91 protein-coding genes, 3 tRNA genes and 1 pseudogene are annotated in these 92,893 nt (G+C 70.5%); 27 read left to right on the forward strand and 68 right to left on the reverse strand.

Features of this window, described 5'->3' with window-relative positions; translation table 11 throughout:
* Positions 1-16: 16 nt before the first annotated feature.
* Complete coding sequence (locus DC432_RS05710; RefSeq protein ID WP_116537048.1) at positions 17-493, reverse strand: YbaK/EbsC family protein; 477 nt, start codon at positions 491-493, stop codon at positions 17-19.
* A 137-nt stretch (positions 494-630) separates the two neighbouring features.
* Here DC432_RS05710 and DC432_RS05715 point away from each other — a divergent pair, with 137 nt between their 5' ends.
* Positions 631-1,704 (forward strand): Glu/Leu/Phe/Val dehydrogenase family protein, encoded by a 1,074-nt coding sequence (locus DC432_RS05715; RefSeq protein ID WP_116537049.1) that lies wholly within the window; start codon positions 631-633, stop codon positions 1,702-1,704.
* A gap of 67 nt (positions 1,705-1,771) precedes the next feature.
* Here the strand turns inward: DC432_RS05715 and DC432_RS05720 are convergent, their stop codons facing one another.
* The 3 genes from DC432_RS05720 to DC432_RS05730 form a co-directional block, all read right to left on the reverse strand.
* Positions 1,772-2,110 carry a histone-like nucleoid-structuring protein Lsr2 gene (locus DC432_RS05720; protein ID WP_116537050.1) on the reverse strand — a complete coding sequence of 113 codons (339 nt, stop codon included), beginning with the start codon at positions 2,108-2,110 and terminating at the stop codon, positions 1,772-1,774.
* 114 nt (positions 2,111-2,224) lie between these two features.
* The gene (locus tag DC432_RS05725; protein ID WP_116537051.1) at positions 2,225-2,947 is read right to left on the reverse strand and encodes an acetolactate decarboxylase; all 723 of its coding nucleotides are present in this window, start codon (positions 2,945-2,947) and stop codon (positions 2,225-2,227) included.
* Between the two features lie 28 nt (positions 2,948-2,975).
* Entirely contained in the window at positions 2,976-3,356 is a 381-nt protein-coding gene (locus DC432_RS05730) for a histone-like nucleoid-structuring protein Lsr2 (protein ID WP_347707119.1), read from the reverse strand.
* 137 nt (positions 3,357-3,493) lie between these two features.
* Here DC432_RS05730 and DC432_RS05735 point away from each other — a divergent pair, with 137 nt between their 5' ends.
* Together DC432_RS05735 and DC432_RS05740 are read left to right on the forward strand one after the other, a co-directional pair.
* Positions 3,494-4,993, forward strand: a complete 1,500-nt coding sequence (locus tag DC432_RS05735; protein WP_116537053.1) for an amino acid permease — start codon at positions 3,494-3,496, stop codon at positions 4,991-4,993.
* 198 nt (positions 4,994-5,191) lie between these two features.
* Entirely contained in the window at positions 5,192-5,674 is a 483-nt protein-coding gene (locus DC432_RS05740; protein WP_165801194.1) for a hypothetical protein, read from the forward strand.
* 235 nt (positions 5,675-5,909) lie between these two features.
* Here DC432_RS05740 and DC432_RS05745 read toward each other — a convergent pair whose 3' ends face one another.
* Positions 5,910-7,619 (reverse strand): CocE/NonD family hydrolase, encoded by a 1,710-nt coding sequence (locus DC432_RS05745; RefSeq protein ID WP_207770763.1) that lies wholly within the window; start codon positions 7,617-7,619, stop codon positions 5,910-5,912.
* Positions 7,620-7,681: 62 nt separating this feature from the next.
* On the opposite strand from DC432_RS05745, the gene DC432_RS05750 reads away from it, so the two are divergent.
* Positions 7,682-8,356 carry a TetR/AcrR family transcriptional regulator gene (locus DC432_RS05750; RefSeq protein WP_116537055.1) on the forward strand — a complete coding sequence of 225 codons (675 nt, stop codon included), beginning with the start codon at positions 7,682-7,684 and terminating at the stop codon, positions 8,354-8,356.
* A 228-nt stretch (positions 8,357-8,584) separates the two neighbouring features.
* Here DC432_RS05750 and DC432_RS05755 read toward each other — a convergent pair.
* The 4 genes from DC432_RS05755 to galU form a co-directional block, all read right to left on the reverse strand.
* A tRNA-Ala gene (locus DC432_RS05755) sits at positions 8,585-8,660 on the reverse strand.
* Positions 8,661-9,493: 833 nt separating this feature from the next.
* The gene (locus DC432_RS05760) at positions 9,494-10,549 is read right to left on the reverse strand and encodes a large exoprotein (protein WP_116537056.1); all 1,056 of its coding nucleotides are present in this window, start codon (positions 10,547-10,549) and stop codon (positions 9,494-9,496) included.
* A gap of 88 nt (positions 10,550-10,637) precedes the next feature.
* Positions 10,638-11,261 carry a GNAT family N-acetyltransferase gene (locus tag DC432_RS05765; protein ID WP_116537057.1) on the reverse strand — a complete coding sequence of 208 codons (624 nt, stop codon included), beginning with the start codon at positions 11,259-11,261 and terminating at the stop codon, positions 10,638-10,640.
* Between the two features lie 13 nt (positions 11,262-11,274).
* The gene (gene galU, locus DC432_RS05770) at positions 11,275-12,165 is read right to left on the reverse strand and encodes a UTP--glucose-1-phosphate uridylyltransferase GalU (protein ID WP_116537058.1); all 891 of its coding nucleotides are present in this window, start codon (positions 12,163-12,165) and stop codon (positions 11,275-11,277) included.
* Positions 12,166-12,227: 62 nt separating this feature from the next.
* On the opposite strand from galU, the gene DC432_RS05775 reads away from it, so the two are divergent.
* From DC432_RS05775 to mscL, 3 genes are read left to right on the forward strand one after another with little or no spacing between them, the layout of a single operon-like run.
* Positions 12,228-12,824, forward strand: a complete 597-nt coding sequence (locus tag DC432_RS05775; protein ID WP_116537059.1) for a 5-formyltetrahydrofolate cyclo-ligase — start codon at positions 12,228-12,230, stop codon at positions 12,822-12,824.
* 17 nt (positions 12,825-12,841) lie between these two features.
* The gene (locus DC432_RS05780) at positions 12,842-13,108 is read left to right on the forward strand and encodes an FmdB family zinc ribbon protein (protein ID WP_116537060.1); all 267 of its coding nucleotides are present in this window, start codon (positions 12,842-12,844) and stop codon (positions 13,106-13,108) included.
* A gap of 34 nt (positions 13,109-13,142) precedes the next feature.
* The gene (mscL, locus tag DC432_RS05785) at positions 13,143-13,565 is read left to right on the forward strand and encodes a large conductance mechanosensitive channel protein MscL (protein WP_116537061.1); all 423 of its coding nucleotides are present in this window, start codon (positions 13,143-13,145) and stop codon (positions 13,563-13,565) included.
* An 86-nt stretch (positions 13,566-13,651) separates the two neighbouring features.
* Here mscL and DC432_RS05790 read toward each other — a convergent pair whose 3' ends face one another.
* Both DC432_RS05790 and DC432_RS05795 read right to left on the reverse strand, forming a co-directional pair.
* A complete protein-coding gene (locus DC432_RS05790) occupies positions 13,652-13,948 on the reverse strand; it encodes a hypothetical protein (protein WP_243393047.1) in 297 nt (98 codons plus the stop codon).
* Between the two features lie 10 nt (positions 13,949-13,958).
* Positions 13,959-17,666 (reverse strand): ATP-binding protein, encoded by a 3,708-nt coding sequence (locus tag DC432_RS05795; RefSeq protein WP_116537062.1) that lies wholly within the window; start codon positions 17,664-17,666, stop codon positions 13,959-13,961.
* 199 nt (positions 17,667-17,865) lie between these two features.
* Here DC432_RS05795 and DC432_RS05800 point away from each other — a divergent pair, with 199 nt between their 5' ends.
* Positions 17,866-18,399, forward strand: coding sequence for a methylated-DNA--[protein]-cysteine S-methyltransferase (locus tag DC432_RS05800; protein WP_116537063.1), 534 nt, complete (start codon positions 17,866-17,868; stop codon positions 18,397-18,399).
* A 63-nt stretch (positions 18,400-18,462) separates the two neighbouring features.
* Here the strand turns inward: DC432_RS05800 and DC432_RS05805 are convergent, their stop codons facing one another.
* Positions 18,463-20,079 (reverse strand): solute symporter family protein, encoded by a 1,617-nt coding sequence (locus DC432_RS05805; RefSeq protein ID WP_207770764.1) that lies wholly within the window; start codon positions 20,077-20,079, stop codon positions 18,463-18,465.
* On the reverse strand, positions 20,076-20,429 hold the full coding sequence (locus DC432_RS05810) for a DUF485 domain-containing protein (RefSeq protein ID WP_108319199.1): 354 nt from the start codon (positions 20,427-20,429) through the stop codon (positions 20,076-20,078). The genes DC432_RS05805 and DC432_RS05810 overlap by 4 nt, the downstream gene beginning before the upstream one ends.
* 141 nt (positions 20,430-20,570) lie before the next feature.
* On the opposite strand from DC432_RS05810, the gene DC432_RS05815 reads away from it, so the two are divergent.
* Positions 20,571-21,422, forward strand: a complete 852-nt coding sequence (locus tag DC432_RS05815; RefSeq protein WP_116537064.1) for a helix-turn-helix transcriptional regulator — start codon at positions 20,571-20,573, stop codon at positions 21,420-21,422.
* A gap of 113 nt (positions 21,423-21,535) precedes the next feature.
* Entirely contained in the window at positions 21,536-21,823 is a 288-nt protein-coding gene (locus DC432_RS05820; protein WP_116537065.1) for a Fe-S cluster assembly protein HesB, read from the forward strand.
* Between the two features lie 171 nt (positions 21,824-21,994).
* Here DC432_RS05820 and DC432_RS05825 read toward each other — a convergent pair whose 3' ends face one another.
* Genes DC432_RS05825 through paaA form a run of 7 tightly spaced genes read right to left on the reverse strand, consistent with a single transcriptional unit; the run spans position 21,995 to position 27,347 of the window.
* Positions 21,995-22,789 carry a hypothetical protein gene (locus DC432_RS05825; RefSeq protein WP_116537066.1) on the reverse strand — a complete coding sequence of 265 codons (795 nt, stop codon included), beginning with the start codon at positions 22,787-22,789 and terminating at the stop codon, positions 21,995-21,997.
* A 60-nt stretch (positions 22,790-22,849) separates the two neighbouring features.
* Positions 22,850-23,620 carry an enoyl-CoA hydratase/isomerase family protein gene (locus DC432_RS05830; RefSeq protein WP_116537067.1) on the reverse strand — a complete coding sequence of 257 codons (771 nt, stop codon included), beginning with the start codon at positions 23,618-23,620 and terminating at the stop codon, positions 22,850-22,852.
* Positions 23,621-23,625: 5 nt separating this feature from the next.
* A complete protein-coding gene (gene paaE / locus DC432_RS05835; RefSeq protein WP_116537068.1) occupies positions 23,626-24,753 on the reverse strand; it encodes a 1,2-phenylacetyl-CoA epoxidase subunit PaaE in 1,128 nt (375 codons plus the stop codon).
* Positions 24,753-25,250, reverse strand: coding sequence for a 1,2-phenylacetyl-CoA epoxidase subunit PaaD (gene paaD, locus DC432_RS05840; RefSeq protein WP_116537121.1), 498 nt, complete (start codon positions 25,248-25,250; stop codon positions 24,753-24,755). The genes paaE and paaD overlap by 1 nt, the downstream gene beginning before the upstream one ends.
* Positions 25,247-26,074, reverse strand: a complete 828-nt coding sequence (gene paaC / locus DC432_RS05845; RefSeq protein WP_116537069.1) for a 1,2-phenylacetyl-CoA epoxidase subunit PaaC — start codon at positions 26,072-26,074, stop codon at positions 25,247-25,249. The genes paaD and paaC overlap by 4 nt, the downstream gene beginning before the upstream one ends.
* Positions 26,071-26,376: a 1,2-phenylacetyl-CoA epoxidase subunit PaaB gene (paaB, locus tag DC432_RS05850; RefSeq protein ID WP_116537070.1), complete on the reverse strand. Its 306-nt coding sequence runs from the start codon at positions 26,374-26,376 to the stop codon at positions 26,071-26,073. The genes paaC and paaB overlap by 4 nt, the downstream gene beginning before the upstream one ends.
* Positions 26,376-27,347 (reverse strand): 1,2-phenylacetyl-CoA epoxidase subunit PaaA, encoded by a 972-nt coding sequence (paaA, locus tag DC432_RS05855; protein ID WP_116537071.1) that lies wholly within the window; start codon positions 27,345-27,347, stop codon positions 26,376-26,378. The genes paaB and paaA overlap by 1 nt, the downstream gene beginning before the upstream one ends.
* Before the next feature lie 104 nt (positions 27,348-27,451).
* Here paaA and DC432_RS05860 point away from each other — a divergent pair, with 104 nt between their 5' ends.
* Complete coding sequence (locus DC432_RS05860; protein ID WP_116537072.1) at positions 27,452-28,114, forward strand: HAD family hydrolase; 663 nt, start codon at positions 27,452-27,454, stop codon at positions 28,112-28,114.
* Positions 28,115-28,261: 147 nt separating this feature from the next.
* On the opposite strand, the gene paaK is transcribed toward DC432_RS05860, so the two are convergent.
* The 8 genes from paaK to DC432_RS05900 form a co-directional block, all read right to left on the reverse strand.
* Positions 28,262-29,572 carry a phenylacetate--CoA ligase PaaK gene (gene paaK / locus DC432_RS05865; protein ID WP_116537073.1) on the reverse strand — a complete coding sequence of 437 codons (1,311 nt, stop codon included), beginning with the start codon at positions 29,570-29,572 and terminating at the stop codon, positions 28,262-28,264.
* Entirely contained in the window at positions 29,569-30,171 is a 603-nt protein-coding gene (gene paaI, locus DC432_RS16885) for a hydroxyphenylacetyl-CoA thioesterase PaaI (RefSeq protein WP_116537074.1), read from the reverse strand. Before paaI ends, paaK begins: the two co-directional genes overlap by 4 nt.
* 11 nt (positions 30,172-30,182) lie before the next feature.
* Entirely contained in the window at positions 30,183-32,231 is a 2,049-nt protein-coding gene (paaZ, locus tag DC432_RS05875) for a phenylacetic acid degradation bifunctional protein PaaZ (protein WP_207770765.1), read from the reverse strand.
* The gene (locus DC432_RS05880) at positions 32,228-33,127 is read right to left on the reverse strand and encodes a 3-hydroxyacyl-CoA dehydrogenase family protein (protein WP_116537076.1); all 900 of its coding nucleotides are present in this window, start codon (positions 33,125-33,127) and stop codon (positions 32,228-32,230) included. Before DC432_RS05880 ends, paaZ begins: the two co-directional genes overlap by 4 nt.
* Positions 33,124-33,888, reverse strand: a complete 765-nt coding sequence (locus tag DC432_RS05885) for an enoyl-CoA hydratase/isomerase family protein (RefSeq protein ID WP_116537077.1) — start codon at positions 33,886-33,888, stop codon at positions 33,124-33,126. Before DC432_RS05885 ends, DC432_RS05880 begins: the two co-directional genes overlap by 4 nt.
* Positions 33,881-35,071, reverse strand: a complete 1,191-nt coding sequence (locus DC432_RS05890) for a thiolase family protein (protein WP_116537078.1) — start codon at positions 35,069-35,071, stop codon at positions 33,881-33,883. The genes DC432_RS05885 and DC432_RS05890 overlap by 8 nt, the downstream gene beginning before the upstream one ends.
* A gap of 381 nt (positions 35,072-35,452) precedes the next feature.
* Positions 35,453-35,525, reverse strand: a tRNA-Arg gene (locus DC432_RS05895).
* 14 nt (positions 35,526-35,539) lie between these two features.
* Positions 35,540-36,337, reverse strand: coding sequence for an NRDE family protein (locus tag DC432_RS05900; protein ID WP_116537079.1), 798 nt, complete (start codon positions 36,335-36,337; stop codon positions 35,540-35,542).
* A gap of 271 nt (positions 36,338-36,608) precedes the next feature.
* On the opposite strand from DC432_RS05900, the gene coaBC reads away from it, so the two are divergent.
* Positions 36,609-37,820 carry a bifunctional phosphopantothenoylcysteine decarboxylase/phosphopantothenate--cysteine ligase CoaBC gene (coaBC, locus tag DC432_RS05905; protein ID WP_116537080.1) on the forward strand — a complete coding sequence of 404 codons (1,212 nt, stop codon included), beginning with the start codon at positions 36,609-36,611 and terminating at the stop codon, positions 37,818-37,820.
* A gap of 86 nt (positions 37,821-37,906) precedes the next feature.
* On the opposite strand, the gene DC432_RS05910 is transcribed toward coaBC, so the two are convergent.
* From DC432_RS05910 to DC432_RS05945, 8 genes are all read right to left on the reverse strand, one after another.
* Positions 37,907-38,572: a peroxiredoxin-like family protein gene (locus tag DC432_RS05910; RefSeq protein WP_116537081.1), complete on the reverse strand. Its 666-nt coding sequence runs from the start codon at positions 38,570-38,572 to the stop codon at positions 37,907-37,909.
* A 162-nt stretch (positions 38,573-38,734) separates the two neighbouring features.
* Positions 38,735-40,030, reverse strand: a complete 1,296-nt coding sequence (locus DC432_RS16745) for a DUF2510 domain-containing protein (RefSeq protein WP_116537082.1) — start codon at positions 40,028-40,030, stop codon at positions 38,735-38,737.
* Positions 40,031-40,093: 63 nt separating this feature from the next.
* Positions 40,094-43,555, reverse strand: coding sequence for an error-prone DNA polymerase (locus DC432_RS05920; RefSeq protein WP_116537083.1), 3,462 nt, complete (start codon positions 43,553-43,555; stop codon positions 40,094-40,096).
* 45 nt (positions 43,556-43,600) lie between these two features.
* Positions 43,601-45,145, reverse strand: coding sequence for a DNA polymerase Y family protein (locus DC432_RS05925; protein ID WP_116537084.1), 1,545 nt, complete (start codon positions 45,143-45,145; stop codon positions 43,601-43,603).
* Entirely contained in the window at positions 45,145-45,873 is a 729-nt protein-coding gene (locus DC432_RS05930) for a hypothetical protein (RefSeq protein WP_431739674.1), read from the reverse strand. The genes DC432_RS05925 and DC432_RS05930 overlap by 1 nt, the downstream gene beginning before the upstream one ends.
* A gap of 143 nt (positions 45,874-46,016) precedes the next feature.
* On the reverse strand, positions 46,017-46,514 hold the full coding sequence (locus DC432_RS05935; RefSeq protein ID WP_108320650.1) for an HNH endonuclease: 498 nt from the start codon (positions 46,512-46,514) through the stop codon (positions 46,017-46,019).
* 338 nt (positions 46,515-46,852) lie between these two features.
* Positions 46,853-47,668 carry a M23 family metallopeptidase gene (locus DC432_RS05940; RefSeq protein ID WP_243393048.1) on the reverse strand — a complete coding sequence of 272 codons (816 nt, stop codon included), beginning with the start codon at positions 47,666-47,668 and terminating at the stop codon, positions 46,853-46,855.
* Between the two features lie 324 nt (positions 47,669-47,992).
* A complete protein-coding gene (locus DC432_RS05945; RefSeq protein ID WP_116537085.1) occupies positions 47,993-48,691 on the reverse strand; it encodes a metal-dependent transcriptional regulator in 699 nt (232 codons plus the stop codon).
* Between the two features lie 98 nt (positions 48,692-48,789).
* Between DC432_RS05945 and serC the strand changes: the two genes are divergently transcribed.
* A complete protein-coding gene (gene serC, locus DC432_RS05950; protein ID WP_116537086.1) occupies positions 48,790-49,911 on the forward strand; it encodes a phosphoserine transaminase in 1,122 nt (373 codons plus the stop codon).
* A gap of 69 nt (positions 49,912-49,980) precedes the next feature.
* Here serC and DC432_RS05955 read toward each other — a convergent pair whose 3' ends face one another.
* The gene (locus DC432_RS05955) at positions 49,981-50,583 is read right to left on the reverse strand and encodes a DUF3027 domain-containing protein (RefSeq protein ID WP_116537087.1); all 603 of its coding nucleotides are present in this window, start codon (positions 50,581-50,583) and stop codon (positions 49,981-49,983) included.
* A complete protein-coding gene (locus DC432_RS05960) occupies positions 50,567-50,950 on the reverse strand; it encodes a cold-shock protein (RefSeq protein ID WP_108320647.1) in 384 nt (127 codons plus the stop codon). The genes DC432_RS05955 and DC432_RS05960 overlap by 17 nt, the downstream gene beginning before the upstream one ends.
* Before the next feature lie 106 nt (positions 50,951-51,056).
* Between DC432_RS05960 and DC432_RS05965 the strand changes: the two genes are divergently transcribed.
* The 5 genes from DC432_RS05965 to DC432_RS05985 all read left to right on the forward strand — a co-directional run bounded on the left by DC432_RS05965 (position 51,057) and on the right by DC432_RS05985 (position 57,358).
* A complete protein-coding gene (locus DC432_RS05965) occupies positions 51,057-51,338 on the forward strand; it encodes a multidrug ABC transporter ATPase (protein ID WP_116537088.1) in 282 nt (93 codons plus the stop codon).
* A gap of 1 nt (position 51,339) precedes the next feature.
* Positions 51,340-53,070 (forward strand): helicase-associated domain-containing protein, encoded by a 1,731-nt coding sequence (locus tag DC432_RS05970; RefSeq protein WP_116537089.1) that lies wholly within the window; start codon positions 51,340-51,342, stop codon positions 53,068-53,070.
* Between the two features lie 66 nt (positions 53,071-53,136).
* Positions 53,137-54,786, forward strand: a complete 1,650-nt coding sequence (locus tag DC432_RS05975) for a DNA repair helicase XPB (RefSeq protein ID WP_116537090.1) — start codon at positions 53,137-53,139, stop codon at positions 54,784-54,786.
* A gap of 69 nt (positions 54,787-54,855) precedes the next feature.
* Positions 54,856-55,548, forward strand: a complete 693-nt coding sequence (locus DC432_RS05980) for a response regulator transcription factor (protein ID WP_108318117.1) — start codon at positions 54,856-54,858, stop codon at positions 55,546-55,548.
* 133 nt (positions 55,549-55,681) lie between these two features.
* On the forward strand, positions 55,682-57,358 hold the full coding sequence (locus DC432_RS05985; RefSeq protein WP_207770769.1) for a sensor histidine kinase: 1,677 nt from the start codon (positions 55,682-55,684) through the stop codon (positions 57,356-57,358).
* Between the two features lie 648 nt (positions 57,359-58,006).
* On the opposite strand, the gene DC432_RS05990 is transcribed toward DC432_RS05985, so the two are convergent.
* From DC432_RS05990 to DC432_RS06030, 9 genes are all read right to left on the reverse strand, one after another.
* Positions 58,007-58,504: a hypothetical protein gene (locus tag DC432_RS05990; protein ID WP_108317326.1), complete on the reverse strand. Its 498-nt coding sequence runs from the start codon at positions 58,502-58,504 to the stop codon at positions 58,007-58,009.
* Between the two features lie 219 nt (positions 58,505-58,723).
* Positions 58,724-60,088, reverse strand: coding sequence for an ADP-ribosyltransferase domain-containing protein (locus tag DC432_RS05995; protein WP_116537092.1), 1,365 nt, complete (start codon positions 60,086-60,088; stop codon positions 58,724-58,726).
* Positions 60,085-60,336, reverse strand: a complete 252-nt coding sequence (locus tag DC432_RS06000) for a hypothetical protein (protein WP_207770766.1) — start codon at positions 60,334-60,336, stop codon at positions 60,085-60,087. Before DC432_RS06000 ends, DC432_RS05995 begins: the two co-directional genes overlap by 4 nt.
* A 67-nt stretch (positions 60,337-60,403) precedes the next feature.
* A complete protein-coding gene (locus DC432_RS06005) occupies positions 60,404-60,808 on the reverse strand; it encodes a YbaB/EbfC family nucleoid-associated protein (protein ID WP_165801196.1) in 405 nt (134 codons plus the stop codon).
* Positions 60,809-60,933: 125 nt separating this feature from the next.
* Positions 60,934-62,553, reverse strand: a complete 1,620-nt coding sequence (groL, locus tag DC432_RS06010) for a chaperonin GroEL (protein WP_108317322.1) — start codon at positions 62,551-62,553, stop codon at positions 60,934-60,936.
* A 170-nt stretch (positions 62,554-62,723) separates the two neighbouring features.
* Positions 62,724-62,924, reverse strand: a complete 201-nt coding sequence (locus tag DC432_RS06015) for a cold-shock protein (protein ID WP_108317321.1) — start codon at positions 62,922-62,924, stop codon at positions 62,724-62,726.
* A gap of 131 nt (positions 62,925-63,055) precedes the next feature.
* Complete coding sequence (locus DC432_RS06020) at positions 63,056-63,658, reverse strand: LytR C-terminal domain-containing protein (RefSeq protein WP_116537095.1); 603 nt, start codon at positions 63,656-63,658, stop codon at positions 63,056-63,058.
* 35 nt (positions 63,659-63,693) lie between these two features.
* Positions 63,694-63,948, reverse strand: a complete 255-nt coding sequence (locus tag DC432_RS06025; RefSeq protein WP_116537096.1) for a DUF3263 domain-containing protein — start codon at positions 63,946-63,948, stop codon at positions 63,694-63,696.
* A gap of 9 nt (positions 63,949-63,957) precedes the next feature.
* Complete coding sequence (locus tag DC432_RS06030) at positions 63,958-64,947, reverse strand: DUF2332 domain-containing protein (protein WP_116537097.1); 990 nt, start codon at positions 64,945-64,947, stop codon at positions 63,958-63,960.
* Positions 64,948-65,018: 71 nt separating this feature from the next.
* On the opposite strand from DC432_RS06030, the gene msrB reads away from it, so the two are divergent.
* Together msrB and DC432_RS06040 are read left to right on the forward strand one after the other, a co-directional pair.
* Complete coding sequence (msrB, locus tag DC432_RS06035; RefSeq protein WP_108317317.1) at positions 65,019-65,426, forward strand: peptide-methionine (R)-S-oxide reductase MsrB; 408 nt, start codon at positions 65,019-65,021, stop codon at positions 65,424-65,426.
* Positions 65,427-65,440: 14 nt separating this feature from the next.
* Positions 65,441-65,992 (forward strand): nitroreductase family protein, encoded by a 552-nt coding sequence (locus tag DC432_RS06040; protein ID WP_108317329.1) that lies wholly within the window; start codon positions 65,441-65,443, stop codon positions 65,990-65,992.
* Between the two features lie 91 nt (positions 65,993-66,083).
* Here the strand turns inward: DC432_RS06040 and DC432_RS06045 are convergent, their stop codons facing one another.
* From DC432_RS06045 to DC432_RS06060, 4 genes are all read right to left on the reverse strand, one after another.
* Positions 66,084-67,025, reverse strand: a complete 942-nt coding sequence (locus DC432_RS06045) for a DMT family transporter (RefSeq protein WP_207770767.1) — start codon at positions 67,023-67,025, stop codon at positions 66,084-66,086.
* A gap of 62 nt (positions 67,026-67,087) precedes the next feature.
* Positions 67,088-67,462: a GntR family transcriptional regulator gene (locus DC432_RS06050; RefSeq protein ID WP_116537124.1), complete on the reverse strand. Its 375-nt coding sequence runs from the start codon at positions 67,460-67,462 to the stop codon at positions 67,088-67,090.
* The gene (locus DC432_RS06055) at positions 67,459-68,475 is read right to left on the reverse strand and encodes a hypothetical protein (protein WP_116537098.1); all 1,017 of its coding nucleotides are present in this window, start codon (positions 68,473-68,475) and stop codon (positions 67,459-67,461) included. Before DC432_RS06055 ends, DC432_RS06050 begins: the two co-directional genes overlap by 4 nt.
* 63 nt (positions 68,476-68,538) lie before the next feature.
* Positions 68,539-69,048, reverse strand: a complete 510-nt coding sequence (locus DC432_RS06060; RefSeq protein WP_133177893.1) for a hypothetical protein — start codon at positions 69,046-69,048, stop codon at positions 68,539-68,541.
* A 74-nt stretch (positions 69,049-69,122) separates the two neighbouring features.
* Here DC432_RS06060 and DC432_RS06065 point away from each other — a divergent pair, with 74 nt between their 5' ends.
* Together DC432_RS06065 and DC432_RS06070 are read left to right on the forward strand one after the other, a co-directional pair.
* Positions 69,123-71,030 (forward strand): amylosucrase, encoded by a 1,908-nt coding sequence (locus DC432_RS06065; RefSeq protein ID WP_116537100.1) that lies wholly within the window; start codon positions 69,123-69,125, stop codon positions 71,028-71,030.
* Between the two features lie 14 nt (positions 71,031-71,044).
* Positions 71,045-71,323, forward strand: coding sequence for a hypothetical protein (locus tag DC432_RS06070; protein WP_116537101.1), 279 nt, complete (start codon positions 71,045-71,047; stop codon positions 71,321-71,323).
* Positions 71,324-71,390: 67 nt separating this feature from the next.
* Here the strand turns inward: DC432_RS06070 and DC432_RS16750 are convergent.
* Positions 71,391-71,528 (reverse strand): annotated as a pseudogene (locus DC432_RS16750) (AAA family ATPase); the annotation flags it as partial.
* 62 nt (positions 71,529-71,590) lie between these two features.
* Positions 71,591-72,235, reverse strand: a complete 645-nt coding sequence (locus tag DC432_RS06080; RefSeq protein WP_116537102.1) for a Type 1 glutamine amidotransferase-like domain-containing protein — start codon at positions 72,233-72,235, stop codon at positions 71,591-71,593.
* Between the two features lie 180 nt (positions 72,236-72,415).
* Here DC432_RS06080 and DC432_RS06085 point away from each other — a divergent pair, with 180 nt between their 5' ends.
* Positions 72,416-72,889 (forward strand): nucleoside deaminase, encoded by a 474-nt coding sequence (locus tag DC432_RS06085; protein WP_207770768.1) that lies wholly within the window; start codon positions 72,416-72,418, stop codon positions 72,887-72,889.
* 48 nt (positions 72,890-72,937) lie between these two features.
* Here the strand turns inward: DC432_RS06085 and DC432_RS06090 are convergent.
* The 3 genes from DC432_RS06090 to DC432_RS06100 all read right to left on the reverse strand — a co-directional run bounded on the left by DC432_RS06090 (position 72,938) and on the right by DC432_RS06100 (position 74,414).
* A tRNA-Thr gene (locus DC432_RS06090) sits at positions 72,938-73,010 on the reverse strand.
* 57 nt (positions 73,011-73,067) lie between these two features.
* Positions 73,068-73,445 carry a hypothetical protein gene (locus DC432_RS06095; RefSeq protein WP_116537103.1) on the reverse strand — a complete coding sequence of 126 codons (378 nt, stop codon included), beginning with the start codon at positions 73,443-73,445 and terminating at the stop codon, positions 73,068-73,070.
* Positions 73,446-73,487: 42 nt separating this feature from the next.
* A complete protein-coding gene (locus tag DC432_RS06100) occupies positions 73,488-74,414 on the reverse strand; it encodes a DsbA family protein (protein ID WP_347707121.1) in 927 nt (308 codons plus the stop codon).
* Between the two features lie 237 nt (positions 74,415-74,651).
* Between DC432_RS06100 and DC432_RS06105 the strand changes: the two genes are divergently transcribed.
* Together DC432_RS06105 and DC432_RS06110 are read left to right on the forward strand one after the other, a co-directional pair.
* Entirely contained in the window at positions 74,652-75,755 is a 1,104-nt protein-coding gene (locus tag DC432_RS06105; protein ID WP_108317795.1) for an ABC transporter ATP-binding protein, read from the forward strand.
* A gap of 82 nt (positions 75,756-75,837) precedes the next feature.
* Complete coding sequence (locus tag DC432_RS06110) at positions 75,838-77,160, forward strand: DUF4032 domain-containing protein (RefSeq protein ID WP_116537105.1); 1,323 nt, start codon at positions 75,838-75,840, stop codon at positions 77,158-77,160.
* Positions 77,161-77,246: 86 nt separating this feature from the next.
* Here DC432_RS06110 and DC432_RS06115 read toward each other — a convergent pair whose 3' ends face one another.
* The 3 genes from DC432_RS06115 to DC432_RS06125 all read right to left on the reverse strand — a co-directional run bounded on the left by DC432_RS06115 (position 77,247) and on the right by DC432_RS06125 (position 81,127).
* A complete protein-coding gene (locus DC432_RS06115; RefSeq protein WP_116537106.1) occupies positions 77,247-77,888 on the reverse strand; it encodes an NAD(P)-dependent oxidoreductase in 642 nt (213 codons plus the stop codon).
* 102 nt (positions 77,889-77,990) lie between these two features.
* Complete coding sequence (locus tag DC432_RS06120; protein ID WP_116537107.1) at positions 77,991-79,286, reverse strand: 2-oxo acid dehydrogenase subunit E2; 1,296 nt, start codon at positions 79,284-79,286, stop codon at positions 77,991-77,993.
* Positions 79,286-81,127 (reverse strand): alpha-ketoacid dehydrogenase subunit alpha/beta, encoded by a 1,842-nt coding sequence (locus tag DC432_RS06125; RefSeq protein WP_431739675.1) that lies wholly within the window; start codon positions 81,125-81,127, stop codon positions 79,286-79,288. The genes DC432_RS06120 and DC432_RS06125 overlap by 1 nt, the downstream gene beginning before the upstream one ends.
* A 497-nt stretch (positions 81,128-81,624) precedes the next feature.
* Between DC432_RS06125 and DC432_RS06130 the strand changes: the two genes are divergently transcribed.
* Together DC432_RS06130 and DC432_RS06135 are read left to right on the forward strand one after the other, a co-directional pair.
* Positions 81,625-82,149, forward strand: coding sequence for a VOC family protein (locus DC432_RS06130; protein ID WP_116537109.1), 525 nt, complete (start codon positions 81,625-81,627; stop codon positions 82,147-82,149).
* The gene (locus DC432_RS06135; protein ID WP_116537126.1) at positions 82,146-82,826 is read left to right on the forward strand and encodes a GntR family transcriptional regulator; all 681 of its coding nucleotides are present in this window, start codon (positions 82,146-82,148) and stop codon (positions 82,824-82,826) included. Before DC432_RS06130 ends, DC432_RS06135 begins: the two co-directional genes overlap by 4 nt.
* Before the next feature lie 88 nt (positions 82,827-82,914).
* Here DC432_RS06135 and DC432_RS06140 read toward each other — a convergent pair whose 3' ends face one another.
* From DC432_RS06140 to DC432_RS06180, 9 genes are all read right to left on the reverse strand, one after another.
* Positions 82,915-83,187 carry a hypothetical protein gene (locus DC432_RS06140; protein WP_116537110.1) on the reverse strand — a complete coding sequence of 91 codons (273 nt, stop codon included), beginning with the start codon at positions 83,185-83,187 and terminating at the stop codon, positions 82,915-82,917.
* 569 nt (positions 83,188-83,756) lie between these two features.
* Complete coding sequence (locus tag DC432_RS06145) at positions 83,757-84,287, reverse strand: hypothetical protein (protein ID WP_116537111.1); 531 nt, start codon at positions 84,285-84,287, stop codon at positions 83,757-83,759.
* A 326-nt stretch (positions 84,288-84,613) separates the two neighbouring features.
* Positions 84,614-85,318: an SDR family NAD(P)-dependent oxidoreductase gene (locus DC432_RS06150; RefSeq protein ID WP_116537112.1), complete on the reverse strand. Its 705-nt coding sequence runs from the start codon at positions 85,316-85,318 to the stop codon at positions 84,614-84,616.
* Positions 85,315-86,220 carry an NAD(P)-dependent oxidoreductase gene (locus DC432_RS06155; RefSeq protein WP_116537113.1) on the reverse strand — a complete coding sequence of 302 codons (906 nt, stop codon included), beginning with the start codon at positions 86,218-86,220 and terminating at the stop codon, positions 85,315-85,317. Before DC432_RS06155 ends, DC432_RS06150 begins: the two co-directional genes overlap by 4 nt.
* On the reverse strand, positions 86,220-87,602 hold the full coding sequence (locus DC432_RS06160) for a M24 family metallopeptidase (protein WP_116537114.1): 1,383 nt from the start codon (positions 87,600-87,602) through the stop codon (positions 86,220-86,222). The genes DC432_RS06155 and DC432_RS06160 overlap by 1 nt, the downstream gene beginning before the upstream one ends.
* Positions 87,603-87,648: 46 nt before the next feature.
* On the reverse strand, positions 87,649-90,159 hold the full coding sequence (locus tag DC432_RS06165) for an ATP-binding cassette domain-containing protein (RefSeq protein ID WP_116537115.1): 2,511 nt from the start codon (positions 90,157-90,159) through the stop codon (positions 87,649-87,651).
* Positions 90,159-91,340, reverse strand: a complete 1,182-nt coding sequence (locus DC432_RS06170; protein WP_116537116.1) for a substrate-binding domain-containing protein — start codon at positions 91,338-91,340, stop codon at positions 90,159-90,161. Before DC432_RS06170 ends, DC432_RS06165 begins: the two co-directional genes overlap by 1 nt.
* 105 nt (positions 91,341-91,445) lie before the next feature.
* The gene (locus DC432_RS06175) at positions 91,446-92,471 is read right to left on the reverse strand and encodes an ABC transporter permease (protein WP_116537117.1); all 1,026 of its coding nucleotides are present in this window, start codon (positions 92,469-92,471) and stop codon (positions 91,446-91,448) included.
* On the reverse strand, positions 92,468-92,893 hold a 426-nt coding region (locus tag DC432_RS06180; RefSeq protein WP_165801198.1), incomplete at its 5' end, for an amidohydrolase family protein. The genes DC432_RS06180 and DC432_RS06175, both read right to left, overlap by 4 nt.

A 92,893-nucleotide genomic window follows, 5' to 3' on the forward strand; every position in this document is an offset into this window, starting at 1 on the left:
GCGAACGCCGGCGCCCTCACGCGACGCGCGCGACCGTCCCGCCCGTCAGCCGCACGAGCTCGTCGAAGGTCAGCGGAAATACCGTGTGCGGCGTCCCTCCGGCGGCCCAGATCTCGTCGAAGGCCGCGAGGTCCTCGTCGACGATGGTCGTCAGCGCCGCGGGGTGACCGGTCGGAGCCACACCGCCGATCGGCTGCCCGGTCGCGGCGAGCACCTGCTCGGGCGTCGCGCGGCGGATCGCCCCGCGCCCCAGCCGTTCGGCGAGAGCCGTGGTGTCGACGCGGTGCGCGCCGCTGGTCATGACCAGCAGCGGCACGTCGTCGCTCCAGAACACCAGGCTGTTGGCGATCGCGCCCACCTCGATGCCCAGGGCCGCGGCGGCCAGTGCCGCCGTCGACGCGGCATCGGGCAGGACGACGATCTCTCCGGCGATCCGCGCGTCGCGCAGGGCGGCGGCGACGAGGCGGCTCCGGGCGGGCAGGGCATCGTTCATGCCCGCCAGCCTAGGGCCGCACGCCCCACCGCACGGCTCGCGCCCGGGGCCGCGAGCCGTCAGAATGAGAAGGGATGCCGCAACGCCGCGGCATCCGCGAAGAGCCGCCCACAAGGCGGCCGACGACAAGGAACGCGATGACCAACGCCCTGCCCCTGCCCGATTTCACCCACGAGCGCGTGGAGGTGATGACGGGACGCCGCAGCGGCCTGTTCATCGCCGTCGCCCTGCACTCCTCGGTCCTCGGCTCCGCCCTCGGCGGCGCCCGCCTGTGGACGTACCCCTCGTGGACCGACGCCCTGGGCGATGCCCTGCGTCTGTCCGCCGCCATGACCCTCAAGAACGCCGCGGCGGGTCTCGACGCGGGTGGCGGCAAGAGCGTGATCGGCCTTCCCGTGGGCACCGTGCTCGACGCCGACCGTCGTCGCGCGGCCTTCCTCGACCTCGGCGACGCCGTCGACAGCCTGGGCGGTCTGTACCGCACCGCGGAGGACGTGGGTTCGACCACCGACGACATGCTCGTCGTCAGCGAGCGCACGCCGCACGTGGTCGGTCTGCCCGACACGGTCGGTGGTTCGGGCGAGCCCGCGGGGCCGACCAGCCTGGGCGTGTACGCGTCGCTCGTGGCGACGCTGGAGCGCGTCGCCGGTACCGGCGACGTCGCCGGCCGACGCATCACGATCGCGGGTCTCGGTCAGGTGGGCAGCCGCCTCGCCGAGCGTCTCGCCACCGAGGGCGCCGCGCTCACCGTGACCGACGTCAACCCCGCCAAGCGCACCCTCGCCGCCGAGCTCGGCGCGGCGTGGGTCGAGCCGGGTGAGGCGCACCTGATCCCGGCCGACGTGTTCGTGCCCGCGGGCATCGGCGGAGTGCTCACCGACGAGGTGATCGACGCCCTCGACGCCCGCGCCGTGTGCGGGCCCGCCAACAACCCCCTCGCCGAGCGCTCCGGCGCCGAGCGCCTCGCGCAGCGCGGCATCCTGTACGCCCCCGACTTCGTGGTCAACGCCGGTGGCGTCATCTACCTCGATCTGGTGGCGAAAGAACGCGGCACGCTCGAGCAGATCATGGGCCGCGTCGCGGGGATCGGCGACACCGTGCGCCGCGTCTTCGACGAGGCCGCCGCGCGCGGCGTGACGCCTCTGGCCGCCGCCGAAGGCCTGGCCGCCGAACGCCTCGCCGCGGGCACGGCGACGAACGCCCTGGTCTGACGCTCGGAACGACGAGAGCCGGGTGCCGTGTTTCGGCGCCCGGCTTTCGCATTCGTCGGTGGGGTGTTCAGTGTGCGGCGTCGTAGGCCGTCAGAATGCTTTCCGAGATGCGGCCGCGATCGCTGATGGCAAATCCGTTCTTCTCCGCCCACGACCGCACGTCGACCAGGTCGCGTGTCGGAACGGCGCGCGGTCGGGATGCCCGTCGGAGCGGAACGTGCGCGGACCCGGCGGTGCGTCCGGCCGCGATGAACGGTCGAAATGCATCGCGCAATTTCTCTGCATTGTCTTCGGAGAGATCGATCTCGTAGGCGCGGCCCTCGAGAGAGAAGTGCACCGTCGTTCCATCGTCGATGACGGTGCCGTCGAGATCGTCGATCAACTGGGTGATGTGCTTTTTCGCCATGCGCCGACCTTATGAGGCGCTCACGCGGGCGTACCGTTGCGTCGGGGATATTTCACCCTGCTTTTCGCCCCTCGGAGGAACGCGCCGATGCCTTCCTCATTCAGTGAGTGCGAATCATTCACCATTCTCGACCGCGACGATTCGGTGATCATCGTCATGAGAGAGTTCGGTGGCGAGAAAACGGTCATCCGTCGGCACCCGCAGATGAAAGTCGGCGAACGCCGTCACGCGCAAGAGGCCCGGGCCGAGATCCGCTTCCAGCACATGGCCGCCCACCGACCGATCCGCGCTGATGAAATGCAGATGCAGCCCTGCCACCGTGATTCCCTGGTAGATCCGCGGCATCCAGAATCCGACGAAAGAACCCTCGACGGCCACCGTCTCGGTCTCGATCTGCTCCGCGGCGACGTCGGCGAGCGGACGCAGCGGCGGGGACTGGCGCCGAGTGACACGCGTGCGAATGCGGTCGATCGTGCCGTCCCAGCGAACCGCGTGGAAGAGGTTGCGGCTGCGCAGCCGTTCCTCGACGAGGGCGCGGAAAACGGCGAGATCCCCGCGATCGGTGGGAACGGCCGGCGAGGGACCGATGGTGCAGACGTCGGCGAACGGAAGAACCTCGTCGTCGTCCATCAGCCGGGGCGGGCCGTCGGCGGTGCACTCGAGCAGGTCGCCGTCGATCAGGATGACCTCGCCGCCCAGTCCCTCGCAGCACCCGATCCCCGTATCACCCAGCGCGCGCACATCGCGGGCGGCGATGCCCTGCGAATACACGCCGCCCAGAAGGGCGTCCAGGACGGCGAATTGAGAAACGGCGCCCGGGGAGAGAGGCGTTGTCACGCTTTCTCCCCGGAGCGCCGGAGAACGATCAGGAATTCGCCTCGTTGTACGCGTCCAGGATGGACGAGGGAACGCGGCCGCGGTCGCTCACGGTGTGTCCGTTCGACCGCGCCCATTCGCGTACCGCACCCAGGTCGACATCGCTGGTGCGGCGTTCACCACGGCCACGACGAGCGGTGGTGTTCCCGCGCGAGACCGAGCGGGCGGCATCCACGAAAGGCGCGATCGCCGAATAGAACTTGTCGGCATTTCGGTCGGAGAGGTCGATCTCGTAAGCCCGGCCTTCGACCGAGAAAGTGATCTGCTTTCCCTGTCCGTCTTCGAGAACAGAGCCGTCGAGGTCGTCCACGAGGTGGGTGATGTGCTTCATAGCCATAATATGCAAACCATACACCCGAATGCATCTCATAACCCATGCGTATTCGCGTCTGATAAAGCAGCTTTGCGCCCGACCGTCGAGGCCACTGTCGAGGACGCCACGAGGGACTATCCTCCCGGAGGTGGTGTTCGTTCCCTGGGCGCCACCTCAGACAGAGGAAGCATCTCGTGAGCCTATTCCGCACCAAGTCGGTGGAGCAGTCCATCGCCGACACCGACGAGCCGGAATTCCGGCTCAAGAAATCCCTCAGCGCGGTCGACCTGACCGTCTTCGGCGTGGGCGTCGTGATCGGCGCCGGCATCTTCACCCTGACCGGCCGCGCCGCCAACGAGGTCGCCGGCCCCGCGGTGGTCATCAGCTTCATCATCGCCGCCATCGCCTGCGGGCTCGCGGCCATGTGCTACGCCGAGTTCGCCTCGACCGTCCCCGTCTCGGGATCGGCCTACACCTTCTCCTACGCCTCGCTGGGCGAGTTGTTCGCGTGGATCATCGGCTGGGACCTGATCCTCGAGATGTTCCTGGGCGCGAGCGTCGTCGCACAGGGGTGGAGCGCGTACCTGGGCGCGTTCCTCGGTCAGATCGGCATCGTGCTCCCCGAGAACCTCTCGTCCGGCGGCATCGTCGACATCCCCGCGATCCTGCTCGTCCTGGTGCTGGGCGGTCTCATGACGGTCGGCATCAAGGAATCGCTGCGGGTCAACCTGGTGCTCGTCGCCGTGAAGCTCTTCATCGTGCTGTTCGTGATCATCGCCGGCATCCTGTTCATCAATCCGGCCAACTACAGCCCCTTCGTTCCCGAGAGCGTGCCGACCGAGTCGGCGTCGGGCCTGACCCAACCGCTGCTGCAGTTCCTGTCGGGGCTCGAGCCGGCGACCTTCGGTGTCGGCGGCATCCTCGCCGGTGCCGCACTGGTGTTCTTCGCGTACATCGGCTTCGACGTCGTGGCCACCACCGCCGAAGAGACCAAGCGCCCGCAGCGCGACCTGCCGATCGGCATCATCGCGTCGCTCGTGATCTGCACGATCCTCTACTGCGCGGTCGCCGTCGTCGTGACCGGTATGGTCCCCTACTCCGAGCTGAACCCGCAGGCCGCGCTCGCGAACGCCTTCGCCTTCCACGGACAGACGTGGATGGCCACGGTCATCGCCGCGGGTGCCGTCGCCGGCCTCACGACCGTGGTGCTGACGCTGCTGATCGGCGCGACCCGCATCATCTTCGCCATGTCGCGCGACCGCCTGCTCCCGGGCGGCCTCGCCAAGGTGCACCCGCGCTTCCGCACCCCGTGGGTCATCTCGATCATCGTGACGGTGATCGTGGCGATCGTCGCGGGCTTCACGCCCATCGGCATCCTCGAAGAGATGGTGAACATCGGCACGCTGTCGGCGTTCGTGCTCGTGTCGATCGGGGTGGTCGTGCTGCGTCGCAAGCGCCCCGACCTCAAGCGCGGCTTCCGCGTGCCGCTGAACCCCGTGCTGCCGATCCTGTCGGCGCTCATCTGCACGTACCTCATGCTCAACCTGTCGGTCGAGACGTGGCTGCGCTTCCTGATCTGGCTCGCCCTCGGCTTCGCGATCTACTTCGCCTACTCCCGCGGACACGCGCGCCTGGGCACCGGGGCTCCGCTCGACCCCACCACGCCCCGCGTCGTGGCCCCTCCGAAGGAGTGACCCGCCTCTGATCCGTGGATGCCACGCCCCGACCGTTCCGATGCGGCCGGGGCGTGGTGCGTATGTCGCCGCGCAGGCCGTGGACCAGCCCTACGGCGAGATGCACCGCGTGCGACTGATCGCGGGCACGTGGTTCAGCGATGCGGACGAGGCCCAGCTCGCCCCCGGTTGATCGTCAACGAGGTCTTCTGGGATCGGATGGGACGACCCCCGCTCGCCTCGCACCCCGCCGTCGCGCTCGGCGGGCAGGGCGTACCGGGCGCCGCCTCGGGTATCCCCGCCGGGGGCACCACCGCCGACGTGATCGGAGTGACCCCCGCAGCGACATGGGATACGCAACCGTCGATGTTCATGCTCGCCGAACAGCGACAGCGCCTTCAAGACGCAGCGATCGGCGAACGGGGCGCCTCGGCCGCCGCCGCCGACCCCTACGGTGGCGGAGCCCCGTCGACGCAGTACGAGATGTGGGTGCCGGCGGAGCTGTCCGATACGCTGACCACCCTTCTCACGCGCGACCTGGCGAGCGCTCTGGACGCAGACGTGCAGGTGCAGGTGTCGCGCAACGACCGGGCGAGCTACGGCGACGATCCCTTCCTGGTGACCAAGCTGGTCGTCACCGGGATCGCTGTGCTCGTCCTGCTGCCCTCGGACTCGTCAACGTCGCTGGAGCGGTCGGGGTGAGCGCTTCGGTGCTGGTGGTGCAGTCGCCGGTTCTGCGCACCTGATCGGGCAGGGCATGGTCAGCGATTCCCCGCCTTTCCCGGTGGATGCCGCGATGACCGGACTCGTCGCTGCCACCGCTGTCGGCGCGCTGGCCGGACTCCTTCCCGCGCTCGTGGCGGTGCGGGTGAGGGTCATCGGCGCCATCCGCTACTGACGAGCCAGGCCCCCCAGGATGTGACGTTGCGACGGCGCATCAAGCCTGTCGAGCGTCGAGCGGCACGATCGGAATCTCCAGGAATGCCGGGTCCTCGTGGCTCCATGTGAGCGTGGCTCGGCCGGATTTGCTCGGCTCGTAGTGGGTGGGAAAGTGACCGAAGAGCGGGTTACGTGGTTGCAGATAGCGGCCCCCGATCAGCAGTCGGATGCTCTCACCTGCGCGGAACAGGGTCGCGGAGGAACTCAAGGGAATCTGCACGTCCATCGGCTCGCCATCCCGCACGGGGAGTTCGGCATCGAAGCGGTGTTCGGGTCGGTGCGGGGCGCTGGTTGGGTCGAGCTGCCGCAGAGCCAGGCGCAAGCGGCCCTGGGCGACGTGGTCGCGACCGAAGCCGTAGGACCCCTCGAACGGGACTGGCGCGCCATCTGCCCATTTCTCGACTCCGACGAACAGCCGCGGATCCGTCGCACCGTGAGTGGTCACGGTGAGTCGAAGGTTCATCGGCCCGCTGAGTTCGGTGTCCGTGTCGAAGCGATACTCGAATGCTGACGCCTCGCGCTTCAGGTCGAAGGAGATCTCTCCCGCGGCATCCGGAGCAACTCCCATCGCCCCGTCGACTCCGAGGAAGAGACGTGTCCACTGCGTGCGCGCGAGCGGCCACTGGGACTCGTCTCGAACCTCGACCACGTGGTCTCGGCGATCACGGACTTCAAGCCGCATCGACGGCAGTGTCGTCGCGTCGAGTTGACGTAGATGCTTGTCGAAGAAATCCACCTGGTGGCGGAGGGCCTCCGCACCGTAGAACGTGGCCCATTTCGGCCCGCGGTGAGTGTAGACGTGGCGCTCCGGGGAGCTCACTCTCTGAAAAGCGCGCATCGAGCCGACGCTGTGAAGGTTGGCGTCCGAGAAGCTGGCGCAGACGAGAATCGGCACCGTGATCTTCGCGAGGTCCGGAGTCAGCTCTTGCCACCACGCGTCGCGGAGCGGATGCTGGCGCCGATCCACCGACATGTCGCTCACAAGTCGTGCGGCGCGCTTGGTGATCGCCAGCCAGACGCGGGCGAACCCGTTCTCGACGACGCCGCCCGCGGTGAAGAAGTCGCGGTAGGCATCGGTGAACCCCTCCCACGGGGAGATCGCCTTCAATGCGGGTGGATTGAGTGCCGCGACCTTGTACTGAGAGAGGGCGAGATACGAGACCCCGAGCATCCCGATCCGGCCGTTGCTCCACGGTTGGGACGCGAGCCAGCCGATGACCTGCGCGATGTCGTCGGCCTCCTGGTCGGAGAGAAGATCTCCGCGTCCTTCGGATCGGCCGCCGCCGCGGGTGTCGAGGTTCGCGACCGCGTACCCGTGCTGCGCCCACCAGACCGGGTCCGGCGCCTCCCAGCTCGTCTGATCCGAGATGCGAAGGGGCTCCGACTGGTTCATGATCCGGAATTGCGGATTGACCGACCAGTGACCTCTCTTGAGCTTGGGGAGCGCGTCCTTCCGATACGGGTGCGCGCACAGCAGGACGGGCAGGAGTCCCTCGGCTTTCGCGGGTCGATACAGGTTCAGACGCAGGGTGACCCCGTCGCGCATCCTCACAGCGACATCCTCGTCCTTCACCACGTCATCAGGCATGGGATAGACCGTGATCGGCGGCTTGCGAAAAGCAACGAATCGCGCTCGCGCATAGGCTGCTCGCCCCGGACGCTTCCACGGCCTATCGATCGGTGTCGTCATCGACGGTTGCTGCCTCATGCTTTTGAGCGTAATTCTGATGCTTTGGAAGGTCAATCCATAGCATGAAGTAAACTGGCTTCATGGCATCCACCGATCGCTCTGCTCCAGATCCGCGCAGTCGACAGAAGCGGGTCGGAGAGGTCCTTCGAGCGGACACTCGCAACCGCATCCTCGAGGCGGCCGCGAGCGAATTCGAGACCCGGGGCTATTCGGCCACGACAGTCGCCTCTCTCGCGAAGGTCGCCGGCGTCTCCGTTCAAACCCTGTATCTTGCGTGGGGAAGCAAACGGGCTCTACTGCGTGGCTACCTCGAGAAGGCCTTGGCAGGGGACGCGGCTTCGCCGGAGGAGGCCGCCGGCCGCTTCGCTGAAGACCTGAGCCCCGCGGAGCGCGTCGCTCTGCTGGCCGCAGTGGTCGCCGACGTAGCGCGCCGCGCCGCGATCGGCTGGAGCATCTACCGAGACGCTGCCGGGAGCGATACGGAGATCGCGGAAGACTGGAGCGAGCTGCAGATGAAGCGACACCGACTCTTCGCTCGCATCATCGGCCACATCCCCGAAGAACACTTCGCACCGGGGCTGACGGGCCACGGAGCAGTCGACACCGCGTGGGTGATCGCGAGTCCGGAAACCTACAGTCTGCTCGTCACCCGACTCGGATACGATCTGGGCCGGTATCGCGACTGGGTGGAACAGACCCTCACCCGCGCCCTCCTCGTCGACCCGACTGCTCCCCGTGACCGCGGGGATGGCTGACGAGCGCAACGTCAGTGTCCCGGGAGAAAACCGAACGTGCGTCTCTTCCACGGAGCTAGAGGGGTCGGCACCTGCACGCGCAGCGTGCCCGGCGGGGGCGATCCGGCTCAGAAAACGCGGCGCGTCTCAGCCCGATGAGTAGCCGGGGTGGGTGTTGGTCGCGATGACCTTCCTCAGCGACTCGCTCGGCTCAAGCCGTGCGCATTGCAGGCTTTTACAAGCCGGGCGTGGTGGACCTGAGGGGATTCGAACCCCTGACCTCCTCGATGCGAACGAGGCGCGCTACCAACTGCGCCACAGGCCCGGACAACTCGACAACACTATCACGCCCTTAGGCCGTGCTGAGACCATCCCGGCAGCGCGATCAGCCGTCTCGCCGCCGCATATGCCCCGCGCCGCATGCCGCGCCGATGGCGGCACGGCGGCACGTGCGGGAGACGGACACAACGGCGGGAGAAATCACGACACCCCGGCCGAAAGAGCAGCCGACCAGGCATGTCACGGATCCGGCCCGCAGCTGTGCCCACACGGGGATCGCCGCGTCGACGGGGCCACAGCGGCACCCGCGGAACACGTGCACAACGGCGGGAGAAATTCCGACACCCTGGTCGGAGGAGCGGCCAACCCGGCGTGTCACCGATTCGACCCGCCGCTGTGCCCACGCGGGAACCACCGCGTCGACGGGGCCACGGCGGCACGTGCGACTCGGGACACAACGGCGGAAGAAATCACGACACCCCGGCCGAAAGAGCAGCCGACCCGGCATGTCACCGATCCGGTCCGCAGCTGTGCCCACACGGGGATCGCCGCGTCGACGGGGCCACAGCGGCACCCGCGGAACACGTGCACAACGGCGGGAGAAATCACGACACTCCGGCCGAAAGAGCAGCCGACCAGGCGTGTCACGGATCCGGCCCGCCGCTGTGCCCACACGGGGATCGCCGCGTTGACGGGGCCACGGCGGCCCGCGCGGGACACGGGCACAACGGCGGGAAAAATGCCGACACCCCGGCCGAAAGAGCAGCCGACCCGGCGTGTCACCGATTCGGCCCGCCGCTGTGCCCGCGCAGCGCCCGCCAACTAAACGAGCCCGGGCCTCGGGCCGGAGCCGCAGAAGACGAAACGAGACGACGGGGATTACTCGCCCGAGGCGCGGCGCGCGAGCAGCCGCTGCACGTGATCCTGGATCTCGCTGTCGTCGACGTACCCCATGGCCGCGTACGGCGAGGGCGCCGGAGCCACGGCCGCGGGACGAGCCGTCTCGATCGGTGTAGGAGCCTGTTCGGCGGCGATCGAGCGCGCCGCCTCTTCTCGCGCCGCGGCGCGCAGGGCGTCGCGCGCGATCTGCTCGTCGACGACGGCCGCGGCGCGCGAACCGACCGAGGCGACGAGGGGGCGCGGCAGCTCGCGCGGCGTCCACGTCGGACGAGGCGTCGGCACCAGCGCGACATCCTGCAGCTCGACGGCGGCGTGGGTTGCGGCGACGATCACGGGCGCCACCGCGGTGCGGGCGGCGACCAGCGCGATACGACGAAGAAGGACGAGGGATGCCACGACCACGGCGACACCCGCGACGAACAGCACCGGAGCCGCTCCCCCGGCGACCTGCACCACGCCCACGATCGCAGCGACGAGGCCCGTCAGGGCGACCGTGGTGACGGCCAGACGGAAGCGGCGACGGATGCGCGCGCGACGTGCCGCCGGCACGGCGACGGCGGCGGCCCGCTCGGCCAGCGCACGCTCGACGGCGGCAGCCCGGTCGGCGCGGCTCTTCTCGAGCGCTGCGGCCCGCTCGGCGCGGGCGACGTGCACGGCGGCGGCCCGCTCGGCGCGCGCCAGCTCGAGGGCGGCGGCGCGCTGCTCCTTGACGACGTCGCGATCGCGGGCGCTCTCGAGACGTGCGACCTCGAGGCGCGCCTTCGCGGCCGCCAGCTCGGTCTGCGCCTTCTCGGCCTGGATCTGACGCGCGAGCTTCTGCTGCTGATGGGCGGTGCGCGCGGTCAGCTCCAGACGCACCTCACGGGGCGTCTCGGCCGTCTCGGCGAGCACACGCAGCGCCTGATTGAGGCGGACGGCATTGCGTTCGGCCGAGGTGAACCGGTGCCGGCTCTGCCACGACGGAAGGAGATACACCAACCAGAGCGCGACCGCGACGAAGACGATCACGCCACCGCTGAGAACCTGCCCACCCATGGGTCAAAGGTAGGTCACCCGGAGATCACACCTCGGCATCCCCCCGCGTGTCGTGCCGAGACTCGGGGAAAGTAGACGCAAGGACCCGTCAGAGGCGATCGGCGGGAGGGATGCGCGCCGCGTCGGGCGGCACCTGCCCGCGTTCCCAGCGGTCGAGCACGCCGTGCGGCACCTCTTCTTTGACGAGCGCGAACGAGTAGTGGTCGCGCCAGTCGCCGTCGATGTGGATGTAGCGGCGCCGCAGCCCCTCGTACCGGAAACCGAGCTTCTCGACGACCCTCAGGCTCGCGTGGTTCTCGGGGCGGATGCAGATCTCGATGCGGTGCAGGTTGAGCATCGTGAAGCAGACGTCGGTCGCCATCGCCACGCCGATCGTGGTGATGTTGCGGCCCGCGTACTCCTCGGCCACCCAGTAGCCGATCGTCGCCGACGCGAGGGAGCCGCGCGAGACGCCCCACACGTTCAGCTGACCGGCGACCTCGTCCTGCCACTCCATGACGAAGGGCACGCCGAGGCCGTCGCGGAACTGCTGCAGAAGACGACGGATGCCGAGACGCATGTCGAACGAGACGGGGCCGTCGGGGCTGGTCGCCTCCCACCGGCGCAACCAGGCGCGGTTGTCGATCAGCTGCTGCTGGAGGACACGCGCGTCACGGTTGCGGATGAGTCGGATCGACACCTCGCCGTGCCGCCGTGGGACGGAGAGATCCATGGCACTCGCGGGGTCAGAGACCCTGCGCGAACTCCTTGAACCAGGGGCGCAGCGCCGGACCGAGGTCGTCGCGATCGGCGGCGAGCTGCACGATGGCCTTGATGTAGTCCACGCGGTCGCCGGTGTCGTAGCGGCGCCCGCGGAAGACGACGCCGTACACGCCGCCGCCGTCTCCGCCGCCGGTCGCGAGCTCTTCGAGGGCGTCCGTGAGCTGGATCTCGCCGCCCTTGCCGGGCTCGGTGCGCTCGAGGATGTCGAACACGTCGGGGCCCAGCACGTAACGGCCGATGATCGCGAGGTTCGAGGGAGCGTCTTCGGCGCTGGGCTTCTCGACGAGCTGCGTGACCTTGACGACGTCCTCTTCGTCCGTCGGCTCGACGGCCGCGACGCCGTAGAGGTGGATGTGCGCCGGGTCGACCTCCATGAGGGCGATGATCGTCGCCGAACGCTTGTCGTACTCGTCCATCATCTTGGTGAGCAGCGGGTCGCGCTCGTCGATGAGGTCGTCGCCGAGCAGCACCGCGAAGGGGTGGTCGCCGACGTGGCTGCGGGCGCGCAGCACCGCGTGCCCGAGGCCCTTGGGCTCGCCCTGGCGCACCATGTGCACGTCGGCGAGGTCGGACGAGTGCTCGACCTTGGCGAGCTTGTCGTGGTCGCCCTTCTCGCGCAGCTTGGTCTCGAGCTCGGGCATCGAGTCGAAGTGGTTGGCGATGTTGTTCTTGTTGCGACCGATGATGATCAGGACGTCCTGGATGCCGGCATCGGTCGCCTCTTCGACCACGTACTGGATGGCCGGCTTGTCGACGACCGGCAGCATCTCCTTCGGCATGGCCTTGGTGGCGGGCAGGAAGCGGGTACCGAGGCCTGCGGCCGGGATGACGGCCTTGAAGGGCTTGTGAGGCATGGGGCTACCTTAGCGGGACCGTGTGACGTCGCCGTTACACACGCGCACGTAGACTTACGCGCATGCCGGATCGCATCGAGCAGGCCAAACGCGCGCTCCGCGCCGACCTGCGCGAACGCCGCCAGACCGTCTCCGCCCACGCGCGCGAGGTGGCCGAGGCGGGCGTCAAAGAACAGCTCGACGCCCTCGTCGACCGCATCGGGGCACGCAGCATCTCGTGCTTCCTGTCGACCCCCACCGAACCGGGCACCCACGCCTTCGTGTCGGGCGCGGTGGCGCGCGGCATCCGGGTCCTCCTCCCGATCACCCGCGAGGACGGCCTGCTCGACTGGAGCGTGGCCACACCCGACACCGAGATCACCGAGGGCATGTTCGGCCTGCCCGAACCGGTCGGCGACGTCCTGGGACCCATCGCCGTCAACGACGTCGACCTGCTGGTGATCCCGGCGGCCGCCGTCGACCACCGCGGCATGCGCCTCGGCTGGGGCCGCGGCTACTTCGACAAGACCCTCGGCTCGATGGAGCGCTGCCCCCCGGTCTACGCGGTCATCTTCGACTCCGAGTTCGTCGACGACGTGCCCCGCGACGTGCACGACCAGCCCGTCACGGGCGTGGTCACACCTACGCGCACGGTCGCGATCGCCGCCCCCACCTCCTGAACACCCGAAGGATCGCCATGCCCACCTACTCCTACGCCTGCAAGCAGTGCGGCCACCGTTTCGACGCCGTGCAGTCCTTCTCGGATGCCGCTCTGACCGAGTGCCCCGAATGCGGCGGCGAGGTGCGCAAGCAGTACGGCTCGATCGGCGTCACCTTCAACGGCTCGGGCTTCTACCGCACGGATTCGCGCGGGTCCTCCGGCGCGGCTTCTGGCGGCTCGTCGTCTTCTTCGACATCATCGAAGTCGGAAACGAAGACGTCCGCCCCGTCCTCGGCCTCCTGAGCCACGGTCGGCGCGGCAGAAGGGGAGCCAGCGCATGATCAAGGGATTCAAGGAGTTCATCCTCCGCGGCAACGTCATCGACCTCGCGGTCGCCGTCGTCATCGGCGCGGCGTTCACGGCCGTGGTCAACGCGATCGTCAGCGCACTCATCAACCCGCTGGTCGAGATCTTCTACAAGCCGAACGAGAACGGCGAGTTCGGTCCGACGATCACGGGCATCTACGGCCAGGCGGTCACGTTCCCGCTCGGCGGCCTGCTGACCGCGATCATCAGCTTCTTCGCCGTCGCCATCGTGGTCTACCTGGTGTTCGTCTACCCGATGAACCGCTGGAAGGCCATCGCCGCAGCGCGCGCGGGAGTGGGAGCCGAGAAGTCCGAAGAGCCCAAGCTGCCGACCGAGCAGGAACTGCTCGTGCAGATCCGCGACCTGCTCGAGCGCCAGAACGACCGCGCCTGAACGGCCGCGCCCGACCTCACGACGCCCGTGCCCGGAGCATCTCCGGCGCGGGCGTCGTCGCGTCCCGGGGTCGGCCGCGTCCACGGTCAATAGTGGGGTGGGACGTCCCGCAGCATGCGGTCGTCGTTGGGTCCGGATGCCGCGGGGCTCGCACCCGCGCCGCGTTCCCGCTCGTCGGCGGGGGCGGGCTCGGCAGTGGTCCCCGGTGCGGCGAGCAGGCGCGCGCGACGCGCCCCCCGCACCCGGACGACCGGCTGACGCGCGGCCGTGTCGGGGGCTTCGATGGGCTCGGCCCCCTCACGCTCGACCGAGGACCCCGAATCCGTCGAAGGGACCGGGACCTCGTCCGGGGCGCCGGGGGAACCGGCATCCGGAATCTGCATCTCCGAACGCTCAGCCGGGCAGGTCGAGGGGCTCGGTCGTCGACTCCGGCGGCGCGTCGCCCTCGGGGGCGATGCCCAGCAGCTCGGCGATGCGCGCGGCCACACCGGCGGGATCGCTGTAGAGGTCGAAGGCGTGCACGCGCACGTAATGCCAGCCGAGGCGACGCAGGATCTGCGGGCGCAGGCGCAGCGTCTCGCGCAGCGACTCGCCACCCGACTCCGGGTCGCTCTCGGCGACGACGGCCTTGCCCTGGTGGCGGGCCACAAGGGGCAGCAGACCGCGGTAGTCGACGTCGACCTCGACGCCCAGGCGACGGAGCTCCCGCGCCAGCGCACGGGTCAGGGGATCGGCGAGATCCTCGAGACGGCTCTCGCGGCCGCGGGCCGCGACGTTGCCGAGGATGCCCATGAGGGTCGCCGCACCGTGCTCGAGACGACCGTCGTCGAACGCGGAGGGACGGATCGACGACACGATCACCATCGAGCGTCGCGCCCGCGTCATGCCCACGGTCAGCAGGCGCTCGCCGTCGGGGGTCGACAGGTCGCCGAAGTCGCTCAGCACGCGCCCGTGGCGGGTCAGTCCGAACCCGAGCGAGAACACCACCCGGTCGCGACTCTCGGCCACCGACTCCTCGAGCGTCAGCACGGCGAAGGGCTCGGCGGCATCCCTCGAGACGAACTCGGCCACGTCCGACCGCCCCGCCAGCGCCGCCACGACCGAGGCGCGCACGCGCTCGGCGTGCTTGCGGCTCGCGGTGACGACCATGAGGGACTCGGACGCGCGGTTGACCGCGTGCTCCACGACCAGAGTGACCACGCGGGCGACCTCGGCGTCGGGGCTCTCGACCGCGCCGCTGACGGGATCGGGCGCACCGACGCCGCCCTCGACGTAATCCACGCTCAGGCTGCCGCGACCCAGGTACGAACCGGCCCAGGGCAGCGACACGATCTCGCCGCCGTAGAAGGCGTCGTTGACGAGCTGCGAGAGGTCTTCTCCCCCGGCGCGGTAGCTGCGGGTGAGCGTCTCGACCGGCAGCAGCTCGGCGACGCGCTCGAACACCGACACCCCGTCGAAGGGCACCTCGTCGGTCTCGTCGACCGCGGGATCGACCGAGGCGCTGACGCGGAACGGCGTCGGCTTCTGCACCACCGGGTCACCGAACAGCACGATCTGCCGCGCACGGCGCAGCGCCGGGGTCGCCTCGGCCAGGCACAGCGCGGCGGCGTCGGCGATGATCACCACGTCGAACGCCAGGTCGTGCGGCACGTCGGGCACCTCGTAGGGCGACGCGAGCCACACCGGCGCGAGGGTGCGCAGCAGCGTGGGCGCGGCATCCGAGATCTCCTGCGCCGTGTGCAGGCCGTCCTTGAGGACGCGCTTGAGCGCCGTGGCCTCGTCAGCGTGGTCGACGATGCCGATGCGCCACTGCGTCGCCAGTTCGGCCGCCAGCAGCGGTCCGGCGGCGGCGGCATGGGCCTCGTCGACGAGACGGAAGTCGCGCTCGAGACGGTCGACGACGCTCGTGTTGGCCCCCAGCAGCGCCCGATCCGTGCGCAGCAGGTGCTCGAGCGCCGACTGCCACCAGACGAACTCCAGCTCGGTGCCGACCCGCTCCTCGGGGACATGGCGGACCGACAGTTCGACGAGCAACTGCTCCAGACCCAGGCGGGCGAGCTCGGAGCGCAGCTGCGCGCGCTCGACGAGGTTGTCGAAGAACGTCGACTCGGCCGCGAGGCCGGCGAGGGTGCGCACGAGCCGCTGCACGGGCAGCGTCGCGAGGCGCTCGGAGCCCTGGCGGCCGAGGATCTGGTCGAGCTCGCCGAGCAGCGCATCGGTGCGCTGCCACGCCACGTGCACGTCGGCCAGTCCCAGCGGAACCTCGGGGGTGACGCCGGCTTCGACGACCCGCTGCCACTCGGTGCGCTGCTGCTGGATGCGCACGAGCGCTTCGTACATGTCGGGGACGTGCACGCCCGGGCGCACGTACTCCTTCGACAGGCGCTTGAGGCGGCGACGGTTGGGGCCGCTCATCGCCGAGGCGTCGCGCCGCGGGGAGTGCGCGTCGATCAGCTCGCCGAGCGGACGCTCGAAGACGCTGGGGCTGAACCGGTCAAGCGACTCGCGGATGCCCTGCAGCAGCTTGAGGTACGACCCGAGCTCCGACACCGTCTGGAACGGCCGCATGCGCGTCTGCGCGATGAGCTCGTAGCCGCGCTCGAGCAGTCGCGGTACTTCCTGCGTGTGCAGCTTTCCGGCGAGATCGTGGGCGGCGCGTGCGTCCTCGGTGCGGGTGAAGCTGACGCCGTACCAGGGCGAATCGTCGGGTCCGAACCGGAACTCGCCCAGGCGCGCGGCCATCGCGAGCGCGCGGGCCGCGGCATCCCTGCGCCCCGCGAGCTTCTCGAGGGTGGCGAGGTCGAAACGGGCCTCGGTCGAGGGAGCCGGAGAAGTGGATGCCAGAGACGTCAGGGCGCGCAGCACGTCGAGCGCCGAGACGCCCAGCGCCAGGTGCGGCTCGGTGACGGCGGAGCGGTAATCGCGCAGCACCGTGCGCAGGCGCACCAGGGCGTCGTCGATCTCGGCCACCTTGGGCTGCTCGGCCTTCTCGTTCCGCCCGATCGCGCGGATGAGGTCGCGGCGCACGTGGTGCGGCGACACCGCGAGGCCCGTCAGACCCACTCCGGCCAGGCGATGGCGGATGCCGTCGAGCGTGGAGCGGCGCGCGCTCACCACGAGCACGCGCTTGTTCGCGTGGACGAGCTGACCGATCGCGTTGATGACCGTCTGCGTGCCACCGGTGCCGGGCAGCGTGTGCACCGCGAGCGAGTGACCCGCCGAGATGCGGGCGAGGACGCGCTCCTGCTCGGCATCCGCATCGAGGAGCAGCGTGTCGGCCGCGGGCGTGCGCTCGTCGGGGCCGACGACCACCGGCTCGGCGCGGCGGACGGTGATCCGCGCGCGGTCGTCGGGATGACCGGCGAGAGCGTTCAGCAGCGTGTCGTCGAGGTCGTGGGTGTCGCGCGCCATGCCCGAGCCGACGTCGGCGAACGACGAGATGACCAGGCGCGGGTGCACGACGAACGTCGGCACGTGCGAGGTCAGGCGGCGGATGTGGTCGATGACGGGCTGCGGCTTGAAGACGCCCTGGTCGTAGGCCAGGCCCGCGAGGGCGGCGCTGTCGATCTGGATGCCGAGGTGCGTGCGGAACGCGCGCGCCAGCTCGGGGTTCATGACGAACGCGCCATGGAGCTTCAGCTCGAAGTCGCCGTGGTGGCGGCGGATCGCCAGCGGGCGCAGCAGCACGGGGGCCGACCACTCGACCCCGCCGATCTTCCACGCGGCCAGGCCCACGGCGAGGTGCACGGGTTCGAGGCCGCGGGCGGTGCGCAGCTCGACGTTCTTCGCGGTGATGCGGTCGGCGGCCATGCGGGCCGTGCGCAGCGCGACCTCGTCGCGGAACAGGTTGGAGAGCATGGTGGCGCGCCCCGTGATGAACTGCGGGAGGGAGCCGGGGTGCGCCTTGGTGATGTCGATGCCCGCGTCGCGCGCGTCGTCGAATCGCAGCAGCGTCGAGCGCCCACCGAGGGCGGCGGCCTCGGACCGGATACGGTCGCGTTCGGGGTCGGCCACGTGGCGGACCACGATGCCGGGCTCCGACAATCGCAGCTCGCCCGGATCGACGGACGACGTCGAATCGTCTCCGTGGGCACCGGTCACGGTACCGTCCTCAGCTCGCCACACACCTGTCAGACTAAGCCGGGCGACTCGGGATCGCGCGCAGCGGGCCCGAGTTTCGCGACAATCGGCGACACGCCGGATCACCGGCCGTTCCTCCCCGACAGGACATCCGGCCGCGCTCTCCCCCGATCGCGGCGGGGCCGGTCCGCGCCGTCGAGGGGGTCTTCAGGATGGGCGCATGAACAGAGTCACCAGCACCGACTACGACAGCCCGGTGGGCCCCGTCCTGCTCACCTTCGTCGACGACGCGCTCGTGCGCCTCGACGTCGCACACGAGGGGCTCGACCGCTCGCGCGCCGAGATCGCCGCCCGGCTCGGCGTCGTCCCCGATCCCGATCCCGCCCCGGGCGCCGACCTCGTACGCCAGCTCGACGAGTACTTCGACGGCGCACGACAGGCGTTCGACGTGCCGCTCGACTGGCGCCTGGTCCGCGGCTTCGCCCGCGCGGCCCTCGAAGCGACGCTCGAGATTCCCTACGGCGAGACCGCGGCCTACGGCGAGGTCGCCGTCATGGCCGGGGCGCCGGGCGCGGCCCGCGCGGTCGGCACCGCGTGCGCCTCGAGTCCGTTCTCGATCGTGGTGCCGGTGCACCGGGTGGTGCGCGCCGACGGCTCGATCGGAGAGTACGGCGGCCACCCCGAGATCAAGCGGCATCTGCTTGATCTCGAGGGGGCGGTTCGGGATGCCGGGGGCCTGCGCGCGGCGGGCTGAACGACGGAACGCCCGGCCCCGCGAGACGCGGTGACCGGGCGCTCCCTCGTCGAGCGGCGACCGTCAGTGGTTGGACGCCTTCTCGGCGCCGAAGCCGGTGAGGGAACGGACGTCCATCTCGGCGGCCTTGCGGCGGTCCTCGGCGGTGCGCGAGGTCACCGATCCCAGCCACCCCAAGAAGAAGCCGAGCGGGATGGACACGATGCCCGGGTTGTTCAGGGGCCAGATCGCCACCCCCGTGTTCGCGAAGACGCTGGTGGGCGTCCCCCAGAACACCGGCGAGAGGAAGATGAGCACCAGCGCCGAACCCAGGCCGCCGTACATGCTCCACACCGCGCCGCGCGTGGTGAAGCGCCGCCAGAACAACGAGAACAGGATCGTCGGCAGGTTCGCCGAGGCGGCGACCGCGAAGGCCAGCGCCACGAGGAAGGCCACGTTCTGCCCCTGCACGCCGATGCCGCCGAGGATCGCCAGCACACCGATGACGATCACCGTACGACGGGCGACCTTGACCTCGCCGTCCGGCGGCACGTCGCCCTTCTTCACCACATTGGCGTAGATGTCGTGCGCGAACGACGCCGCCGCGGTGATCGTGAGGCCCGCCACCACCGCCAGGATCGTCGCGAACGCCACCGCCGAGATGAACCCGAGCAGCAGGGGACCGCCGAGGGCGAAGGCGAGCAGCGGGGCCGCGGCGTTCACGCCGCCCGGTGCCGCCAGGATGGTCTCGGAGCCCACGAGCGCTCCCGCGCCGTAACCCAGGACGAGGGTGAGGATGTAGAACAGGCCGATCAGCCAGATCGCCCACACCACCGACCGACGGGCCTCTTTCGCGGTGGGCACCGTGTAGAAGCGCATCAGCACGTGGGGCAGGCCGGCGGTGCCGAGCACGAGGGCCAGGGCCAGCGAGATGAAGTCCCACGGGTTCTTGCCGTACTGCAGACCCGGCGCGAGCACGGCATCCCCCTTCGGAGACGCGGCCACCGCGCTCTCGAGCAGGGTGTTCAGGCTGAACCCGTTGATCGCCAGCACCCAGACGGTCATGACCACGGCGCCGCCGATGAGCAGGAACGCCTTGACGATCTGCACCCACGTGGTGCCCTTCATGCCGCCGATGAGCACGTAGACGATCATCAGGATGCCGACCACGGCGACGACGATGGACTGCCCCACGCGCTCGGTGATGCCCAGCAGCAGCGACACCAGACCACCGGCACCGGCCATCTGCGCGAGCAGATAGAAGAAGCACACCGCGAGCGTGGTGATCGCCGCAGCCATGCGCACCGGGCGCTCCTTGAGACGGAACGACAGCACGTCGGCCATCGTGAACTTGCCCGTGTTGCGCATCAGCTCGGCCACCAGCAGCAGGGCCACGAGCCACGCCACGAGGAACCCGATCGAGTACAGGAATCCGTCGTAGCCGTTGATCGCGATCGCGCCGACGATCCCCAGGAACGACGCCGCCGACAGGTAGTCGCCGGCGATCGCGAAGCCGTTCTGCGGACCGGTGAACGAGCGACCCGCGGCGTAGTAGTCCGCGGCGGTCTTGCTGTTGCGGCTGGCGCGGATGACGATGAACAGCGTCACCGCGACGAAGGCGCCGAAGATCGAGATGTTCAGCACCGGGTTGTTCTCGACCGTCTGCACGGCCGCGTCGATGGAGGCGAGCACGTCGTTCACGAGCGACCTCCCTCGGCGCGCTCGAGCTCATCGCGCAGCTGCTCGGCGCCCGGGTCGAGGCGACGGTTCGCGTACGCGACGTAGCCCATCGTGATGGCGAACGTGGTGACGAACTGCCCCAGGCCGAACAGCAGGCCGACGGTGATCGCGCCCGACACGGGCTGGGCCATGAACCCGGGCGCGAAGGACGACAGCAGAACGTAGACGAAGTACCAGACGAGGAACGCCACCGCGAGCGGGAAGACGAAGCTGCGTTGACGCCGCTTCAACTCCCGGAACGGGGCGGACTCCTCGACCGCGATGTAGTCGACGCCGCTCGTGTGAGCGTCGTCGATCCGACGGTCCGTCATGTGGCCTCCTTGCCTCATGAGTACGGCGCAGCACTGCGCCGATCGGGGAGAAAAGTCCGGGTCGGCCTTTGCTTCCCCGGTGGTATGGTCGACGCTACGAAACGCGGCGACGACGCCGTCACCCCCGGAAGTAGGTAGTGCGTGTCCGCACCCTCCGCTCTTCGAGACGATGCGACCCTCGTGTCGCACGCTGTGTCCGAACTCGCCCGACGCACGCACTTCCCCGTCGCCTTCGGCGGTCTCGAGCACGACGGCGCCGTCCACGTGACCACCATCGTGGGCGCCCGCACCCGCAGCATCGACGGCCTGGTCGTGCACGCCACCCGCGGCCTCGGTGGCCGCGCCCTCGTGGAACGCCGGCCCCGGATGACCCTGGACTACCGCACCTCGCGCACGATCACCCACGACTACGACCGCGCCATCCTCGGCGAGGGGATTGCGACGCTGTTCGCGGTACCCGTCCTGGTGAGTGGCGCCGCCCGCGGCGTGCTCTACTGCGGCTCGTGGGCGCAAGCGCCCGTCGGCGAGGTCGAGGCGCGCCCCGCGTTCGACGTGGCCGGAGAGCTCGGCACCGAACTGCGCGTGCGTGCCGAGGTCGAGCGACGCCTCGCCCGCTCCCCCGCCCCCGAGGGCGGCATCAGCGCCGGTGCGCGAGAAGAGATCCGCGAGAGCTACGCGCAGCTGCGGGGTATCGCGGCGACCGTGGGCGACGACGACCTGCGCCGTCGCCTCGAAGACATCGAGGGGCGATTGGCCGCCCTCACCGGCGACGCGCCGACCGGCTCGGTCGACACCGACATCCACCTGTCGCGCCGCGAGATCGACGTGCTGGCGTGCGCGGCGGTGGGGTCGACGAACGGCGAGATCGCGGCATCCCTGGGGCTTCGAGAGACCACGGTGAAGTCGTACCTGGCCTCGGCGATGTCGAAGCTGGACGCCTCGACCCGGCACGCGGCGGTGACCCGGGCGCGGCGCGCGGGGCTGCTCCCCTGACCCCTGGACGACCGGTGGGAAAGCCCTGGCAATGGGCGCCTGAGGTTGAGAGCAGGGCCGGTTCTCGGCATCGTGGCTGACTCCTGTCGTCGATCAGAGAAGGAGAGTCACCAATGCTGACGCTCACCGAAGAGGCCACGACCGCCGTCAAGACCATCACCGCGCAGATCCCCGACGCCCCGCAGGGCGGGGTGCGCATCGAGGGCGCCGGCTCGCCCGAGTCGCAGTTCGCGTTGTCGGTCGTCGACGCCCCCGAGCCGTCCGACACCGTCGTCGAGAGCGCCGGAGCGCGCGTCTTCCTCGACGGCGACGCCGCCGCCGTGCTCGACGATCGCGTCCTCGACGCGCAGATCGACCCCGAGCAGGGCTCGGTGCAGTTCGCGGTGACGACCGCGGCCTGAGACCCGCTCGTCGACGACGCCCCGGTTCGCGCCGGGGCGTCGTCGTGCGTGGCCCCTTTTCGCCGCGAGACTGCACGCGGCTGACAAGTCGGCGACATCCTGACGCCGAGTCGTCAGCAGCGTGCAGCCTCGCGGACCATACGGGGCAGGACGGGATGGATGCCGGGGCGCTCAGCCCTCGAACACCACCACCTCATCCGAGGCGGCGTCGTAGACGAACTGCAGGGCGGTGCCGGCCGGAAGATCGGAGTTGCGCTTCTCGGGCGAGTCCGCGCCGAGCAGCAGCGTCGCGCTCGCGGGGAAGACACCCGCCCCGCACGCGAAGAGCAGGTAGCGACCGTCGTAGGAGGTGCCGTTGCCCACCTCCGACAGCAGAGCGGGTTGCCAGACCGTCAGGCACTGCGACGCGCCCTCCCCCGTCTCGAAGGACGGGTACGAGACCACGCGGAAGCCCTGGAACTCCTCGTACGCGGTCACTTTGCCCGTCACGCCCCGGGCGAACGAACTCGGGACCGGGAAGTCCGGATCCGGAGCGAGGCGGGCGATCTGCGTCGCGCCCACCTGCAGCGGATCCGTCTGCACGCGCTGCACGACGACGAGGGCGGTGACCGCGCAGCCGACCACCAGCGCCGCGGCGGTCAGCAGGACCACTATCGACCGGCGCGGTCGCGGCATCCGGAATCGGGATCGCGGATGCCGGGCCGGCTCGGCGGGGGCGTCCGGCTCGAGCTCGTCGGGGCGTTCGTCCTGCGCGGACGGGTCCGCCGGTCCCGCCTCGGCGTCGGCGTCCGGGGCCGGGGTTGGGGCGGGGACGGCCGCTGCACGCGCGTCCGGGACCGACGCAGCCGCCGCCCGCTCCTCGAGCTCGACCAGGCGGGCCATCGCCGCGGGGTCGGCCGCGATGTCTCCGTCCGGGGCGTACGCCCGTCGCCGCAAGGCCGCGAGTTCTTCGTCGATGCTCGGCATCCCCCGATTCAATCAGGACGACGATCGGTCCGCCCCACGAGAACGACAGCGGGCCCGCGCTCAGCGACCCGTGAACGACGGCGGGCGCTTGGCCTGGAACGCGGCGAAACCCTCGTGATAGTCCTTGGTGGCGGCCAGCGCGGCCTGCGCGCGGTTCTCGAGCGCCATCGCCTCCCACAGCCCCAGCCGCTCGTCGCGGAGGGCCGACACGATGCGCTTGCTCGCGCGGAACGCCGCCGTCGGACCCGCCGCGGTGCGCCGCGCGGCCAGGGTCGTGGCATCCGTCACCTCGTCGGCGGGGAGGACGCGCGAGAACAGACCCGCCCGCACGGCCTCGTCGCCGGACATCAGGCGTCCGGTGTAGACGAGGTCGAGGGTGGCGTGGGTGCCGAGCCGCTCGACGAAGAGGGCGTGGCCCCCCGAGTCCAGGGTCGCCCCGAGCGCCGCGAACGGCGACCCGATCTTCGCCGTGTCGGCGACGTACACGACGTCCGTCGCGATCAGCAGGCCCAGCCCGACCCCCAGGCACGCGCCGTGGGCCGCCGCGAACGTCGGCGCCGGAAAACCGGCGATACGGCGCAGCAGCGGCGCGAGGGTGTCGTCGAGGTAGCCCGCGACGTCGTCGGTCGCGGGATCGACGCCCGAGATGTCGCGACCGGCGCAGAACGACGGCCCCTCGCCGCGCAGCAGCACCGCCCGCGCCCCGTCGGCCTCGGCGCGGTCGTAGGCGGCGGCGAGCGCGCGCAGGTCGTCCGGGCCGAGGGCGTTGCGTCGAGTCGGGGCGTTCAGCACGATCTCGGCGACGTCGTCGGCGACGCGGTATTCGATCATGCCGCTCATCCGTCGTAGTCGACGCGCACGGCGTCGGAGGTGGGGTGCGACTGGCACGTCAGCACGTACCCGCGCTCGATCTCGTCGGGTTCGAGGGCGTAGTTCTCGGTCATCGACACCGACCCCTCGATCACCCGCGCCCGGCAGGTGCCGCACACCCCGCCGGCGCACGCGAACGGAACGTCGGGGCGCACGCGCAGGGCCGCGGCGAGGATCGTCTCGTTCGCCGCGACGGGTGTCTCGACCGACGCGGACTGCCCGTCGAGGGTGAAGTCGATCCGCCGCGCCGGCTGGTCGTCGCGCACGCGGACGGGACGCGCTCCCCCGGTCTGGGCCGGCGCATCGCCCTCGCCCGCCGTGAACAGCTCGAACCGCACGCGCTCCCGCGCGACGCCGACATCGGCGAGCACCTCTCGGCACAGCTCCACGAGGGCGAACGGCCCGCAGAGGAACCACTCGTCGACGGATGCCGGGACGAGCAGCCGCGACAGGATGAGCCGCAGGCGCTCCTCGTCGATCCGCCCCGAGAACACGGGGGCCGCGCGCTGCTCGCGCGAGAGCACGTGGTGCAGCGTCAGGCGCGAGGGGTAGCGGTCCTTGAGGTCGGCGAGCTCGTCGACGAACATCACGTCGGTCGAGGAGCGGTTGGCGTAGACGATCGTCATGCGGGCGTCGGCGGATCGCTCGAGCACGTCGGTGGCGAGGGCCATGATCGGCGTGATGCCCGATCCGGCGGCGATCGCCACGACGTGGCCGGTGGACGTCGACGCCTTCGAGACGAACGTGCCCTGCGGGCTCATCACGTCGATCTCGTCGCCGGGACGCAGCCCCTCGTGCGCCCACGACGAGAACCGGCCGTCCGGATCCCGCTTGATCCCGACGCTGAGGGAGCCGCGGGCGGGCGGGCGGCACAGCGAGTAGGAGCGGCGCAGCTCCTCGCCGTCGACGCGCGCGCGCAGGGCCACGTACTGCCCGGCGGCGTAGTCGTAGGCGTCCGCGAGGTCGTCCGGGACCGCGAAGGTCACCTCGATCGCGGTCGGCGTGAGGGGGCGCACCTCGGCCACGCGCAGCGTGTGGAAGCGCGCGCGAGCGCGGGGCGCAGCGGCCGGGGGCGTGGCATCCGTCATCGTCATCAGAGGGCCTTGAAGTGGTCGAAGGGTTCGAGGCAGGCGCGGCACTCCCAGTGCGACTTGCACGAGGTGGAGCCGAAACGCGAGACCTCGCGCGTGTCGAGCGAACGGCAGCGCGGGCACGCGACGCTGAGCGCCAGACGGATCGGGCCGGCGGGAGCGCGACCGGTCGGCGGGGCGATCCCGTACGCGGTGAGCTTGCGTTTTCCCGCCTCGCTCATCCAGTCGGTCGTCCAGGCCGGGGTCAGGGTGGTCTCGACCACCGTGCGGCCGAAGCCGGCCGAGGTCAGGGCCAGGACGATGTCGTCGCGGATCGCGTCGACCGCGGGGCACCCCGAGTACGTGGGGGTGATCGTCACCGTGACGGTGTCGCCGTCGAGTCGCACGTCGCGCAGCACCCCGAGGTCGTCGATCGTCAGCACGGGCACTTCGGGATCGACGACGGATGCCGCGACCTCGCGCGCGCGTTCGAGGACGCCGGGAAGCCGGCCGCCGGTCACCACGTCGCCCCCGGGTGACGGCGGGCGAGCACCTGCATCTCGGCGAGCAGCGGGCCGAGAGCGGGATGGTGCGCGCCGTGTCGTCCGCCCGCGGACGAGCCGGGGATCGTCGGCACCGCGACGTCCTCTTCGGCGAGGACGGCGGCCAGCACGTCGTCGACTCGACCCCGCAGGGTCGAGGGGCGGACGGCGATGCCGGCGAGGCGATCGGGCACCGCGTCGTCGCGGAAGAGTTCGTCGAGGTACGGCCAGGTGTCGTCGAGGGCGACGAGCAGACGCCGACGCGACTCGTCGGTCCCGCCCGCCAGGCGGAGCGTCCACTGCACCGCGTGATCCCGGTGGTAGTCGACCTCTTTCTCGGCCTTGCCGGCGACCGCCGAGAGCACCGGATCGGCGGATGCCGTGAGCTCGCGGTACAGCTCGAGCAGGTAGGTCGAGGCGAGCAGCTGGCGGGCGATCGTGTGCGCGAAGTCGCCGTTCGGCAGTTCGAACAACCACGCGCTGCGGAACTCCCTCTCGTCGCGCCAGTAGGCGAGGTCGTCCTCGGTGCGCCCGTCGTGACTCCCGGCGTAGCGCAGCAGGGAACGCGCGTGGCCGAGCAGGTCGAGGGCGATGTTGCCGAGCGCGACGTCCTCTTCGAGCTCGGGGGCGCGGGCCACCCAGCCGCAGAGGTTCTGCGCGAGGATCAGGGCGTCGTCGCCCAGGGCCATCGCGTATCGGGCGACGTCGGGGTCGACGGCGCGGTCCTCTCCCCCGGCGAGCTCGGCCGCGAGTTCGCGGGCGTCGAGAGACACGTCGCCGTGCGGGTCGATCGTGGCGCTCACAGGTGCGGTACCCCCTCGGACGCGGTGTAGTACACCGCGTGCCGGTAGTTCTTGCCCGCGGGCGACTCGAAGAAGGCGCCCTTGGCCCCGGGGTCGCTGGTGGTGACGGCATCCGAGGGCACGACCCAGACCGACACGCCCTCACCACGGCGCGTGTACAGATCGCGCGCGTTGCGCACGGCGAGATCGGCGTCGGGGGCGTGCAGCGAGCCGACGTGGACGTGGCTCAGACCGCGGCCGGCGCGCACGAACACCTCCCACAGGGGCCAGGTCTCGGCGGGGCTGCCGCCGGGCGTGGCCATCAGGCGACCGCCGTCTCGACGCGGGCGGCGCTCTTCTTGGCTGCGTACGCCGCGGCCGCCTCGCGCACCCACGCGCCCTCTTCGTGGGCGTCGCGACGGTGCTGACGCCGCAGGGTGTTCAGCGGACCGCGTCCGGCGAGAACCTCGTTGAACTCGGTCCAGTCGATCTCGCCCATGACGTACTGACCGGTCTCGTCGTCGAAGCGCAGCTCCGGATCGGGCAGAGTCACGCCCAGCACCGCCGCCTGCGGGACGAGCATCGACACGAACCGCTGACGCAGCTCGTCGTTGCTGAAGCGCTTGATGTTCCACGCCATCGACTGCGCGGAGTTGGGCGAGTCGTCGTCGGGGGGCCCGAACATCATCAGGCTCGGCCAGTACCAGCGGTTCACGGCATCCTGGGCCATCTCGCGCTGCTCCTCGGTGCCCTGCATGAGGGTGAGGAGGATCTCGAAACCCTGACGCTGGTGGAACGACTCCTCTTTGCAGATGCGCACCATCGCGCGGCCGTAGGGACCGTACGAGGCGCGACACAGCGGCACCTGATTGCAGATCGCGGCACCGTCGACGAGCCACCCGATCGCACCCATGTCGGCCCAGGTCGGGGTGGGGTAGTTGAAGATCGACGAATAGCGGGCCTTGCCGTCGACGAGCTGCTGCGTCATCTCGTCGCGCGTGATGCCGAGCGTCTGGGCGGCCGAGTACAGGTACAGTCCGTGGCCGGCCTCGTCCTGCACCTTGGCGAGCAGGATCGACTTGCGCTTCAGGCTCGGCGCCCGGGTGATCCACGCCCCCTCGGGCTGCATCCCGATGATCTCGGAGTGCGCGTGCTGCGAGATCTGGCGGATGAGCGTGCGGCGGTAGCCGTCGGGCATCCAGTCGCGCGGTTCGATGCGCCCGTCGGCCTCGATGAGGGCGTCGAACAGCTCCTCGCCGTCCCGGACGTCGCTGGGGGGTGCGGTCATCGTCATCGTCGACTCCTTTTACAGACCGATCGTTCAGTAAAACTGTACCCGAGGGAACGGGGCGCCGCAATGGTCGTGACCCCGGACCCGCGATGAGGTGTCGTGCAGCCATGGCCGACACAGCGATCTTCGACGTCGACGGAACCCTCGTCGACACCAACTACCAGCACGCGCTCGCCTGGTCCCGCGCCTTCCGTCGGTTCGACATCGTGCTGCCGATCTGGCGCATCCACCGGGCGATCGGAATGGGCGGCGACCAGCTCGTGCCCGCGCTCACGAGCGACGCCGTCGAGAACCGGCACGGAGAGGCGCTGCGCGCGGCGTGGACCGAGGAGTTCGAGCCGATGATCGACGAGGTGCGCCCCTTCGACGGCGCGCACGCGCTGCTCGCCGAGGTGAAGGAGCGCGGATTCCAGGTCGTCCTCGCCAGCTCGGGCAAGAGCGATCACGTGGAGCGCTTCCTCGACCTGCTCGACGCGCGCGACGTGGCCGACGCCTGGACCACCTCCGACGACGTCGAGTCGAGCAAGCCCGCGCCCGACCTCGTCCAGACGGCTCTGGCTCGCGTTCCCGGCACCGGCGGCGTGATGATCGGCGACTCCCCTTGGGATGCCATCGCCGCGGCCAAGGCCGACGTCGCCACCGTCGCCGTGCGCACCGGCGGCTTCTCGGCGGACGAGCTGAGGGATGCCGGAGCGGTGGGCGTCTACGACAGCCTCGGCGACCTGATCGCCGGCCTCGACGACACGCCGCTCGCGCGCGCGGGCGCCTGAGCCCCGGCGCGCGCGGGCTCGCGGTTGTCGGCGAGACCGCGGCCGTCCGGCGAGACCGCACCCGTCCGCCGAGACCGCACCCGTGTGACGGCGAACGGATGCGGCCTCGGCGAAGCGATGCGTCCTCGGCGGCACGCCCGGGCCGCGTCAGCGCAGGTCGTAGACGCGCTTGTACTTGCCCTCGCTGCGCGGGAGGGCGCCGGGCTCCTCGACGCGAACGTCCACGCTCGTGCCGATCAGCACCTTGATGCGCTGACGCAGCACGACGCCGGCGGCCTCGCACACCTCGCGCTCCAGGGCGGGATGCCGCTCGATGCGGACGGTCATGGCATCCATCCGTCCCTCCCGGCGCAGCTCGAGCACGAAGTGCGGGGTGAGGGTCTCGATGCCCATCACGATCTCTTCGATCTGCGTGGGGAAGAGGTTCACCCCGCGCAGGATGATCATGTCGTCGTTGCGGCCGGTGATCTTCTCGATGCGGCGCATCGCGGGGAAGGCCGTCCCCGGACGCAGCCGGGTGAGGTCGCGCGTGCGGTAGCGGATGACCGGGAACGCCTCTTTGGTCAACGAGGTGAAGACCAGCTCGCCGAGCTCGCCGTCCGCCACCGGTGCGCCGGTGTCGCCGTCGATCGTCTCGGGCAGGAAGTGGTCCTCCCACACGTGCGGTCCGTCCTTGGTGAGGGAGCTCTCGGATGCCACACCCGGACCCATCACCTCGCTCAGGCCGTAGATGTCGACGGCGGTGAGGTCGAGGCGACGCTCGATCTCGCGGCGCATCTCGTTGGTCCAGGGCTCGGCCCCGAGCACCGCGACCCGCAGCGAGGTCGAGCGCGGGTCGACGCCCGCCGCCTCCAGCGCGTCGGCGATCGTGAGCAGGTAGCTCGGCGTGCACAGGATGGCATCCGGTTCGAAATCCTGGATGAGCTGGGCCTGGCGCGCGGTCTGCCCGCCCGACATGGGGATGACGGTCGCCCCGAGACGCTCGATCCCCGCGTGCGCGCCGAGCCCGCCCGTGAACAGCCCGTAGCCGTAGGCGTTGTGCACGCGGTCCCCCGCGCGCAGACCGGCGGCACTCAGCGAACGGGCGACGAGGTCGGCCCAGCGGTCGAGGTCGCCGGCCGTGTAGCCGACGACGGTGGGGCGCCCGGTGGTTCCCGACGAGGCGTGGATACGGCGGACGTCGGCCATCGGCACCGCGAACATGCCGAAGGGGTAGGTCTCGCGCAGGTCGGCCTTGGTCGTGAACGGCAGCAGGCGGATGTCGTCGAGGGCGCGGATGTCGTCGGGGCGGACGCCGGCCTCGTCGAATTTGCGCCGGTACAGCTCGACGTTGTCGTACGCGTGGCGGACCGTCCACTGCAACCGCTCGAGCTGCAGCGCGCGCAGGCGATCGAGCGGGATGCCGGTGGGATCGACGGATGCCAGGAAGTCCGGGCGCGGTGCGGTTGTCAGGGTCATCGGGACACCTCCGTGGTGGGGAGCGCGGCGCTGCGCTCGAAATCGTTCGAGGGATGGGGGTCGGCGTCGTGCACAACCTCCGCGATGTACACATCCTCCGTCGGCGCGTCGGCGTGTCGGGCGGGGTTCGTGCGCATCGCGGAGGTTGTGTCCGCCGCGGGCTCCGCCGCCGGCGCGGCCCCGGCCACCGGCGCGGACCCGGCCACCGCCGCGGGCTCGGCCGGTGGCCGTCGATCCGTCGTGATGCTGCGCCCGCGCACCTCGGCGACCAGGTCGCCCGTCTCGTCGGTCACGCGGATGTCGTACAAGCCGGTCCGGCCGCTGCGGGCCCGCCGCACGGCCGTCGCGGTGAGCGTCTGCCCCGACGTCGTCGACTTCAGGAACGTGATGTCGGCTCCCCCGGCGACGGTCACCCTCTCGTCCTCGTTGCACGCGATCGCGAAGGCCGTGTCGGCCAGGGTGAAGACGAGCCCGCCGTGGGTGATGGCGAAGCCGTTCAGCATGTCGTCGCGCACGGTCATCGACACGCGCGACTCCCCCGGCGCGTCGTGCTCGACGACCATGCCGAGCATCGCCGAGGCGCGGTCGCGCTGCATCATGGACCGGAGCGTCACACCAGCACCTCGGCGGGAGCCCAGGTCTTGGCCACCAGCGTCAGCACGTCGTACTGCGCCACGATCTCGTCGTCCTGGTTGCGGATGACGGCATCCCACCGCACCTCGCCGTACTCGTCGGTCTCGCGCGGGGTGATCTGCTTCGCGGTCAGCGCAACGCGGATGCGGTCGCCGGGTGAGACGGGGGTGACGAAGCGCAGGTTCTCGAGCCCCGAGTTCGCGAGCACGGGACCGGGTGCCGGATCGACGAACAGGCCCGCCGCCCACGACACCAGCAGGTAGCCGTGCGCCACGCGCCCGGGGAAGAAGGGGTTCGCTGCGGCGGACTCCTCGTCCATGTGGGCGTAGAAGGTGTCGCCGGTGAACCTCGCGAACACCTCGATGTCGTCGAGGGTGACCTCGCGCTCGTCCGACTCGACGGCATCCCCGATCCGGAGGTCCGACAGGGGTTTGCGGAAGGGATGGATGCCGTCGGTGTCGGTGTCGGCTCCGGGATGCCAGACCCCGGTCAGCGCGGTCAGCATACGCGGCGAGCCCTGGATCGCCGTCCGCTGCATGTAGTGCAGGACGGAGCGGATGCCGCCGAGCTCCTCGCCGCCGCCCGCCCGGCCGGGGCCGCCGTGCACGAGGTGGGGAACCGGGGCGCCGTGCCCGGTGGAGGTGCGCGCATCGTCGCGGTCGAGGAAGAGTACCCGCCCGTTCATCGCGCCCATGCGGGTGAGCAGCTCGGTGGCGACGTCGGGGTCGTGGGTGGCGACACTCGTGACGAGGGAGCCGCCGCCCCGGCCCACGATGGTCGCCGCATCGGCGACATCGGCGTACTCGACGATGCTGGCGACCGGCCCGAACGCCTCGATGTCGTTGACGGCCGGGGTCGCGGCATCCGCGAACGACAGCAGCATCGGCTGCAGGAAGGCGCCGTCGGCGGGCGTGCCCTCGGGCGCCTCGTCCGAACCGACGACGAAGCGTCCGCCGGCGTCGCGCAGGGCCTGCACCTGACGGAGCACCTCGTCGCGCTGCGCGAGCGAGACGACCGGCCCCATCGTCACGCCCTCGGCGCGCGGGTCGCCGATGACCACGCGCTCGGCGATCTTCGCGCGCAGCGCCTCGGCCACGGCATCCGTCATGCCCGCCGGAACGATCGCGCGGCGGATCGCGGTGCACTTCTGTCCCGCCTTGGTGGTCATTTCGACGAGCAGCTGCTTCACGTACGCGTCGAACTCGGGGGTGCCGGGCGTCGCGTCGGGGCCGAGGATCGAGGCGTTGACGGAGTCGGTCTCGCTCGTGAACCGCACGCCGGGTGCGGCCTGGGCACGCAGGCGCTCGGCGGTGGAGGCGCTGCCGGTGAACCCGACGGTGTCGCCGAGGTCGAGCAGGTCGAACAGGCCCGGGACGCTTCCGCTGACCAGCTGCAGCGCCCCCTCGGGCAGCAGTCCCGTCTCGACGACCATGCGCACCCACGCCTCGGCGACGTACGCCGTGGGGGTCGCGGGCTTCACGATCGTGGGGAGGCCGGCGAGGAAGGCCGGCGCGAACTTCTCGAGCGCGCCCCACATCGGGAAGTTGAAGGCGTTGATCTGCACCGCCACGCCCGGCAGGCGCGTGTAGACGTGCCGGCCGAGGAACGAGCCGTCCTTCGACAGCGGCTCGACGGGTCCGTCGAGCACGACCGTGCCGGCGGGCAGCTCGCGCCGCGCCTTCGACGAGAAGGTGAACAGGACGCCGATGCCGCCGTCGACGTCGCTGAGCGAGTCGCGCCGCGTCGAGCCCGAGCGCTCCGACAGCGCGTACAGCTCCTCGCGGCGGTCGTTGAGGGCGATCGCGAGGTTCTTCAGCACCATCGCGCGCTGGTGGAAGGTGAGGGCGCCGATGCTGCGCTGCCCCTCGCGGCGCGCGAAGTCGACGGCCGCGGCCAGGTCCAGACCCTTCGTGCTGACTCGCACGATCTCGTCGCCGGTCGAGGCGTCGCGCACGACCGCGGCGTCGGGGTCGGCGTCGGGCGTCCACCAGGCCCCGTTCACGTAGCTGGGCAGAAACGTCATCATGCGCTCCATTCGTAGAAACCACGGCCGGTCTTGCGACCCAGGTGCCCCTCGGCGACGAGCTTCCTCAGCAGCGCCGGCGGGGCGAAGCGTGCACCGAACGCGCGCTCGAGTTCTTCGGCGATCCCCAGGCGCACGTCGAGACCGACGACGTCGGTCGTGCGCAGGGGGCCCATCGGATGCCGGTACCCCAGCTCCATGGCGGTGTCGATGTCGTGCGCCGAGGCGACGCCCTCTTCGAGCATGCGGATCGCCTCGAGTCCCAGCGCCACCCCGAGACGGCTCGACGCGAAGCCGGGTGCATCGCGCACGACGACCGCGCTCTTGCCGATGGCCTCGACCCAGTCGGTCGCCGCACGTACGACCTCGGGCGTCGTCGCCGCTCCCGTGACGACCTCGACCAGCGCCGAGGCCGGCACGGGGTTGAAGAAGTGCAGCCCGAGGAACCGCTCGGGGCGGCGGAGCGATGCGGCGAGCGCGTCGATCGAGATGGACGAGGTGTTGGATGCCACGACCGCCCCCGCGTCGACGGCCGCCTCGATGCGGGTGAGGGCGTCGATCTTCAGGGCGCGGTCCTCGGGGACCGCCTCGACGATCAATCCCGCCCCCGCGAAGCCCGCGGGGTCGGACCCGACGCTGAGGGTGTCGGCATCCGGCAGGTCCCGCCCCCGCGCGGCGGAGCGCTCGAGGGCCGTGGCGACGCGATCACGTGCGGCGGCGGCGGCCTGGTCGTCGCGCTCGACGACGTGCACGCGCGCACCGGCGAGCAGGAAGGCGTGCGCGATCCCGGCGCCCATGCGCCCGCCGCCGAGCACGCCGACGCGAGCGGGCAGAGAGGTGGGGATGCCGGCATCCCCGGTGCGGACGTCCGGAGTCGGGCGGGTGTCGGGAAGCGTCACTTCTTCTTCCTCTCCAGAAAGGCGGTCATGCGGGCGTGCTTGTCGGGGCTGTCGAACAGCTCGGCCTGCAGCTCGCCGTCGACCGTCGGATGGTCGGAACGGGGGGCGAGCAGGGCGCGCTTGGTCAGGATCGTCGCGCGGGCCGAGTTCGCCGCGATGCGGTCGACGAGCGCGTGGGCGGCGTCGAGCAGCTCTTCGGGATCGTGCACGCTCGACAGCAGCCCCCACTGGAGGGCTTCGTCGGCGTCGAGGGTGCGGGTGGTGAGCAGCAGCTCGCTCGCCCGGGCGTGACCGACGATCTCGGGCAACCGCCACGACGCTCCGGCGGCCGCGATGATCCCGAGGCCCGGCTCGGGGTTGCCGAAGCGGGCGCGCGGGGTGCCGATGCGGATGTCCGCGGCGTAGGCGAGCTCGGCGCCGCCGCCCAGCGCGAATCCGTCGACCGCGGCGATCACGGGCAGGGGCAGGTGCCGCAGGCGATCGAACACCGAGGCGTTGATCCCTCGGCGGGCGTCGTCGCCCGTGCGCTCGCGCAGCTGGGCGATGTCGGCGCCGGCGGCGAAGATCCCGCCCGCACCGGTCACGATGAGCGTGCGCGGGTCGGCCTCGAGGTCGGCGCAGAGCGCGTGCAGTTCGTCGACCATCCGCTGGTCGATGGCGTTGCGGCGGTCGGGGCGGTCGAGCGTCGCGACGACGCGGTCGTCGCTCACCTCGACGCGCAGGCGGGGGGCTTCGGAGAGCCCGGCCTCGACGTCACGCACCGGCGCGCTCCACGATCATCGCCGCACCCTGCCCCACGCCGACGCACATCGTGGCCAGCCCGTATCGGGCGTCCTCGCGCTCCATCCGGCCGAGCAGGGTCACGAGCAGCCGTGAGCCGCTCGAGCCCAGCGGATGCCCGAGCGCGATGGCCCCGCCGTCGGCGTTGACGATGTCGGGGTCCAGGCCCAGGCGCCGCATGCACGCGAGCGACTGCGAGGCGAAGGCTTCGTTGAGTTCGACGGCTCCCAGATCGGATGCCGACAGCCCGGCCTTGGCGAGCGCCTTCTCGGTCGCGGGCACGGGACCGAGCCCCATGATCTCGGGCGCGAGACCGGCCGCGGCGTGCGACACGATCCGCGCGCGCGGGCGCAGGCCGTACCGTTCGACGGCGGCGGCACTGGCGACGACGATCGCCGAGGCGCCGTCGTTGAGGGAGCTGGAGTTGCCGGCCGTGACGACCTCGCCGCCCTTCACGACGGGGCGGAGTCCCGCCAACACGTCGAGCGAGGTGTCGCGGCGCGGCCCCTCGTCGCTGTCGACCGGGCCGCGCGACGTCTCGACGGCGACGATCTCGTCGGCGAAGCGCCCGGCATCCTGTGCCGCGATCGCCCGCTCGTGACTGCGCAGGGCGAAGGCGTCCGCGTCGGCGCGCGAGACGCCGTCCACGCGGGCGACTTCTTCGGCGGTCTCGGGCATCGTGAAGGTGGCCTTGTCACGCGCGGCGAGCCGGGGGTTGGTGAAGCGCCAGCCGATGGACGTGTCGAACGCGGCGCCCGGTTTGGCCCACGCGCGCTCGGGCTTGGCCTGCACCCACGGCGCGCGCGTCATCGATTCGACACCTCCGGCCACCACCACGTCGGCGTCGCCGGCGCGGATCGCCTGCGCGGCGAGCGCGACGGCGCTCATGCCCGAGGCGCAGAGGCGGTTGACGGTCAGGCCGGGGACGGCATCCGGCAGTCCGGCCAGCAGCACGGCCATCCGGGCGACGTTGCGGTTGTCCTCGCCCGCCTGATTGGCCGCACCGAGGATCACCTCGTCGATCGCCTCGGCCGGCACGCCGGCACGCGTCACCGCGTGGCCGACCACGAGAGCGGCGAGGTCATCGGGTCGGACGGATGCCAGAGCCCCGCCGTACCGCCCGACCGGGGTGCGCACACCGCCGATGAGAAACGCGTCCGACATCGTCTTCCTCTCCCCCGCCGACTCTGGCGGGGTCGTCATCCTCAGCTGCGAGGTTTTCCGACCGATCGTTCAGTAATCATGCCACGGCGGGGGTGGGGCCCGCAACGGCGGGTGGGGCGGCGGGTGCAGGCGGGGTCACTGCGCGTTGCGCGGCGGCGCAGGCGGGGCCGCTCCACGCTGCGCGGCGGGCGCTGGCAGGGTCGCTGCACGTTGATCGCCGGGCGACGGCGGGGTCGCTCCACGTTGCGCGGGCGCAGACGGCGGCGCGACGCGACTCCACGGCGCGCCGCCGGCACAGGCGGCCTGCGCTTGAGGCGACGAGGAGCAACGCTCGCGCATCACCACCGTGTGCGCACCGCGACGACCGCGTCGATCCGACAGTGCCCCCGACAGGATTCGAACCTGCGACGCCCGCGTTAGGAGTGCGGCGCTCTATCCCCTGAGCTACGGAGGCGGGATCGTTCCAGCCTACTGCGCGGCCGGTGCCCCCGACCGTCCGGCCTCCCCGACGGTGGACGGATGACCCGGTGCACCCACCGGGGAGGAACGGATGCCGGACCTCAGACCCTCGACGAGCCCGTCGTCCCAGGCGCCCGGGGTGGCCGGCATCGCCTCGCGCACCTCGACGCCCGCGGGACCCACCGTGGCCGCGCACACGAGGAGCGACTCGAGGACGTGCTCGTCGTGCGCGTCACGCCGCAGCACCGATGACGTCGGGTCGAGTGTGGAACGCTCGACCACGCCGAGCCACGGCATCCACCAGTCGGATCCGTCCGCGATACCGGCGGAGCGGAACTCCTCGAGCCACCGCGCGATGCGCGGGGTGCCCGGGTCGTCGACCGCGTGATGCGCGACCATGTGGATGCCCGGCGCGAGACGGCTGCGACGGGCGGTCAGGCCATCCCACTCGACGAGGTGGGCGCCGTCGGCATCCACGTCGACGAGGTTGAAGCCGCGGGTCGCGGGATGATTCGGGATGCCGTCGGCCACCGCATCGAGCGGGATGGCGCCTCGGCTGACGACCTCGTCATCCCCGCGGCCCGAGAGGTCCTCGCGGTTGAGCAGAACAGCCAATCGAGACGCGTCGGGGTCGACGGCCAGCCACGCACCGCCCGCGCGGTCATCGCGGACCCCCAGGATGCCGGGCCGCTCCGGCCACCAGGGTCCTAGCCGACGCCAGGGTCGCTCGCGATCCTCGTCGCGGACGGCGAGCAGATGGACCGGTTGCGCCGGCGTCGCGGGGACGTGGATGACCACGGTGCACATTGCGTCCACGCTACCCGCGCGTCGGTGCGGCCGGGGCCCCCTGCGCGACGCGCCTGCGCGACCGGGGCCCCTGCCCGACGCGCCTGCGCGACGAGAACAGGCCCCGCGACGAGAACAGGCCGGATTCCGCCGGATCCGCCTGTTCTCGACACACCCCCCTGTTCTCAGGATGCCGACGCAGCCGCCAATCGTCCTCGTCCCGCTCGCGCGCGCCCACGACCCCGCCGGCACCCCGCCCCCACTCCGCGATCCGGCCTGGAAGACTGGAGCCATGTTCGTCGTCGTGGGAGTCACCGGGGGCATCGCCGCCTACAAGAGCGTGAGCCTGGTCCGTCTGCTGGTCAAGGCGGGGCACGACGTGCACGTCATCCCCACCGTCGATGCCCTGCGCTTCGTCGGCCAGCCCACGTGGGAGGCCCTGAGCCGCAACCCCGTGACCACCTCGGTGCACGACGACGTCGCCCGGGTGCGGCACGTCGCCCTCGGCCAGGCGGCCGACCTGGTCATCGTGGCACCCGCCACGGCCAACACCCTGGCGTCGATGACGGCGGGACTCGCCTCCGACCTGCTCGGGACGACGCTGCTGGCCACCACCGCACCGGTGGTCGTCGCCCCCGCGATGCACACCGAGATGTGGCGCCACCCCGCGACCACCCACAACATGCGCGTGCTGCGCGAGCGCGGCATCCACGTGGTCGGTCCCGCCGACGGCGAGCTCACCGGGGGCGACACGGGACCCGGTCGAATGTCGGAACCCGAGCAGATCGTCGCCGCCGCCCTCGCCCTCGTCGAGCGTCCGCGCGACCTCGAGGGCCTGTCGGTGGTCATCAGCGCCGGCGGCACGCGCGAGCCCATCGACCCGGTGCGCTTCCTCGGCAACCGCTCGAGCGGACGACAGGGGGTCGCACTCGCGCGGGCCGCCGCGGACCGCGGGGCGCGGGTGACCCTGGTCGCGGCGCACCTCGACGCCGACGTCCGCCCCGATCCGCGGGTCGAGGTCGTGGCCGTGAGCACCGCCGACGAACTCGGAACGGCGATGGATGCCATCTCCCCCACCGCCGACGTCATCGTGATGGCCGCGGCGGTCGCCGACTACGCCGTGGCGGCGGTGTCCGAGCAGAAGGTGCGCAAACAGGACTCCCCCGGCGGACTGACCCTCGAGCTGCGCGAGAACCGCGACGTGGTCGCGGGGCTCGTCGCGGCGCGTCGCGAGGGACAGACCATCGTGGCCTTCGCCGCCGAGACGGTCGCCGACGACGCGGAACTGCTCGAGCGCGCACGCGCCAAAGCGGCGAGGAAGGGCGTCGACCTACTGGCCGCGAACGCGGTGGGATGGACCCGGGGGTTCGAGACGACCGACAACGCCCTCACGATCGTCGGTGCGGGCGGCGAGGTCGTGGCCACGGCATCCGGGACGAAGGACGACACGGCGCACGCGCTGCTCGACGCCGTCATGGCGACCCGCGGCGCCCGTCGCCACTGAGGCGGCAGCGCCCCACGGAGGCGCGACGCGACGGGTGTGCGGGGCGCGACGCTCGGCCGGGTCGGCCGCGCCACGCCCCGCGGGGTTCAGGCGTGCCCGAGGGCGTCGACGGCGCGGACGATCTCGTCGGTCTCGGTGCGGGTGGTGTAGTCGACGTGGATGTCGGCGAAGCGGATGCGCCCCTCGGCGTCGATCACGTACACCGAGGGGAAGGGAATCCGGGCGGTGTCATCGGCATTGCTGTCGGCGACGTCGAAGCCGAGCTCGGTGTGGGCTGCGCGCGCATCCGCGCTGGGCTCGGTGACGATGCCGAAGCCCTCGGCGAGCGCGTTGGCGGGGTCGGAGAGGACGGCGAAGTCGAGCGCGGCGTCGTCGGTGATCTTGGCGGATCCCTCGGGCGTCTGCGGAGAGACGGCGATGAGCTGGGCGCCGCGTTCGCGGAGGGCGGGGATGAGTTCCTGCTGGTAGGTGCGCAGGGTGATGTTGCAGTAGGGGCACCATGCGCCGCGGTAGAAGACGACGACGCCGACCGCCCCGCCGAGGGCGGCGGAGAGCGAGGTGGTCTGCCCGTCGGCGGTGAGCAGCGAGGCATCGGGGGCCTCGTCGCCGACACCGAGTGCCCCCGCGGGGATGCCGTCGGCGCGGAGGTCTTCTTGTTCGCCGGCGAAGACCCCGGCGAGTCGGTCTCCGATCTGCGCTTCGAATCCCGTGTTGAAGTCGTCGATCTGCTGGGCGATGGACGTCGTGGACATGCTCTTACTCCCGGTTGACGCGGCGTCGGGCGCCGGTTCCAGGAGCGTATGAGCGCTCAGAGGGTCGGGCTCCGCGCGCGTCACGTGACGAGACACGGCGTCACACATCGACACATCGTTGCGGGCGAGAGGCCATCGTCCGACGGCCCCTCGCCCGAGTGGTCAGTACGTGTTCGAGATGGCGAGCGCTTCGAACAGCGGGATGAGTTGGACGATCAGGACGGTCAGGAAACCGATCAGCGCGACGAGTGCGACGACGTTGACGGCGATCGCCGCCCACATGGGTGCGAGACCGGCGCGGGTACGACGGCGGGCGACCACCGCCCGACCGATGATGTACACCAGGGCGCTCGACATGACGATGACGAGGAAGCTCCAGGCCCAGTGGAACGGCCGTTCGACGCCGCGGGCTCGCAGCTGCCGCCAGTCCAAGAAGGCGAACAGCACGGTCACCGCGTAGAAGGCGATGCTCAGCACCGAGGTGACCGCGTTGACCAGGATCGCATCGGGCGTGGGACCCAGACCGTAGATCTCGGCGTACACCGATTCCTGCAGGTAGGTCGACCAATCGAAGAGGAACAGTCCGATGACACCCAGCAGCGGAAGGAACACCAGCAGCCAGATCCACACGGTGTTCGTGGAGATGTCCGTTCGCGGGGCTGCGTGGGGCGCGAAGGCACCGGCACCGGCGGCTCCGGCGGCGGGGTAGACGGGAGCACCGGGGTGCGCCGACGCAGCCGGGTAAGCGGGAGCACCGGGGTAGGCGGAAGCACCGGCGTCGGCGGGCGCGCCCGGGTAGACGGGAGCACCGGGGTGCGCCGACGCAGCCGGGTAGGCGGGAGCACCGGCGTCGGCGGAAGCATGGGCGTAGGCCGGAGCACCGGGGTACGCCGGAGCGCCCGGGGAGTCGGGATACGCGGGAGCCTCAGCCGCTGCGGGAGCACCCGAGGGCACCGGGGCGTCGTGCGATGCTCCCACACTTGCGGCGACGGCTGGATCAGCCTGAGCGGGCGCGGTCGGGTCGGCGGGGGTGGGCTCGGGGGCGGCGTCATGGACCGGAGCCGGATCGTGGGCGGGTGCCGGTTGCACTGCCGCGACCGGCTCGTCGATCGATGCCGCGTCCGCGGTCGGAACCTCGTCGGGCGCTGCACCCGCCGGCTCAACACCCGCAGGCTCGACACCCGCCGGCTCGACACTCGCAGGCTCGACACCCGCAGGTTCGACAGCCGTCGGCTCGACACTCGTCGACTCCGCCGAACCCCCGGCATCCCGTCCCTCGTCCTGCTGCTCGCGGACGTCGCGCGTCGGCTCGTCGGCCGCGGGCACGGCGGGCGCCACGACGCTGCCGTCGTGCGCGCGCACTTCGTCGGTCCACGAGGTGCCGTTCCAGCGGCGCAGTCCGCCGCCCCCGGCGGGGTCGGGGTACCAGCCGTCGGGCGGAGTGGGTGAATCGGTCATGTCGTTTCCCTGTCTGATGCGGAACCGGGCGAGATGGCCCGAGTCTAGTGAGCACGAGCGACGTCACCGGAAGTCGCGTGACGCGTGGGCGACCCCCACCCGCAGGTCGGTGAATCCGTCGGCCACCACGTTCGTCACCCCCTCGACGGAGCGTTCGAGCATTCCCCGCACGATCAGCGCGGGCGACTCGCGCGCCACGCGCCGGTAGCGGTTCCACACCCCCACCGAGCAGATGATGTTCATGAGGCCGTGCTCGTCTTCGAGGTTGAGGAAGGTGATCCCGGATGCCGTGGCAGGCCGCTGCCGGTGGGTGACCAGCCCCGCGACCTCGATGCGGCGGTCGGTCTCGTAGGTGCGCAGCTCACGCGAGGTGATCACCCCGCGCGCGTCGAGAGCCGCCCGGAAATGGACCAGCGGGTGATCGTCGGCGGACAGACCGGTCGCCCACAGATCGGCCGCGAGCACCTCGTAGCTCGAGGGGTCGGTGAACAGCGGGGGCTGCACCGCGACGAGCGAATCGGGCAGGAACTCCGGGCGGTCCAGCGCCGCCGACCCCGCCAGCCAGATGGCCTCGCGCCGCGTGTGCCCCAGGCTCTCGAACGCCCCCGCCGTCGCGAGTGCTTCGACCTGGGCGGTGACGAGCCCGGTGCGACGCACGAGGTCGCGCAGGTCGCGGTAGGGGCCCCCGCGTTCGCGTTCCTCCACGACGCGGGCGGCCACTTTCGCGCCGATCCCGGTGACGCCCGCCAATCCCAGCCGTACCGCGAATCCTCCGTCGCGGCGGTGCGCCAGGGTCTCGTCGGGCTCGCGCGGATCGAACTCCCCCGTCGGAGGCTGCCGGGCGTCGGCGCACGCGTCGCGTCCGGTCGGCCGACTCTGCTGCCCGGTGGCCGCCGCGGCATCCCCTTCTGCCCGTCCCGCGGCCCCCGCCGCCTCGTCGACGGGTTCGAGCGTCGCCTCGACCCCCGAGCGCTGCAGGTCGGGCCGGCGCACCACCACGCCGTGCCGTCGGGCGTCGGCGGTGAGAGTCGCCGGGGAATAGAACCCCATCGGCTGGGCGCGCAGCAGGCCGGCCAGGAACGCCGCCGGATAATGCAGCTTGATCCACGAACTCGCATAGACCAGCAGGGCGAACGAGAGGGAGTGCGACTCGGCGAACCCGAAGTTCGCGAACGCCTGGATCTTGGCGTAGAGCTCGTCGGCGACGCGTCCCACCAGGCCGTTCTCGGCCATGCCCGAGTACAGCGTCTCGCGCAGGGAGTCGATGCGCTCGAGCCCCCGCTTGGATCCCATCGCCCGTCGCAGCAGGTCGGCGTCCTCGGCCGAGCAGTTGCCGACGGCGACGGCCATCTGCATCAGCTGCTCCTGGAAGACCGGTACCCCCATCGTTCGGGCGAGCACGGGTTCGAGCTTGGGGTGGACGTAGGTGATGGGCTCCTGCCCGAGCTTGCGGCGCACGAAGGGGTGCACCGCGCCGCCCTGGATGGGACCCGGACGGATGAGCGCGATCTGCACGACGAGGTCGTAGAACTTGCGGGGCTGCAGACGCGGCAGCAGCCCCATCTGCGCGCGCGACTCCACCTGGAAGACCCCGATCGAGTCCGCTCGGCAGAGCATGTCGTACACCGCCTTCTCTTCTTTGGGCAGGGTCGACAGCTCCCACCGCTCGCCGGTGGCGTCGTGGATCAGGTCGAAGCAGTACTGCAGCGCGGCGAGCATGCCGAGGCCCAGCAGGTCGAACTTGACCAGTCCCATCCACGCCGCGTCGTCCTTGTCCCACTGGATGACCGTGCGGTCGTCCATGCGGGCGTGTTCGATGGGCACCACCTCGCCGACCGGGCGATCCGTGAGCACCATTCCCCCCGAATGGATGCCGAGATGCCGCGGCGCCTTCAGCAGTTCGGACGCGAACTCGATGACCTGGTCGGGGATGTCGTGGTCAGCGCCGGTCTCGAGGCTCGCGCCCCAGCGCTCGACCTGCTTCGACCAGGCGTCCTGCTGCCCGGGCGAGTGCCCGAGGGCCCGTGCCATGTCGCGGACGGCGTTCTTGGGCCGGTACTGGATGACGTTGGCCACCTGCGCCGCGCGTTCGCGACCGTACTCGCGGTAGACCCACTGGATGATCTCTTCGCGCCGGTCGGAATCGAAGTCGACGTCGATGTCGGGTTCTTCGTCGCGCAGGCTCGAGAGGAACCGTTCGAACGGCAGCTTGTAGAAGATCGAGTCGACCGCGGTGATGTCGAGCAGGTAGCAGACGGCGCTGTTCGCCGCCGAGCCGCGTCCCTGGCACAGGATGCCACGGCGCCGGGCCTCGGCGACGATGCCGTAGACGATGAGGAAGTAGCCGGGGAAGTCCTTCATCTCGATCACCTCGAGCTCGCGCTCGATCCGCCGACGGTCGTCGTCGGAGAGGTTCGGATACTTCCGCGGGACGGCCTGCCAGACGAGGTGGCGCAGCCACGACATGGGGGTGTGCCCCTCGGGGACCTTCTGCCGCGGCAGCGCGGGCTTCGCCCGGCGCAGGGGGAAGGCGATCTCGTCGGCAAGTTCGACGGTGCGGGCCACGGCCCCCGGGTATCGGCGGAACCGCGCGGCCATCTCGACTCCCGACCGCAGGTGCGCCCCGGCATGGGCCGGGAGCCAGCCGTCGAGCTCGTCGAGTCCGCGGTTGGCCCGCACCGCGGCGACGGCGGCCGCGAGCAGCTCTTTCTGCGGAGCCGCGTAGTGCACGTTGTTGGTGGCCAGGGTGGCGAGGCCGCGTTCGGCCGCGAGGCCCGCCAGCACGTCGTTGCGCCGGGAATCGAGCGGGTCGCCCTGGTCCATCAGCTCGACGAACACGGCTTCTGCCCCGAACAGGTCGACGAGGGTGTCGAGCTCTCGGGCGGCACCCGCCGGCCCGTCGAAGGCGAGCGCCTGCCGCACCGCTCCTTTTCGGCATCCGGTGAGGACGGCCCAATGGGGGTCCTGCGGACCGCCGGCGCGTTCGGCGAGTTCTTCGAGGTCGTAGACCGGGCGGCCTTTCTCGGCTCCGGTCAGCTGCGCGTGGGTGATCGCGGCGGCCAGGCGGTGATACCCCTCTTCGCGACGGGCGAGCACCAGCAGGTGCGAACCGTGCGGGTCGGCTTCTCCGTTCTGCGGGCCGGGGAGCCCGAGCGACAGCTCCGCCCCGAACACGGTCTTGACCGTGCGGGCCTCGGCCGCCTCGGCGAAGCGCACGATGCCGTAGAAGCCGTCGTGGTCGGTGAGGGCGAGCGCGTGCAGTCCCAGCCGTTCGGCCTCTTCGACGAGTTCTTCGGGCGATGAGGCGCCATCGAGGAACGAGTAGGACGAGTGCGCGTGCAGCTCGGCGTAGGGCACGGTGTCGTCGGGCCGCTCGATGGTGGGCGGTACGTACGCGCCGCGCTTGTGCGACCAGGCCGGGCTATCGCCCCCGTCGCCGTTGGGCGGCGCGTCGGTCGGGCGACGGGCGTCGCTGAGCAGTCGTTCGAGCTCCGACCATTTGACCGGTGGGTTGGTCCAGCCCATCAGCTCACCGCCCGATCCTGCGAGGACGGCGCCGGGTCCGATGCCTCAGTCATAGCGCCCCTCCGCTCTCCACTCGCCCTCTTCGACCACGAGCAGCCACGCGCCACCGGCGTCGTCGACGACCTGGAACCGGTGCGCCCGGCGCGCGCGCAGGGCATCCCACCCGCGTTCGCTGATCGGCCAGGGGCCCGCCCATTCCCGGATGCGGCGCCGTTGGCCCGCCGTCTCGAGCACCGCGGGTGGCGCACTCAACGCGTCGCGCTCCCCCACCGTGACCGGGGCTCCCGCGACGTCGGTGACGCCCACGAGGCGCGGCTCGGGGTAGACCGTGGCCGGCAGGGGGTCGGGAAGACTGCCCGGCCACGGCCGCGAGCGCTCTTTCGCCGTCACGGCCCGATCGCCCCACGGCACCAGCACCTGGCGTTCGGCGAGCCAGCGCCCACCGCCGATCACCGGGGTCGCCACGGCACGGTGACCGAGCATGGCCTGCACGCGCGACAGTGCGTGGTGGACGCGCTCGTCGGGACCAGCACCGAACAGACCCTTGGCGTGGTGCGCCGCGGCATCCACCGCTTCGGGTTCGATGTGCACCCCCGCCACACCGCTGCCGAAGATCCCCTGCGCGTCTTCGGCGAGCTGCCACCGCACCCGATCGACCACACCCGCCGCATCGAACGCCCCGGGGTGCAGCCACACGCGTTCGCTGCGCTCACCCCGCTCGCCCGTCAGGACCACGCGCAGCTCGGTGCAGACCAGCGCGTGCACGCCCAACTGGGCGATGAACTCCTCGGCGGCCACGCGCACCCCGAAGGCGACCTGATCGGCGAGTTCGAGGGGCGGCTCGAACGCGATGTCGCGGTGCAGTTCGGGGGGCGGGGTGCGCGGCTGCACCGGTTGCGAGTCGAGGCCCCCGGCCAGGGCGTGCAGACGCACCCCCCTCTCGCCGAACCGCTCGCGGACGCGTTCGACCTGCAGAGCGGCGAGATCGCCCAGCGTGTGCACGCCCAAACGCGAGAGGAGGCTGCCGAACTCGTCGTCGTCGAGGGTCGCGATCGACAGCGGCGCGAGGAAGGCCCCCGCCGCGCCGGGGTCGACGATGCGCACCGGGTCGTCGGTCGGGGCCGTGCGCGCGGCCTGCTCGGCGGTGAACACCCCGTCGGCGACGCTGGCGCGCACACCGCCGAAACCGTCGTCGTCGAGCAGGCGGATCAGCATGCGCGCCGCCTCGGCCTCGCCGCCGTAGTACCGCGCCGGCCCGCGGGAACGCAGCGCGCACAGTCCCGGGCGGACGATCTGCACCCCGGGCGCTCGCTCTTCGACCCTGGCGACGACGGGGGCGAAGGCCCGGGCGTCGCGCACGGGATCGGCGGGGACGACCTGCAGCGTGGGGCACAGCGCTTGCGCATCCCGACGCTTCTGTCCGCGCCGCACGCCCTGGGCGCGGGCCGCCCACGAGCACGCGACGACGAGGTTGTTCGCGAACACCGCCACGGCGGCATCCGGTTTGGGGGGAGAGACGGCCTCGCGCATGAACGCGGTGATGGGCCAGTCGGGGAACCACAGCACGAGGCTGCGCGTGGGCGCCTGCATCAGCCCACCGCCCGCACGGGGTAGACGTCGCGATCACGCGGAACGAGGCGCTCGGCGGGAGCGCCGAGCAGCTCGATCGTGCCGTCGGCGGCGGGAAGCAGCATGCGCGCCCGCCGCGCGTTCGGCGACCGCCTGCTGGTGACCGACACGGTCAGCTCGCGCCCCGCGAGGTAGCCGTGCCCCTGCCCGAGCCCCGACCATCGGGGATCGGCCACGTCGATGACGGCCTCGGCCTGCGGCCACGCCCCCTGCACGAGCAGGACCGACCCCCGATCGCGCAGGCGCGCAGCCAGACGCGTGGTCTCGGCGCCCGCGCGCGCGGCCGGCGATCCCGCGGGCGGACGCACCGCGACGACCGGCAGCACCTCGGCGATCGTCGCCGTCACGGCCAGCCACCGCGGACCGGGGTCGGGGATGAACACGAGTCGATCGAGGTCGAGTCCGTATTTCTCGGCCGCCTCGGCGCCGAGCTCGGGCATGCCGATCACGCCGCACCAGGCGCCGTCCTGCGACGGCCGCGCCATGAGAGCGAGCAGCAGCGACGCCGACCGCGCCAGCGCGTAGACCGACCCCGACCGCAGCCCCCCGCCGGGCAGCAGCGACGAGAACGCGGGATGGGTCGGCAGCACCGGGGCGTCCATGCGCCGCCCCTGCATGCGCTCGAGGCGATCGCGCAGCGCATGGATGTCGGGTACGGCCTGTACCTGGTCTCTCACGATCGCCCTCACTCCCACAGGTTAGAACATGTGTTCTATTCCCTCAATCCCTGTGGGTCGAAGATACGATCGACCTCCGACATCGGCGCCGGAGCCGGCATCCGCGCACGCTGACGGCACCCTCCCCCTCGAGGGTGGAGAGACAGGATGCCGACTCAGGCCGCGAGCGCCAGGTACGGCTCCCACCGCGGGTCGCTCTTGTCGACCCCGCGCACCGTCCAGGACGATCCGTGCGGCGGCGCCGGCACGAGCCGCAGCTCCCAGCGCATCTCCTGCGGGGTGCGGTCGCCCTTGATGTTGTTGCACGCGAGGCAGCAGGCCACGAGGTTCTCCCAGGTGTCCTTGCCCCCGCGCGAGCGCGGAAGCACGTGATCGATCGTGGATGCCGCCTTGCCGCAGTATCCGCACCGGTGGGCGTCGCGACGCAGCACGCCGCGGCGGGTCACCGGCACGCGCCGCGCCCCGGGCACCCGCACGTACCGGGTGAGGATGATCACCGCCGGACGGTCGTAGGTGCCGGCGGCGGCCCACACGGGGTCTTCCTCGACACGCTCGACGACGGTGGCCTTCTCGTTCATCACGAGCACGAGGGCTCGCTTGAACGACACGACCGCGAGGGGCTCGTAGCCCGCGTTCAGCACCAGTGTGCGCATTCCGTTTCCTCTCGAATGGCCGAGACGGCTTCTCGGATGTTCGACGTTCGACGGCGTCAGGCGCGGAAGGGCATGAATAAAGGCGCTGTCTACACAGACAGCGCCTCGGAGGTCGCGGCGAAGCCGCGGCATCCGAACTCACGATGCCGGAGAACGAGCAGCCCGAGCGCATCCATGGTGCGGATGCGCGGACTGGTGTTCATCGGCTTCCCTCCGGTTCTTCGGACGTCGCTGACAGGCTAACCCACTGCGACACGCCCGGGGTCAGGCCGACGGGGAAACGACAGACGGCGTGTCGGAGAACGATCGTCTCCGGCACGCCGTCTGCGGTCGCGGGCTCAGCCCGCGTTCTGCTGAAGCCAGGCGTAGGGATCCACCACCGAGCCGTTGATGTGCACCTCGAAGTGCAGGTGGTTGGCGGTCGAGCTTCCCGTCGAACCGACCAGACCGATCAGCTGACCGGCGGCGACGGTCTGACCCGCCTGCACCTGACGGCTGCCGTAGGTCATGTGACCGTAGGTGGTCGAGACCTTCTGGCCGTTGATGACGTGCTCGATGACGATCGCGACGCCGTACCCGCCGTAGCTCTCCTGCGAGACGCTGACGACACCGGCGGCGGCGGCGAAGATCGGCTGCCCGCCGGGCGCGAGCAGGTCGACGCCCTGGTGGTAGCCGGAGTCCCACAGACCGCGGCCGAGCGTGTAGCTGGTCAGGGGCCAGCGCACCTCGCCCGAGCCGGGCGCGGTCATGTTGAGGTCGACCGAGCTGACGGGCCCGCTCGAGGTCGACGCCTTCGCGGCGTTCGCGGCGAGCTCGCGGGCACGTTCGGCGGCGGCGGCAGCGGCGGCCTCTTGATCCTTCTTCTTCTGGATCTCCTCGGCCGTGGTGGCCGAGTAGCTGCTGCGGTCGAGCGTCTCGGCGGTCGCGTCGGAGGCGACGACGAGCGACTGGTTGTCGGGGGCCGACATCTGCTGCAGCGTCACCGTCTCGGCGGCGGGCATCGTCGCGGCGTAGGCCGGGATCGCGACGGTGGCGACCATGCCGGCGACCATCGAGAGGATCACCGCGCTGCGGACGGGCTTGCCGAAACGGCGGCTCTGCGGGGCACGGGACGCGGGAACGGAGCGGGTGACCGCCGCGGTCGCGGTGGGCACGGGGACGCTCGCCGTTCGGGCGACGGCGGCACGCGTGCTCTTACGGGTGGGACCCGTCGCGGGAGCCTCGGGTAGGCCCGCAGCGGGATCGTTGTGTTCAGCCAAAGTTCCTCCGGCGCCTCTGCGTCTTCGGGGACGCTGGCTCGTCAGCACTCGATTGGGGGCACGATGTGCGGGCTTGGCCCTCTGCGGACGACGAGCCGGAGAGGCAAACCGCGAGGGGTCCGACGGCGGGCTTCTGGCCTGTGGACCCTCAGAGGCTACCCGAAGATAACGAACAAGTCACGCTTAGGCCGGGGTGCACAGCCAACACCCGGCCGCGGATCAGTCCTCGGCGACCAGGAAGATGTGCGAGGCCACCTCGACCGGCAGCTCCAGCCCCTCGTCGACCCCGTCCATCTGCACGAGCACGTAGCCCTCGTTGAAGCGGTAGTCGCCGCGGGCTCCCGGCAGGACGCCGGCGGCCTTGAGCTGCTGGAGCAGCTCGGGATCCACCTGGGCCGGTTCGGCCAGACGACGGACGGTGCCCGAGATCGGTCCGCCTGCATCGGTGAGCTTGCGGACGAGACCGACGACGCCGTCGTCGAACGTCGAGCTCGCGGTGTCGCCGAGCTGATCGAGTCCCGGGATGGGGTTCCCGTAGGGAGACTCGGTGGGGTGCCCGAGCAGTTCGACGAGACGGCGCTCGACCTGCTCGCTCATGACGTGCTCCCAGCGGCAGGCCTCGTCGTGCACGTACGCCCAGTCCAGGCCGATCACGTCGCTGAGCAGGCGCTCGGCCAGCCGGTGCTTGCGCATGACGTCGACGGCCTTCTGGCGTCCGTCGTCGGTGAGCTCGAGACGGCGGTCCTCGGACACGACGACGAGACCGTCGCGCTCCATGCGTCCGACGGTCTGCGAGACCGTGGGACCCGAGTGCCCGAGTCGCTCCGAAATCCGGGCGCGCAGCGGCACGATCTTCTCTTCTTCGAGCTCGAGGATCGTGCGCAGGTACATCTCGGTGGTGTCGATCAGGTCGGTCATTCAGCAGTCCTCGATGTCGCGCGGCAGGTCCTCCCAGCCTACCGACCCCCTCCGACACGAGCGCGGGCGGGTCCGGGACCGGACCCTAGAATCGAGCCATGTCGCACGTGGAACTCCCCGCCGATCTCCTGCCCGCCGACGGCCGCTTCGGGTGCGGCCCCTCCAAGGTGCGCGGTGCGCAGCTCGAGGCGCTCGTCACCCGCGGCGCCTCGATCCTCGGGACCTCGCACCGCCAGGCCCCGGTGAAGAACCTGGTCGCGAGCACGCGCGAGCGTCTCGCCCAGCTGTTCCGCCTTCCCGAGGGCTACGAGATCATCCTCGGCAACGGCGGTTCGACTGCTTTCTGGGATGCCGCCGCCTTCGGCCTGATCGAGAACCGCAGCCAGAACCTCGTCTTCGGCGAGTTCGGCGGCAAGTTCGCCTCGGCCGCCGCCGCGCCGTGGCTGCAGGCGCCCGACGTCCAAAAGGCCGCACCCGGCACCCGCACCGTGGCCGAGGCCGTCGAGGGCGTCGACGTGTACGCCTGGCCCCACAACGAGACGTCGACCGGTGTGTCCGCCCCCGTCGAACGCGTGCACGGGGATGCCGGGGCCCTCACCGTCATCGACGCCACGAGCGCCGCGGGCGGCATCGACTTCGACGTCGAGCAGGCGGACGTCTACTACTTCGCTCCGCAGAAGAACCTCGGCTCCGACGGGGGCCTCTGGTACGCCGCCGTCTCGCCCGCGGCGATCGAGCGGATCGAGAGGATCGCGGCATCCGATCGCTACATCCCCGAGTTCCTCAGCCTGAAGAATGCGCTCGACAACTCGCGTCTGCAGCAGACGCTCAACACCCCCGCACTGGCGACGCTGCTGCTGCTCGACGAGCAGCTCGGCTGGATCCTCGACAACGGCGGCCTGGGCTGGGCGGCCGCGCGCACCGCGGAGTCCTCGTCCGCCCTGTACGAGTGGGCGGATGCCAGCGAGCACGCGACCCCGTTCGTCGCCGACGCCGCCGACCGATCCCCCGTCGTGGTCACGATCGACTTCGACGAGCGCATCGACGCGAGCGCGATCGCCAAGAGCCTGCGCGCCAACGGCATCGTCGACACCGAGCCCTACCGCAAGCTCGGCCGCAACCAGCTCCGCGTGGCGACCTTCGTGTCGATCGAGCCCGAGGACGTGCGGCGTCTCATCGGCGCGATCGACTACACGATCGCGAACCTGCCCGGCTCCTGAGGTCCTGCCTCATCACGAAGGCCGCCCCGCATCGCGCGGGGCGGCCTTCGTGGTGAGAGCCGAGGGGCGTCAGTAGCTGCGCTCGCCCTCGTCGATGTCCTCGTCGTCGTCGTCGGAGTCGTCGTCGTCATCGGAGTCGTCGCCCGAGTCCTCGGACTCGTCGTCCGCGTCGTGACCCAGCGTGTGATCCGCATCGAGCTCGTCGATGTCGACGCCGTCCAGATCGCCCGCGTGGAAGCGCGGCTTGGGCTCGTCGTCATCCTCGTCGTCGTCATCCGATTCGTCGTCGTCCGACTCGTCCTCATCGGCGTCGTCGTCGAGATCGTCGTCGGCGTGCGCCGCAGCGGCCTGCGCCGCCTGGTACTCGGCCAGACGCGTGGCCCACGGCACCCAGTCGGGGGCGAGCAGGGCGCCGTCACCGGGCAGCAGCTCGACCTCGAGCACGGTCGGCTCGGCCTCGTCGACCACGGCGACGCTGACGGTCCAGAACCAGCCCGGGTACCCGGACAAACGGGTGTGGAACCGCAGCGAGACGACGCCGTCGTCTTCGACCGTGTAGTCCGCGGGCGGGCCGACGGTGTCGGCGGCGGTGATCTCGTGCAGGGCCGAGAGCGCGAGGTCGTGCGCTCCCGTCAGGCGCTCGTCGGCGACCGGCTCAGGCTTCGAAGTCATCGGCGACCTTGCGCAGGACCGCGGCGATCTTCTGCGCGTGCGGGCCGTTGGGGTAGCGGCCGCGACGCAGGTCGCCGCCGATCCCGTCGAGCAGCTTCACGAGGTCTTCGACGATGATCGCCATGTCGTCGGCGGGCTTGCGCGAGCGCTTCGACAGGCTCACCGGCGCGTCCAGGACGCGCACCGACAGCGCCTGCGGACCGCGCTTGCCGTCGGCCACGCCGAACTCCAGTCGCGTCCCGGCCTTGGGTGCGGGGGTCCCGGCGGGCAGAGCCGTGGCGTGCAGGAACACGTCCTGGCCGTCATCGGTGCTGATGAAGCCGAAGCCCTTCTCGTCGTCGTAGAACCTGACCTTGCCGGTGGGCATGGACACCTCGCTGGATAGATGCGCGAACGCGCGGCGGAACGCGGGAACCGAGCGGATCCCGGTCTTCCAGCCTACGGCACCGGCGCCAGGCAGTAGGCTGAGCGCGATGAGCACCCGCACCACCGGCGGCACCACGCCGGGCGACGACGTTCCCGTCCGACGCATCGACCGCATCCTGGCGTTCATGTCGCTCGGGCTGCTGGTGCTGTCGGTTGTGTGCTTCTTCGCGATCATCGCGGGTTCCACCGCGGGTGCCGACCTGTCGTCGGGCGTCTGGCCGGTCGTCAGCCTGCTCGTGCTGGTCGCTCCCCCGGTCGCCTTCGCGTGCCTGCTGGCCGTGCTCATCATGAGCTTCACGCGAAGGGCCCGGGCCAACAAGGCCCGCTGACGTGCCCGAGACCTCCGCACAACGCGCACTGGCGGTCGCGTTGAGCGCGCGCTCCGACGACGAGCTGGCGACGCTGTTCGCCGAGCGCCAGATCTCGCCGTCCAGCACCTGGCGCGACATGTTCGACGCGGCCGAGGCCCTGCTCGAACCGGCGAGCATCGCCCGCGGCCTGCCCGCCCTCCCTCGCCCCGAGGCCGAAGCGCTGATCGACGCCTCCCCCGGCGAGCCGGTCCCCGCGCCGCAGCGCGAGCGTCTGGCATCCCGCGCCCTCGTCGGCGACGACGGCATCCCCTTCCCGAGCGTGATCGACGCCGTCCGCGAGGCCCTGCCCGAGGGATCGACGGATGCCGAGGCCCCCCGCCGCGCACCGCTGACGCCCGAATCGGTCGCCGCCGCCTCCGAGGCGGCGTTCACGAACGCGGCGTGCGTCGCCGACATCCTCCTGCAGACGCTCGAATCGCCCCTCGGTCGCATCGGCACCGGATCCCTGGGCGCCACCGAGCGTCGGCGGCTCGTCGACGCGGGAGCGGTGTCGACGCCCGCCGAAGCCGACCTGCTCGTGGGACTCGCCGCCGACGTGGGCCTGCTGGGGGCGAACGACCGCGCCTGGCTGGTGTCGTCCGCGGGTCGCGAATGGCTGCGTCTTCCGACGCTCGAGCGCTGGTCCCGCACCGCCGGCGCGCTGCGCGACGCCCTGCCCGGCGCGTATCGCGACGCCGACGGCGGCTGGATCCCGACCGAGCAGTGGGCGCAGGCGACGCCGTTCGACCCCGACGCGGCCGATCGCGCGACCCTCTGGATCCGCCGGCTCGTCCGCTGGGGACTCCTGGATGCCGCGGGCCACGTCACGCCGTGGGCCGAGCCCCTGTCGCACGGGGGCGAGATCGACACCTCGGCCCTGCGCGAACTGCTGCCGCCCGAGGTCGACCGCGTCTATCTGCAGAACGACCTCACCGCGATCGCACCGGGCCCGCTCGCGCCACACCTCGACGTGCGCCTGCGCACGATGGCGGCGCGCGAGTCCCGCGCCCAGGCGTCCAGCTACCGCTTCAGCGCCGCGACCATCGGGGCGGCGATCACCGCCGGCGAGACGGCGGAGTCCCTGCGCGAGTTCCTCACCTCGATCTCGCTGACCGGTCTTCCCCAGCCCCTCGCCTACGTGATCGAGCGGACGTCCGCCGAGCACGGCCGGGTGCGCGTGGCGACCGAGCCCGAGACGCAGCTGACGCGGGTGCGCACCGACGACGAGACCCTGCTGCGCTCGATGGAGGTCGACCAATCGCTGCGCTCGATCGCCCTGAACCGCACCGATGACGACGAATTGATCTCGCACGTCTCGGCGGACGTCGTGTTCTGGGCTCTCACCGACGCCCACTATCCCGCCGTCGCGGTCGACGCCGAGGGCAACCCGCGTGCGCTCGAGCGCGCGAAGCTCGCATCCGACGCAGCCCCGAGCGCCGACCCCGTCGACACGTACGGCCCTCTCCTGCAGCGTCTGCGCGCCGGAGCGGAGGACTCGGATGCCGCGTGGCTCGAGCGCGAGCTCGACCAGGCGGTGCGCGCCCGAGCCGTCGTCGACGTCACGGTGCGCCTGCCCGACGGGTCGGCCCGTGTCTTCCGTCTCGAAGCGACCGGCCTCGGGGGCGGCCGTCTGCGCGGGCGCGATCGCGGCGCGGACGTCGAACGCACCCTGCCGCTGTCGCACATCGACGGCGTCGCCCTGGTCGACTGACCCGCGCGGCGGGGGTGTGCACACCCGGGAGCCGAGCGCTGCCCGACCCCGGTAAACTCGTACCTTATGGCTGACGGCCCCCTCATCGTGCAGAGCGACCGCACCGTCCTCCTCGAGGTCGCGCACCCCCAGGCAGAGACGGCGCGGCACGAGCTCGCGGTCTTCGCCGAGCTCGAGCGCGCACCCGAGCACATCCACACGTACCGCATCACCCGCCTGGGCCTGTGGAACGCCCGCGCGGCCGGACACGACGCCGACGCCATGCTCGAGACGCTCGACAAGTGGTCGCGCTTCCCCGTCCCGGCATCCGTCAGCACCGATATCCGCGAGAGCGTGAACCGCTACGGCCGCCTCGTGATCGAGCGCGACGACGAGGGCGTCCTGGTCCTGCGATCGACGGATGCCGCCGTGCTCGGCGAGGTGTCGCGCAACAAGCGCATCGCTCCCCTGCTGATCGGGCACCCGACCCCCGACAGCTACGTCATCGACGCGTGGGCGCGCGGCCACATCAAGCAGGAGCTGCTGAAGATCGGCTGGCCCGCCGAAGACCTCGCCGGGTACACCCCCGGAACCCCGCATCCGATCGATCTCGCCGAGGACGGATGGAGCCTGCGGCCGTACCAGCGGCAGGCGATCGACTCGTTCTCCGAGGGCGGCTCCGGCGTGGTGGTCCTGCCGTGCGGCGCGGGCAAGACCCTGGTGGGCGCCGGCGCGATGGCCGACACCCGCACGACGACCCTCATCCTGGTGACCAACACCGTCAGCGCCCGTCAGTGGCGCGACGAGCTGCTGCGCCGCACCACGCTCACTCCCGAAGAGATCGGCGAGTACTCCGGCCAGGTCAAAGAGATCAAGCCGGTCACGATCGCGACGTACCAGATCCTCACCGCCAAGCGCGGGGGCAAGTACGCCCACCTCGCCCTGCTCGACGCGCTCGACTGGGGCCTGGTGCTCTACGACGAGGTGCACCTGCTTCCCGCCCCGGTGTTCAAGCTCACCGCCGACCTGCAGGCACGACGTCGCCTGGGCTTGACCGCGACGCTCGTGCGCGAGGACGGCCGCGAGGGCGACGTCTTCAGCCTGATCGGTCCCAAGCGCTTCGACGCGCCGTGGAAGGAGATCGAGGCGCAGGGCTTCATCTCGCCGGCCGCCTGCTACGAGGTGCGCATCGATCTGCCCGCCCACGAGCGTCTCGAGTACGCGGCGGCGGCGGACGAGGACCGCTACCGCCTCGCGGCGACGGCCCCCGCCAAGATCGACGTCACCCGACGGCTGGTGCAGCGGCATCCCGGAGAACGCGTCCTCGTCATCGGGCAGTACCTCGACCAGATCGACGAGCTCGCCCAGGCGCTCGGAGCCCCGCAGATCACCGGTGCCACACCGATCCCCGAGCGCGAGGAGCTGTTCCAGGGCTTCCGCGACGGCAGCATCCCGCTGCTCGTGGTGTCGAAGGTGGCGAACTTCTCGGTCGACCTGCCCGAGGCCTCGGTCGCCATCCAGGTGTCGGGCTCGTTCGGCTCGCGGCAAGAAGAGGCTCAGCGCCTCGGGCGCCTGCTGCGTCCGAAGCAGTCGAACCACACGGCGAGCTTCTACACGCTCATCGCCCGCGACACCGTCGACCAGGATTTCGCGCAGAACCGCCAGCGATTCCTCGCCGAGCAGGGGTACGCCTACACGATCCTCGATGCCGACGGGATCGACGCCGCGGCCGCCTGACCCATACCAGGCGGCGGCTTTCCGTTCCATATCCAGCGGTTTGCTGGGTGCGATCACGATAATGAGGGCATGACAGCTCCTCGCATCCTCGTCGTGGACGACGAACCGAACATCCGCGACCTGCTCATCACGAGCCTGCGCTTCGCCGGTTTCCAGGTGCGAGCCGTGGCCAACGGCGCGCAGACCATCTCGGCCGTGCTCGAAGAGGAACCCGACCTCATCGTGCTCGACGTGATGCTGCCCGACATGAACGGCTTCAGCGTCACCAAGCGCCTGCGCGGCGCCGGCTACACCGCGCCCATCCTCTTCCTCACCGCGAAGGACGAGACCGAGGACAAGATCGAGGGCCTCAACGCCGGTGGCGACGACTACGTCACCAAACCCTTCAGCCTCGACGAGATCGTCGCCCGCATCCAGGCGATCCTGCGCCGCACCATGCAGGCCGACGAGGAGTCCATCATCCGCACGGGCGAGCTGACGATGGACCAGGACACGCACGACGTGAGCGTCGGCGACGTCTCGATCGACCTGAGCCCCACCGAGTTCAAGCTGCTGCGGTACCTCATGCTCAACCCCAACCGCGTGCTGTCGAAGGCGCAGATCCTCGACCACGTGTGGGAGTACGACTTCAACGGCGACGCCGGCATCGTCGAGAGCTACATCTCGTACCTGCGCCGCAAGATCGATCCGCACTCCTCCGAGCCGCTCATCCAGACCAAGCGCGGCTTCGGCTACATGCTGAAGTCGGGCAAGACGGTCTGAGCGGAGGTCTCTCCTGTCGCCCTCCGACGATGCCCTGACCCGCTGGTGGCGCGGGCTGAGCCTGCGCACCAAGGTCACCGGCGTGACCGTCGCGCTGCTCGCGATCGGGTTGTTCACCGCGGGCGTCGGGACCATGGTGTTCCTGCGCACGACACTGGTCAACAACCTCGACGAGCAGCTGGCGCAGCAGGCGGCGGGCAGCATCGCCAACAGCATCTTCACGACTACCCCGGTCGACGGTGACATCGTCTTCTCGCAGGTCGACAACGCGCCCCAGATCGGGTCGATGGTCGTCGTGTACGGTCCAGACGGCCGCCGCGAGGCGTTCTACAACGGCACGGCATCCAAGGCCCTGCCCGACCTGCCCTCGACGTTCACCGTCGAGCAGACCTACGGGCAGATCGACCGCCGCATCGACCTCGAGGATCCCGAGTCCGGCCAGCACTTCCTCGCGCGGGTCGGTGTGCTGCAGGTGCCGGGCAACCCCGGCGTCTACACGCAGATGGTCGTCCAGCCCCTGGCACCGACCGACCGCATCGTCGCCGCCTACGTGGGCATCTACGCCTTCGTCGCCCTGCTCATCCTCATCGCGACCGCGCTGTTGACCCGGTGGCTGGTGACGCTGGCGTTCCGCAACCTGCGGCAGGTCGAGACGACCGCGATGGACATCGCCGCCGGCGACTTCAGCCAGCGCCTGACCGACATCGTGCCCGACACCGAGGTGGGCCGGCTCAAGACCGCCATCAACGCGATGCTCGCCCGCATCGACGGCGCCCTCGGGCAACGGGATGCCACGGTCCGCCAGATGCGCCGATTCATCGGCGACGCGAGTCACGAGCTGCGCACGCCCCTCGTGACCATGCGCGGCTACGCCGAGCTCTACCGGATGGGTGCGATCCGCTCCGACGAGGACGTCGCGCAGTCGATGGAGCGCATCGAGAAAGAGGCGATCCGCATGGGCGCCCTGGTCGAGGATCTGCTCGCCCTCGCGCGACTCGACGAGCGCCGCGACGTATCGATCACCGAGCTCGACCTGCGGCCCATCGCCCGCGATGCCGCCCTCGACCTGCGCGTGACCTCCCCCCAGCGCGAGGTGACCGTCGACGACACCACCTCGCGCAGCGAGACGATCCTGCCGATGATCACGCTCGACCCCCTGCTCGACGCGGGCGGGCAGCCCGCCAGCGGCTCACCCCGCCGCAGGACGGCCCCGACGACGTCCGCGATGGCGATCGCCGCCGGCACGCTGTCGCGCTTGCGCCGCCGACCGAAGGACGCGAGCGACCCCTCCACGACCTCCGGCGAGACGCCGACGGTCGCCGCGGCCCCGCCGGTGAGCGTCGTGCGCCCCGCCGCACGGCTCGCCCCGATCGTCCTCGGCGACGAGAACAAGGTGCGCCAGGTCGTGGCGAACCTGCTCGGCAACGCCCGTCGGTTCACCGCGGACGACTCCCCCATCGGTCTTCGAGTGGGAGTGGATGCCGAGAACGACATGGGTTGGATCGAGATCATCGATCACGGCGAGGGCGTCCCCGAGCAGATCCGCGAGCAGATCTTCCAGCGCTTCTGGCGCGCCGACACCTCGCGCACCCGTGAGACGGGTGGGTCGGGTTTGGGCCTGTCGATCGTGGCATCCATCGTGGATCTGCTGCACGGCACGGTCGAGGTGGTCGATACGCCGGGTGGCGGAGCGACGTTCCGGGTGTCGCTCCCCCTCGCCGATCGCCGCGACGCGCAGGAGCACGCGCTCATCGAGACGCAGCCGCTGGAGCGCCTGCCCGAGGATTACCGCCCCGACCCCGACGCCTGACGCTACGAATGCCCGGGGCGTTCGTTCGGTCAGCGTCAGATCCCCGCGAGCAGATCACGCAGAGCCCCGATCCCACGCTCGCCGAGCTCCGGGTGTCGGGCGCTCGATAAGCGCGCTTCTCTGTCAGCCCAGGTGTGAGATCCGTGGCGTCGGCTCCAGGGCGAATCGCGTCGAGCTCCGCGATGATCTTCCCTACCCGCGCGGAGGTCAGGATCGGGCACAGCATCCGGATGCTTACCGGGAACCGACGACGAATGCCGCCACACGTACGCCATGACGGCGTCATCCAGGGCTGTCATCTCGTCGTCGGGAGATTCTGCAGGCCGGGACCGCGGTCGGCTATCGCCACGCCAGCGCGTCCACGCCAGCTGTCGAGAGACGCAACATGACCGCCGCCAGCTTGGAACGGACGCGTCCCAGCAGCCCGTCGTCCGCCGGTGCGACCTCGTGGAATGCCACGGTCACCGAGCCGCGAACGAACGCCATGAGCACGGGGATGAGGTCCTGCGCCTCATCGCCAAACCGAGCTGCTACGGCGCCCAGGTCACTGGTTGGTCCCGGCGCAACACCCCATCCGGTGTGGCGCACGATCGCGTCGCTGAGCTTCGCATCGTCGACTGCGGGTGGTGGGACATCCTGTTGGCGACGTCATTCATCGTCGAGAAAAAAGAATGGCTCGACGAACTTCCCGGGGGTGGTGATGGGCACGTCCGCAGACTCCCATGCACTCTGGAGCGTCTGCTGCACCTGATCGGCGAGCGCCTCGAGTGTCGAGGGGAGCGAGGCCGACGGATCCTGCTCGGCGAGTTGCTCGATGATCGTCACGGGACGACCGTCCGGGAGAGAGATCCTGGCCACCTCCAGGAGAACGACCTCGGGTGGAAGGACGATCTCCTGCTCGGCAGGGTTGGCGGCGAATGCCGCTATGTTGCGCCCCGTACGGCTCACGATGGCAGCAACGGCCGGGGTGGAGAAGTTCTCCGTCGCGATTCGGGGGTCCCTACTGGTCGCGGTCAGTCCGCGGGTCCAGCGCGCTGGCTTCAGGGGCGGAACGCCGGGAAGACCATGAAAGACGACACCCGTGTATGCGGGTAACCGCTCGAGCGCGCGGAGAAGAGCCAGGGCAGCACCGGCCGCGTCAGTCATGCGCCGATCCTCCCAACTCGTTGTCTTGTACGAGTTCAGGGGGACGGGGCGCCGGCCTTTTCACGACGATGCCCGGCAGCATACTGTCGGCTTTTTCGGGGATGGTCGGACGACTCCTGTAATCCCCCGCCAGCTGGCGCCGTCGGAGGTTGTCCATGCCGGCTTGCGTTTTCTCTCGCTCCTCAGCCGACAGCCCAGCAGCTATTTCGTCGAAGTCCGTCACGGCACCTCCCGCATAATGATCTGAATCTGGCCGTCCACTTCGCGGCGACGCAGCACCTCGAAGTTCGTTCCGGGCTTGAAGAGGACTTCATTCTCGTGGTCCGCGAAGCGGCTGAGGTGTTGAACGCTCTTCCCGTGTACCGATTCGATTTCGTACTGCACTTCTCCGGCGAAGGCGCGATCGATGTCTGCACTAGTGAAGGACTTATTCGTCACGATCTGGCCGGGTTGATAAGCATCGAGGTACGTCGCCCCAGGCTCCAGTCTTTCTCCTCGAAGGACGGTACCGGGATGGTCGGGGAGACGATCCAGGGCTCGGACTGCGCCATCGATAGCGCTCTGCAGTTCCGGTGTCATCGGAATCTGTCCTCGCAGTGCCTTGTTGATGTCGACGTACAGTGGCCCCGTGTAGTCCCGCAGCGCTTGCTCATCAGCTGCTATCTGCTCAGGAGTGGCATCGTCGGAACGCGACGGAGCGTCCACTTCATCGTCAGCACGATGCGCCGATGGGCTGCCTTGAGTGCCACCGCGGGGTGGCACGTCGTCCGCATGCGTGCCCGCGATAGGTGGCTGCTCAGGTGCGCGGGTCGGAGGCGTCGCCTCTGCAGCGCGGCGTGGGACGCGGCGGAACATATCCTCTCCGCGGCTCATCAGCGCCTTGAGCTCTGTCAGCAGGTCGCCGAGCTTGCCGCACGAGCGCAGCAGTCCGGTGAGCTTGCTGCTGATCTTCGCGGTCCAGCTGGCGACGCGGGTGGAGACCTGCGTGATGATCCACGGGGTGGCCAGGCCCACCGTGACCACGGCCTGCGTCGCCCACGAGATCGCGGAGCCGACCAGCTGCGACAGGATGTCGCGCACGAGGTCGTGAACGACCTGCACGATGGTCGAGGCGATCTGCAGACCGGTGGCCATCGCCCCCGCCCACTGACCCGACGCGCGGATGTGCGCGGCGGCGTCGGTCTGGAACCGGCGGTACGCCTCGATCGCCTCACCCGCCATGTCGTCCAGGTCGGTGACGACGCGGTCCAGGAAGTCGGCGGACGCATCCAGCTGGGTCTGGACGTTGGTCCAGGTCTGGGCGAACCCCATCACGGCGCCGGCGTCGCCGGTGAGGTCGTTGAACCAGCCCTTGATCGGCTCGAAATGATCGATCAGCCAGCCGAGGCCTGCGGCGATCAGCGACCCCAACGGGTCGATGACGGCGGCGACGGTGTCCACCGCGGTGCTGAACGCCGCCAGTCCACCCTCGACCCAATCACCCGACTCGATCGCGTGCGCGAGCTGCGTGCCGGAGTCGAGCAGCCCGGCCCCGCTGAACGGTGTCGCGGTGTCGACGGGTCCGGCGATGAGCGCGTTGCTCACAGGCCCGCCTCCAACGCCCGCACCCACTCCATGACTTTCTGCTCGTACGCCTCCATGTCGTGGCCGACGCCGACGATCTCGGTGGCCGAACGGCGCACCATGTCCTCGGCGGCGCCGATCAGCGAACGGGCGGCATCGGCCGCCACCGTCGCCGGCGCCACCAGGAACGAACACAACACCCCGAACGCCTCGGCATCCAGGCCCCCGGAGGACCCGGCATCCCGGGCGACGGAGATATCGGATGCCACCGCGCCCAACCGAGACGCATGCGACCCGATCAGCTCGGAATCGACGGCGATACGCTCCGCCACGACGTCAGACCCGGAAACCCATCGGCGCAGACGGCGGCGACTGCCGCTCGATCTCACCCGCCAGCCGGTCCACGATCGCCGAGTCCGCGCCGAACGCCGCGCGCGAGATCTCCAACGCCTGCTCCCCCGCGAGCCGCTGCGCAGCCCCCGCCGTCTCCACGATGAGCCGCTCCAACGCGTCGGGGCGCAGCTCGTACGCCGCGTTGGCCAGACGGATACCGATCAGCCGGCCCGTGGCATCCACCGTCACCGCCACCTCGCGTCGCGGCGCCGTCGCCGTCGCCCGCACCGCATCGATGTCCGCCTGCACCTGCTGCGCCTGCGCGGCACGCACCTGCGCCTCAGCGACCTGCTGCTCGATACGGGCGATCGCCGCCTCCGCCTCGCGAGAAGAGAAGAGATCACTCATTCGATCGAGCGTAGTCGGATGATTCGGCGCGCACCGCCTGGGTAAGAGAATTCTCATCCAGGCCCGGTCCGTACACGAAAACGCCCCCTCCCGGAGGAGGGGGCGTTCTCAATCGTCAGCGTGGATCAGAAGTCCATGCCACCGGTCGGGTCGCCCGCGGGAGCGGCGACCTTCTCGGGCTTGTCGGCGACGACGGCCTCGGTCGTGAGGAACAGACCGGCGATGGATGCCGCGTTCTGCAGAGCCGAACGGGTCACCTTGGCGGGGTCGATGATGCCCTGTGCGAACAGGTCACCGTACTCGCCGGTCGCCGCGTTCAGGCCGTGGCCCACGGGGAGCTCCGAGACCTTGTTGGCGACGACACCGGGCTCGAGACCGGCGTTCAACGCGATCTGCTTGAGCGGAGCCTCGATGGCGACGCGCACGATGTTCGCACCCGTGGCCTCGTCACCGACGAGCTCGAGGTTCGCCAGCGCGTTCTTACCGGCCTGGATCAGCGCGACGCCACCACCGGCGACGACACCCTCTTCCACGGCGGCCTTGGCGTTGCGCACGGCGTCCTCGATGCGGTGCTTGCGCTCCTTGAGCTCGACCTCGGTCGCGGCACCGGCCTTGATGACGGCGACGCCACCGGCGAGCTTGGCGAGGCGCTCCTGGAGCTTCTCGCGGTCGTAGTCGCTGTCGGTGTTCTCGATCTCGCGGCGGATCTGGGTCACGCGACCCTCGATCAGCTCCGACTCACCGGCACCCTCGACGATCGTGGTCTCGTCCTTGGTGATGATGACCTTGCGAGCGCGGCCGAGCAGGTCGACGGTCGCGTTCTCGAGCTTGAGGCCCACCTCTTCGGTGATGACCTGGCCGCCGGTGAGGATCGCGATGTCCTGCAGCTGCGCCTTGCGACGGTCGCCGAAGCCGGGAGCCTTGACGGCGACCGACTTGAAGATGCCGCGGATCTTGTTGAGCACGAGCGTCGCGAGTGCCTCGCCCTCGACGTCCTCGGCGATGATGAGGAGCTCCTTGCCCTCCTGGATCACCTTGTCGACGATGGGCAGAAGGTCCTTGATGTTCGAGATCTTCTGGTTCGCGATCAGGATGTAGGGGTCCTCGAAGACCGCTTCCTGACGCTCGGGGTCGGTGACGAAGTAGGGGTTGATGTACCCCTTGTCGAAGCGCATGCCCTCGGTGAGCTCGAGCTCGGTGCCGAAGGTGTTGCTCTCTTCGACGGTGACGACGCCTTCCTTGCCCACCTTGTCGATGGCCTCGGCGATGAGCTCGCCGATGGCGGGGTCGGCGGCGGAGATCGACGCGGTCGCGGCGATCTGCTCCTTGGACTCGACCTCCTTGGCCGACGACAGCAGCTCGTCGGTGACGGCCTTGACGGCCTTCTCGATGCCCTTCTTCAGGCTGATGGGGTCGGCGCCGGCGGCGACGTTGCGCAGTCCCTCGCGGACGAGAGCCTGGGCGAGGACGGTGGCCGTGGTGGTGCCGTCACCCGCGACGTCGTCGGTCTTCTTGGCGACCTCCTTGACCAGCTCGGCGCCGATCTTCTCGTACGGGTCGTCGAGTTCGATCTCCTTGGCGATCGAGACGCCGTCGTTCGTGATCGTGGGGGCGCCCCACTTCTTCTCGAGCACGACGTTGCGACCGCGGGGGCCCAGGGTCACCTTGACGGCGTCGGCCAGCGTGTTGAGGCCACGCTCGAGACCGCGACGGGCCTCTTCGTCGAAAGCGATGATCTTTGCCATAAGTGTGTCGTCCCTCCCGGACGGGTGACTTCCAGATTTTGGCACTCGACGAAAGCGAGTGCTAACTCATTCTGGCACTCGCCCCTGGGGAGTGCAAGCCGCCTCACCCGTCCGGGAACGACGAAGGCCGTGGCATCCGACTTCGGATGCCACGGCCTTCGATGCAGCGTTCAGGCCAGTCGCACGGACTCCGCCTGCGGGCCCTTCTGCCCGCTGCCGACGGTGAACTCGACGGCCTGTCCCTCTTCGAGGACGCGGAAGCCCGACATCTCGATGCTCGAGTAGTGGACGAACACGTCCTGCCCATCGGACACGGTGATGAAGCCGTATCCCTTCTCGGCGTTGAACCATTTGACGGTGCCCTGCGTCATGCGAATCTCCTGTTGCTGAACGACGAGGTCATCGTAAGCACGGGGGATGCCGCGTCGCGGGGCGTTCAGAGCAAAGTTGACGTAGGTGCACCGAAGTGTTTACGCCGCGGAAACACCGGGCTCCGTCGGGGTCAGGGCGCGGGGGTTTCGTCCGCCCCGCCCGCGACCCGGTCGAGACCGAGGACGACGATCAGACGCTTGACGTCGCTCTCGTCGCCGGGGGTGTCGGGGTCGTCGGTGGGCTGGAGGAAGTCGCTCTGCGCCACCTCTGCTCCCCCGATCGTCTGCGCGAGCCCCTCGGCCGCGGGCAGATCGGTGTCGCGAAGGTAGTAGATGGTCGTGGTCGCGAAGTCGGTGCTGTCGGACGACCCCGTCTCGACGGAGGTGCCGGGCCACCCCGCGGCGACGATGCGGTCGCGGGTCTCGCCCGCCAGACCGTCGTTCGTCGTGCCGTTCAGGACGACCACCGAGTACGACGTGTCGACCACGGCGGGCGTCGTCGGCTCGGCCGAGGCCGAGGGAGCGGGGGCCGCGTCGTCGCCCAGCGAGATGCGTCCCGACACCACCAGCGTGCCGAAGATGCCGACGATGATGAGCACCAGCGTGGCCAGCGCCGCCCAGAGGAAGACGATCCACCCTCGCAGCCGCGGCTTCTCGGCACGATGGGCGCCGACACGCCCGGAGGCGTCGGGCAGGTCGTCGAAGCGATCCCGAGGGAAGGTCGATCTGGCCATTCGACGATCGTATCGGTCGACGCCCTGGGCGCCCGTCAGCGGGTGGCCGACCGCGTCACGCGAGAACGGTGCGTCTCGGCGGCCTCGTCGCGTCGACGGCGCAGGCGCCGCACGAGCATCGGATCGTGGGCGAGGGCCTCGGGGGTGTCGATCAATCGACCGAGCAGTTGGTAGTACCGAGCGGGCGTGATCTCGAACTCGGCGCGAATCGCCTCCTCCTTCGCACCCGCGTGCCGTCGCCACTCACCCTCGAAAGCGAGGAAGGCGAGATCGCGGTCCGACAGAGTCACCCGGCAAAGCTACTGCGCGGAGGGTCGGAATCCCGGATGCCACGCCACCCACGCCCCGAGCGGATCCACCTCGCCCAGGACGTCGCCGTCCAGAGCGAGAGAGAACCCTCCGCGCACGGCCTCCACCCGTCGCGTCCACCCGTCGTGGAGCGCCGGCGCGTCGAGGGTGATCCAGCGTCCCGCCGCCCGCGCGGCGTCGATCACGTCGCCGCGGCGCGCGCGGGGGACGTGGGCGAGAACGCCGGGTGTGGTGACGACGAGCGTCGCGTCGCGCGGGGCCCGGGCGGCGAGGTCCGGCAGCGCTTCGGCACCGTCGCCCGTCACGAGCAGCGGCGGATCGGCCGCGGCGATGTCGAGCGCGCCGACGATGCGTTCCCGGCGTCCTTCCTCGCCCGGCCAGACCAGACCCGCCAACCACGCGCGGTCGTCCGGATCCCGCGCGTCGAGAGGGTTGAGGTCGATCCCCGCCCGCCACACGATCTCGGGCATCTGCAACGCGGGCGACCCGCTGAGCTCCGAGGCGAGGATCACCGCGCTCGGCCCCGCGGGCGGATCCAGGGCGACGGTCTCTGCGCCGCGGTGATAACGGTACGAATAGCGGTCGGGGTACAGGCACAGCCCCGCGCTCGCCCCGACCTCGAGCAGGGCGATCGGCCCGTCGATCAGCGACAGCGCCGGCAGCAGGGTCGCGCAGCGGAGCGGTTCGTTGGTCTGGACGCTCCGTCGCCCGCACTCGAGCGCGATCGACTCGGCGTGGGCGACGACCCACGCGGCCCACTCGTCGATGTCGGCGTCGGGGGCGCCGAGCACGCGCATGACGGCGAAGACGAGCGGGGGCTGTCGACGGGTGTCGGGGATCGCGGCGAGCGCTGCCGCGAGATCGCGGTCCCCCGCGATGCGCGCCGCCCACTGCTCGTAGACCGCCGATCTTCCCGGGGCCTCGTCGCGGGCGAAGCGCCCGTAGCGCTCGACGACGGAATCCACGGCATCCTGATCCATCGGGAAATTATCCCGCCACGACCGGGGACGCGTCGCGCGCGAGACAATGGAGGGGACGAAGGAGAGAACACATGACCTACGCCGTCGACAAGTCCGACGACCAGTGGCGCGCCGAGCTCAGCCCCGAGCAGTACGCGGTGCTGCGCCAGGCCGGTACCGAGCGCGCCTGGACCGGTGAGCTGCTCGACGAGAGCCGCGCCGGCCTGTACACCTGCGCCGCGTGCGGGGCCGAACTGTTCCAGAGCGGTACCAAGTTCGACTCGCACTGCGGATGGCCGAGCTTCTACGAGTCCGTCCGCCCCGAAGCGGTGGAGCTGCTCGACGACAACAGCCACGGCATGCAGCGCACCGAGGTCCGCTGCGCGAACTGCGGTTCGCACCTCGGGCACGTCTTCCCCGACGGTTTCGGAACCCCCACGGGCGACCGGTACTGCATGAACTCGCTGTCGCTGAACTTCACCCCCGAAGAGCAGGCGTGAGCGCACTCGAGGCGATGCGCGACCGCCGGTCCTGGTCGAAGGTCACCGACCTCGCCCCGACCGGTCCCGAGCTCGAGGTGTTCGTCGCCGCGGCCGGCCGCGTGGCCGATCACAAGACGCTGCGACCCTGGCGCCTCATCGAGATCCGCGGCTCCGACCGCGACCTCTTGGCGCGCGCGCTGAACAAGGCCGACGGCAAGAAGGGGTACTCCTCCAAGCCCCGACGTGCACCGCTGATCATCGCGGTGGTCGCCGACCTGCGCTCGAAGAAGATCCCCGCGTGGGAGCAGGAGGCCGTGGCATCCGGTGTCGCTCACATGCTGAGCCTCGCGCTCGACGAAGCCGGCTTCGGCGTCTTCTGGCGCACCGACGACAACACCCGCAGCAAGGTCCTCGCCAAGGCGCACGGGCTGGCGAAGGGCGAGGTGCTGCTCGGCTGGCTCTACGTCGGCGGCAAGCCCCCGCGCACGCGTCCCGTGCGTCGCAAGACGGTGGATGCCGCGAAGCACATCTCACGACTGCCCGGCGGCAAGAAGCGACGTCCGGTCGACGAGGCGCGCCTCTGACCCCGTTCCTCCGGTGCGATCGACGCCGTCGGCTGCGGCCGGCGGCGTCGTCGTCTGCCGGGCGGGACCGCCACGGCGCCGCGCCTCGCGGTCAGCGGCGACGACGCCGCCACGGGACGGCGGCGATCGCGACACCGGCGATCGCGACACCGGCGGCCAGAAGGGCGACCGGCGTCGAGGGAGCCGCGGGAGCGGGCCAGAGCGCATCCAGCAGCACAGAGGTCGTCAGCAGCCCGACGACGGAGCCGAGCCCGAGCAGCAGCACGCCCGTGCGGCGCACGACGACCGCCGACAAGAAGATGTAGACCACCCCGACCGCGCCGCCGAGGTAGAGCCAGGGTTCGGTCGGCACGACGCGCGGGACGTCGACCGCGACGACGTGGATCACGGCGGCGACGACGAGCACGACGGTTCCGCCGAGGAAGTTGACCAGGGTCGCGGTGAGCGGGCTCTCGACCCGCACGCGCAGACGGCCGTTGGTGCCCTGCTGCCACGCGACTCCCGCACCCGCGACGGCCGGGACGATCAGCATCCACAGGGGGACACCGCCCAGCGCATCGCCCGAGAGGCAGACGACGACGCCCGCGATCGCGAGCAGCGCGCCGATCACGCGGCGCACCGTGACCGGCACGACCCCCGCGGGGCCGTATCCGACGCGGTCGAGCATCAGCCCGCCGGTGGTCTGCCCCGCCACGAAGCCGACGGTGAACAACGCCACGCCGATGGTGGCGACGGTCAGGCCCTGACTCGCGACGGTGAACGCGCCGGCCAGCCCGCCCAGCAGCATCCACGGCGGCAGGGTGCGCGAACGGATGCCGTCGACCAACCGTCCGAATCCGCGCCGCCCCTCGGGCAGCAGCGCCGACAGGACGACCAGGATGCCGAGTCCCGAGCTGAACGAGATCGCCGCGGCGACGATCCCGTCGCCGATCTCGGCCCCGAGCGTGCCGTTGATGCGGGCCTGCAGCGCCGTGAGCGCACCGATCAGCACCGCCCCGCCGACGGCCACGCCGATCGTTCCGCGCTCGGACACGGTTCTCCCCTCGCGCCCCCGGGCTGAGGGCCACCGTCGATCGTACGGCGGCGGCGCCGCGGTCAGCGCGAGTCCGGCGCTCGCTCCTCCCACTTCATCCGCAGGACGTCCACCACCGCCTCGATGTCTCCGCCGCTGGCCGAAACCGCCGCGACGAGGGCGTCCACCTGGCGTGTCATCTCACTGGTCATCGGACTGACGCCGTCGGCGACACGCGTCCCGGAGCCCACCCGACTGTGGACGAGACCCTCGGCCTCGAGAGCCTTGTACGCCCTCTGCACGGTGCCGGGCGCGACCGCGAAGTCCGCGGCGGCTTGACGGACGGTCGGCAGTCTGTCGCCGGCACCGAGTCGGCCCGACACGATGAGCCCGCGGAAGAACCGGAGCAGGTCGACGCCCGCGGTCTTCTCGTCGATCTCGCCTGCGGCATCCCTCATCCGAGTGCCCCCGCCGGCGCAGGCCGCCCGACGAGCCCCCACTGCGCCCACGCCGCATCGACGACCAGGGCGGTCAGCATCGCGGAGACGGCGATCTGCATCACGGATGCCACGACACCGCCGAAGACGAGGAGTTCACCGTAGGGGGACGCGATCGCGTAGGTCATCGGGGGCATGCCGTCTCCGCTCACCGTCATCGACCCCGCCGCGGCCGACTGCGCCATCCGGAGCAGGCCGGCGAGGCCGAGAAGGACGCCCGCCGTTGCAACCATGACGACACCGGTCGAGATCCGCCTCCGCCGGGCGCGCTCGTCATCGAGCGAGACGCCGTCGCGGAAGGGCCGCACGGCGTTGCGACGCAGCGCGAGGATCGTCGCGAGGGTCAGCGTCCCCAGCGCGAGCAGAAAAGGCAGGCCGTAGGTCCATCCGGGGAACGTGACCACGATCGGGTCGAGATCGGTGTTCGGGATGCCGAGCGCGATGCGGTCCGACGACCCGGCCTGGGAATGCGTCGACGCCGCGCCGAACGCGACGGTCACGACACCGGCGCCGACGAGCAATGCCCCGAACGATCCGATCACGGACCCCGTCGGCCCGTAGCTCCGCCAGGTCCTGCGCGCGACCACCCCGGGAGTCACCCGCGCCCGGGTCCCGGACGTCCGGAGCGCGAGGGCGAACACGCAGAGCGACGCTCCCGCCGCGGCCGGTGCGACCGCGAACTGCCACCACGCCGTGGTCGCGGACAGGTCCAGCACGTATCCGCGCATCACCAGATCGACGAACCACACCGCCCCCACGGCGATCGCGGTTCCGGCCAGCGCGCGCTCGTCGCCACCCGTCCGCCCCACCGGGTCCCCCGCCCGCACTCTGCGCCGCATGACCACCACCGCGACGCCGACCACGACGCCCAGGAGTGCGCACATCAGCGCTGACGACAGCAGGGCCGCCCCCACCTCCGCCACCGGCGCGGCTCGCAGTCTGTCCCACACGTCACCGAGATGCTCCACGTTCATGACACCCCCCTTTCGTGTCACCTGTATAGCACGCTTTGTATTACTAGCTTGATACAAATCTCGCTACGCTGCGAGCAGCCGCCGTTCGCGCCGGTCGCGCACGAACGCCCCGATGAATACCGCGATCAACGCGACGAGCGCGAGCAGGCTCACGCTCCCGAGGGCCAGGCCGGCGCCCGAGGCGTCCCCGCCGCTGATGTAGTAGGTGTCCGCCAGGCCCATGCCGGGGCCGAACGAGGCGACGAAATATCCCGGACCGCCCATCACCAGCAGCGCCAGATACCCCGCGACCGTCGACCAGACGCCCGCTTCGGTGACGACGAAGAGGGCGAACAGCACGATGGCCATCATCGGCCCGAGCGCGATGACTCCCACGACGAACGCGTTCGGCGGACCCTGCTGCGCCTCACCCACCTGTCGCCAGATCTCGTCCGCTGTCAGACCCGGGACGGCGGCCTCGGGGTTCCACACGAGGATCTGGACCAGGGCCACGACGGCGTAAGCGCACACCACCACGACCCCGGTGAGGGCGGCCCAGACCAGCACCGATCGGCGTGACTCGTTCGCGTTCATGCCCCCCATGGTCACCGCTCAGCGGCCGCCCCGACCAGATCGAGACCGGGTCGTTGTCGACCGCACCCCCGCGGATGCGCCAGGCTTTCCCCGTGACCCAGCTGCGCCCCGGCCCCCACGACGTCTCGTCGATCCTGGCCGACCTCACCGCCGACCACGTCGATCGCGAGTTCCTCGGCAACGTCGAGCTGCACCTGCCGCGCCTGCACGACCTGTTCGTGCAGTTGTACGGCGACCGCGCCGACGGGTTCGAGAGCCTCGCCTCCGTCGTCGACCTCGCCCGGCGCTCGTGGGCGGCGCGGCCGGCCGACCTCAAGGCCGTGGACCGCGGGCGCGCGAGCGACCCGGACTGGTTCGCCGACGAGCGGATGGTCGGCGGCGTCTGCTACGTCGATCGGTACGCGGGTGGGCTCAGCGGCATCCGGGATGCCATTCCGTACTTCCGCGAGCTGGGGCTGACGTACCTGCACCTCATGCCGCTGTTCGAGAGCCCCGAGGGCAACAGCGACGGCGGCTACGCGGTGTCGAGCTACCGCCGGGTCGACCCGAAGCTGGGGACGATGCAGGAGCTCGCCGAGCTCGCCACCGAGCTGCGTCGCGCCGGCATCTCGCTGGTGGTCGACTTCATCTTCAACCACACCAGCAACGAGCACCGCTGGGCGAAGAAGGCCATCGCGGGCGACGCGGGGTACGAGGACTTCTACCTCATCTTCCCCGACCGCGAGATGCCCGACGCCTACGAGCAGACCACGCGCGAGATCTTCCCGGACGATCACCCCGGCTCGTTCGTGCAGCTCGACGACGGCCGCTGGATCTGGGCCACGTTCTACCACTTCCAGTGGGACCTCAACTACGCCAACCCCGCGGTCTTCGAGGCCATGACCGGCGAGATGCTGTTCCTGGCCAACCAGGGCGTCGAGATCCTCCGCATGGATGCCGTGGCCTTCATCTGGAAGAGGCTCGGCACCACGTGCGAATCGCTCCCCGAGGCGCACCTGCTGCTGCAGGCGTTCAACGCGGTCCTGCGCATGGCGGCTCCCGGCCTGCTGTTCAAGTCCGAGGCGATCGTGCACCCCGACGAGGTCGTGTCGTACATCTCGCCCGAGGAATGCCAGATCTCGTACAACCCGCTGCAGATGGCCCTCACCTGGGAGGCCCTGGCCACGCGCGACGCGCGTCTGCTGCAGCAGGCCCTCGAGCGGCGGCACGCCCTCCCCCCGGGCACCGCGTGGGTCAACTACGTGCGCAGCCACGACGACATCGGGTGGACCTTCGCCGACGAGGATGCCGCCGAACTCGGCATCGACGGATACCCCCACCGCCGATTCCTCAACGACTTCTACGTCGGTCGCGCGCCGGGTTCGTTCGCGCGCGGCGTGCCCTTCCAGGAGAACCCCCGCACGGGTGACGCCCGGGTCACGGGGACCACCGCCTCGCTCGCGGGCATCGAGGCGGGCGACGCGGGCGGGGAGGATCGCGTCGTGCTCGCCCACGCCCTCGCGCTGTCGACCGGCGGCATCCCCCTGCTCTATCTGGGTGACGAGGTCGCCCAGCTCAACGACTACGGCTACGCCGACCGGCCCGAAGAGGCGGGCGACAGCCGATGGGTGCATCGTCCCTTCCGCCCCGAGGGGGCGTACGCCGAGAGGACGGATGCCACGACCCCCGCCGGTCGCGTCTTCTCACGCCTGACGCGGCTCATCGACGTCCGTCGGTCGACGCCCGAGTTCGCCGGCAACGAACTCGTGGCCTTCGACGCCCGGGTGTCCTCGGTGGTGGCGTTCCTGCGTCCGGGCGACCACGGCTTCGCCGTCTTCGTCGTCGCCAACGTCGCCGACACGGCGGTCGAGATCGACGCCCTGACCCTCTCGGGTCTCGCCCCCGAGGCGCTCGACATCGTCACCTCGCACCCGGTGTGGCTCGGGGCCGGTCTCACGGTCCCCGCGCACGGGGTCCGGTGGCTGCGCGTTCGTCTGCGCTGAGCGGTGCGCGCTCCGTGAACACCGATCCCCCGCCGGGCCACCACACCCGGCACGTCCTGGCGCTGCTCGCGGGCCTGGCCGCTCTCGCGAGCGTCGTGTGGGCGCCCGCGGGCCTCGTCGGCGACCTCGTGATGCTCGTGATCGGCGTGGCGGCGCTGCTGTTCGCCTGGGAGGCGGCGTCCCGCCCCGGCCCGCTCCGCGCGGCGGCGATCGGCGGCGCCCTGCTCGCGGGACTGGTGTCGATCGCGGCGGGAGGGATCTTCCTGGTCGCCCTCGCGCGCGCGCTGTCGTGAGCCGGGGGTTGTGGAGTTGCTCGCTCTGTGGCGGCGTTCTGCGGTCACTTGATGGCGCCTGTCGTCTCCCGATGACGAGGACGCTGGCGACGGCTTCTCCGACGTCATCGGCGATCGTCGTGAGTTCGTCGATCTTGAGGACGCGGCTTATCTGGGGCAAGAGCCGCTCGAGGAGGCGGAAGTTCCCGCGGGTGATGCGTTCGATGACTTCCCTGGGACCTGCGCGAATGACGGAGAACGGGTCGGCGTGACGGACGACCGTCAGAGTCAGCTACGCGAAGCAGGAGCAGAATCGACCACTCGCCCCTGCCCCGACCGGATGAGCAGTGCCTCGTCGTCGCGAAGGGGAAGCAACACATAGTCGGCGCCGTAGGTCTTGAGGGTGCGATCGATGAGCTCCGGAGGGTACGGCGGTAGAAGCCCGTCAGCGTGGGGGATGACAACCTGGTCGACGAGAGCAAGTCCATCGAGGCTTGTCAGTGCCGGACCATCGGCGGGGTCATCCATCAGGGACGCCGGGGTGATGTCAGGGCCGGCCACGATGGACCCCGCGCTGGCACCGATGTACGGCAGGCCCGCTCGCACTCGATCACTCAGAACCCTCCCGCCTCCCGTCGCTCGCAGAGCTTCGAGCAGCGCGAACGTGCTCCCGCTCGCGACGTACACGACGTCGAGGCCGGCTAATGCTCGGTCGAGTTCACTCGCTGGCATGTCGCGAAGCGTTATCCGGATCACTTCATGCCCGAGTCCTTTCAGAGCGTCGTATTCCTCCACGACGAAGGGCGCGTCGGAGAAGGGCGCCTGAGCGTCGTCGACGTACCCGATACGAAGCGGGCGCGGCCAGCCGGCAACCACTCCCTCGAGAAAAGGCGTGACGGCCCCGATGTGACGAGAAAGGAGAAGGAGGTTCACACCGCCAGGCTATGCGGGGCTTCCGACATGACCGGACAACGGGCTGCGCGCACCTAGGCAGCCGCGACAAGCATGCACACGACACAGCCACACCGGACGCAAGCTCACAGCCGGGGTAGCACGTCTTCCGCGCCGCGCCCACCCCGGCGTCGGCGGACGGCGGCCGTCTACCGTCGAGGCATGAACGACCACGACCTCTCCGCCCTCACCGTCTCGCGCGCCATGGACAACGTCCGCGAGGGCGGCAAGCCCTTCGCCTGCCTCATCGTCAAGGACGGCGAGATCGTCGTCGAAGCCGTCAACCACGTGGCGCAGGAGGGAGACCCGACCGCGCACGCCGAGATCCGCGCGATCCGCGCCGCCGCCGAGAAGGGCATCAGCGACCTCTCGGGCTACGACATGTTCGTCACCGCGTACCCCTGCCCCATGTGCCTGGGTGCGGTGTACTACGCCCAGCCCGACCGCCTCGTCTTCGCCGTCACGCGCGAAGAAGAGGGCGAGCACTACGAGGACGGCAACCGACTCATGAGCCTCGCCACCTTCTACGACGAATACACGAAGCCGATCGACGACCGCGCGCTCTCCGCGCAGCAGATCCGGGTGGATGCCGCGACCGCGCCGTTCGAGGAGTGGACCGCGAAGCACGGCGACTGACCGGGGCGGGCGGCTGCTGCGCGGGCCGTCAGCCGCGCGGGGGTGCGGTGCCGGCTACAGGACTTGAACCTGCAACCCCCGTATTACAAGTACGGTGCGCTACCAATTGCGCCAAGCCGGCGTGGAACGCGGGGCGTCCCGGTCATCGAGTCTAGAGCGACCGGGGCGGCCGCATCGCTCACTCGGTGTGCATGCCGCTTTCGCGGTCCCACTCGAGGGACTTGAACTGCAGGAACGCGCACAGGTTGCCCGCCACCACCAGCTCGGCCGCCAGACTCGCCATCTCGTGCGGCGAGAGCGTGAGGTCTTCGGGGCGCGAGGTGAGCGTCGCCTCCCACAGCAGCTCGTCGTAGCCGCGGGGCTGCATGTAGATGGACGCCTTCGCGTTCATCAGGTTCATCACGACCAGGCCGGTGTCCTGGCTGTCGGCGTCCTCTTGCTCGACGACCTTCAGCTGGCCGGCGAAGAGGTGCCCCTGCTCGCGGAACTCGTCGACCCACGCGATCAACTGATCACGGGACCGCCGCGGCGGGGAGTCCTCGAGCTCGTCGTTCATGTCACCAGAATCTCATAGAAAGGGCGGGAAACACCTGCGCGATCAACCGGCGGGGGTGGGCGTGGGGGTGGGCGTCGCCGTCGAGTAGTACGCGTTGCTGTCGACGGTGAGCACGAACTGCGCGAACTCCTTCGCGTCGTTCATGTTGCCGACGTACTCGGTGCCGTTGACGAAGACCGTCGGGGTCGCGGTGAGCGCCTGACCCTTCGTGTCCGGCAGCCCCTTGATCGCACGGTCGGTCGCGGCCTTCGCCCACGCCGTGTACGTCTCGTCCTCGATGCACTCGCGCACCGTCGCGATATCGCTGATGCCGGCGCCCTGCGCCATGTCGGCGAGCTGCTGGTCGCTGTACCCGTCCGAGTCCACCGCGGGCTGATTGGTCAGCAGCTCGTGGTTGTACGCGAAGAACCGGTCCGAATCGTGGGTCGCCACGCACGCGGCGGCGCCCGCGGCGCGCAGGCTGTACTTCGTGCCGTTCGACTTCGACGTCAGCATGGCGACCGGGTAATAGGTCAGCGACGCGGCTCCGTCCGTGACCCACTTCGACAGCTGGGTCGCATTGGCGGCCTGGAATTCGCGGGCCTCGGTCGACATGTAGTCGACGTAGACGCGGATATCGACCGGCGCGGCCGATCCCGTGGGCTCGGGGGTCGGCGCGGCGGTGGGAGCGGCCGCTCCGGCGGCCATGGTCGCCGCGCTGCCGTCGACGGTCTGGTCGGCGAGGGGGTCGGCGACCTGCGAGGCGCTGGTGATGACGAAACCGTCGTCGCTGGCGGCATCCGGAAGAGCCTGCGAACGCGCCTCACGCGAGTTCAGCGCGGCCGAGACGCCCACGGCTGCCACGCCGATGACCGCGACGGCGCCGATCGCGAGGAGCGAGCGACGGGCGATACGCCAGCGCGTCTGCTTCGCCTTGACCTGCTGCGCCTTCTCGCGCACCGCCTCGCGACGATCGCGTTCGGCGGGCACGTGCGGAGTCTCGTCGTGGGACATGGAACCTTCCGGGCATAAACGTCTGCCGCATGAAATCAGGGGGATCGCTCGGGTGGGGCGAACGATCAACGATGCTAACGAGGCTGGCTGAGAAATGACCAGACACGTGCGATACTGACCCTGCGTCCACCGTCGGGCGCACGGGGTCGCCCCCGTTCATTCCATTCACTACGGATCGTCCGGCACGTACCTGCCGGTGAAGGAGAAGAAAACATGGCGTCCGTCACCTTCGACAACGCAACCCGTCTGTACCCGGGCGGAACCCGCCCCGCGGTCGACAAGCTCAACCTCGACGTCGCAGACGGCGAATTCCTCGTCCTCGTCGGCCCCTCGGGCTGCGGAAAGTCGACGTCGCTGCGCATGCTCGCCGGCCTCGAAGAGGTCAACTCGGGCCGCATCCTCATCGGCGACCGCGACGTCACCGATGTGCCGCCCAAGGACCGCGACATCGCGATGGTCTTCCAGAACTACGCGCTGTACCCCCACATGACCGTCGCCGAGAACATGGGCTTCGCGCTCAAGATCGCGGGCGTCGGCAAAGAAGAGCGCGCCGCGCGCGTCCTCGAGGCCGCCAAGCTCCTCGACCTCGAGCAGTACCTGACCCGCAAGCCCAAGGCCCTCTCGGGTGGTCAGCGTCAGCGCGTCGCGATGGGTCGCGCGATCGTCCGCCAGCCCCAGGTCTTCCTCATGGACGAGCCGCTGTCGAACCTCGACGCCAAGCTCCGCGTCCAGACCCGTACGCAGATCGCGTCGCTGCAGCGCCGCCTCGGCGTCACCACGGTCTACGTCACGCACGACCAGACCGAGGCCCTGACCATGGGCGACCGCATCGCCGTGCTCAAGGACGGTCTGCTGCAGCAGGTCGGTACCCCGCGCGACCTGTACGAGACCCCGAAGAACGTCTTCGTGGCCGGCTTCATCGGCTCGCCCGCGATGAACCTCTTCACGGCCGACCTGGCCGAGGGCGGCGTCCGCTTCGGCGACCTCGTCGTCCCCGTCGAGGCCGACACCATCGGCAAGGCGCACGGCTCCGAGGTCACCATCGGCGTCCGCCCCGAGGACATCCAGGTCGCACCGGCCGACGGCCGCGGCCTCTCGGTCGTCGTCGACCTCGTCGAGGAGCTCGGCGCCGACGGCTACCTGTACGGTCACACCGACATCAACGGCAAGCGCACCGACCTGGTCGCGCGCGTCGACGGTCGTCGTCACCCCAACGCGGGCGAGACGGTCGTGCTGGCCCCGGTCCCCGGACACGTTCACGTGTTCGACCTCGAGTCGGGCGAGCGCCTGACCGACCGGGCCATCGCCTCGGCCTGACCCACGCATCGACGCGGCGCGTCCTCGGCATCCCGACCTGGTCGGGCCGGGGGCGCGCCGCACCGTTTTCCCGGAGGCCCCCGTGTCCGAATCGCTCATCATCACCGCCAGCACCGTCGACCCGGGGCTGCTGCAGCTGCCCTGGTCCACCTCTCTGGCCGACTGGCCCAGCAGCCACATCGTCGCCCTCCCCAAGGGCATCTCGCGTCACCTCGTCCGCTTCGCCAACCTCTCGGGTCGTGTCGTCGCGATCAAAGAGACCACCGAAGAGATGGCTCGTCGCGAGTACGACATGCTCGGCAACCTCGACCGCCTCGCCGCTCCCTGCGTCGACCGCGTCGCCGTCATCGCCGGGCGCACCGACGCCTCGGGTCGCCCGCTGCCCGCGGCCCTGGTGACCGCGCACCTGCGCTTCTCGCTCCCCTACCGCGCGCTCTTCACGCAGGTGCTGCGCCCGCACACGGCGACGCGACTGGTCGACGCCCTCGCGGTGCTTCTCGTGCGCCTGCACAACGTCGGTTTCTACTGGGGCGACGTGTCGCTGTCGAACACCCTCTTCCGTCGCGACGCGGGCGAGTTCGCCGCGTACCTGGTCGACGCCGAGACGGGCGAGCTGCACGGCAATCGTCTGAGCCCCGGACAACGCGCCCACGACCTCGACATCGCCCGTACCAACATCGCCGGCGAGATCATGGACCTCGAGGCCGGTGGACGTCTCGAGGGCGGAGTGGATGCCGTGGCCATCGCCGACGGCCTGGTCTCGTCGTACCACTCGCTGTGGGGTGCACTCACCGACAAGGAGTCCTTCGCGGTCGACGAGTCGTGGCGCATCACCGAGCGCGTGCACCGTCTGAACGCGCTCGGTTTCGACATCGGCGAGATGTCGATCCGCACCGCGAGCGACGGCACGCAGGTGTCGATCCAGCCGAAGGTGGTGGATGCCGGCCACCACCAGCGTCGCCTGCTGCGCCTGACGGGTCTCGACGTCGAAGAGAATCAGGCTCGGCGTCTGCTCAACGACCTCGACGAGTTCCGCGCGCGCGTCTCGCGTCTGGGCGCCGACGAAGAGATGGTCGCGCACGAGTGGCTGACCCGTGTCTTCGAGCCGATCGTCATGGCCATCCCGTGGGATCTGCGCGCCAAGCTCGAGCCCGCGGAGGTGTTCCACCAGGTGCTCGAGCACCGCTGGTACATGTCGCAGGCGCGCGGTCGATCGGTGCCGCTCGCCGAGGTCGTGAGCTCGTACATCGACGACGTGCTGCGTCACCGCCGCGACGAGGCGACGGTGATGGGCCCGCCCACCGACACACTCTCGATCCCCACGGTGTCCGACGCCGACGCCCCCGCCACAGGCGAGGTCCCCACGACCGACACCGATCTGGTCGACTGGCGCGACCTGGTCTGACGCCGCGAGCCGCCCCGGACGGGGCCCGCGCGACATCACGCGACCTCGCCGCCCCGGAGGGGACGGCGCCGTCGGGGTTCCCGCGGTCAGTAGCCGACGGCGAAGTGGTCGCGGGAGTGCTTCGGGGTCTCGATCTCGTCGAGCACCGCGACGGCGAAGTCGGCGCCCGAGATGAACGAGTTGCCGTCGGCATCCGCCACGAGGACGTGCCCGCCGTCGCGGTACGTGCCGGTGCGCTCCCCCGGAGCCCACACGCCGAACCCGCCGGCGGGGTGCACGTAGAACCAGTCGCGGTCCGAGGAGTCGGCCTCGAGGTCTTCCAGGATGCCGATGGCCTCCGACGCCTCGGGCTTGTACTCGTCGGTGAAGCCCTCGGTGTCGATGAGGCGCGGGCCGCCCTCGGCCACGAGCGATCCGCCGGCGCCGCCGATGACGCCCAGGCGCGCGTCCTCGGGGAGGACGGAGTTCAGCTGAGCGATCGCGGGGCGGAGCTTGCCCAGCATGTCGCCGCGCGGCGCGACGGCCGAAACGACGACGTCGACGCCCTCGAGCTCGGCGAGCAGGCCGGGGACGTCGAGGACCGTGCCCTCGATGTAGGTCGCTCCCTCCACGCGCTCGGCGGGCACCGAACGGGCGACCGAGACGACCGTGTGGCCGCGGCGGACGGCCTCGGCGACGATGTGGCTACCGGCGTAGCCGGTTCCTCCGATGACGGCGATTCGGGTCACGGGTGTTCCTCTCCTCCGGTCCGCGATCCCCGCGGACGTCTCCTCCCAGCGTGCCGGTTCCGGGCCCCGTCGCGAAACGCAGGAGCCCGAAACCGGCACGATTCACAGCAGTATCTGCAGAGGATTCTCGATCCGGGCCACGAACGCGGACAACCACTGGGCCGCGAGCGCCCCGTCGAGCACCCGGTGATCGGCCGAGAGCGTCACCGACATGACGGTCGCGGCCGCGAGCGACCCGTCCTCCCCGACCACCGGCCGCCGCGTCGCGGCTCCGACGGCGAGGATGCCCGCGTGCGGGGGGTTGATGATCGCCGAGAACGACGTCGTTCCGTACATGCCGAGGTTCGACACCGCGAATGAGCCGCCCTCGAGCTCGTTCTGCTTCAGGCGCCCCTCGCGGGCTCGCGCCGCGAGGTCGCGGACCGTGGCGGCGAGCTCGCCGATCGCGAGGCGGTCGGCCCCGCGAACCACGGGGGTGAGCAGTCCGCCCGGCAGCGAGACGGCCACGGCGATGTCGGCGGCGGAGAACCGACGCGTGGCATCCGGGGTCCAGATCGCGTTGGCCTCGGGGACGTCGCGCATCGCGCCGGCGACCGCCTTCACCACGAGGTCGTTGACCGAGATGCGCTGTTCGCGTCCGGCGTTGATCTGCGCGCGGAGGGCGAGCAGCGCGTCGACACGGCAGTCGGCCTGAAGATAGAAGTGCGGGACGGTGACCTTCGACTCGGTTAGCCGTCGCGCGATCGCACGCCGCATGCCGGTGTGCGGCACGTCCTCGTACGCGCTCCCCGCCGCTGCCGGAGCCGGCGGTTCGGGGGCCTCGGGGGCGGGTTCCGGATGCCGCTGCGCGGGCGTCGGCGTCCAGGCATCCAGATCGCGGCGGACTATACGACCGCGGGGGCCGGAGCCCGGGACCTCGGCGAGGTCGATGCCGCGCTCGGCGGCAAGGCGGCGCACGAGCGGCGAGGCGAAGAGCCGGCGCTCGTCGGCGGGCGGCTCTGCGGGAGCGGGAGCCGGCGCGGGAGCAGGTGCCGAAGCCGCGGCCGCAGGCGCCTCCGCCGCTTCCTCGGGCGCGGCGGCGACCTCCGCATCGGACGGCGTGGCAGTCGCGGGGGCGGGTGCTCCCCCGGCCGCGGCGAGCGCGGCATCCATGCTCTCCCCCTCCTCCGCGAGAACGGCGATCGGGACGCCCACGGCGGCAGCGTCACCGGCGGGGAGCAGGATCCCGGCGAGGATGCCGGCGCGCTCGGCCTCGTACTCGACGACCGCCTTCTCGGTCTCGATCTCGACGATCGCCTGACCGGCGCGGACGGGACTGCCGACCTCGACGAGCCAGCTCTGGATCGCGGCCTCGGCGGCGCCCGTGGCGATCTCGGGCATGCGGACGACGACGGCCATCAGCGGATCCCTCCCGCCGCGCGCACGCGCTCGAGCCCGGCGACGACCTCTTCCGTCCGGGCGATGGCGGCCCGCTCGAGCACCTTCGAGATGCTCGGGCTCGCCTCGCCGCCGGTGACGCGTTCGACCGGCTGGTCGAGCCAGTCGAAGAACCGGCGCTGGATCTCGTCGGCGAGCCACGCTCCGTAGGAGGGTCCCCGGGCGCCCTGTTCCACGATGAGGACGGCGTTGGTCTTGCGGACGCTCTCGCCGATGGTGTCCCAGTCGAGCGACGCGCGGTCGAGCCAGCGGAGGTCGATGACCTCGGCATCCGTTCCGGTCTGCTCGACCGCTTCGAGGGCGTGGCCGACCATCGACAGGTACGTGAGCACCGTCACGTCGTTCCCCTCCCGGCGCACGGCGGCGGATCCCGGCGGGATGACGTAGTCGAGGTCGCCGTCGGGGACGCGGTCGGGCGTGCCGTAGAGGTCGACGTGCTCGATCACGAGCACCGGGTCCTCGAGGGCGAGCGCGGCGATCATGAGCCCGACGTAGTCCGCGGCGGTCGAGGCCGCGACGATACGCCACCCCGCCTGCGTCGCGAAGATCCCGGCCGGATCCATGAGGTGCTGCGAGCCGTAGCCGGACCCCATCGCGACCTTCGTGCGCAGCACGAGCGGGACGGTGTTGTTGTCCCCGAACATGTGCCGGGCCTTGCCGACCTGATTGAACACCTGGTCGGCGGCGACCCACATGAAATCGGGGTACATGAACTCCACGACGGGGCGGAAGCGGCCGTCCATCGCGATGCCGCCCGCGGCGCCGAAGAAGCCGTTCTCGCTGATCGGGGTTCCGATGACGCGGTCGGGGCCGTACTTCTCGGCGAGGCCCTTCGTCGCGCCGTTCGTGCCGCCGCCGAGGCGGTGCACGTCCTCGCCGAGCACGATGATGCGCGGGTCGGTCTCCATCTGGCGGTCCATCGTCTGGGCGACGGCGTCGACGAACTTCAGGTCGCGCCACCCGCCGGTCCACCGCGCGGGTTCGGATGCCGTGAGGGCGTCGAGCTCGGAGGCATCCCCCCGGATGCCGGTGTCCACCACGGCCGGGTCGGGCCACAGCTCCGGGCGGATGCGGCGTCGGCCGGGACGCTCGGGGTCTGGCTCGACCACGGCGGCGACCGACTGCGCGACGGCGGCCACGGCCTGCTCGCGGACCGCCTGCGCCTCGGCGTCATCGAGGAGGCCGAGGCGGCGCATCTCGGATGCCATGCGTTCCAGCGGATCGCGCGCGCGCCACTGGCCTTCCTCGTCCTTGGTGCGGTACCCGAACGCGCTGCCCGGGTAGGGGCCGTTCTGGTGGAAGAAGCGGTAGACCTCGGCCTCGACGATCGCCGGGCCCTCCCCCACGCGCATGCGGTCGAGCGCCTCGCCCGTGGCGAGGTGCACGGCGAGGGGGTCCATCCCGTCCACACGCCACGCGGGGATCGAGAAGCCCTGGCCGCGCACGGAGAAGCGCGTGTCGGCGCTGGCCTCGTCGGCGCGGGTCGACACCGCGTACAGGTTGTTCTCGATGAAGAACGCGACGGGGAGCTTCCACGTCGACGCGAGGTTCATGGACTCGAGCACCGAGCCGATCTGGCTCGACCCGTCGCCGAAATAGTTGATCGACACGTCCGAGGTGCCGGCGTGCTTCTGCGCCCACGCGTGGCCGGTGGCGAGCGGGGCGCCGCCGCCGACGATCGCGTTGGTGCCCAGTGCTCCAGCCTCGAGCCACTGCAGGTGCATCGAGCCACCGCGGCCACCCGAGAAACCCGAGGCGAGCCCGAGGATCTCGGCCAGCGTGCGATCGAGCAGCGTCTGCACGTCCGGCGTGGCGAGGGCTGCCGGGTCGAGCGCACCGCCGGAGACGTACGCGAGCGTCTTGGCGAGGAATTGGTGGTGTCCGCGGTGCGAACCGTTGACGGCATCCGCGGGTCGGAGGGAGACGATCGAGCCGACCGCGCCGCCTTCCTGCCCGATGCTGGAGTGCGCGGGGCCGTGCACGAGACCCGCGCCCGCCAGGTCGAGCACCGCCTCCTCGAAGGCCCGGATGAGATGCAGCTGACCGAGCATCGTCCCGAGCAGTTCCGGGTCGGCGGCCTTCCAGTCCGCGGCGGTCGTCTCCAGCTGCACCCACTCGACACCGGTGTTCAGCCGTTTCCGCTTGGCCATGTCGCTCCTCACGCGTCGTTGCGTCCACCTATACAGGTCGTTCGCTCACACTGTACGATCGGATTGTCTCCAATACAAGGCGCAAGTGCCGCGAGATACTGTCGAGAGACGCCTTCATGGGCGTCAATGGATCCAATGGAGGATGCGACATGGGACTTCCGGGACTGCGCGGCAGCGACCACATCGGCTTCACCGTGCCCGATCTCGACGAGGCCGAGTCCTTCCTCGTGGACGTCCTCGGCGCGGTGCCGGTCTACACGCTCCCGGGCCGCAGCGGCGAGGGCGATTGGATGACACGGCAGCTCGGCGTGCACCCCCGGACGGCGATCCGCGAGATCCGCTTCTACCGCCTCGGCAACGGCACGAACATCGAGGTCTTCGCGTACGACGCCGCCGACGGGCAGGCTCCTCCCCCGCGCAACAGCGACATCGGCGGGCATCACCTCGCGCTCTATGTCGACGATCTGGATGCCGCGGTCGCCCACCTGCACGCCTATGGCGTCGATGTCATGGGCGAACCGGTCGTCAGCGGCGCCGCTTCGGCAGGGCAGCGCTGGATCTACTTCCGCGCCCCGTGGGGAATGCAGTTCGAGCTCGTGAGCTTCCCCGACGGCAAGGCCTACGAGCAGGATACCGAGACGTTGCTGTGGCACCCCGCGAGGCCGGCCGAATGAGCGGCCCGCTCGCCGTCGCCCGGGATCACGGGCGCGCCGGGTCGGGGATCGCCGACACGCTCCGCGACGAGATCCTCCGTGGCATCCATCCGCCCGGGACCCGGATCCGGCAGGAAGACCTCGCGGCCCGACACACCACGAGCCGCATCCCGGTGCGCGAGGCGCTGCGCACCCTCGAGTCCGAGGGACTCGTGACGCTCGTCGCCAACTCGGGCGCCTGGGTGTCGCGCCTGACCCTCGCCGAGTGCGAAGAGCTCTACCTCGTGCGCGAGCGCATCGAGCCGGTCCTCCTCGGGATGAGCGCGCCGCTGCTCTCCCCCGACGCCCTGGACGCCCTCGACGACCTGGCCGCCCGCATGAAGCACGCGGATGCCGAGGATTTCCTGCGCCACGACCGGGAGTTCCACTTCGCCACCTACGCGCCGGCGCGCACCGTGATGCTCGGCGACACCGTCGTGGGCCTGTGGAACCGGACGCACCACTACCGTCGCGCCTTCGTCACCGCGGCCCACGCCAGGCACGACGGCACCGCGCACCTCGACCACCGGCTGCTCGTCGCCGCCCTCCGCCGCGGCGACGCCGAGGAGGCCGCCCACGTGCTCGAGCGGCACATCCGGCGCACGCGCATCGAGCTGGAGCGGCATCCCGAGATCTTCGGCGAGACCAGGGCACGCTGAGGGGACGTTGGACGTTGCGGTCTTGAGCACGAGTACCCGGGGCTATCGCGCACACCTCCTCCCGTCCGCATCGAGGCCCTCGCTCAACTCATCCGCTTGCGGCCGGCCAGTCCTGAAGGTCACGCGCCCACTCCCAGGGCGAGACCGGATCGGGGTCGTTCACGACCGACACACCGTGCGGCACGAACCCCAAACAGATCTCCGTCTCTTCGAGCTGCTTCGCTCGCTTCACAGGGTGACCAGCAAGCGCGGCCGCTTTGACCCGGCGCGCATCGGCAAGGTCCACATCCTGCTCACCGAAGTCCACCTCGATGGCGAACCACCCTCGTCGAGACACCTCGACAAAATCCCCCTCCAGCAAATTTCCGCCATCCGCGACCAGTCTTCCGCGGGGAAATTTACGAGTTGCGGAAAGAGAGAGTCCGCCTGAGTCTTGAAGGTGAGCACGGACCTCACCGACTGCAGCTTGAGAGGGTGAGGGCAAGAAGCGAGGCGGACCGCTTCCATCGGCGGAAGCACGACATTGGATTTCAACCCCAAAAACCTTCGCTGTCGAACAAAGCCGGTGTTATCGAACAACACGGCGCGAGCCAGTTCTGCTAACCCGTGGTCCACCCAATCGACTTGGGGCTCCGAGTTCAGCTATTAGAAGTCGAGTACGTTCTCAAACCTGCCCTCACTCGCCGCGATGCTCTTGACCTCGTGCGTGGCGGGAATGAGCTTAGAGTTTCCGTCCCACTCATCCATAGCCTGATCCATCGCCGCTTCGATAACGGACTCGGAAGTACCCATCACCCACGAACCCGCGTACGGGCCGGAACGACACTTACCGACATCGACCGGATCAGGGTGTTCAACGCAAATTTCGGCAGTGCTTTTGGACGGCAGACGCCTGCTTGATCGGCATCCGTCACCGGACTGCATAGCCACTCACGATGGTTCGATGACTGGACCTAGGCGAAACGAGTCGATGAAATCGTACTCGTCGAGCTGCGACACGCGTGACGTGGTGAACACACTGAAATGACTGACGATGGTCTCCAACCGCGAGTCGTCCATCTCGACACGGATCTCCCGGAGGTCCACTCGAGGAAACTCCTTCTCGAGATGCATGCGCAGGAGCGCCACTGCGTCGTCAGGCGATTCGGCCTGAAGCAGAAAGCACCGCTCATCGACCGAGTCATCATCGACGGCCCACCTCGCGCGGCATCCGTAGAGCGAGACGCTCGGGGCATCGATCAAATTCGCCGCATACGATTGCTGCCGCGCTGAGAAGGGCCTGAACGGCTGCTGCGGATGGTGGACATGGGCGGGGAGCGAGGCGCTCTGGCGAGTCGCCTGGAAGAAACCTTTCGCCGGCTGTCCGCCGAGATTGAAGCGCCGCGCGAACGTCAGCGAGACCGGGGCACCTACACCGACCTGAACCGACCCACGGCCGACGCATAACAGAACGACGATCACCAAACCGAATTCGGTACGCAGAAATGTATCCGCATATAAACATGGGCGCCGCGAAATAGCCCCAACGGTGCCAGGCGAGGAACCTGTAGGTTCACATCACGCCGCACACCGAAGAGAGACGAGCGGGCGCGTTCTCCTCGGCCTCACTCGTGACGCCATACTTCCACGTCCGGCCGACTTGCGAACTTCGTCGATACCCCTCGGAGAGGTCGTGGCGAGGGGTGGACATGCGGCGAGACCGGCGAGCAGTCGCCAGCAGGGATGACAGCGAAAAACCCGGGCCATTCCGCCGACCGGGGTTCCAACGTGACTCCCTCGGCAGACCGTCAGGTGATGCGCCAGCCCCGGTCGACGTAGAGGTTGGTCGCCGAGACACCCTGGTTGTGGAGCAGGAACCGGGTGGCATCCACCACGTCGTTCATCGTCGCCAGCTCGCCGCCGGGCGTGCGGGACGAGTAGCCCTCGAGGACCCCCGCGGGCTTCCCGGCCCAGAACGGGCTGTCGCCGATGATGCCCGGGTGCAGCGCGTTGACGCGCAGCGGGGCGAGCTCGAGCGCGAGGGCCGTCGTGAGCCCCTCGACGCCGCCGTTGATCGTCGAGACCGTGACCGAGCCGGGGTAGGGCGCGTCCTTCGCGCGGCCGCCGAACAGCACGATGCCGGTCGAGCGCTGTGGAACGAGCCGGTCCAGCAGCGTGTGCACGGTCTCGGTGTACCCCACGAGCTTGAGGGTCACCAGACGCCGGGCGCGGGCGATGTCGTAGTCGCGGACGGTGTTGGCGTCGCGCTCGATCGCGGCCAGGACGAGGCCGTCCAGTTCGCCGACGTCGGCAAGCGCGGGGGCGATGTCCTCCGGTTCCGAGATGTCGACCGCGATCCCGCGGACGTTCGGGCCGATCTCCTCGGCGATCGCCTGGGCGGCGATCGGGTCACGGCCCGTGAGCGTCACCTCGTGGCCGTCCGCGGCGAGCGACGCGACGATCTCGCGTCCGATCCCGGACGTACCCCCCACCACCAGATACCTGCGGCTCATGCCGCACCTCCTTCTCGTTCGTCATCGGATGCCGGCAGGAGGCCCCGCCGGGTGACTTCGGCCGCCGCGCCCCAGTCGAGGCGGACGAGGTCGGGTTCGGCGAGCGCCCGCTCGAACACCGCAGTGAGCGCGGCGAGCGTCGGCAGGTGCGTCCCCGTCTCGCCCGCGATCTCGGCGCTCAGCAGGAGATCCTTGTAGCCCAGGGCCACGTCGAATCCGGGCGGGTCGTACGCCTGCCGCGCGATCATCCCGCCGTAGCCGCTGTACACGACCCCGGCGAACAGCGTCGACGTGAGGATCTCGACGAACAGTCCGGGGTCGACGCCGCGCGCTTCGACGAGGGCGACCGACTCCCCGATCGCCTGGATCGCGTGGATGATGTCGTAGTTCACCGCGATCTTCACGGCGTTCGCGGTCGACGGCTCCGCACCGAGCGGCCACAGGCGCGCGGCGAACACCCGCAGGAACGGCTCGACCTCGGCGACGTCGTCGGCCGCCCCCGCGACGAGGACGTTGAGCTTGCCCTCCGCCGCGACGGTGGGGCGACCGAGCACCGGAGCGGCGACGTAGCGCGCCCCGGCCGCCGCGAACCTCCGCTGCAGCTCCCCCGCCCCGGCGGGGCTGATCGACGCCATGTTCACGTGCACCCCACCCGTCGCGGATGCCACGGACTCGGCATCCAGGACGGAGAGCGCCGCGGTGTCGTCGGCGAGCATCGAGAACGACACGGGGTGCGCGAGCGCCTCGCCGGGCGTCGCACAGGCCACGGCCCCGACCGCGACGAGATCGTCGACCGGCCCACGCGAGCGATTCCACACGTGGACGTCGTGACCGGCGTCGACGAGGCGGCGAGCGAGCGCCGCCCCCATCGAGCCGAGGCCGAGGAATCCGACCGACGCCATCACGCCTCCCCGCGGCCCCACGTCGTGTTCAGGTGCGACTGCGAGTCGCGCTGGTTGTTCAGCGGGCCGCCGACCGCGATGTATCGCGGACCAGCGATCAGCAACTCTTCGGCGGGGAACTTCGTGATGACCTCGCACCCGTCGGCGGTCACCACCACTTCCTCCTCGATACGTGCGGCGCCCCATCCGTCCGCCGAGGGCCAGTACGTCTCGAGAGCGAAGACCATGCCCTCCTTGAGCTCCTCGGGGTGGTCGAACGACACCAGCCGCGAGAAGATCGGCTTCTCCCAGATCGACAGGCCGACCCCGTGGCCGTACTGCAGGGCGAACGCCGCTTCCTCATCCGCGAAGCCGAACTCCTGCGCCGTCGGCCACACCGAGACGATGTCGGCGGTCGTGGCACCGGGACGCACGAGGGCGATCGCTCGGTCCATGTATTCGCGGGCCCGAGTGTAGGCATCCTTCTGCTTCGTGCTCGCGGAGCCCACCGCGAAAGTGCGGTAGTAGCACGTGCGGTAGCCGTTCCAGCTGTGCAGGATGTCGAAGAACGCGGGGTCGCCCGGCCGGATCAGCCGGTCGGAGAACACGTGCGGGTGCGGGGAGCAGCGCTCACCCGAGATCGCGTTGACGCCCTCGACGTACTCGGACCCGAGGTCGTACAGCGTCTTGGCGACGAGCCCCACGGCCTCGTTCTCGCGGACGCCGGGGCGCAGGAACCGGTACAGGTCCTCGTACGCCGCGTCCACCATCGACGCCGCCTGCGTGAGCAACCGGATCTCGTCGTTCGTCTTGATGCGCCGGGCCTCCATGAAGACCTGCTGACCGTCGACGACCCGGATGCCGACCTGCTGGAGCGCGAAGAGGATTGGGAGCTCGATGACATCGACGCCGAGCGGCTGGTCGGCGACCCCGAACTTCTCCAGCTCGCGCTTGATCTTGCGCGCGACCTCCTCGGCGATCCCGGCATCCGGCGGGAAGGCTCCGCGAAGGGTCGAGATGCCCGCCCGCGCCCCTGACTCGAGCCGTGGACGCTTGGTCCCCTCGTGCGGCGCGTGGGGATCGGCATCCATCTCGGACGAGGTCACGTCCAGCCACGGGTTGTACAACGCGTGGTGCTTAGCCGCGGATCCAAAATCCCACGAGATCGGGTCGGTGTTGCGAGTCAGCAGGCTGAATCGGATGAGCTTGTCCATCGCCCACGTGCCGATGTGCGTCGCGGTCATGTAGCGGATGTTGGAGAAGTCGAAGGCGAGCACCGCGCCCAGCTCGGAGCGCTCGAGCTCCGCCTTCACGCGCGCGAGGCGCTCGTCGCGGAGGCGGTCGAAGTCGACGCGCGCCTCCCAGTCGACACCGTTGGTGCCCGTGGTTCCGGTGTTCTTCATGATGGCCTTCCTGAGAGGTTCGAGGGGTTCCGATGGGGGCGGTGGGTCAACCGGCCCGCGTGCCCGGCGAGCGACCGCGGCGCACGAGCGCCATGACGAGCGGGACGACGGCGGCGAAGAGTACGAACGCACCCTGGATCCAGTACTGCCAGGACAGCCCGAGCGACAGGAACGCCAGCGCGCTCGTGACGGTCTGCAGCAGCAGCCCGGCCGCGGCGACCGCGAGGGCCGACCCCGAACCGCCGAAGATGCTAGCCCCCGCGATCACCACCGCGGTGACCGAGGTGAGCGTGAGCGCTTGTGCCGCGTTGGCGTCGCCGATGCCCGACCGCGAGTACACCGCGAGCCCGGCGAGCGCCGCGAGGACGCCGGCGGTGACGGAGGCCAGGAGCCGCGTCCGCGGAACCCGCACACCCATGCGGTTGGCCTTGACCGGGTCGGAACCCGCGGCCCGCAGGGCACGACCGCCGCGCGTGCGCTGGATGACGAACCACATGACCACCGCGATGGCCACGGCCAGGGCCAGGATCATCGGCACCCCCGCGATCGCGAGGCCGAGGGTCGTGAGGACGTCGGCGCGGGCGGCTCCGCCCGGGCTCGGACGCAGCACCTGGGCGAGGCCCAGCACCGCGATCGAGCTCACCAGTGTCGCGATCACGGGCGGCAGCGAGAGACGCGTGACGAGCAGGCCGTTGACCCACCCCACCGCGGCACCCGCGGCGAGCGCCAGCACGAGGCCGACGAGGAAGTAGCCGATGCCCTGCTGCGCGAAGAACGACAGGATCACCGACGACAGCGCCGTCACCGATCCGATGCTCAGATCGATGCCGCCCGTCATGACGACGACGAGCTGCGCGAGCCCCACGAACATGAGGACACTCGTCGCCGCCAGCAACTGGCTGATGCTGAGGGGACTCAGGAACGCCGAGGACGCGAACGACGCCACAACCGAGAGTGCGACCGCGAGCCCGAGGAGCACGACGGCCTGCGTCTCTCCCGCCAGGAAGCCGCGCGAGCGTCGACGCGGGTCGCGGGCGACCTCGATGGACGCCGTCTCGTGCGACATGACCGCCGCGCCCGTGATGGCGCGCTCGTCGACCTCGTCGCCGATGAGGGTCGTCTGCACGCGGCCGCGCGAGAACACCACGACTCGGTCGCACAGGCCCTCGAGCTCGACGGCGTCCGTCGACAGCACGACGACCGCGACGCCCGAGGCGGCGAGCTCGCGCAGGAACGCGTAGATGTCCACGCGCGCGCCGGCGTCGACACCCTGCGTGGGGTCTTCGACGAGCAGAACCTTCGGGTCACCGAGGCGCCCGCGGGCCAGCAGGACCTTCTGCTGGTTGCCGCCCGAGAGCGCGGCGACCGGCACCTCGAAGTGCGGTGTCTTCACGGCGAGGCCGGACACGCCCTCGCGGGTCAGCTCGTATTCGCGGCTGCGCCGGACGAAGCCGCCGGGCATCGCGGCGCGGAGCGCTCCGGCGACGGCGTTCTCGCGGATCGACATCTTGCCGAACATCGCCTCGCCGATGCGATCGCCCGGGAGGAACACGACCCCCGCGGACGACGCCGACCGGCGCGAGCGCGTCGAGATCTTCTCGCCGTTCACGAGGACCCGGCCGCCCGTCGCGCCCCCGCCGGCGATGCCGCGGAGCACACGGCGCTGGCCGTTGCCCTCGACGCCGGCGAGACCGATGATCTGGCCGGGGTACACCGAGAACGAGACGTTGTCGTACCCGGGGCCGCTGAGTTCCAGGACCTCCAGCGCGGGCGTCGCCGTCGCGGGCGTCGCCGCGGGCTTGTCGGGGAACGTCGTCTCGAGCGAGCGCCCGACGATGAGCTCGACCACCTGATCCGCGGTGAAGTCCGCGACCAAGCCGCGCCCGACGACGCGGCCGTCGCGCAGCACGGTGAGGTCGTCGCCGATCTCCATCACCTCGGGGATCCGATGGGTGATGTACACGATCGCGACGTCCTTCTCGAGCAGCCCGCGGACCTGGGCGAACAGCCACGCCGTCTCCTCGGGCCCGAGCGCCTCGGTCGGTTCGTCGAGGACCAGCACACGAGGGTCGGATGCCAGGGCGGCGGCGATCTCGACGAGGTGCGCCTCGCGCAGCGACAGCGACGACACGAGGGCGTGCGGGTCGATCTTCAGCGACAGGCGCTCGAAGTGCGCGGTGACCCAGGCGGCCGCCGTGCGGCGGGAAGGGCGCTTGCTCGCGGGGAGCAGCAGGAGCACGGCATCCACCACGCTCAAGGAGGGAGCGAGAGCGGGGATCTGGTACACGATGGCGAGCCCGGACTCCCGCGCCTCGGCGGGACGGATGCGATCGAACTCGCGCCCGGCGAGGCCGATGGTGCCGGCATCCGGCACCACCGATCCCGCCGCAATCCCCACGAGGGTGGACTTCCCGGCGCCGTTCTCGCCCAGTACGGCGTGCACGCGACCGGCGGCGATGTCGACCGAGACCGCATCCAGCGCGGTGACACCGGGGTAGGTCTTGGTGATGCCCGAGAGGGTGAGCGCGGATACCACGGTCGTGGGGGTCTCGTTCATCAGCCGAACAGCTTCGTGATCTCGGCGGAGGTGAGCAGCGTCGACGGCGTGGCGTCCGACGGGGCGGAGGACAGGCACGCCTTGTCGGGCGTCACCGCATCGGCCGTCTTGCCGGTGGAGTCCTCGAACAGCGCGAGCTCGTACAGCGAGGGCTCGGTGTCGGACTTCCCGGCGACGGCGGCGAGAGCCTTGCGGAGCGCGACGCGGCCGATCCAGGTGCGCGACGAGACCGTTGCGAGCTCGTAGCCCGGGTTCTTCGCCTTCAGGTCGGCGTAGCCGCAGCTCAGGGAGTTGTCGTCGGTCGAGGTGAGGATCGGCAGCTGCTGACCCGCGGCCTCGTAGGCGCGGATGACGCCCGAGGCGGAGGCGCCGTAGTCGGCGATGATCGCGTTGATCGGCGTGCCCTGCGAGAGGACGCCGGCCATCGCCTGCTGTGCCTGCGCCGGGTCCCAGTTGGTCCAGATCGGCTCGCTGTTCACGAGCTTGACCTGCGGGTTGGCGTCGAAGACCTCCTTGGCCCCGGCGAACTCCTGCGTCGAGACGAGGGCGCCCGAGGGGCCGCCGAAGAACACGACGTTGCCGCCGGCGCTGCCCAGCTGGTCGACGATCCACTGCGCCTTGGACTTGCCGACGAACGCGGGGATCTGGTCGGTGTAGTCGAGGTATTCGGTGCCCGCGGTGCCCTGCGGGTCGGACGCGAAGGCGACGACCGTGGAACCCGCCTGGGTGGCCTGGCGGATCGCGGGCAGGTGCGCCTCACCGGGACCGGCGTCGGGGATGACGAGGATGATGTTCGTGCCCTTGGCGGCGAGGCTCGTTATGCCCGAGGTCGTGGCCTCGAGGTCGCCGCGACCGGCGATGAACTCGACGCCCGAGATGGCGGAGCACTTGGCCGCCTCACTTTGGATCTCGGCGAGGACGGTCTTGGACCACGTGTTGGTGCCGTAGCCGTCGACGACGCCGACCGAGACCTTCTTGCCGTCCGTGGGGCAGACGGCCGAGATGTCGGTGAACTGGTCGACCGTGCCCGTGCTGCCGGCGGCGATGTCGCCGGTGAGGTTGCTGGCGCCCTCGGAGCTGCCGCCGCCGGCGCTGTTCGTGGAGGAACAGCCGGCGAGGACGAGCGCGCCGAGCGCGAGGACGGCGAGACCTGCTCGCCGTGCGGGTGCTGTGGTGATCATTGGGGGTACTCCTCTTCGAGTGGTGATCGGGTAGGCGGGGACGGGTTGCGGGCGCGACGGATCGCCCGTCGACCCGGGCGGGTCGCGGTCGGGAATGAGCCGGTGTCAGGCTCCCGGACGCCGTCGCATGAGGTTCCGGATGCGGGAGGTGGAGCCGCCCAGCTGGAGCTGGGCGACGATGCCGACGCCGATGATGAGCGCCTGCACGATGTTCTGCACGGCGGTGGCCTGCGTGAACGTCTGGACGAGCTGGGTCAGCTGGGCCAGGAAGAGCGCGCCGAGCGCGGTGCCGACGACGCTGCCCCGGCCGCCCGTGAGGGCGGTACCACCGAGGACGACCGCGGCGATGGACGGCAGCAGGTAGTCCTCGCCGGCGGTGAGCGTGGGCGTGCGCAGGAGGCCCGCGAGCAGCACCCCGCCGACGGCGGCGAGCGCGGCCGAGAGCACGTAGGCGACGATCGTGTATCCGCGCGTCCCGATCCCGAGGTTCGCGGCGCTGCGGGGGTTCTCACCGACGAGTTCGAACCGGCGGCCGAGGCGGGTGAGCTTCAGTACGACGTGGACGGCGAGCGTCAGCACGAGGGCGAAGAAGACCAGGACCGGGATGCCACCCCAGCGGCTGAGCGCGAACTGGTTGAGCGCGTCCGGGCTCTGGGTGGCGAATCCGCCGGACAGGGCCTGGACGGTGCCGATCATCAGCGCGTTCACCGCGATGGTGACGACGAGCGGCGGGAGACCGAACAGCGTGATGACCAGGCCGCTGGCGAGGCCGAACGCCGCCGTGACCACGATCGCCGCGGTGATCGCCGCGGGGAGGCCGAGCGCGTCGTCGCCGCCGAAGCGGGCCACGATCAGCGCGCCGAGCGTCACGGCGCCCGGGATCGAGAGATCGAGGCCGCCCTGCTGGATGACGAGCGTCTGCCCGATCGCGACGATCGCGATGAGCGCCGCGAACGGCAGCATCGACACGATGGCCGTGGGCCCGACGCTGCCTGGCGCGATCAGCGGGCTGATCAGGAACAGCGCCGCGACGGCGATGAGCGCCCGGGTCCCCGGCCACGCCAGCACCATCCGCGCCGTGGACCCGTGGTCCTTCGGCGCGATGCGCGCGGGAACGGCGAGATCGGTCATGCCGTCACCAGGGCGGGGTGCCAGGTGCCGTCGAGGCGCGCCTCGGGCATCTCGCCGAGCAGGTAGCTGCGGGAGGACTCGGCATCCGCCTTCAGCCGGGCGATGTCGACGCCGACGAGCTCGCCGTCCTTCTTCACGCGGCGCCCCTGCACGAACACGTCGCGCACGAGACCCGGGTGCGCCGAGTAGACGAGGCTGCCGATGGGGTTGTTCAGCGGCGTGAGGGCGAGCGAGCGGTCGTCCAGCACGACGATGTCGGCGGCCTTGCCCACCGCGATCGACCCTGTGGTGCCCGCGAGACCCGCGGCGTGCGCACCGTCGATCGTGGCGAACTGCACGACGTCAGCGCACGTGAGGCTGATGCGCTCGAGCACCTCGCCGGTGTCGACGGACGGCGCGTTGTCGAGCGCRTCAGCCTCACG

Source organism: Microbacterium testaceum (assembly GCF_003075375.1).
GTDB classification, from domain to species: Bacteria; Actinomycetota; Actinomycetes; order Actinomycetales; family Microbacteriaceae; genus Microbacterium; species Microbacterium testaceum_E.

Excerpts from the sequence above, each read along its gene's own strand:
- DC432_RS05710 (WP_116537048.1), bottom strand. The coding sequence starts at position 493 with ATGAACGATGCCCTGCCCGCCCGGAGCCGCCTCGTCGCCGCCGCCCTG.
- DC432_RS05715 (WP_116537049.1), top strand. The coding sequence starts at position 631 with ATGACCAACGCCCTGCCCCTGCCCGATTTCACCCACGAGCGCGTGGAG.
- DC432_RS05720 (WP_116537050.1), bottom strand. The coding sequence starts at position 2,110 with ATGGCGAAAAAGCACATCACCCAGTTGATCGACGATCTCGACGGCACC.
- DC432_RS05730 (WP_347707119.1), bottom strand. The coding sequence starts at position 3,356 with ATGAGATGCATTCGGGTGTATGGTTTGCATATTATGGCTATGAAGCAC.
- DC432_RS05740 (WP_165801194.1), top strand. The coding sequence starts at position 5,192 with ATGGGACGACCCCCGCTCGCCTCGCACCCCGCCGTCGCGCTCGGCGGG.
- DC432_RS05745 (WP_207770763.1), bottom strand. The coding sequence starts at position 7,619 with ATGAGGCAGCAACCGTCGATGACGACACCGATCGATAGGCCGTGGAAG.
- DC432_RS05750 (WP_116537055.1), top strand. The coding sequence starts at position 7,682 with ATGGCATCCACCGATCGCTCTGCTCCAGATCCGCGCAGTCGACAGAAG.
- DC432_RS05760 (WP_116537056.1), bottom strand. The coding sequence starts at position 10,549 with ATGGGTGGGCAGGTTCTCAGCGGTGGCGTGATCGTCTTCGTCGCGGTC.
- DC432_RS05765 (WP_116537057.1), bottom strand. The coding sequence starts at position 11,261 with ATGGATCTCTCCGTCCCACGGCGGCACGGCGAGGTGTCGATCCGACTC.
- galU (WP_116537058.1), bottom strand. The coding sequence starts at position 12,165 with ATGCCTCACAAGCCCTTCAAGGCCGTCATCCCGGCCGCAGGCCTCGGT.
- DC432_RS05775 (WP_116537059.1), top strand. The coding sequence starts at position 12,228 with ATGCCGGATCGCATCGAGCAGGCCAAACGCGCGCTCCGCGCCGACCTG.
- DC432_RS05780 (WP_116537060.1), top strand. The coding sequence starts at position 12,842 with ATGCCCACCTACTCCTACGCCTGCAAGCAGTGCGGCCACCGTTTCGAC.
- mscL (WP_116537061.1), top strand. The coding sequence starts at position 13,143 with ATGATCAAGGGATTCAAGGAGTTCATCCTCCGCGGCAACGTCATCGAC.
- DC432_RS05790 (WP_243393047.1), bottom strand. The coding sequence starts at position 13,948 with ATGCAGATTCCGGATGCCGGTTCCCCCGGCGCCCCGGACGAGGTCCCG.
- DC432_RS05800 (WP_116537063.1), top strand. The coding sequence starts at position 17,866 with ATGAACAGAGTCACCAGCACCGACTACGACAGCCCGGTGGGCCCCGTC.
- DC432_RS05810 (WP_108319199.1), bottom strand. The coding sequence starts at position 20,429 with ATGACGGACCGTCGGATCGACGACGCTCACACGAGCGGCGTCGACTAC.
- DC432_RS05820 (WP_116537065.1), top strand. The coding sequence starts at position 21,536 with ATGCTGACGCTCACCGAAGAGGCCACGACCGCCGTCAAGACCATCACC.
- DC432_RS05825 (WP_116537066.1), bottom strand. The coding sequence starts at position 22,789 with ATGCCGAGCATCGACGAAGAACTCGCGGCCTTGCGGCGACGGGCGTAC.
- DC432_RS05830 (WP_116537067.1), bottom strand. The coding sequence starts at position 23,620 with ATGATCGAATACCGCGTCGCCGACGACGTCGCCGAGATCGTGCTGAAC.
- paaE (WP_116537068.1), bottom strand. The coding sequence starts at position 24,753 with ATGACGATGACGGATGCCACGCCCCCGGCCGCTGCGCCCCGCGCTCGC.
- paaB (WP_116537070.1), bottom strand. The coding sequence starts at position 26,376 with ATGGCCACGCCCGGCGGCAGCCCCGCCGAGACCTGGCCCCTGTGGGAG.
- paaA (WP_116537071.1), bottom strand. The coding sequence starts at position 27,347 with ATGACGATGACCGCACCCCCCAGCGACGTCCGGGACGGCGAGGAGCTG.
- DC432_RS05860 (WP_116537072.1), top strand. The coding sequence starts at position 27,452 with ATGGCCGACACAGCGATCTTCGACGTCGACGGAACCCTCGTCGACACC.
- paaK (WP_116537073.1), bottom strand. The coding sequence starts at position 29,572 with ATGACCCTGACAACCGCACCGCGCCCGGACTTCCTGGCATCCGTCGAT.
- paaI (WP_116537074.1), bottom strand. The coding sequence starts at position 30,171 with ATGATGCAGCGCGACCGCGCCTCGGCGATGCTCGGCATGGTCGTCGAG.
- paaZ (WP_207770765.1), bottom strand. The coding sequence starts at position 32,231 with ATGATGACGTTTCTGCCCAGCTACGTGAACGGGGCCTGGTGGACGCCC.
- DC432_RS05890 (WP_116537078.1), bottom strand. The coding sequence starts at position 35,071 with ATGTCGGACGCGTTTCTCATCGGCGGTGTGCGCACCCCGGTCGGGCGG.
- DC432_RS05900 (WP_116537079.1), bottom strand. The coding sequence starts at position 36,337 with ATGTGCACCGTGGTCATCCACGTCCCCGCGACGCCGGCGCAACCGGTC.
- coaBC (WP_116537080.1), top strand. The coding sequence starts at position 36,609 with ATGTTCGTCGTCGTGGGAGTCACCGGGGGCATCGCCGCCTACAAGAGC.
- DC432_RS05910 (WP_116537081.1), bottom strand. The coding sequence starts at position 38,572 with ATGTCCACGACGTCCATCGCCCAGCAGATCGACGACTTCAACACGGGA.
- DC432_RS16745 (WP_116537082.1), bottom strand. The coding sequence starts at position 40,030 with ATGACCGATTCACCCACTCCGCCCGACGGCTGGTACCCCGACCCCGCC.
- DC432_RS05920 (WP_116537083.1), bottom strand. The coding sequence starts at position 43,555 with ATGGGCTGGACCAACCCACCGGTCAAATGGTCGGAGCTCGAACGACTG.
- DC432_RS05925 (WP_116537084.1), bottom strand. The coding sequence starts at position 45,145 with ATGCAGGCGCCCACGCGCAGCCTCGTGCTGTGGTTCCCCGACTGGCCC.
- DC432_RS05935 (WP_108320650.1), bottom strand. The coding sequence starts at position 46,514 with ATGCGCACACTGGTGCTGAACGCGGGCTACGAGCCCCTCGCGGTCGTG.
- DC432_RS05945 (WP_116537085.1), bottom strand. The coding sequence starts at position 48,691 with ATGACCGACCTGATCGACACCACCGAGATGTACCTGCGCACGATCCTC.
- serC (WP_116537086.1), top strand. The coding sequence starts at position 48,790 with ATGTCGCACGTGGAACTCCCCGCCGATCTCCTGCCCGCCGACGGCCGC.
- DC432_RS05955 (WP_116537087.1), bottom strand. The coding sequence starts at position 50,583 with ATGACTTCGAAGCCTGAGCCGGTCGCCGACGAGCGCCTGACGGGAGCG.
- DC432_RS05960 (WP_108320647.1), bottom strand. The coding sequence starts at position 50,950 with ATGCCCACCGGCAAGGTCAGGTTCTACGACGACGAGAAGGGCTTCGGC.
- DC432_RS05965 (WP_116537088.1), top strand. The coding sequence starts at position 51,057 with ATGAGCACCCGCACCACCGGCGGCACCACGCCGGGCGACGACGTTCCC.
- DC432_RS05975 (WP_116537090.1), top strand. The coding sequence starts at position 53,137 with ATGGCTGACGGCCCCCTCATCGTGCAGAGCGACCGCACCGTCCTCCTC.
- DC432_RS05980 (WP_108318117.1), top strand. The coding sequence starts at position 54,856 with ATGACAGCTCCTCGCATCCTCGTCGTGGACGACGAACCGAACATCCGC.
- DC432_RS05985 (WP_207770769.1), top strand. The coding sequence starts at position 55,682 with ATGGTGTTCCTGCGCACGACACTGGTCAACAACCTCGACGAGCAGCTG.
- DC432_RS05990 (WP_108317326.1), bottom strand. The coding sequence starts at position 58,504 with ATGACTGACGCGGCCGGTGCTGCCCTGGCTCTTCTCCGCGCGCTCGAG.
- DC432_RS06005 (WP_165801196.1), bottom strand. The coding sequence starts at position 60,808 with ATGAGTGATCTCTTCTCTTCTCGCGAGGCGGAGGCGGCGATCGCCCGT.
- groL (WP_108317322.1), bottom strand. The coding sequence starts at position 62,553 with ATGGCAAAGATCATCGCTTTCGACGAAGAGGCCCGTCGCGGTCTCGAG.
- DC432_RS06015 (WP_108317321.1), bottom strand. The coding sequence starts at position 62,924 with ATGACGCAGGGCACCGTCAAATGGTTCAACGCCGAGAAGGGATACGGC.
- DC432_RS06020 (WP_116537095.1), bottom strand. The coding sequence starts at position 63,658 with ATGGCCAGATCGACCTTCCCTCGGGATCGCTTCGACGACCTGCCCGAC.
- DC432_RS06030 (WP_116537097.1), bottom strand. The coding sequence starts at position 64,947 with ATGGATCAGGATGCCGTGGATTCCGTCGTCGAGCGCTACGGGCGCTTC.
- msrB (WP_108317317.1), top strand. The coding sequence starts at position 65,019 with ATGACCTACGCCGTCGACAAGTCCGACGACCAGTGGCGCGCCGAGCTC.
- DC432_RS06040 (WP_108317329.1), top strand. The coding sequence starts at position 65,441 with ATGCGCGACCGCCGGTCCTGGTCGAAGGTCACCGACCTCGCCCCGACC.
- DC432_RS06050 (WP_116537124.1), bottom strand. The coding sequence starts at position 67,462 with ATGAGGGATGCCGCAGGCGAGATCGACGAGAAGACCGCGGGCGTCGAC.
- DC432_RS06055 (WP_116537098.1), bottom strand. The coding sequence starts at position 68,475 with ATGAACGTGGAGCATCTCGGTGACGTGTGGGACAGACTGCGAGCCGCG.
- DC432_RS06060 (WP_133177893.1), bottom strand. The coding sequence starts at position 69,048 with ATGAACGCGAACGAGTCACGCCGATCGGTGCTGGTCTGGGCCGCCCTC.
- DC432_RS06065 (WP_116537100.1), top strand. The coding sequence starts at position 69,123 with ATGCGCCAGGCTTTCCCCGTGACCCAGCTGCGCCCCGGCCCCCACGAC.
- DC432_RS06085 (WP_207770768.1), top strand. The coding sequence starts at position 72,416 with ATGAACGACCACGACCTCTCCGCCCTCACCGTCTCGCGCGCCATGGAC.
- DC432_RS06095 (WP_116537103.1), bottom strand. The coding sequence starts at position 73,445 with ATGAACGACGAGCTCGAGGACTCCCCGCCGCGGCGGTCCCGTGATCAG.
- DC432_RS06105 (WP_108317795.1), top strand. The coding sequence starts at position 74,652 with ATGGCGTCCGTCACCTTCGACAACGCAACCCGTCTGTACCCGGGCGGA.
- DC432_RS06120 (WP_116537107.1), bottom strand. The coding sequence starts at position 79,286 with ATGGCCGTCGTCGTCCGCATGCCCGAGATCGCCACGGGCGCCGCCGAG.
- DC432_RS06130 (WP_116537109.1), top strand. The coding sequence starts at position 81,625 with ATGGGACTTCCGGGACTGCGCGGCAGCGACCACATCGGCTTCACCGTG.
- DC432_RS06135 (WP_116537126.1), top strand. The coding sequence starts at position 82,146 with ATGAGCGGCCCGCTCGCCGTCGCCCGGGATCACGGGCGCGCCGGGTCG.
- DC432_RS06150 (WP_116537112.1), bottom strand. The coding sequence starts at position 85,318 with ATGAGCCGCAGGTATCTGGTGGTGGGGGGTACGTCCGGGATCGGACGC.
- DC432_RS06155 (WP_116537113.1), bottom strand. The coding sequence starts at position 86,220 with ATGGCGTCGGTCGGATTCCTCGGCCTCGGCTCGATGGGGGCGGCGCTC.
- DC432_RS06160 (WP_116537114.1), bottom strand. The coding sequence starts at position 87,602 with ATGAAGAACACCGGAACCACGGGCACCAACGGTGTCGACTGGGAGGCG.
- DC432_RS06165 (WP_116537115.1), bottom strand. The coding sequence starts at position 90,159 with ATGAACGAGACCCCCACGACCGTGGTATCCGCGCTCACCCTCTCGGGC.
- DC432_RS06170 (WP_116537116.1), bottom strand. The coding sequence starts at position 91,340 with ATGATCACCACAGCACCCGCACGGCGAGCAGGTCTCGCCGTCCTCGCG.
- DC432_RS06175 (WP_116537117.1), bottom strand. The coding sequence starts at position 92,471 with ATGACCGATCTCGCCGTTCCCGCGCGCATCGCGCCGAAGGACCACGGG.